Source organism: Streptomyces sp. RLA012, assembly GCF_056270325.1.
In genome coordinates this window covers 3,034,734-3,150,076 of record NZ_JBWDPA010000002.1, presented here as the reverse complement: position 1 = coordinate 3,150,076, position 115,343 = coordinate 3,034,734, and the positions used below count along the sequence as shown (strand labels likewise).

The 115,343-nt window shown below is 70.5% G+C and carries 91 protein-coding genes and 2 pseudogenes (2 of these 93 cut by a window edge); 59 read left to right on the top strand and 34 right to left on the bottom strand.

What is annotated here, in order from left to right; translation table 11 throughout:
• The 8 genes from RV986_RS14370 to RV986_RS14335 all read right to left on the bottom strand — a co-directional run.
• On the bottom strand, positions 1-496 hold the 5' portion of the coding sequence (locus RV986_RS14370; RefSeq protein ID WP_475917778.1) for a cupin domain-containing protein. 59 nt of this gene lie to the left of the window's left edge; only the first 496 of its 555 coding nucleotides appear in the window; the start codon lies at positions 494-496; its stop codon lies off the left edge, out of view.
• 76 nt (positions 497-572) lie between these two features.
• Positions 573-644, bottom strand: coding sequence for a putative leader peptide (locus RV986_RS14365; RefSeq protein ID WP_311710492.1), 72 nt, complete (start codon positions 642-644; stop codon positions 573-575).
• A gap of 524 nt (positions 645-1,168) precedes the next feature.
• Entirely contained in the window at positions 1,169-2,986 is a 1,818-nt protein-coding gene (locus tag RV986_RS14360) for an FAD-dependent monooxygenase (RefSeq protein ID WP_475917777.1), read from the bottom strand.
• A gap of 300 nt (positions 2,987-3,286) precedes the next feature.
• Entirely contained in the window at positions 3,287-3,709 is a 423-nt protein-coding gene (locus tag RV986_RS14355; RefSeq protein WP_475917776.1) for a response regulator transcription factor, read from the bottom strand.
• Between the two features lie 2,913 nt (positions 3,710-6,622).
• Positions 6,623-7,525 (bottom strand): amino acid ABC transporter permease, encoded by a 903-nt coding sequence (locus RV986_RS14350; RefSeq protein WP_475917775.1) that lies wholly within the window; start codon positions 7,523-7,525, stop codon positions 6,623-6,625.
• Positions 7,522-8,187, bottom strand: coding sequence for an amino acid ABC transporter permease (locus tag RV986_RS14345; protein ID WP_475917774.1), 666 nt, complete (start codon positions 8,185-8,187; stop codon positions 7,522-7,524). The genes RV986_RS14350 and RV986_RS14345 overlap by 4 nt, the downstream gene beginning before the upstream one ends.
• Before the next feature lie 126 nt (positions 8,188-8,313).
• Positions 8,314-9,147: a glutamate ABC transporter substrate-binding protein gene (locus RV986_RS14340; protein WP_475917773.1), complete on the bottom strand. Its 834-nt coding sequence runs from the start codon at positions 9,145-9,147 to the stop codon at positions 8,314-8,316.
• 146 nt (positions 9,148-9,293) lie between these two features.
• Positions 9,294-10,070, bottom strand: a complete 777-nt coding sequence (locus tag RV986_RS14335) for an amino acid ABC transporter ATP-binding protein (protein WP_475917772.1) — start codon at positions 10,068-10,070, stop codon at positions 9,294-9,296.
• A 306-nt stretch (positions 10,071-10,376) separates the two neighbouring features.
• Between RV986_RS14335 and RV986_RS14330 the strand changes: the two genes are divergently transcribed.
• Together RV986_RS14330 and RV986_RS14325 are read left to right on the top strand one after the other, a co-directional pair.
• Positions 10,377-11,063, top strand: a complete 687-nt coding sequence (locus tag RV986_RS14330) for a response regulator transcription factor (protein ID WP_475917771.1) — start codon at positions 10,377-10,379, stop codon at positions 11,061-11,063.
• A gap of 9 nt (positions 11,064-11,072) precedes the next feature.
• Positions 11,073-12,482 carry a sensor histidine kinase gene (locus RV986_RS14325; RefSeq protein ID WP_475917770.1) on the top strand — a complete coding sequence of 470 codons (1,410 nt, stop codon included), beginning with the start codon at positions 11,073-11,075 and terminating at the stop codon, positions 12,480-12,482.
• Between the two features lie 71 nt (positions 12,483-12,553).
• On the opposite strand, the gene RV986_RS14320 is transcribed toward RV986_RS14325, so the two are convergent.
• A complete protein-coding gene (locus tag RV986_RS14320) occupies positions 12,554-13,552 on the bottom strand; it encodes a TAXI family TRAP transporter solute-binding subunit (RefSeq protein WP_475917769.1) in 999 nt (332 codons plus the stop codon).
• A gap of 83 nt (positions 13,553-13,635) precedes the next feature.
• Here RV986_RS14320 and RV986_RS14315 point away from each other — a divergent pair, with 83 nt between their 5' ends.
• On the top strand, positions 13,636-14,103 hold the full coding sequence (locus tag RV986_RS14315; RefSeq protein ID WP_475917768.1) for a pyrophosphohydrolase domain-containing protein: 468 nt from the start codon (positions 13,636-13,638) through the stop codon (positions 14,101-14,103).
• Here RV986_RS14315 and RV986_RS14310 read toward each other — a convergent pair.
• Positions 14,027-15,004: pseudogene (locus RV986_RS14310) on the bottom strand (cation:proton antiporter); the annotation flags it as partial. The gene RV986_RS14315 and the pseudogene RV986_RS14310 overlap by 77 nt on opposite strands.
• On the opposite strand from RV986_RS14310, the pseudogene RV986_RS14305 reads away from it, so the two are divergent.
• Positions 14,997-15,428 (top strand): annotated as a pseudogene (locus tag RV986_RS14305) (LuxR C-terminal-related transcriptional regulator); the annotation flags it as partial. The pseudogenes RV986_RS14310 and RV986_RS14305 overlap by 8 nt on opposite strands.
• A gap of 147 nt (positions 15,429-15,575) precedes the next feature.
• Here the strand turns inward: RV986_RS14305 and RV986_RS14300 are convergent.
• Both RV986_RS14300 and RV986_RS14295 read right to left on the bottom strand, forming a co-directional pair.
• Positions 15,576-16,142, bottom strand: coding sequence for a hypothetical protein (locus tag RV986_RS14300; protein WP_475917767.1), 567 nt, complete (start codon positions 16,140-16,142; stop codon positions 15,576-15,578).
• A 172-nt stretch (positions 16,143-16,314) separates the two neighbouring features.
• Positions 16,315-17,331 carry an alpha/beta hydrolase gene (locus RV986_RS14295; RefSeq protein ID WP_475917766.1) on the bottom strand — a complete coding sequence of 339 codons (1,017 nt, stop codon included), beginning with the start codon at positions 17,329-17,331 and terminating at the stop codon, positions 16,315-16,317.
• Positions 17,332-17,622: 291 nt separating this feature from the next.
• Between RV986_RS14295 and RV986_RS14290 the strand changes: the two genes are divergently transcribed.
• On the top strand, positions 17,623-18,444 hold the full coding sequence (locus RV986_RS14290) for an SAM-dependent methyltransferase (protein ID WP_475917765.1): 822 nt from the start codon (positions 17,623-17,625) through the stop codon (positions 18,442-18,444).
• A 143-nt stretch (positions 18,445-18,587) separates the two neighbouring features.
• Here the strand turns inward: RV986_RS14290 and RV986_RS14285 are convergent, their stop codons facing one another.
• The 9 genes from RV986_RS14285 to RV986_RS14245 all read right to left on the bottom strand — a co-directional run bounded on the left by RV986_RS14285 (position 18,588) and on the right by RV986_RS14245 (position 30,308).
• Positions 18,588-20,450 carry a M1 family metallopeptidase gene (locus tag RV986_RS14285; protein WP_475917764.1) on the bottom strand — a complete coding sequence of 621 codons (1,863 nt, stop codon included), beginning with the start codon at positions 20,448-20,450 and terminating at the stop codon, positions 18,588-18,590.
• A gap of 215 nt (positions 20,451-20,665) precedes the next feature.
• Positions 20,666-21,343, bottom strand: a complete 678-nt coding sequence (locus tag RV986_RS14280; protein ID WP_475917763.1) for a spherulation-specific family 4 protein — start codon at positions 21,341-21,343, stop codon at positions 20,666-20,668.
• On the bottom strand, positions 21,340-22,269 hold the full coding sequence (locus RV986_RS14275; protein ID WP_475917762.1) for an NAD-dependent epimerase/dehydratase family protein: 930 nt from the start codon (positions 22,267-22,269) through the stop codon (positions 21,340-21,342). Before RV986_RS14275 ends, RV986_RS14280 begins: the two co-directional genes overlap by 4 nt.
• Before the next feature lie 7 nt (positions 22,270-22,276).
• Complete coding sequence (locus RV986_RS14270; RefSeq protein ID WP_475917761.1) at positions 22,277-22,990, bottom strand: nucleotidyltransferase family protein; 714 nt, start codon at positions 22,988-22,990, stop codon at positions 22,277-22,279.
• A gap of 46 nt (positions 22,991-23,036) precedes the next feature.
• The gene (locus RV986_RS14265) at positions 23,037-24,038 is read right to left on the bottom strand and encodes a GDP-mannose 4,6-dehydratase (protein ID WP_475917760.1); all 1,002 of its coding nucleotides are present in this window, start codon (positions 24,036-24,038) and stop codon (positions 23,037-23,039) included.
• Positions 24,039-24,138: 100 nt separating this feature from the next.
• Entirely contained in the window at positions 24,139-25,518 is a 1,380-nt protein-coding gene (locus RV986_RS14260; protein ID WP_475917759.1) for a hypothetical protein, read from the bottom strand.
• Positions 25,515-27,083, bottom strand: coding sequence for a GT4 family glycosyltransferase PelF (pelF, locus tag RV986_RS14255; RefSeq protein ID WP_475917758.1), 1,569 nt, complete (start codon positions 27,081-27,083; stop codon positions 25,515-25,517). The genes RV986_RS14260 and pelF overlap by 4 nt, the downstream gene beginning before the upstream one ends.
• An 86-nt stretch (positions 27,084-27,169) precedes the next feature.
• Positions 27,170-29,305 (bottom strand): hypothetical protein, encoded by a 2,136-nt coding sequence (locus tag RV986_RS14250; RefSeq protein ID WP_475917757.1) that lies wholly within the window; start codon positions 29,303-29,305, stop codon positions 27,170-27,172.
• A 475-nt stretch (positions 29,306-29,780) separates the two neighbouring features.
• Positions 29,781-30,308, bottom strand: coding sequence for a hypothetical protein (locus tag RV986_RS14245; RefSeq protein WP_475917756.1), 528 nt, complete (start codon positions 30,306-30,308; stop codon positions 29,781-29,783).
• 588 nt (positions 30,309-30,896) lie between these two features.
• On the opposite strand from RV986_RS14245, the gene miaB reads away from it, so the two are divergent.
• From miaB to RV986_RS14230, 3 genes are read left to right on the top strand one after another with little or no spacing between them, the layout of a single operon-like run.
• Positions 30,897-32,420, top strand: a complete 1,524-nt coding sequence (miaB, locus tag RV986_RS14240; protein WP_475917755.1) for a tRNA (N6-isopentenyl adenosine(37)-C2)-methylthiotransferase MiaB — start codon at positions 30,897-30,899, stop codon at positions 32,418-32,420.
• Positions 32,421-32,456: 36 nt separating this feature from the next.
• Complete coding sequence (locus RV986_RS14235) at positions 32,457-32,726, top strand: hypothetical protein (RefSeq protein ID WP_475917754.1); 270 nt, start codon at positions 32,457-32,459, stop codon at positions 32,724-32,726.
• Between the two features lie 34 nt (positions 32,727-32,760).
• Complete coding sequence (locus RV986_RS14230; protein ID WP_475917753.1) at positions 32,761-33,480, top strand: class III extradiol dioxygenase subunit B-like domain-containing protein; 720 nt, start codon at positions 32,761-32,763, stop codon at positions 33,478-33,480.
• A gap of 143 nt (positions 33,481-33,623) precedes the next feature.
• On the opposite strand, the gene RV986_RS14225 is transcribed toward RV986_RS14230, so the two are convergent.
• On the bottom strand, positions 33,624-33,920 hold the full coding sequence (locus RV986_RS14225; protein ID WP_475917752.1) for an antitoxin: 297 nt from the start codon (positions 33,918-33,920) through the stop codon (positions 33,624-33,626).
• A 36-nt stretch (positions 33,921-33,956) separates the two neighbouring features.
• Positions 33,957-34,172 (bottom strand): gliding motility protein, encoded by a 216-nt coding sequence (locus tag RV986_RS14220; RefSeq protein ID WP_475917751.1) that lies wholly within the window; start codon positions 34,170-34,172, stop codon positions 33,957-33,959.
• 285 nt (positions 34,173-34,457) lie between these two features.
• On the opposite strand from RV986_RS14220, the gene miaA reads away from it, so the two are divergent.
• The 6 genes from miaA (at position 34,458) to hflX (ending at position 42,834) form a co-directional block, all read left to right on the top strand.
• Complete coding sequence (miaA, locus tag RV986_RS14215) at positions 34,458-35,396, top strand: tRNA (adenosine(37)-N6)-dimethylallyltransferase MiaA (RefSeq protein ID WP_475917750.1); 939 nt, start codon at positions 34,458-34,460, stop codon at positions 35,394-35,396.
• 333 nt (positions 35,397-35,729) lie between these two features.
• Positions 35,730-36,188, top strand: a complete 459-nt coding sequence (locus tag RV986_RS14210; protein WP_475924280.1) for a hypothetical protein — start codon at positions 35,730-35,732, stop codon at positions 36,186-36,188.
• Between the two features lie 29 nt (positions 36,189-36,217).
• Positions 36,218-37,087, top strand: a complete 870-nt coding sequence (gene dapF / locus RV986_RS14205; protein ID WP_475917749.1) for a diaminopimelate epimerase — start codon at positions 36,218-36,220, stop codon at positions 37,085-37,087.
• A gap of 279 nt (positions 37,088-37,366) precedes the next feature.
• The gene (locus RV986_RS14200) at positions 37,367-39,532 is read left to right on the top strand and encodes a RelA/SpoT family protein (protein ID WP_475917748.1); all 2,166 of its coding nucleotides are present in this window, start codon (positions 37,367-37,369) and stop codon (positions 39,530-39,532) included.
• 67 nt (positions 39,533-39,599) lie between these two features.
• Complete coding sequence (locus RV986_RS14195) at positions 39,600-41,126, top strand: M1 family metallopeptidase (RefSeq protein ID WP_475917747.1); 1,527 nt, start codon at positions 39,600-39,602, stop codon at positions 41,124-41,126.
• A gap of 211 nt (positions 41,127-41,337) precedes the next feature.
• Positions 41,338-42,834 carry a GTPase HflX gene (hflX, locus tag RV986_RS14190; protein WP_475917746.1) on the top strand — a complete coding sequence of 499 codons (1,497 nt, stop codon included), beginning with the start codon at positions 41,338-41,340 and terminating at the stop codon, positions 42,832-42,834.
• Positions 42,835-42,939: 105 nt separating this feature from the next.
• On the opposite strand, the gene RV986_RS14185 is transcribed toward hflX, so the two are convergent.
• Together RV986_RS14185 and RV986_RS14180 are read right to left on the bottom strand one after the other, a co-directional pair.
• Positions 42,940-44,136, bottom strand: a complete 1,197-nt coding sequence (locus tag RV986_RS14185) for a trypsin-like serine peptidase (RefSeq protein ID WP_475917745.1) — start codon at positions 44,134-44,136, stop codon at positions 42,940-42,942.
• Positions 44,137-44,381: 245 nt separating this feature from the next.
• Complete coding sequence (locus RV986_RS14180; protein ID WP_475917744.1) at positions 44,382-45,611, bottom strand: trypsin-like serine peptidase; 1,230 nt, start codon at positions 45,609-45,611, stop codon at positions 44,382-44,384.
• A 308-nt stretch (positions 45,612-45,919) separates the two neighbouring features.
• Between RV986_RS14180 and RV986_RS14175 the strand changes: the two genes are divergently transcribed.
• Positions 45,920-46,480 (top strand): winged helix-turn-helix transcriptional regulator, encoded by a 561-nt coding sequence (locus RV986_RS14175; protein ID WP_475917743.1) that lies wholly within the window; start codon positions 45,920-45,922, stop codon positions 46,478-46,480.
• 56 nt (positions 46,481-46,536) lie between these two features.
• On the opposite strand, the gene RV986_RS14170 is transcribed toward RV986_RS14175, so the two are convergent.
• Together RV986_RS14170 and RV986_RS14165 are read right to left on the bottom strand one after the other, a co-directional pair.
• Positions 46,537-47,589, bottom strand: a complete 1,053-nt coding sequence (locus RV986_RS14170; RefSeq protein WP_475924279.1) for an LLM class flavin-dependent oxidoreductase — start codon at positions 47,587-47,589, stop codon at positions 46,537-46,539.
• Positions 47,589-48,095 (bottom strand): SRPBCC family protein, encoded by a 507-nt coding sequence (locus tag RV986_RS14165; protein WP_475917742.1) that lies wholly within the window; start codon positions 48,093-48,095, stop codon positions 47,589-47,591. The genes RV986_RS14170 and RV986_RS14165 overlap by 1 nt, the downstream gene beginning before the upstream one ends.
• Positions 48,096-48,362: 267 nt before the next feature.
• On the opposite strand from RV986_RS14165, the gene RV986_RS14160 reads away from it, so the two are divergent.
• The 9 genes from RV986_RS14160 (at position 48,363) to RV986_RS14120 (ending at position 62,927) form a co-directional block, all read left to right on the top strand.
• Complete coding sequence (locus RV986_RS14160; RefSeq protein WP_475917741.1) at positions 48,363-48,995, top strand: DUF1345 domain-containing protein; 633 nt, start codon at positions 48,363-48,365, stop codon at positions 48,993-48,995.
• Positions 48,996-49,139: 144 nt separating this feature from the next.
• A complete protein-coding gene (locus RV986_RS14155) occupies positions 49,140-50,129 on the top strand; it encodes a Dyp-type peroxidase (RefSeq protein WP_475917740.1) in 990 nt (329 codons plus the stop codon).
• Positions 50,126-50,968: a family 1 encapsulin nanocompartment shell protein gene (locus tag RV986_RS14150; protein ID WP_475917739.1), complete on the top strand. Its 843-nt coding sequence runs from the start codon at positions 50,126-50,128 to the stop codon at positions 50,966-50,968. The genes RV986_RS14155 and RV986_RS14150 overlap by 4 nt, the downstream gene beginning before the upstream one ends.
• A 212-nt stretch (positions 50,969-51,180) precedes the next feature.
• A complete protein-coding gene (locus tag RV986_RS14145; protein WP_475917738.1) occupies positions 51,181-53,493 on the top strand; it encodes an FdhF/YdeP family oxidoreductase in 2,313 nt (770 codons plus the stop codon).
• 237 nt (positions 53,494-53,730) lie between these two features.
• Positions 53,731-55,239 (top strand): diaminobutyrate--2-oxoglutarate transaminase family protein, encoded by a 1,509-nt coding sequence (locus RV986_RS14140; RefSeq protein WP_475924278.1) that lies wholly within the window; start codon positions 53,731-53,733, stop codon positions 55,237-55,239.
• Positions 55,240-55,474: 235 nt separating this feature from the next.
• A complete protein-coding gene (locus RV986_RS14135; RefSeq protein ID WP_475917737.1) occupies positions 55,475-57,574 on the top strand; it encodes an IucA/IucC family protein in 2,100 nt (699 codons plus the stop codon).
• Positions 57,575-57,613: 39 nt separating this feature from the next.
• Positions 57,614-58,513: a GNAT family N-acetyltransferase gene (locus RV986_RS14130; RefSeq protein WP_475917736.1), complete on the top strand. Its 900-nt coding sequence runs from the start codon at positions 57,614-57,616 to the stop codon at positions 58,511-58,513.
• A 57-nt stretch (positions 58,514-58,570) separates the two neighbouring features.
• The gene (locus RV986_RS14125; RefSeq protein ID WP_475917735.1) at positions 58,571-60,814 is read left to right on the top strand and encodes an IucA/IucC family protein; all 2,244 of its coding nucleotides are present in this window, start codon (positions 58,571-58,573) and stop codon (positions 60,812-60,814) included.
• A gap of 88 nt (positions 60,815-60,902) precedes the next feature.
• Positions 60,903-62,927 (top strand): ATP-dependent DNA helicase, encoded by a 2,025-nt coding sequence (locus tag RV986_RS14120; protein WP_475917734.1) that lies wholly within the window; start codon positions 60,903-60,905, stop codon positions 62,925-62,927.
• A gap of 304 nt (positions 62,928-63,231) precedes the next feature.
• Here the strand turns inward: RV986_RS14120 and lexA are convergent, their stop codons facing one another.
• Positions 63,232-64,008 carry a transcriptional repressor LexA gene (gene lexA, locus RV986_RS14115; protein WP_054229877.1) on the bottom strand — a complete coding sequence of 259 codons (777 nt, stop codon included), beginning with the start codon at positions 64,006-64,008 and terminating at the stop codon, positions 63,232-63,234.
• A gap of 518 nt (positions 64,009-64,526) precedes the next feature.
• On the opposite strand from lexA, the gene nrdR reads away from it, so the two are divergent.
• Together nrdR and RV986_RS14105 are read left to right on the top strand one after the other, a co-directional pair.
• The gene (nrdR, locus tag RV986_RS14110) at positions 64,527-65,123 is read left to right on the top strand and encodes a transcriptional regulator NrdR (protein ID WP_475917733.1); all 597 of its coding nucleotides are present in this window, start codon (positions 64,527-64,529) and stop codon (positions 65,121-65,123) included.
• Between the two features lie 150 nt (positions 65,124-65,273).
• Positions 65,274-68,186 (top strand): vitamin B12-dependent ribonucleotide reductase, encoded by a 2,913-nt coding sequence (locus RV986_RS14105; RefSeq protein WP_475917732.1) that lies wholly within the window; start codon positions 65,274-65,276, stop codon positions 68,184-68,186.
• A gap of 96 nt (positions 68,187-68,282) precedes the next feature.
• Here the strand turns inward: RV986_RS14105 and RV986_RS14100 are convergent, their stop codons facing one another.
• Positions 68,283-68,816: a TerD family protein gene (locus RV986_RS14100; RefSeq protein WP_475917731.1), complete on the bottom strand. Its 534-nt coding sequence runs from the start codon at positions 68,814-68,816 to the stop codon at positions 68,283-68,285.
• A 156-nt stretch (positions 68,817-68,972) separates the two neighbouring features.
• Between RV986_RS14100 and RV986_RS14095 the strand changes: the two genes are divergently transcribed.
• From RV986_RS14095 to RV986_RS14085, 3 genes are all read left to right on the top strand, one after another.
• Positions 68,973-69,578 carry a YdbC family protein gene (locus RV986_RS14095; RefSeq protein ID WP_475917730.1) on the top strand — a complete coding sequence of 202 codons (606 nt, stop codon included), beginning with the start codon at positions 68,973-68,975 and terminating at the stop codon, positions 69,576-69,578.
• A 106-nt stretch (positions 69,579-69,684) separates the two neighbouring features.
• Positions 69,685-70,368 carry a histidine phosphatase family protein gene (locus RV986_RS14090; protein ID WP_475917729.1) on the top strand — a complete coding sequence of 228 codons (684 nt, stop codon included), beginning with the start codon at positions 69,685-69,687 and terminating at the stop codon, positions 70,366-70,368.
• Complete coding sequence (locus tag RV986_RS14085) at positions 70,358-71,263, top strand: ADP-ribosylglycohydrolase family protein (RefSeq protein ID WP_475917728.1); 906 nt, start codon at positions 70,358-70,360, stop codon at positions 71,261-71,263. Before RV986_RS14090 ends, RV986_RS14085 begins: the two co-directional genes overlap by 11 nt.
• A 355-nt stretch (positions 71,264-71,618) precedes the next feature.
• Here RV986_RS14085 and RV986_RS14080 read toward each other — a convergent pair whose 3' ends face one another.
• A complete protein-coding gene (locus tag RV986_RS14080; protein ID WP_475917727.1) occupies positions 71,619-73,175 on the bottom strand; it encodes an MFS transporter in 1,557 nt (518 codons plus the stop codon).
• Positions 73,176-73,385: 210 nt separating this feature from the next.
• Here RV986_RS14080 and RV986_RS14075 point away from each other — a divergent pair, with 210 nt between their 5' ends.
• From RV986_RS14075 to RV986_RS14065, 3 genes are all read left to right on the top strand, one after another.
• Positions 73,386-74,009 (top strand): TetR/AcrR family transcriptional regulator, encoded by a 624-nt coding sequence (locus RV986_RS14075; protein WP_475917726.1) that lies wholly within the window; start codon positions 73,386-73,388, stop codon positions 74,007-74,009.
• Between the two features lie 103 nt (positions 74,010-74,112).
• Positions 74,113-74,814: a ribonuclease HII gene (locus RV986_RS14070; RefSeq protein WP_475917725.1), complete on the top strand. Its 702-nt coding sequence runs from the start codon at positions 74,113-74,115 to the stop codon at positions 74,812-74,814.
• A gap of 68 nt (positions 74,815-74,882) precedes the next feature.
• Positions 74,883-75,509: a hypothetical protein gene (locus tag RV986_RS14065; protein WP_475917724.1), complete on the top strand. Its 627-nt coding sequence runs from the start codon at positions 74,883-74,885 to the stop codon at positions 75,507-75,509.
• A 545-nt stretch (positions 75,510-76,054) separates the two neighbouring features.
• On the opposite strand, the gene RV986_RS14060 is transcribed toward RV986_RS14065, so the two are convergent.
• A complete protein-coding gene (locus tag RV986_RS14060; RefSeq protein WP_475917723.1) occupies positions 76,055-76,690 on the bottom strand; it encodes a hypothetical protein in 636 nt (211 codons plus the stop codon).
• Between the two features lie 367 nt (positions 76,691-77,057).
• Here RV986_RS14060 and RV986_RS14055 point away from each other — a divergent pair, with 367 nt between their 5' ends.
• The 13 genes from RV986_RS14055 to RV986_RS13995 all read left to right on the top strand — a co-directional run bounded on the left by RV986_RS14055 (position 77,058) and on the right by RV986_RS13995 (position 93,277).
• Positions 77,058-79,217 carry a RecQ family ATP-dependent DNA helicase gene (locus RV986_RS14055; protein ID WP_475917722.1) on the top strand — a complete coding sequence of 720 codons (2,160 nt, stop codon included), beginning with the start codon at positions 77,058-77,060 and terminating at the stop codon, positions 79,215-79,217.
• 312 nt (positions 79,218-79,529) lie between these two features.
• Positions 79,530-81,662, top strand: a complete 2,133-nt coding sequence (locus RV986_RS14050; protein ID WP_475917721.1) for a DUF8189 domain-containing protein — start codon at positions 79,530-79,532, stop codon at positions 81,660-81,662.
• A 219-nt stretch (positions 81,663-81,881) separates the two neighbouring features.
• Complete coding sequence (locus RV986_RS14045; protein WP_475917720.1) at positions 81,882-83,174, top strand: ABC transporter substrate-binding protein; 1,293 nt, start codon at positions 81,882-81,884, stop codon at positions 83,172-83,174.
• Positions 83,175-83,176: 2 nt separating this feature from the next.
• Positions 83,177-84,073: a carbohydrate ABC transporter permease gene (locus RV986_RS14040; protein ID WP_475924277.1), complete on the top strand. Its 897-nt coding sequence runs from the start codon at positions 83,177-83,179 to the stop codon at positions 84,071-84,073.
• A complete protein-coding gene (locus RV986_RS14035; protein ID WP_475917719.1) occupies positions 84,073-84,996 on the top strand; it encodes a carbohydrate ABC transporter permease in 924 nt (307 codons plus the stop codon). The genes RV986_RS14040 and RV986_RS14035 overlap by 1 nt, the downstream gene beginning before the upstream one ends.
• Entirely contained in the window at positions 84,993-87,104 is a 2,112-nt protein-coding gene (locus tag RV986_RS14030; protein WP_475917718.1) for an alpha-galactosidase, read from the top strand. Before RV986_RS14035 ends, RV986_RS14030 begins: the two co-directional genes overlap by 4 nt.
• Positions 87,105-87,186: 82 nt before the next feature.
• On the top strand, positions 87,187-87,945 hold the full coding sequence (locus tag RV986_RS14025) for an SDR family NAD(P)-dependent oxidoreductase (RefSeq protein ID WP_475917717.1): 759 nt from the start codon (positions 87,187-87,189) through the stop codon (positions 87,943-87,945).
• Positions 87,946-87,994: 49 nt separating this feature from the next.
• Positions 87,995-88,756 carry a FadR/GntR family transcriptional regulator gene (locus RV986_RS14020; protein WP_475917716.1) on the top strand — a complete coding sequence of 254 codons (762 nt, stop codon included), beginning with the start codon at positions 87,995-87,997 and terminating at the stop codon, positions 88,754-88,756.
• Positions 88,753-89,898, top strand: coding sequence for a galactonate dehydratase (gene dgoD / locus RV986_RS14015; RefSeq protein WP_475917715.1), 1,146 nt, complete (start codon positions 88,753-88,755; stop codon positions 89,896-89,898). Before RV986_RS14020 ends, dgoD begins: the two co-directional genes overlap by 4 nt.
• The gene (locus tag RV986_RS14010) at positions 89,892-90,689 is read left to right on the top strand and encodes a hypothetical protein (protein ID WP_475917714.1); all 798 of its coding nucleotides are present in this window, start codon (positions 89,892-89,894) and stop codon (positions 90,687-90,689) included. Before dgoD ends, RV986_RS14010 begins: the two co-directional genes overlap by 7 nt.
• 26 nt (positions 90,690-90,715) lie before the next feature.
• Positions 90,716-91,351 (top strand): bifunctional 4-hydroxy-2-oxoglutarate aldolase/2-dehydro-3-deoxy-phosphogluconate aldolase, encoded by a 636-nt coding sequence (locus RV986_RS14005; protein ID WP_475917713.1) that lies wholly within the window; start codon positions 90,716-90,718, stop codon positions 91,349-91,351.
• Positions 91,348-92,289 (top strand): SMP-30/gluconolactonase/LRE family protein, encoded by a 942-nt coding sequence (locus RV986_RS14000; RefSeq protein WP_475917712.1) that lies wholly within the window; start codon positions 91,348-91,350, stop codon positions 92,287-92,289. The genes RV986_RS14005 and RV986_RS14000 overlap by 4 nt, the downstream gene beginning before the upstream one ends.
• Before the next feature lie 10 nt (positions 92,290-92,299).
• A complete protein-coding gene (locus tag RV986_RS13995; RefSeq protein WP_475917711.1) occupies positions 92,300-93,277 on the top strand; it encodes a sugar kinase in 978 nt (325 codons plus the stop codon).
• Between the two features lie 230 nt (positions 93,278-93,507).
• Here the strand turns inward: RV986_RS13995 and RV986_RS13990 are convergent, their stop codons facing one another.
• On the bottom strand, positions 93,508-93,744 hold the full coding sequence (locus RV986_RS13990) for a hypothetical protein (protein ID WP_475924732.1): 237 nt from the start codon (positions 93,742-93,744) through the stop codon (positions 93,508-93,510).
• Positions 93,745-93,901: 157 nt separating this feature from the next.
• On the opposite strand from RV986_RS13990, the gene RV986_RS13985 reads away from it, so the two are divergent.
• The 7 genes from RV986_RS13985 (at position 93,902) to RV986_RS13955 (ending at position 105,294) form a co-directional block, all read left to right on the top strand.
• Complete coding sequence (locus RV986_RS13985) at positions 93,902-95,512, top strand: DUF4192 domain-containing protein (protein WP_475917710.1); 1,611 nt, start codon at positions 93,902-93,904, stop codon at positions 95,510-95,512.
• A gap of 761 nt (positions 95,513-96,273) precedes the next feature.
• Positions 96,274-98,289 carry a glycogen debranching N-terminal domain-containing protein gene (locus tag RV986_RS13980; protein ID WP_475924276.1) on the top strand — a complete coding sequence of 672 codons (2,016 nt, stop codon included), beginning with the start codon at positions 96,274-96,276 and terminating at the stop codon, positions 98,287-98,289.
• 131 nt (positions 98,290-98,420) lie between these two features.
• On the top strand, positions 98,421-99,179 hold the full coding sequence (locus tag RV986_RS13975; RefSeq protein WP_475917709.1) for an NUDIX hydrolase: 759 nt from the start codon (positions 98,421-98,423) through the stop codon (positions 99,177-99,179).
• 111 nt (positions 99,180-99,290) lie between these two features.
• Positions 99,291-101,237: an ABC transporter ATP-binding protein gene (locus RV986_RS13970; RefSeq protein ID WP_475917708.1), complete on the top strand. Its 1,947-nt coding sequence runs from the start codon at positions 99,291-99,293 to the stop codon at positions 101,235-101,237.
• Positions 101,238-101,399: 162 nt separating this feature from the next.
• On the top strand, positions 101,400-102,287 hold the full coding sequence (locus RV986_RS13965) for a FadR/GntR family transcriptional regulator (protein ID WP_475917707.1): 888 nt from the start codon (positions 101,400-101,402) through the stop codon (positions 102,285-102,287).
• 473 nt (positions 102,288-102,760) lie between these two features.
• Positions 102,761-104,296, top strand: a complete 1,536-nt coding sequence (locus tag RV986_RS13960) for an RNA polymerase sigma factor (RefSeq protein WP_475917706.1) — start codon at positions 102,761-102,763, stop codon at positions 104,294-104,296.
• A gap of 179 nt (positions 104,297-104,475) precedes the next feature.
• Positions 104,476-105,294 (top strand): S1 family serine peptidase, encoded by an 819-nt coding sequence (locus tag RV986_RS13955; RefSeq protein WP_475917705.1) that lies wholly within the window; start codon positions 104,476-104,478, stop codon positions 105,292-105,294.
• Between the two features lie 757 nt (positions 105,295-106,051).
• Here the strand turns inward: RV986_RS13955 and RV986_RS13950 are convergent.
• Complete coding sequence (locus RV986_RS13950; RefSeq protein WP_075030622.1) at positions 106,052-106,282, bottom strand: DUF7455 domain-containing protein; 231 nt, start codon at positions 106,280-106,282, stop codon at positions 106,052-106,054.
• A 440-nt stretch (positions 106,283-106,722) separates the two neighbouring features.
• On the opposite strand from RV986_RS13950, the gene RV986_RS13945 reads away from it, so the two are divergent.
• The 6 genes from RV986_RS13945 to RV986_RS13920 all read left to right on the top strand — a co-directional run bounded on the left by RV986_RS13945 (position 106,723) and on the right by RV986_RS13920 (position 113,829).
• Positions 106,723-108,846, top strand: a complete 2,124-nt coding sequence (locus tag RV986_RS13945; protein WP_475917704.1) for a DNA gyrase/topoisomerase IV subunit B — start codon at positions 106,723-106,725, stop codon at positions 108,844-108,846.
• Between the two features lie 442 nt (positions 108,847-109,288).
• The gene (locus RV986_RS13940; RefSeq protein ID WP_475917703.1) at positions 109,289-109,813 is read left to right on the top strand and encodes a DUF1453 domain-containing protein; all 525 of its coding nucleotides are present in this window, start codon (positions 109,289-109,291) and stop codon (positions 109,811-109,813) included.
• Complete coding sequence (locus tag RV986_RS13935; RefSeq protein ID WP_475917702.1) at positions 109,810-110,961, top strand: sensor histidine kinase; 1,152 nt, start codon at positions 109,810-109,812, stop codon at positions 110,959-110,961. The genes RV986_RS13940 and RV986_RS13935 overlap by 4 nt, the downstream gene beginning before the upstream one ends.
• Positions 110,958-111,647, top strand: coding sequence for a response regulator transcription factor (locus RV986_RS13930; RefSeq protein ID WP_475917701.1), 690 nt, complete (start codon positions 110,958-110,960; stop codon positions 111,645-111,647). Before RV986_RS13935 ends, RV986_RS13930 begins: the two co-directional genes overlap by 4 nt.
• 104 nt (positions 111,648-111,751) lie before the next feature.
• Complete coding sequence (locus RV986_RS13925; protein ID WP_475917700.1) at positions 111,752-112,240, top strand: DUF485 domain-containing protein; 489 nt, start codon at positions 111,752-111,754, stop codon at positions 112,238-112,240.
• Complete coding sequence (locus tag RV986_RS13920; protein ID WP_475917699.1) at positions 112,237-113,829, top strand: solute symporter family protein; 1,593 nt, start codon at positions 112,237-112,239, stop codon at positions 113,827-113,829. Before RV986_RS13925 ends, RV986_RS13920 begins: the two co-directional genes overlap by 4 nt.
• A gap of 125 nt (positions 113,830-113,954) precedes the next feature.
• On the opposite strand, the gene RV986_RS13915 is transcribed toward RV986_RS13920, so the two are convergent.
• Positions 113,955-114,647 (bottom strand): response regulator, encoded by a 693-nt coding sequence (locus tag RV986_RS13915; protein WP_475917698.1) that lies wholly within the window; start codon positions 114,645-114,647, stop codon positions 113,955-113,957.
• A gap of 161 nt (positions 114,648-114,808) precedes the next feature.
• Between RV986_RS13915 and RV986_RS13910 the strand changes: the two genes are divergently transcribed.
• Positions 114,809-115,343, top strand: partial view of an ABC transporter ATP-binding protein gene (locus tag RV986_RS13910; RefSeq protein WP_475917697.1) — the 5' portion only. The gene runs 281 nt beyond the window's last position; the window shows 535 of its 816 coding nt (coding positions 1-535); the start codon lies at positions 114,809-114,811; the stop codon falls past the right edge of the window.

Genomic DNA, 115,343 nt, shown 5'->3' with positions numbered 1-115,343 from the left:
TGTAGCGGCGGATGCGGGGCAGCGGCGGGTAGTACGCGTGGACGGAGATCGCGTGCTCCTCGGTGGACTCGTTGAGCACCTCGTGCACATGGTGGCGGCCGAAGGAGCGGCCCTTGCCGACCGGCAGCCGTCGCTCACGGTCGACGCCCTCGGTGAGTTCCAGGGTCTTCCAGCCGTCGGTGGGCAGGCGGGCGGCGAGCGAGTACTCCTTGAGTTCGCCCGCCGCGGCGACGAAGGCGCCGACCGAGTCGGCGTGGTCGTGCCAGCCGGTCCCGGTACCGGGTGGCCAGCCGATGAGCCAGGCCTCACTGCCGCCGGGCCCTTCGAGGCGCACCCAGGTGCGGCCCTCGGGGTCGAGCGGGAGCGAGGCGATCAGCTCGGCATCGGCGGCGGTACGGCGGACGAAGTCGAGCAGGTCGGCCTGCGTGGGGGCCGTGGGGGCCTGTACCGGCGCCGAGAGGGAAGCGGGGAGGGAAGGAGAGGGGGAGACAGACACGGGTACCGTCCTGGGCGTTCGCGTGGGGGCGCGCATCAGTGGATGAGGGGCGCGCGGGAGATGAAGAGATGCGAATTCAGCAGGACGGACGACACACGCAGCCCGCATAGCGGACGAGGTCCATATGGACCCTCCGCCACAGGTGCACACAGGTGTCGGTCACGATCCGGAGTACACCATGGCGGTGTGCACCGGTCAACTCAGCGTCACTATGTGGACCGCGCGGTGACCGACAGTGGTGTGGCGGCCATGGCCCGGCCCCGCCACCGGCCGAGCGGCCCCTGCCCGAGGCGCCCCGACGGCGCCCGCGTGCTGTCGCCGACCGTCGAGGCCCGGAAGCTCCACCGGCGGCCTCGGGCCCGGAAAGCCGGTCTCCCGGATGATCGCGGGTCCAGAACAGCTCGTGACCTGGCGGTTCCCACGGCGACCGGCGACCGGGGTACCCCGGCGCGCCCGGAACCCGCGGGTGGGCCGGGAGGCCCGCAGGGAATTCGCGGGCGGATCGGGACCCGGACCGGGACCCGGACCGAAGCGGCACCCGGGCCCGGACCCGACGGGACCCGGACCGGACCACGACCCGATCCGGACCGGGACCCGATCCAGACCCGATCCGGATTCGTGCCGGCCCCGACCCGGATTCGTGCCGGACCGGGGCCGACACGAATCCGGGGATCAGCTCGTGCTCGCCGCGGTCTCCGCCTCCGCCTCCACCCGCACCTTGGGGCCGCCGACCGCCGCCTCGGCCGCCGCGTACAGGTCGGCCGGGCGTACCCCGCTCAGCGCGGTGACCAGGTGCCCGTCCGGGCGGATCAGGAGCACGGTGTGCGCGGCCGCGCCCGGGTAGCGCTCGCAGACCAGCAGCTCGGCGGGGTGCGGCAGGGCGGTCACGGCGGCCGCCAGCCGGGGCATGATCCCGGCCGTCACCCAGTGCTTCCGCTCCCACACGCCCGTACCCGGCGCGATCAGCACGACGAGGAGCACCCCGCGCCCGAGCCGCTCCCGCAGCGGCACGAACGAACCGTCCTCCGCGGTCACCCGCACATCGACGACCGGCGCACCGAGGGCGGTGTCCACCGGGGTCTCCGACTCGGCGCGTGGTGGCGCGAGCGGCGAAACGGCGTACGCCCCCGGCGTACCCAATGGGCCGCGCCCCAGGTGACCGTCCACGAGCAGTGCGTCGTGGCCGCGGGCCGATCCGGGGACGTACGAGCGCAGGCCGCCTCCGCCGCGCAGCAGCGGCAGTGCCTGGTCGGCGGCGCGCAGTCGGGCGGCGACGACGGCGCGCCGTTCCGCCTGGTAGCTGTCGAGCAGTGCCTCGTGCGGGCCGTGGTGCCAGGTGAGCGCCAGCTTCCAGGCGAGGTTGTCGGCGTCGCGCAGACCCTCGTCCAGGCCCTGGGTGCCGAGCGCGCCGAGCAGGTGCGCGGCGTCCCCGGCGAGCAGGACACGGCCGGTCCGCCACCGGCGGGCCAGGCGGTGGTGGACGGTGTGGACTCCGGTGTCGAGCAGTTCGTACGGGGGTGTGGAGCCGCCGCTCCAGCCCGCGAGGGTCTCCCGGATGCGGGCCACCAGCAGGTCGGGCGTGACCAGGTCCTTGCCGGGGGGCAGCAGCCAGTCCAGCCGCCACACGTCGTCGGCGAGGGGGCGTGCGGTCACCTCCGTGGCCGAGGGGCCGGACGTCCGCCACGGTGGCATCCGGTGCAACAACGCTTCGCCGGGCCAGGGGAGTTCCGTACGCAGTGCCGCCACGGCGTGTCGCTCGACGGCCGTACGTCCCGGGAAGCGGATGTCCTGGAGCTTGCGCACGGTCGAGCGTGGTCCGTCGCAGCCGACGAGGTAACTGCCGCGCCACCATGTGCCCTTGGGGCCGCGGGTGTGTGCGGTGACGCCCGAGGTCTCCTGCTCGATCGAGTCGAGGCGGCTGTCCGCGACGACCTTGATCAGCCGTTCCCGCGCGATGGCCGCGCGCAGGGCGGCGGTCAGCGTGTGCTGGGCGAGGTGCAGCGGGGCGGGCACGTCGGCGCCCTCGGAGTCCTGCGCGTCCGTACTCGGGCCGAGCCTGGCGCTGTTCAGGCTCGGCGAGCTCCCCTTCGGGTCCCGTGCGCTCCTTCCGGAGCGCTGGGCGCCACTCCCCGCGCCGTGCGGGCCGTCTCCCGCGCCGTGCGCCGCGCCCCCGAGGCCTTGCGCATCGGCTTCGAAGTCCGGCGAGTCCGTGTCGGATGCCCCGGCGGCGAAGTTGATCTCGCGCATCACCTGCTTGCGCCGCATCGACCGCCATCCGGCCCAACGGAAGCCGGCATCGGCGAGGGGCAGGCCTGTCAGGCGTTCGACGAGCGCAGCTGTGTCCTCGCGCAGCACCACCGTCCGCGCGAGCCGTTGTTCGTCCTTGCCCGGCCCCTCGTCGAGGACCACGGAGGGGACCTCCTGGCGGGCCAGCGCAAGGGCCAGCGTGAGGCCCACGGGCCCCGCGCCGACGATGATCACCGGGTCCACGGCGCGCGGCCCCCTGCCCGGAGCGGTGTCCTGAGGAACGTTCGGGAGCAGGCAGTTGGAGCGGGGTGCACGATCACAGAACGTATGCAACCCATTGGCAGAGTTTGCGTCAAGTGACCAGAGGCAGTGTGCCCTCCCGGCTGGCCGTAAGACGGTTACACGGTTACAGAGTCAAGGCCGAGCCCACGCACTGGACTGCACCCGAGGGTACGGCAACCTACCGTGTGGTGTGGCTGTGCGGTCACCATGACCGCACACTCTCACCAGCCCTCGGTGAGACACCCCGAGGGTTCACGTACGTCAAGCGGAGATGCGGAGTTCATTGGCCTGCCATGCGACGCGAGCAGCGTGGAAGCGGCCCTCGACATCCAGTTTCGAGCATATGGAACGTACGTGATCCTTCGCGGTCCCCGGACTGACGGTCAGCGTTTGAGCTATAGACTGATTCGACAGTCCCTCACTCAATAATTCCAAGACTTCACGCTCCCTGGTGGTTAGGGTACAGATCTTCGCCTGTGCATCTCTCTTCTGCGCTGACTCGGTGACTCGTGCTGTGTATTCGCTGATGACCTTTCTTGAGATCTCAGGAGAGAGAGCGCAGCCACCTTTGGATGCCGCGATGATCGCCCATGACAGGTGCTGTGGTGCGCTTTCTTGCAGCAGGATTCCCGATGCGCCCAGGGCGAGTAGTTGGCGCGCTCCTCTTTCCGATATGCGTTCCATTATAACGAGAGTCGCAGGAGATTTTGCAAGCGCTCTTAGCTGAGTGAGGGGCTGGATTGACTCTGTATGTGAGGAAAAGCAAAACAGGATGAGTTCGGGGCGTGTGGCTGCAACCAAGGGTAACGTTTCGTGTATCCTCCCTTCGGCAACCACGCTCAGTTTGAGCTGAGATTCCACGATGGCGCGCAAGCCTGCTCGAAATAGACGCCGATCGTCAATAAGTATTAGCCGTTTCATGTTCCCCCCCCGAGTGGCCTAGGTTCCGCCAAGGCTGCCACTCTGGTCAGGAGAGCAGCGCGGTAGGCGCGTTAGCTCAGCTTATCAATCTCGCCGGCAATGCTTGAGCGCGATCACCTAGAAGTTGAGCCCTTCTTGAGCTTTCGAGTTCTCATGGCAATAATCACTCCGCGATTATTGCCTATCACGCCTAATGTCCTCTTTGTGAGTATAAGGGGGTGGTTTCTGGATTCCGTTCGACTGCGGTCTCTGTTTGCCTCTGGGGAGAGGATGTCAACCCCCCGCTTCGGGGGTGCCTGGTGAGGCTTCCATCTGTTGGGGGGTGTTCTGTGTGCTTCGGATCCGAGAGGTTGGTTGTGGAAATGGTCAAGCATTGCAGCGGGGTCCTCCCTCGCGGCACAACTACAAGAGGAAGAGATATTTTCATGCAAAAAGTGCCCAGAATGCTCCTGGTGGGGTTTGCTGTGATCGGCGGGGTGCTTACGGCATCTTCCACCACATCAGCCAGCAGTGTCGGTGCAAAGGCGCATCCGACCGGCTGCAATTCTGGAATCGCTGACCCCTGGCGGACCTGGGCCGTATGCAAGCACGGCAATGGTGGCCACTACCGGGCCATCGCAAATTGCAAGGACCCCGAGACCGGGAGGCTGACGACGGCAGAGGGGAACTGGCAGAGTGGTGGTGCACTTTCCTACGCGTACTGCAACGGATCCTCTCGGCCCTCGGTTGCGGGCGTCGAGACAAAGTACAACTAAGGGCGTACGAGGTATCAAGAAGCCGCGCTTGGCGTGATCCAAAAGAGCCGATCGGGAGGGAGTTAGAGGAAATGAAGAAGCGTTGGTCAGTGCTGGTGTCCGGCGGTGTTCTGGCAGTGTCCGTCCTTGGCTTTCAAGGCGCGGCATCGGCGGCTTCCACAGGGTCCATCACAATAAAGTCCCACCCAACCGGCTGCTCTTACCAGAAGGCGTCATACGACGGGCATCGGGGTGCGGAGGCCGAGTGCACGAAGAGCAATGGTGGACACTACAAGGCGATCGTAGTGTGTGTGCGGTATATAAACGGTGACAGGGTGTCACGCGAGGCGGGGGTCTGGAAGGCCAGCGGGCCCTCCATCGTGTGGTGCCCGCCGGAGACGTTCCCGGAAACTCCGGGGATCATGACGAAGGCCTCCTAGTCATCTGCATCCTGCATAAGGGTCCGTCAGTTTGCTGACGGACCCTTTCTACTTGTTCAGGGTGGATGACGTCGGTGACGGTCATGCCGACCGGGTACGACAGGCACGGGCCATGGGCCGGACGGCAAGCGACAAGTGGAGCGCGAGGAGCCGCCTGAGACACCCTGAGCCCTTTCCGACCTGCTGGCTGTGACCGGGTGTCGTTGTGCGGGCGGTCGGCGCCGGTGGCGTCCCGCCAGGTGGTGTAGCCGATCAAGCCGCCGGAATGTGCAGGTCGGCGGCGGTGGCTCCGCACGGCCAGGCGCTCAACTCTCCCCAGCAGGGCGCCTCGTGGACCGCCAGCTGGGCGAAGAACACCTGGAACCTCGTACCGGAACGCGTAACGCTTGATCCCCTACACCACGACGCGGGACGCGACCTCGACGCCGAGTCACATGTCCGGTAGAAGAAGCCAGACTTCGGAGAAGGCGAGGCCGTGCTCGTGGGTCACCACCCCGCACGGGCAGCCCAGCGAGATCAGGCGCCAGTCGCAGGTCACCGTCCACGGGTCGGCCTTACCCCCGCACGCCGGGCAGCCGACGGTCTTGGCCGTCCACACTCCGAAAGCGGGTCTGCCGTAACGACGGAAGCGGCCCGCGTACCGGACCTGCCAGGGCTCGACCGGCGTGACCGGATCTGCCCTCCGCGCCGGCGGCGTTTCGGCAGCCGGGCCAGGGGCGGCTTGACGGCCTCAACGTGGTAGGCGCTGGAGTCGGCGTTGCCGGGCCGCGGTAGCCTCACGACCAGCTCTCCGGAAGCGCCCTGTCTGTGGTCGATAAAATCCATCAGCGTGTGGTGGCCGAACTTCTTCTTACACGTCGCGGTCGAGCCCCAACTTGTCGGAGTGCGCGAACAGCAGCACGCCGTGCAGGCCCACGGCTACCTACCGTCCGGTGCCCGCTTTCCGGCCGACTCTCCTACGTACCGGCGCAGACTTAGCATGGGCGTCGCGCAGCGCGGCCAGGGGCCGCTTCCCGCCCGACGCGAGGGTGCCGATCAGCCGGGAGACCGCGGATCGGAGGCCACCAGACCGAACACGGCCGCTCGGTTCGCAGCAGGCCGACGTCGGCCACGCAGTCCCCGCCCCGCGCGACCGCGAGCGCCACGTCTAATTAGCAGTCTCGACGCGGACACGCGGGTAGGATCCGAAGCGCTTCTTCACCTGGAAAGTGCCTCCGACGAGTGTAGGAACAAGGACCTCATCAAACCTGTATTCTCGCTGGTCAGAGCTATGCACTAAGTCACCGGCATTGGCTGGTCGGAGATATTTTCTACTGACGTGATCATCAGCCGGACAGTCCAGCTGATGAAAGCGCGAGAGTTAACGCACTTTCAGGTCGCCTGATGATGCGTCAGGCGAGGGCGTGCAAGGTATCTCTTGAATAGAGATAAAGAAATGTCATTAGATGGTACGTACGCACCAGTTTGATGGCCACTACCCTGCTGAACACGTGCCCGTCAGATCAAGCCGCCGCGCCGGTCCCGTAGGCGCCGCCGACCTCGGCCGCGTTGAGCTTCTCGACCTCCTCGACCCCGAGGACCGCGCCCGTGCTCCGCTTGCTACGCCGTAGCCTGCGCTCCAGCCAGGAGGCGAAGCTGGTGAGGAGGAAGTTCAGCACGATGTAGATGACCGCCACGACGACGAAGCTGGCGATGACGTTGGCGTAGTTGGCCGCGAGCGTGCCGCGCTGGTTGAGCAACTCGGTGAAGCCGATCATTACGCCGCCCAGCGCTGTGTCCTTCACGATGACCACGAGCTGGCTGACGATTGTCGGCAGCATGGCGGTGACCGCCTGCGGGAGCAGGATGCTGGTCATCGTCTGCTCCTTGCGTAGACCGATCGCGTACGCCGCCTCCGACTGCCCCTTGGGCAGGGCAAGAATGCCAGCTCGGACGACCTCGGCGAGGACCGAGGCGTTGTAGAGCACCAAGCCGGTGACCACCGCGTAGAGGGGCCGCTCGTCGCTGGTGACCTGCGTGTAGCGGCTGTAGAACTCGTTGGCGAACAGCATCAGCAGCAGTACCGGGATCGCCCGGAAGAACTCGACGACCACACCTGCCACGATCCGCACCCAGCGGTGGTCGGACAGGCGGGCGATGCCGAAGACGGCCCCGAGTGGAAGGGCGATGACCATGGCCAGAGCCGCCGACTTCAGGGTGTTGGCAAGGCCTGGTAGAAGGTAGGTCGTCCAGGCCTGGGACGTGGTGAACGGCTGCCACAGGGCCCAGCGCAGTTGCTGCTTGTCGTCCAGCTTCCGCCAGATCCACCAGACCAGAGCGGCGAGCAGGACGAAGAAGACGACGGAGACGAGCACGTTGCGCCGCTTGGCGCGGGGGCCCGGAGTGTCGTAGAGGACGGAGCTCATCGCTTCACCGCCAGTCGCTTGCCGAGCCAGCCCATGAGCAGGCCGGTGGGCAGGGTCAGGACTACGAAGCCGAGGGCGAAGACCGCGCCGATCGCCAGCGTCTGAGCCTCGTTCTCGATCATCGTCTTCATCAGGGCCGCGGCCTCGGCGACGCCGATGGCGGCCGCGACGGTGGTGTTCTTCGTCAGGGCGATCAGGACGTTGGCCAGCGGGCCGATGACCGCGCGCAACGCCTGGGGCAGCACGATCAGGCGCAGGGTCTGGCTGAAGCTCAGTCCGATCGCGCGGGCGGCCTCGGCCTGGCCGAGCGGCACGGTGTTGACGCCGGAGCGGATCGCCTCGCAGACGAAGGCGGCCGTGTAGCCGATCAGACCGAAGACCGTCAGGCGGAAGCCCTGGACCTTGAAGTCGGAGGCGCCCATCGTCACACCGAAGATGTCGGCGAGACCGAGCGAGGCGAACAGGATGATGATCGTCAGCGGGATGTTTCGGACGATGGTCACGTAGACGGTGCCGAACCCGCGCATGAGCGGGACCGGGCTGACTCGCATCGAGGCCAGCAGGGTGCCCCAGAACAGGGAGCCGACCGAGGAGAGGACGGTGAGTTTCACCGTCATCCAGAAGGCCCCCAGGACGTCATAACTTTGAAGAAAGTCGAACACGATCTCCCGCGCTTCCGGGTGTGTGGAGTACGTGGAGGGCAGGGCGCGCCGCCGGCAAAAGCGACAGGCAGCGCGCCTCGGCGACCCTGCGTCACCCGCCGGAATGAGCGCCGGCGGTGTTCCGAGCTAGTTGACGATCTGGCCGATCTTCGGGGCCTGCTCGTTCTTGTAGTTGGCCGGGCCGAAGTTCTTGTCGACCGCCTCCTGCCAGGAGCCGTCGCTGACCATCTTCTCCAGCGCCTTGTTGATCTTGTCCACAGTCGCAGTGTCGCCCTTCTTGACGCCGACGCCGTAGTTCTCGTTGCTCAGCTTCAGACCGGCGAGCTTGAACTGGCCCTTGTACTTATCCTGCGCCGCGAAGCCCGCGAGGATCGAGTCGTCGGTGGTCACCGCGTCCACTGCGCCGCTCTGCAGGCTGGCGATGCACTCCGAGTAGGCGCTGTTCGACTTCAGGTTGGCCTTCGGGGCGATCGTCTTCTGGACGTTCTGTGCGGAGGTCGAACCGGTCACGGAACACAGGTTATTGCCGTTGAGGTCCGTGCTCTTGGCGATCTTCGAGTCGTTCTTGACCAGCAGGTCCTGGTGGGCCAGCAGGTAGGGGCCAGCGAAGTCCACCTTCTGCTTGCGCTCGTCCGTGATCGAGTAGGTGGCGGCGATGAACTTCACGTCGCCGCGCTGCAGCGCGTTCTCGCGGTCGGCGCTCTTGGTCTCCACCCACTGGATCTGGTCCGGCTTGTAGCCGAGTTCCTTGGCGACGTAGGTGGCCACGTCCACGTCGAAGCCCGCGAAGGAGCCGTCGGGCTGCTTCAGGCCGAGACCCGGCTGGTCGAATTTGATACCGATCTTGACCTTCTTGTCGCCGTCCGAGCTGCTGCCCGAGTTGTCGCCACCGCACGCGGTGGCGCTCACGGAGAGGGCGAGGAGGACGGCCGAGGCGGCGGTGACCTTGCGGAGCTGCATGATGAACGTCCTTTGTATGGTGGGGAGATACAGGTCTTGAGTGATGAACGTCGGTCTTCAGCACTGAGATTCGGCGCTGAACTCCAGCGGTGAACTCCACTGCTGCACTCCAGTACTGGAGTCCAGCGATGAAGAAGCGCAGGCCGTCAGTGGTGAAGGATCTTCGACAGGAAGTCCTTGGCGCGGTCGCTGCGGGGATTGCTGAAGAACTGGTCCGGCACGGCCTCTTCGACGATGCGGCCGTCGGCCATGAAGACCACCCTGTTGGCAGCCGAACGGGCGAAGCCCATTTCATGGGTGACGACGACCATGGTCATGCCCTCGCGGGCGAGTTGCTGCATGACTTCGAGGACCTCGTTGATCATCTCGGGGTCGAGTGCCGAAGTCGGCTCGTCGAAGAGCATCACCTTGGGGTCCATCGCCAACGCCCGTGCGATCGCCACGCGTTGCTGCTGACCGCCCGACAGCTGCGCGGGGTACTTCTCCGCCTGTGCGCCCACGCCCACCCGGTCGAGCAGCCTGCGGGCCTTCTCCTCGGCCGTCTTCCTGTCGGCCTTGCGGACCTTGATCTGACCCAACATCACGTTTTCGAGCACCGTCTTGTGCGCGAAGAGGTTGAAGGACTGGAAGACCATGCCCACGTCGGCCCGCAGCCGGGCCAGCGCCTTGCCCTCGTCGGGCAGCGGCTTGCCGTCGATCGTGATGTCGCCCGAATCGATCGTCTCCAGGCGGTTGATGGTGCGGCACAGGGTCGACTTCCCGGACCCGGAGGGCCCGATGACCACGACGACCTCGCCACGTGCGATCGTCAGGTCGATGTCCTGGAGCACGTGCAACGCGCCGAAGTGCTTGTTGACGCTCTTCAGGGCGACCAGGTCCTCGGTCGCGGCCACGGCATCCTTGGCCACCGATACTTCGGTCATCGCTCTGGGGCTCCGTCCTCCTCGGTTGCGGTGGACAGTAGTGACCCCGTGCGACCAGCGTCATTACATCTGAGGGGAACTTGAGCATCACGATCCGGTAGCAATCGGACACGTGTCGTAGCAGCTCGTACGCACGCGCGTACCGGCTGGGTAACGGAAGGTCCCCGCAACCCGAAGCCCCTTGACGCCGTCCTTGTCCATCGGCGTGACTTCCATGGTGCACGCGCGCGTGTCCGCGCTCTACAAGCCGCGACCGTATGAACGACAACGCGGGACCGTACGATCAATGAACCGGAGGGGGCCGGAATGAGACTGCTCCTCGTGGAGGACGACAACCATGTCGCCGCCGCCCTGTCCGCGGTGTTGGCGCGGCACGGCTTCGACGTCACCCATGCCCGCAGCGGCGAGGAGGCCCTGCAGGCGCTGGTCCCGGAGAGCGACGGTTTCGGTGTCGTCCTGCTCGACCTGGGCCTGCCCGACCAGGACGGATACGAGGTCTGCGGCAAGATCCGCAAGCGCACCAGCACCCCGGTGATCATGGTCACGGCCCGCTCCGACGTACGGTCCCGGATCCATGGCCTCAACCTCGGCGCCGACGACTACGTGGTGAAGCCGTACGACACCGGTGAACTGCTCGCCCGTATCCACGCCGTGAGCCGGCGCAGCGTCCCCGACGACGCCGCGGCCTCCGGCGAGACCGCGCTGCGGCTCGGCCCGGTCCGTATCGAACTGCTCACCCGCCAGGTCAGCGTGGACGGTTCGGTCGTCCAACTGACCCGCAAGGAGTTCGACCTGCTCGCTCTGCTCGCCCAGCGGCCCGGAGTGGTCTTCCGCCGGGAGCAGATCATCAGCGAGGTGTGGCGCACCAGTTGGGAGGGGACCGGGCGCACTCTGGAGGTGCACGTCGCCTCCCTGCGCTCGAAACTGCGCATGCCCGCGCTGATCGAGACCGTGCGTGGCGTGGGGTACCGGCTCGTCGCTCCCGCGGCGTAGCGTGCACCGGTGCGCACCCGCCTCCTTCCGCTGCTCATCGTCCTGATGGCAGCCGTGCTGCTCGCGCTCGGCATCCCGCTCGCCGGGAGTTTCGCGGCCGCCCAGCAGCAGCGTGTCGTCGTCGACCGCATCGACGACACCGCGCGCTTCGCCGCCCTCGCGCAGTTCGTCACCGACCAGTCGGCCGGCGGCTCCCGGGTGGGCACGACGGACGAGCGCGGGGAGACCCTGCGCAAGGAACTCATCGCGTACTACGAGGTGTACGGCATTCGTGCCGGAGTCTTCTACCGCAATCTCGCTCCCATGGCCAACGCGCCCGAGAACTGGTACCTGCCCGAGGAGGGCGAGGGGCGCGACGCCTTCAACGAGGCGCTCCTCGGCCGTCGCAGCCACGACCCGGAGCAGGTCTGGCCCTGGCAGCGGCACCGGCTCGTCGTCGCCTCCCCGGTCATCCGGGACGGTGACGTCATCGCGGTCGTGGTCACCGACTCGCCCACCGGACAGATGCGTTCGAAGATCCTGCACGGGTGGGTGATCATCGGCGCGGGCGAGGTCGCCGCGATGCTCCTCGCCCTCGGCGCGGCGCTGCGGCTGACCGGCTGGGTGCTCAGGCCCGTACGCGTCCTCGACGCCACCACCCACGACATCGCGACCGGCCGTCTGAAGTCCCGGGTCGCGGCCGCGGGCGGTCCGCCGGAACTCAGGCGCCTGGCCCGGTCGTTCAACGAGATGGCGGACAACGTCGAAGACGTGCTGGAGCAGCAGCGCGCCTTCGTCGCCGACGCCTCGCACCAGCTGCGCAACCCGCTCTCGGCGCTGCTGCTGCGCATCGAACTGCTCGCTCTCGAACTGCCGGAGGACAACGAGGAGATCGCGTCGGTACGCACCGAGGGCAAGCGCCTCGCCCAGGTCCTGGACGACCTGCTCGACCTGGCGCTCGCCGAACACGCCGAGGCGGACATGCGGTTGACCGACATCGGCGAGCTGACGGCCGAGCGCGTCGCGTCCTGGTCACCGCTCGCCGACAGCAAGGGCGTACGGCTGACGGGCACCTGCCCGGCCACCACCGCCTGGGCCGATCCGGTCACGCTGTCCAGCGCCCTGGACGCGGTGATCGACAACGCGCTGAAGTTCACACCCGAGGGGGAGGGCGTCGAGGTGGCGGTCTCCTCGAACGGCGAGGTCTCGACGGTCGTCGTCACCGACCGCGGACCGGGCCTCAGTGACGAGGAACTGGCCCGCATCGGCGACCGTTTCTGGCGCAGCGCCGGACACCAGAACATCAAGGGCTCGGGCCTGGGCCTGTCCATCTCCCGGGTGCTGCTCGCGGCGGGCGGCGGCTCCATCGTGTACGCCCATCACGAGCCGCGCGGGCTGAAGGTGACGGTGACGGTGCCGAGGTCGAGGCCCGAGTCCTGAGTCTGGGAAGGCGACAGCCTGGGAAAGCGACAGCCTGGGAAAGCGTCAGTCCGGGAAGGCGACGTCAGCGCCTAGGGCTTGACCGAGCGGTAGTAGCGCCGGGCGCCCTCGTGCAGGAGCAGCGGGTCCGTGTAGATGGCCGTGCGCAGGTCCACCAGCTGGGCCGCGTGCACCTGGGCGCCGATGTGGTCGCGGCTGTTGATCACCGTACGGGTGACTTCCTCGGTGAGCCGCGGGTCCGAGTCCTGCCGGGTGATCAGGAAGTTCGCCACCGCCAGCGTCTGCACGGACGAGCCCTGCTGGGCGTCGGGATAGGCGTCGGCGGGCATCACCGCGGCCCGGTAGTAGCGGGAGGCGCCGCCCTGCTCGTGCAGCTTCGTGACGAGGTCGCTGGTGATCGGCACGATCCTGATGTCGAAGTGCTTCGAGAGCTTCTGGACGGCGCTCGTCGGCAGGCCGCCCGACCAGAAGAAGGCGTCTATCTTGTGCTGTTGGAGCAGGCTGGGCATGGTTCCGATGCCGTCCGGAAACGGCTTGATGTCCTTCCCGGGGTTGAGCCCGGCCGCCTCCAGCACATGCTCGGCGATCAGCCGCACCCCAGAACCGGCCGGCCCCACGGCGACCTTCCTGCCCTTCAGGTCCGCCACCGACTGCACGGACGACGAACGCCGGACCACCAGGTGCACATAGTCGTCGTACAGCCGTGCGCAGCTGCGCAGTTGGTCCGCTCCCGGCTTGTTCGCCAGGATGTACGTCTCCACCGCGTCGGCGGCCGCGATGGTGAAGTCGGCCTGTCCCGTGGCCACTCGGCGGACGTTCTCCTGCGAGCCGTCGCTGTTCTTCAGCCGTACGTCCAGCCGCGGCATGTCCTTGGCCAGCGCGGCCTGCAGAAGCGTGCCGTACTTCTGGTACACCCCGGTCGGGGTGCCCGTGCTGAAAGTGATCGTGCCGCCCGGCGACTCCTCGCCCAGCGGCAGCAGCCACCACAGCAGCAGCCCGAACACCACGAACGCGGCGGCCGAGCCGACCAGCGCACGACGCCTGCCGATACGGGGGAGTGCCAGGAACATGCGCGCGATCCTGCCAGCCGGGAGACCATCCTGACCAGGGCCGGCCGGACGGGGGCGGCACAACGGGTCGGTAGGGTCGCAGGATGCAGCCCTCGCCCCACTCACCGGCGCCCTCCTTCGGCTCTCCGGATCCTTCCTCCGACTCCCCGGTTCCCTCTCCCGCCTCCCTCGTCCGTGAGTTCCACCTCGCCTTCGGCCTCGACGCCCGCAGCGCTCCGACGGAGGTCTCCCCGGAGCTGGCCGCCCACCGCGGTGAACTGCTCGCCGAGGAGGCCGCCGAAGTCGCCGAGGTCGCGGTCACCGGCCCGCTCGACCGGCTGGCGCACGAACTGGCCGACGTCGTCTACGTGGCGTACGGCACCGCACTCGTCCACGGCATCGACCTCGACGCGGTGATCGCCGAGGTCCACCGGTCCAACATGACGAAGCGGGGACCCGATGGCGGCGTTGCCCGCCGGGCCGATGGCAAGGTCCTCAAGGGGGAGCACTACCGGGCGCCCGATGTGTCGGAGGTGCTGCGGAGCCAGGGGTGGAGGGGTGCGGAGGCGTAGGTGCGGGTGTCGGCGTGAGCGTGGGTGTGGGCTCTCCGGTCGGTCGGCCCTCCGGCTCGGGCCCAGGTGCCCGGCCGCGCCCGGCGGTGAGCCGTGCGGCCAGCGGCTGGGTGCAGCGGGCGGTGAGCGGGCCCAGTACGACCAGGATCAGGACGTACGCCGTGGCCGGCGGGCCGAGTGAGGGCTCGATGCCGGCCGTGACCGCGAGCCCGGCGATGACGATGGAGAACTCGCCGCGCGCGACCAGCGTGCCGCCCGCCCGCCACCGGCCGCCCACGGAGATGCCCGCCCGGCGCGCCGCCCAGTACCCGGTGGCGATCTTCGTCAGTGCCGTGACGGCGGCCAGTGCGAGCGCGGGCAGCAGCACCGGCGGGATGCTCGCCGGGTCGGTGTGCAGCCCGAAGAAGACGAAGAAGATGGCCGCGAAGAGGTCCCGCAACGGGCTGAGCAGCGTGTGCGCGCCCTCCGCGACCTCCCCGGACAGGGCGATGCCGACCAGGAACGCCCCGACGGCCGCGGAGACCTGGAGCTGCTGCGCGATGCCCGCGACGAGGATCGTCAGGCCCAGCACGACGAGCAGCAGCTTCTCGGGGTCGTCGCTGGAGACGAAGCGGGAGATGACGCGGCCGTAGCGGACGGCCACGAACAGGACGAGTCCCGCGGCCCCCAGGGCGATCGTCAGTGTCAGACTGCCCGCGGCCGGCCCGACCCCGGCCACCAGCGCGGTGACGATGGGCAGGTAGACCGCCATCGCCAGGTCCTCCAGGACGAGGATGCTGAGGATCACCGGTGTCTCCCGGTTGCCGACCCGCCCCAGGTCGCCCAGCACCTTGGCGATGACACCGGACGACGAGATCCAGGTGACGCCCGCCAGGACCACGGCGGCGACCGGACGACTGCCCGACCTGCGCATCCTCATCCTCACGATGTACGACAACGAGCAGTACTTCTTCGAGGCGCTCAAGGCCGGGGCCTGCGGTTATGTCCTGAAGTCGGTTGCCGACCGCGACCTGGTCGAGGCGTGCCGGGCGGCGATGCGCGACGAGCCGTTCATCTATCCCGGCGCCGAGACCGCGCTCGTACGCACGTATCTGGAGCGGGTGCGCCGCGGCGAGGCGCTGCCCGCGCGGACCGTCACCGACCGGGAGGAAGAGGTGCTCAAGCTGGTCGCCGAGGGCCATACGACGAAGGAGATCGGCGAACTGCTCTTCATCAGCGCCAGGACCGTGGAGAGCCACCGGGCCAACCTCCTCCAGAAGCTGGGCCTGCGCGACCGTCTGGAACTCACCCGGTACGCGATCCGTGCCGGGCTCATAGAGCCCTGACCCCGCTCCCGGGCGGGCACGGAAAGGGCCGGCCCTGTGGCAGGGCCGGCCCTTTGCTGGAGGGGTCACGACGGGTCATGAGGGATCACGACGGGTCATGAGGGTCGTGAGGGTCGTGAGGGTCGTGAGGGTCGTGACGTGGGCGGGTCACTTCACCGTCACGGTGACGGTCGGCGACACGGCCTTGTCGGCCATGATCCGGAGCTGCTCCTTGCCCTTGGTGTTGAGCTTGGCATTCAGCGAGTAGCTGCTGCCCTTCTTCAGCGTGGTGGAGGCCTGCAGGGAGGTCCACTTGCCCTTGTGCATGTGCTGCAGCTGCACCTTCGTGCCGACCTTCAGCCCCTTGGCACGGCCGGTGAACGTCACCGACTGCCCGGCCCTGACCTGGCTCTTGCTCGCCTTGATCGTGATCGAACCGCCGCCCGTGGGCGAGGGGCTCTTGCCGTTGGGCTTGGACGACGGGCTCTTCTCGCCGGGCTTGGACGAGGGGCCCGTATCGCTGGTCTTCGGCGAGGGGCTCTTCTTGCCGGGCTTGGACGAGGCGCTCGCACTGTCGGTCGCGTGCGAGGGGCTCGCGCTGATGGGTTTCGGTTTCGGAGAGGCGGCCCCGGGCGAGGCGGCGAAGGCCCCGGCCGTTCCGGTCGACAGCAGTGCGACGGAGAGTGCGCCGGCGCCGATCCCCTTGGCAATGCGGTTGCGGAGTGTGGAATTCACGTTCAGCTCCTGACGTGACGGATTCCCCCACGAAACGAATCAGCGCCCATATGGGCGAACTGTTCGCTTTTGAGGTTATCCATGGCTCCGCCGAGCCTGCGACCGGACGAGAGCTCCATCACCGCGCGAAAAGCACCAAAAAAGCTCCACCATCCGACAAAAACCCCTGCTCTCACCCGCTCGCCAGCAGTCGGCGCAGCCAGGCAGACCGGGCCGCCTGGGCGTTTTGGGCCAGCGGGATCTGCGGAGCGAACCCCTCGAACCCGTGACAGGCCCCCGGCCACACATGCAGCTCGGCCCGGCCGCCCGCCTGCCACAGCCGGCTCGCGTACGCCACGTCCTCGTCGCGGAAGGTCTCCGCCGAGCCGACGTCGATGAAGGCCGGCGGCAGCCCGGACAGATCGGTGGCGCGGGCCGGGGCCGCGTACGGCGAGACGTCCGGGCCGCCGCGCGCCGCGCCGAGCAGCGCGCCCCACCCGGTCGCGTTGGCCGTGCGGTCCCAGACGCCGAGCCCGGCCATCTGACGGGCGGACACGGAGTCGTTGCGGTCGTCCAGCATCGGGGACACCAGCATCTGGCCGATGAGTTGCGGACCGCCGCGGTCGCGGGCCAGCAGGGCGAGGGCCGCGGCGAGACCGCCACCGGCGCTGCCGCCGAAGAGGAGTATCCGCGCAGGGTCGACTCCGAGGTCCTCGGCGTGCTCCGCCGTCCACACCAGGCCCGCGTAGCAGTCCTCGACCGGTGCCGGGTGGGGGTGCTCGGGGGCGAGCCGGTACTCCACCGAGACCACCGCCAGACCCAGCTCCTCGGCCCAGTCCAGCGCCCCGTTCATACCGATCCGGTTGTCTCCCATGATCATCCCGCCGCCGTGCACGTGGTAGATGACGGGCGGCGGCTCGGTGACTCCCTTGGGGCGGCACACCAGCAGCGAGATGTCCGGTGAGCCTTCGGGCCCCGGGACGACCATGTCCTCGACCTCGAAGACCCCGCCCCTGTCCAGCTCGTCGTCCGACGGCCGGTACGCGGACGCCGTCCGGCGCAGGGCGGGGATGTCCTCGGGCGAGAGGCCGGACGACACTTGCCCCCCGAGCGCGTCCAGGAGAGCGGCCAGCTCAGGGTCGAAGGGCGGCGGGGGAAAGGCGGCGTCCGCGGTCGACGGTGCCGTGGCGGGCGGCGGCTCGGCAGTCATGGAACTCCTTGTCACGGCCGGATGCGGGACCGGTGCGTTCGGGATGCTCAGGGATGCTCAGGGATGCTCAGAGGTGTTCCGAGGTGTTCAGGGTGGTCGTCAGGGGAACGGGGCGGACACGCGCCATTCGGCGGGAATCCCCCGCCGGACGGCGGGGCCGCGACACCCTGGCGGTGGACGGCGGCATCGGCGCTCGGATCATCGTCGGTGGTGGGAAGTGCCGTATGTATCTTGGGCGTTGGACTGTACGGGGAGCGTGTCCTGCACGCTCGGGATGAGAAGACGGTGCCCATGACCGACGATCACGAGGGCCCGCCCGGGCCGGTGGCGCAGCAGCAGATCGACACCTCGGTGCCGCACTCGGCCAGGATCTGGAACTACTGGCTGGGCGGCAAGGACAACTACCCGGTGGACGAGGAGGCCGGCGACGCGTATACCGCCGTCTTTCCCGGCATCGTCACCATAGCGCGCAGCAGCCGGGCCTTCCTCGGCCGCAGCATCCGGTATCTGGTCGAGGAGGCGGGCGTCCGGCAGTTCCTGGACGTCGGGACCGGCCTGCCGACCGTGGACAACACCCACGAGGTCGCGCAGCGGATCGCGCCCGAGTCCAGGGTGGTCTACGTGGACAACGATCCGTTGATCCTCGCCCATGCCCGCGCCCTGCTCACCTCCTCCCCGGAGGGGGCGACCGACTACGTCGACGCCAGCCTGTACGAGCCGGAACGCATCATCGAGGCCGCCGCCGGGACACTGGACCTCACGCGCCCCACGGCTCTGATCCTCAGCGGCATCCTGGGGCACGTGGCGGAGTACGACCAGGCGCGCGCCCTTGTCCGCCGGCTCATGGAGGGGCTGCCGTCCGGCAGCTACCTGTCCGTCAACGACGGCTCACGCGGCACCGACCCGGTGTACGAGCAGGCCCAGGACGGCTACAACGAGACCGGTGCGGTCCCGTACTTCCTGCGCCCCGTGCCGCAGATCACCGCGTTCTTCGACGGGCTGGAACTCGTCGAGCCGGGGGTCGTCCAGGTGCCGCTGTGGCGACCGGAGGGGACCGGACTCGGCGGACCGGCACCGATCGGCCAGCACGGCGGCCTCGCCCGCAAGCCCTGACCCGCAAGCCCTGACCCGTCGGCCCACGCTTGCCGGCCGACGGGACCCGCGCCGTACACCACCGACCGCGGGCGCGGCCCGGAGTCACCGGTCCGCCGCGGGTGACGCCAGGGCGGCGCCCACCGCGGCGGACCGGTGCCGTGTCAGCCGACGATGCGGTGCGTGGTCCAGAACGAGGTCAGGTCCGTGGTCGTGGCGGCCTGGGCGGCGGCCTTGAACTCGGACGTGGTCGAGACGCCGTACCAGTGCGCGGTGGCGTAGTCCTTCAGCAGCTTGGCCATGGCGGTGTCGCCCAGGAGACGCCGCAGGTCGTGCAGGGCGCACTTGCCGTAGCCGTAGACGACGGTGGAGTACCGGGAGGAGTGGGTGTCCCAGTAGGCCATCGAGTTGGTGATGTTCTCCGCCGTCGAGGCCCAGGAGACGCTGTTCCAGCAGCTCGTGCCGGTACTGCCCAGCGCCAGGTCGGTGGCGTAGTCGGTGAACGCCTCGTCCAGCCACGGGCTGTTGTACTCGTCGTCGCCGACGATCCCGTAGAACCACTGGTGCCCGATCTCATGGGTGAGCGCCGTGGTGCTGACCAGGTCGAGGACGAACCCCGGGTACTCCATGCCGCCGAACCAGAAGTTGTTGTCGATCACCGCGTCCAACTCGCCGTACGGGTAGGCGCCGAAGCGTCCCGCGTGGGCGTCCACCGCGGTCTTCGCGGTGGTGAGCATGGACTGCGCGCTGGTCGAGCTGATGCCCGAGACCGAGTAGATGTTGATCGGGGTGCCCGCGGTCGACGTACCGGAGATCTTGGTGAACGGACCGGCGGCCCAGGCGAAGTCACGGACCTTGGAGGCGGTGGCCGTGGTGACCGTGCGGCCGCTGGTGCCGGGGGTGTCGACCGAGGCGCCGGTGGCCGGTACCAGCAGGGTGGTCGGGTGGTCGAGGGTCACCTTGAAGTCGGCGGCCAGGGAGTAGAACGACTCGCCGTTGTTGGTGTACGGGTCCAGGTGCCAGCCGGCCCCGTCCTTGACCGCGAGGACCGGCAGGGCGTTGCCGATCATGCTGAAGGCTCCGTCGTAGCCGAAGCGGTCGGCGCCGCTGGGGACGGTGATGCCCAGGTCGAAGCCGATCGTGGCGGTCTGGCCCTGGGCCAGGGGTGTCGGCAGGGCGATCTGCAGGGCCGTGCAGCCGACCGACAGGGCGCCCGCGGTGCCGCCGGTGACGTTGGTGACGGTGATCGGCATCGCGGAGCAGGTGCCGTGGTAGTTGTCCCACAGCCTCAGGTACACCTCGCTGAGCGCGGTGGAGGAGGCGTTGGTGAAGGTCGCGCTCTCGTGGCCGGTCCAGCCGGTGCCGCTCGTGTTGCTGCTGAGGCTGACGGTGTACGAGGGGGCGGCCGGGGTGCGGGTGGAGTCCGCCGGAGGTGTCGTGCCGCCGTCGGCGGTGTCGAGGGCGACGTCGTCGACGACGAAACTCGTCTGCAGGCTGGAGTCCTCCGTGCCGGTGAAGGCGACGCTCACGGTCTGACCCGCGAACGAGGACACGTCGAACGACTTCTGCACATACCCGGTGGCCTTGTCGAGGTTCGAGTACGTCGCCAGCGTCGTGCTGCCGATCTTCGCCGTCAGCTTGTCGTACGCGGTGGACGAGGTCGTCTCGGCGGTGTCGATGTGCAGCCAGAACGTGAGGGTGGCGCTGCACCCGGAGGGGATCGTGACGCTCTGCGAGAGGGTGTCGGTGTGCGTACTGCCGACACCGTCGAGCCAGGCGAAGCTGGTGCCGCCGTGGGCGGTCTGACCGGAGCGGTTGGTGATCACGCTGGTCGACGACTGGGTCCAGGGCGAAGTGCCGCTCTCGAAACCGCCGTTGGTGACGAGCTGGGCCGGGGTGCAGGCGGCGGCGACCGGCGGGGCGGCGGACGGCGCGGCCGCCGCCGGGGTGACGGGGAGCAGCGCGGCGGCCAATGCGGCGAGGGTGAGCGCACTCGCGGCGAAGGCCTTGTGGGGGGTCGGTCTCACACGAAACTCCTTTGCGGCGGCCGGGATTCCGGCCTGCTCGGTGGCCGCCCGGCCGGCTTGGGTGCGCCGGAGGGCGGCCGTGGGTTGCGCGTTCTGTCGCGGGATCTCCGGGGTGAGATCCGCCGCGTCCCCCTGAGGTCAGGGCGACGGCTGCCGGAAGCCTGGCAGATTTGACCGAGCCATGTCATAAAGGGTGAGTAAAAACGCGAGGGCAGTCAGGCACCCGGATCTACCGGCTCCCTCCCGCCCAGGGCGGGCGTCAACCGCGACCAGGGGTTGGGGAGTTCGCCCGTCACCGGTCCGGCGATCGCGGCGCCGCGTTCGTGCGCGGTGCGGACGGCGATCGGCACGAGTGCCTCCGGTACGCCGTACACGAGGTGGCAGAAGCGCTCGGGCGGATGCCGCGCGGTCCACGCCGGTCTGCTGAACGCCGACACATACGTGGACCAGTGGCCCTCGAAGGTGACGACCAGGTCCGCGAGCCGCGCGTAACCCGGCGCCGGGTGCACGCCCGGATTCAGCACGACGGGAGCCGCACCGACCCGGCGGACGGCCCGCACCAGCCGCCGGCAGGCGGGCAGCGCGTCCGGTTCCGAGGGCGCCCGGTCGAGGAAGCAGCCGTCGGCCGCGTACCACTCCCGGTGCCGGACGACATCGGCCACGACCTCCTCCGGGTCGCGCGCACCGTAGTCGGTGTCGACATAGCCGAGCAGCCGGGCGCCCGCCGCCCGCAGCGCACCGGCCGCCGCGGTGAACGCGGGGTCCGGACCGAGGCCCGGACCGTCGGCGGGGTTGAGCACGACCGCGTACGTACGTACGGCCGCCGTGATCAGACGGTGCCAGGCACCCGGGTCCTCGCCCGGATGGACGTACAGCGGGATCAGCAGGCTCACGGAGCGCGGTCGCTTTCCAACTGCCGGGCCGGATCCTGCCCGGCCGAGGCCGTCCACAGCGCCGCCAGCGAGTCGTCGAGGGTGTGCGACGGCAGCCAGCCGAGCGCGTCACCGGCGGCGGTGATGTCGGAGCACTGCCACGACACCTCTCCCGAGCGGGCGGATCCGCCGCCGTTCTCCTCGATCCGTCCCCGGAACCCGGCGATGCGGGCCAGCGCCCGCACCAGGTCGCGCACCGGGACGGCTTTTCCACCGCCGATGTTGAGGACCTGCGGCAGCGGCCCGGGAGCCGTCGCCGCCAGCACCGCCGCCCGTGCCACGTCGCGTACGTCCACGAAGTCCCGGTACGCCGACAGGTCACCCAGCCGGATCACCGCCTCCGGGTCCCCGGCGGCCTCGCGCAGCAGCCCGGCGACCCGGCCGGGCAGCCCGGTGGCCGGGGCCCCGGGCCCCACCGGGTTGCCCACCCGCAGCACGACCGCGTCGAGGCCGGAGGTGGTGACGGTGATCGTGCCGGCGAGCTTGGTGGCGCCGTACGGGGCGAGGGGGTGGGTGGCCGCCGACTCGGTCACGCCGACGTCCGGGCTGCCGGGGCCGTACTCGGCGGCCGAGCCCAGGTGGACGAGGCGTGCGGTGGGCGCCGCCTCGCGCAGCGCCGCGCACAGGACGGCGGGGCCCCGCGAGTTGACCTCGGCGAGGGTCACGGGGTCGCCGCCCGTCGCGCCCGCGCAGTTGACCACGGCGTCGGGTGCCGCGGATGCCAGGGCCCGCGCCAGTCGGTCCGGGCGGTCGGTGGCGAGGTCGATGCCGAGCTCCGCGGCGGGCGAGCGGCCGCCGCCGAGCACCCGCACGCCCGGCAGGGCGCGCAACTGCTCGACGACGTGGCCGCCCAGATAGCCGGTGAAGCCCAGGACGAGAATGCGCATGCGGTGTTCAGGCTCCCTTGAGCAGCATCGACTTGCGGGTGGAGAACTCGGCGTTGGCGCGGTCGTAGTCGTCGGGGCGGCCGATGTCGAGCCAGTACCCGTCGAAATCGTAGGCATGCGGGGGATTCTGGGCCCGGAGCAGATCCAGCACCAGTTCGTCGAAGCCCAGCGGCAGACCGGGGGTGTAGTCGTCGAGAGTGGTCCGCGACAGCCCGTACACGCCCATGGAGACGCGATAGTCGATGCTCGGCTTCTCGGTGAAGGCGACGACCCTGCTCGCGTCGGTGGTCAGCACCCCGAAGTCGATCTGCACCTTGCGCGCGTAGGTGGCGATCGTCAGCGGCGCGTCCGAGCCGCGGTGCCGGTGGAGGACGTCCGCGAAGTCGAGGTCGGTGAGCACGTCACCGTTCATGACGAGGAACGACTCCGGCAGGCGTTCGCGCATGGTCAGCAACGGGCCCATGGTCCCGAGCGGGCTCTCCTCGGTGGCGTAGTCGACGGCCATGCCCCATTGGGAGCCGTCGCCGACGTAGGCGCGGATGATTTCGCCGAGGTGGCCGATGGCGATGGTGCAGCCGGTGAAACCGGCCGAGGCGAGCTGACGCAGCACGATCTCCAGGATGGCGTGCTGGTCGCCGATGGGCACGAGCGGCTTGGGCAGCGCGGTCGTGTAGGGCCGCAGCCGGACGCCCTTGCCTCCCGCCAGGATCACTGCGTGCATGGGGCTCCTCCTTCGTCGGACATGCGTGGGGACGTGCCGGACGGGGTCAGATGTTGTAGATGCCGGTCTTGTAGCGGGCGAGGTTGGCCGGGTCGCGGAAGAACTCCACGGTGTGCGCGAGGCCCTGTTCCAGTGCGTGGGCAGGGCTCCAGCCGGTCGCCCCGCCCAGCCGGCTCGCGTCGGCGACCAGCCGCATCACCTCGGAGTTCGCGGGCCGGATGCGCCGCGTGTCCTCGCGTACGTCGAGGGCGGTGTCCATCACCTTGCCGATCAGCTCGACCAGGTCCCCGATCGAGATCTCGCCGCCGGTACCGGCGTTGAAGGTCCGCCCCACGACGCGCTCCGCGGGCGCGGTGCCCACCGCGAGGAAGGCCTGCGCGGTGTCCTTGACGTAGGTGAAGTCACGGGTGGGGCGCAGATCGCCGAGGGTGAGGGTGCGCTCGCCCGCCGCCACCTGGCCGATGACGCTGGGGATGACCGCGCGCATCGACTGGCGCGGGCCGTAGGTGTTGAACGGTCGCAGTGTCACCACCGGGGTGTCGAAGCTCGCGTGGTAGCTGTCGGCCAGCCGGTCGCCGCCCGCCTTCGAAGCGGCGTACGGGGACTGCGTGTTGATGGGGTGGTCCTCGGTGATCGGCACGGTCTGCGCGGTCCCGTAGGTCTCGCTGGTGGAGGTGTGCACGAGCCGGGGGGTGCCGAGGGCCCGTACCGCCTCCAGCACGTTGAGCGTGCCGGTGACGTTGGTGTCCACATAGCTGTGCGGCGCCTGGTAGGAGTACGGGATCGCGATCAGGGCGGCCAAGTGGTAGACGCAGTCGGCGCCTTCGACGAGACCGCGTACCGAGCCGGGGTCCCGGACGTCGCCGAGGACGATCTCGACGTGGTCGAGGACATCGGGGGCCAGGGTCTCCAGCCAGCCGTAGGAGGAGAAGGAGTTGTATTGCGCCATGGCCCTCACCCGGTGCCCGGAGGCGACCAGCGCCTCGGTGAGGTGGGAGCCGATGAAACCCTCGGCTCCGGTGACGGCGGCGAGCGGTGCGGAGGTCAACTCGTGATCCTTCCGGTCGGTGTGTCTGTGGTGTGTCCGGTGGTGTCCGGTCGTTCAGGGCGGCCCGTGGGCCGCTGTCCGGCGGTCGTCCGGGTGAGGTTCAGGTGTGCGACGCGGGCCGGCCCAGCAGCCCCAGCGCGCACGCCGTGAGACACAGCGCGGCCGTGCCGCAGCACAGCGACAGCACGGCGGCACCCGGTGGGGGATGGAACACGGCGGTCGTCGCGGCCCCGCAGGCGGCGGCCAGGCACACCGCGGCCGGCAGCCAGGCCACCCCGAAGGCCTGCAGCAGCAGCGCGGTCCACAGCGTCGCCGCGAGCAGCAGCAACGGGGCCGGCTCGGCGTCGGTGAGCAGCGCCGCGGGCAGCAGCGGAAGGAGATAGGCGAGCAGACAGCAGGCGAGGATGCCGCCCGAACGCAGCAGGAAGGCGCCCGGAGTGGCGGTCGCCCGCAGGGCCGCCACCGACATCCCGCGGTACCGGTACAGCAGCCACTCGGCCGGTCCCATGCTCACGGTCAGCACGATCACGGCGTACGGGTGCTGCCGGCCCTCCAGCAGGACCAGCACCCCGGCGGACAGACCGAACACGCCGTACGGCAGCGACCGCAGCAGCGGGGGCCGGGTGGCGCCCGGGACGGGCGGAGCCGTGAGCGTGGCCCGCAGCGCCCAGCCGGCCGCGGCGGCCGTGCAGGCCAGGGCCAGCAGTGGCAGTCCCGCCCGCAGCGCGGTGCCCGGCTCCCACCACGGCAGCACCGCCGCACCGGCGATCAGCGGAGTGAGCGCGGCCAGCAGCAGCCGCTCCCGGCCCAGCACCAGCAGTACGCCGGCCGCCGCCAGGTAGGCCGACTGCGCGGCCACGACCAGGGCCGCCGTGCCGGAATCGGCGAGCAGCGTCCCGGCGGCCGTCGCGGCCGCCGCACCCAGCGGTGCGCCGTGCAGGAGGGTGCGGCCCGCCTCGTGCCGGCCCGTGGTCATCCGCAGGTAGGCCCGGTGCCCGAGCGCCTGGCCCCAGGCCCAGGAGACCAGCCCGGCCACCACCAGGGCGTCGAGGGCGCCGTCCGCGTGCCACAGCCGTCCGGAGAGCAGATAGGCGAGTCCCGGCAGGGCGAACAGCGCCCCGCGCAGCGCGCAGCGCACATGGTCCGGCCGCCAGGGGTCGGCCGGCCGCGCGGGCTCGGGAAAGGTGCGCGGCACCCGCTCGTAGAGCGCGGAGGCGAGCGAGAACAGGTTCGGGTGCCCGTACCGTTCCTGGATCACCTCGGCGGTCAGTCCCTCCGACTCCAGCAGCGCGGCCACCTCGTAGGGGTGGACGGCCGGCCCGACGCCGTCGGCGAGCTCGGCCGCGAGTTGGTCGACGGCGTCCTGGTGCGGGCCGTGATCCGGCAGGCGCAGGGCCAGGGTGCGGTCGTCGGCGGCGAGCCGCAGGGACAGCGTGTCGCCCTCCGCTCCGCCGGGTTCGAGGGCCATCGGTCCGCTCATCCGGTCAGGCTCCTCGGCCTGGAGACCTCTGCGCCGCCCGCCGTCGCGGTCGTGAGTGCGACGGTGGTGTCCGCGGCGGCGGCAGCGGTGTCGGCCGTCCATGGATCGCGCGGGGTGATCCGGCCGAGCGCCGACAGCTCCAGGTAGATGGACCGGAAGGTGTCGACGGTCTGCCGCAGGGTGAACTGCTCGATGACCCTCAGCCGGGCCGCCTCGCCCATCGAACGACGCCGCTCGGCATCGCCCAGCAGGTCCAGCGCGGCGGCGGCCATGGCGGCCGGATCGCGCGGCGGAACGACGAGACCGGTGTCGCCGACGGCCTCCCGTACACCGCCCACGTCCGTGGAGACGGTCGCCCGCCCGCACGACATCGCCTCGATCAGCGTGAACGGGAAGCCCTCGCTGATGCTGGAGAGCATCACCACGTTGCCCGCGGCGTACGCGTCCTTGATGTCGTCGACCCGGCCCTCGAAGGTGACCGCGTCCGCGTGCCCGAGTTCGGCGGCCAGCGCCTCGCACCGCTCCCGGTAGGCCTCGCCGCCGCGCGGTGTGCCGCCGAACAGCCGCAGCCGTGCGTCGGGGAGCTCGGCCCGTACGAGAGCGAAGGCGCGGATCAGCGTCTCCAGGTCCTTGATCGGGTCGACCCGTCCGGCCCAGCTGAGTGTGGCCCGCCGCGGCTCGGGGCCGGCCGGCGGGAACGCGCTGGGGTCCACGCCGTTGTAGACGGTGCGTATCGACTCGGGGGCGGCGCCGCCCTGTTCCTCCCACAGCCGGTTGTAGCGGTTGCCCGGCGTGATCAGGGCGGCCCGCCGATAGGTCTCCTCGGCCAGCAGCCGGAAGAAGCCCAGGACGAGGGCCTTCACCGGCCAGCGGTAGGGGGCGGTGCGGTAGCCGAGGTAGCGCTCGCGCAGATAGACGCCGTGCTCGGTCAGCAGCAGCGGTACGCCGTGCCGTTCGAGTGCGGCGAGGCCCGGCAGTACGGCGACACCGCCGCTGACCGCGTGCGCCACCCCGCGTTCCGGCAGGGGCGCGGCCAGCGGGCGCAGGGCGTGCTCCAGCAGGGCGGTGGCGGTGAGGGCGTCGTGCAGGGTCGGCCGGGCCTCGCGCACGGCCAGGCCCGGCCGGTTCCAGACGCCGGTGAGGATGTGGATCGCCCGGTCGCCGCGCAGGAAGGGACTCAGCAGTCCATCGGCCGCCGCCGACGCCAGCGCGTACAGGGCGGCGGCGAACCTGTCCTCGGCGCACGGGTCGAGCAGGGCGGTCAGGAACTGTTCGTAGGCGTCGGCCAGCCGGTTGCGGCGGCGCCCACTGGGCGGACTGCCCGCGGGCGCGGGCCCCCACATGGGCACCGCGACGACGCTCGCGACCTGTGCGGGGATGTCCCACACGATCGGTTCGCGTCCGGTGCCGGTGACGGCGATGACGTCGAAGTCGATGTCGGGCATCCCGTCGACGAGCTGGTCGCACCAGACGCTGACGCCGCCGTGACTGTGCGGATAGGTGCCTTCGGTGAGCAGTGTGACGCGCGTTGAGTTGGGGCGTCGCGCGCCGTGGGGAACGTGCATCGAGTTGCTCCACGGCCGAGGTATGGGGTGGTCGTGCCTGGTCCCGGCCGCGGGTCGTGCGGCCGGGACGTCGCTCGGTGCGCCGTTCAGTTGTCCTGTGTGTAGGGCACTTGTTCGTTCACACCGGAGGGCACCCGGGTGTCCGGCGCGGTGCTGGTCGCCGCCGCCTTCTCCAGGACGTCGACGGTCGCGGACAGCGAGGCGGCCGACGAGGGCAGGGCGAGCGTGAGCGGGGTGCCGGCCGAGGAGGCCCAGCCGGACACCTCACCGGCGTACGCGTCGCCGAAGCCGGCGCTGCCGTTCGTGGTCCCCGTGGGCATGGTCGCCGTCATCGCGAGGCCCGCGGGCGCCTGGACGGTCACCGCGTCGCCGATGCGGTAGGCGGTGACCTGACCGGCGGCGACCGCGGCCTTCCAGGCGGTACGGCGCTGCAGCTCGGTGCCGATGTCCTTCATCCGCAGGTTCGTCACGGGGGCGTCGTCCGCGAACAGGCTGTTGTAGGCGTCGAGGACACCGTCGAGGACCGGGTAGGCGATGCGGTCCTCGGCCAGGTTCGACTGGTGGATGAAGTGCGGCTTGGGGTCGTTGGAGAGGACGTGGCCGAGGTCGATCCTCGTCTCCAGCGGCACGATGTAGTCGGCGTAGCCCGTGGTGGTGCTCAGCGGCGCCGGCAGACAGGTGGAGGTGGCGGGGTTGTCCTCGCAGATGCCGCTGCCGCCCTGGGCGCGGCTGGTGTAGATCCAGTTGTACTCGTCGACCTGCTCGGCCGCCCGCCCGGCGTTGTAGAAGACGTTCATCGGATAGCGGGAGACGGTCGTGGCGGGACCGACCTGACGCTGCTCGGGCTCGCGGGAGTTGTCGGAGCCCAGCCAGCCGACGCCGTTGTCGCCGAGGGCGGGCGCCAGGTTGGGGTTGTCCACCGGCTGCTGCGGCAGCACCTTCAGGCCGGAGTGCTCACCGGTGATCAACTCGGTGTTGTCCAGCGGCAGTCCGGCCGTCTGGCCCCAGACCCGGTTGTTGGCTATCTCGTCGGAGATCGTGTTGCGGCCGGCCCACTGGGTGCTGCCGTCGGCGTTGGTGGAGCACTTCCACGGGACCACGGTGACGTCCTGCACGCAGCCGAGGAACGCGTGTGTGTAGGTGTGGTTGATCCAGCGGAACTGATCGCGGTCGGCGATCAGCTTGTCGGCGAGCGCGTCGACGCCGCCGTTGTCCGCGCGCTGGTCGACACTGCCGGCGCCGTTGAAGGCGAGGTCGAGGGTGAAGTCGCGTCCGCTCTCCCACGCGGTCGCGTGGTCGACGTCCGCCGGGGTCATGCGGATCGGGTTCGGCGTTCCCTCGCCCTGCGGACAGTCGATGTCGCCCGGGGTGCAGTTGAGCTCGGTGTCCCAGCGGTCGTCACCGGCGAAGACATCGTCGACGTGCACCGCGAAGTAGTTGCGCGAGGCGCCGAGGTGCACGCCCCCGGTCATCCACTCCACGATGCCGCGCGCCAGCAGCCGGAACTGCTGCTGGTACTGGTTGTAGACGAAGGTGACGACGAGCTCGCGCCGCCCGTCGTGCCGGTACTCGCCCACCAGTGAACCTCGGGTCGACTGCCCGGGGATCGGCGCGTCGACGTAAGGGGTGAAGTCGGCGCCCGCGGCGGGCGTCGACAGATAGGCGTAACTCTCGCCCACGTCGGGGGAGTTGTCCTCGAACGGAACGGACCCGTCCAGATACCCGAACGGCCCTGCCTTGCCGGCCGTCGTGACCTGCGCCTGTACGCCGTCGAGGCTGCCGGAGTAGCCACCGTAGACCGGGTACTGGAGCCCGGCCTCCGGACGCGCGTAGGTGTAGGCGTCGACCTGCGGGATCGTGTACGTCTGCTCGTAGGCCGCCAGCGCCGCCATCTCGGCGGAGTTCGCCGGGAACGGATTGTCGTTGGGCAGCACGACGGCCTGGAACTTGGCGCGCGGAGCGCCGTCCACCGTGTCCGCCAGGAAGCCGGCGTCGATCACCGGACGTCCGGACTGTGTCAGATCGACCTCGGTGTACGGCGTGCCGGCCGTGTCCAGTTCCGCGGCGATGGCGTCGGTCGCCGGGCCGCCGTCGCTGACCACCAGGACCCGCAGATCGATGCGGGGTGTGACGGTGTCGGCGTGCGCGGTGGCGGCTGGTAGACCGAATGCGGCGATGAGCGCGCCCACCGTGAGCGCAGTCGTGCGAATGGTCCGCTTCATGCGGTGAAGTCCCCTCCCCGGGCAGGGGTGAGCACTGCTCCATCGGAGCGGACGCACCCCCTTGCGCGACGCCGGCGCCCCCCTCAGACGTAGGTCGTCAACGCATTCGTCGCGTCACATAGTGATGTCTGTGTGTAGCTTTCGTGCGCCTGCGGCGAAACATGACGGAAAAGAGCAGGCATCGAAATGGTCGAGATCGGACCTGGAACGGCTGTGCGGTGGTCGTCGCGGCGGAGGCGACGGGACCGGTGGGACGGGCCCCTGCGCTGGCCACGGCCTGATACGAAGCGTGTACGGAACGCGAAGTCCGCCAAGTCGGAGTGTCAGTGGTCCAGACCATGACGTCCTTCCGGCACCGGATCGGTTTTAGGTCACCCTCGGCCCGGACCGGAAACGGCCCGTGCGGCCGGTCCGCGCGGCCCGCGCGGACCGGCCGCCTTCGGCGGCTCGTCGGGCCGTGGGCGCCGGTCCGCGGTCAGGAGCAGAGCACGCGGGTTTCGGGCGTGTAGACCGGGCCGCCGCTGGTGTTCGCGCTGTCGCTGAACTCGGCGTAGTAGTACGAGTAGAAGCCGATGTTGCCGTTGCAGCCGGAGTCGGCGGCGACCTGCAGCGAGAGTGTGACGGTGCGGCTCTGGCCGGGCGGGATGGTGGCGCCGTAGTTGGTGCCCAGGTTGGTGGGGCCGGTGCCGGAACACGGGGTGCTGCCGGCGGCCGTGGCCAGGCTGCAGCCGGTGAAGCTGTACTTCAGATCGGGCCGCTGGGTGGTCAGCCAGGTCGGCTCGATCGTCTGGTAGACGAACCAGATGTCATATGTCCTGTTGTTGGTGATCGTCATCGACAGGTTCGCCGTGCCGCCCGGGAGGACGGTGGCGCTGTCGGTGGTGAACGTCAGATCGGCCGGGCTCGGGTCGGCCGCGCTCGCTGTGGGGGCCAGGCCGAACAGGGCGAGGGCAAGGGCGAAGACCGTGGCGAGACCGAAGCGTCTCATCTGTGTGGATCGCATGGTTCCGGAGGCTAGGCAGACCGGGTGCACACCGTCTGCCCCACCGGGAACACCGGGAACGACGCTCGGCTGGAAGTGGACGCCCGGTGGAGGCCCTGTGAAGGCGTCGTCACGCTCCGTGGTCGGCGGCATTTGCGCAGGCGGTGCGGAGTCGGGGGAACCGGGAGGCGGGTCCGCGGCGCCGGACGGTTACGTGGGGTGGTCCGGCGTTAATGGCGGGTAACAGGGCCCGCCGCCCGCGGCGGAATGAGCGCTACCGCATGTGACGTGGTGGTGTTATCGGCCAATCGGCCGGTCATATGCCTTCCGGCCGGCCGGTCCGTGTTCCACGACCTCATGCCGTACCTCTTCGGCAACGGTGCATGGATCACCTCTTCGGCAACGATGCATGGATCGGTGCATGGATCGATGCATGGATCGGGAGAGCGGGGGCACGCGCACTCGCAGACCGCTCGTGGATGCCTTCCCCGGCACCCCCGAGCCTCCCGGCCCCGCCCGCGGTCAACTCCCCCGGACCCGGGCGGGGCCGCTTCCCGGAGCCCCGCGGCCTCGTCGGCCCGCACTTCGGGGACCGCCTACCCTTGTCGCATGAGCAGCAGCGACCGGAGCCGGGCAGTGGACGTTCAGGATGCGAAGACCTACGAGGTGCGCACCTACGGGTGCCAGATGAACGTTCACGACTCCGAACGGCTCTCAGGGCTCCTCGAAGACGCCGGCTATGTACGGGCGCCCGAAGGAGCCGACGGCGACGCGGACGTCGTCGTCTTCAACACCTGCGCCGTACGGGAGAACGCCGACAACCGGCTGTACGGCAACCTCGGCCGCCTCGCCCCGATGAAGACGAAGCGCCCCGGGATGCAGATCGCGGTCGGCGGCTGTCTGGCGCAGAAGGACCGCGACACCATCGTGAAGAAGGCGCCCTGGGTGGACGTCGTCTTCGGTACGCACAACATCGGGAAGCTGCCCGTCCTCCTGGAGCGCGCCCGCGTACAGGAAGAGGCGCAGGTCGAGATCGCCGAGTCCCTGGAGGCGTTCCCGTCCACGCTGCCCACCCGCCGCGAGAGCGCCTACGCCGCCTGGGTCTCCATCTCCGTCGGCTGCAACAACACCTGCACCTTCTGCATCGTCCCGGCACTGCGCGGCAAGGAGAAGGACCGCCGGACCGGCGACATCCTCGCCGAGATCGAGGCGCTGGTCGGCGAGGGCGTCTCCGAGATCACCCTGCTCGGGCAGAACGTCAACGCGTACGGCAGCGACATCGGCGACCGTGAGGCGTTCAGCAAGCTGCTGCGGGCCTGCGGGCAGATCGAGGGCCTGGAGCGGGTCCGGTTCACCTCCCCGCACCCCCGTGACTTCACCGACGACGTCATCGCCGCCATGGCCGAGACACCGAACGTGATGCCGCAGCTGCACATGCCCATGCAGTCCGGTTCGGACCCGATCCTCAAGGCGATGCGCCGGTCCTACCGCCAGGACCGCTACCTCGGGATCATCGAGAAGGTGCGCGCCGCCATTCCGCACGCCGCCATCACCACCGACATCATCGTGGGCTTCCCCGGCGAGACCGAGGAGGACTTCGAGCAGACGATGCACGCGGTGCGTCAGGCACGCTTCGCGCAGGCCTTCACGTTCCAGTACTCCAAGCGCCCCGGCACCCCGGCCGCCACCATGGAGAACCAGATCCCCAAGGAGGTCGTCCAGGCGCGCTACGAGCGTCTTGTCGCCCTCCAGGAGGAGATCTCCTGGGACGAGAACAAGAAGCAGGTCGGCCGCACCCTGGAGCTGATGGTCGCGGAGGGCGAGGGCCGCAAGGACGGCGCCACCCACCGCCTCTCCGGCCGCGCCCCCGACAACCGCCTGGTCCACTTCACCAAGCCCGACCAGGAGGTACGCCCGGGCGACGTCGTGACCGTCGAGATCACGTACGCCGCCCCGCACCACCTGCTCGCCGAGGGCGCCGTCCTGAACGTGCGCCACACGCGCGCGGGGGACGCCTGGGAGAAGCGCAACGCGGCGCAGGCGGCGAAGCCCGCGGGAGTGATGCTGGGGCTGCCGAAGATCGGCGCGCCGGAGCCGCTGCCGGTCGCCGCGAGTGGGTGCGGACGCGACTGAATACCTGGCACACTGCGTGACGGGAGGGAGCACCACATGTTGCCGCACAGCGTTGAGTTCACCGAGCGGGCTGCGCACGTGCGAGACAGTCTGCCCACGGAACGGCGGGACTTGCTGGAGCGAGGCCTCGCCATACTGGTGACCGACCCGCGGCACAAGCTCTCGCACCCGGTCGGCGGCGACGAGACGACACGCGAGATCGCCCTGTCGCGGAACTTGTTCATCGAGTACGTGATCAGCGACGGGAAACTCGTGGTGCTCGTGCTCACGGTCATCGATCTCACGGACGTGCTCATCGAGGAGTGACACACCGCCGCCGTCCGGGGTTACGCTGCCGATCATGCTTGTCGCCGCCGCAGTCTGCCCCTGTCCGCCGCTGCTCGTCCCCGACGTCGCCGCCGGCGCGGCGCCCGAACTGGCCGCCGCGCGCGCGGCCTGCACGGACGCCCTCGGCGTACTCGCCGCCTCGCGCCCCGACCTGCTGATCGTGGTCGGCCCCGCCGAGGAGAGCGGGCACGGGCCGCACCCGGAGGGCACACGGGGATCGTTCCGCGGCTTCGGCGTGGATCTCGACGTACGCCTCGGGGCGGGCCCGTCGCGCCCCGGCGCCACGGAACGCGAGCTTCCCCCCTCGCTCGCCGTCGCCGCCTGGCTGCTGGAGCGCACCGGGTGGTCCGACGCCCCCGTCGAAGGTCTCGGCGTGGGGGAACCTCTCGCGGCCGAGCGGTGTATCCAGGTCGGAGGGGAGATCGTCGCGCAGACCGGCCGGGTGGCACTGCTGGTGATGGGCGACGCCAGCGCGTGCCGGACGCTCAAGGCGCCCGGCTATCTCGACGACCGCGCGGCGGGCTTCGACGCGGAGGTCGCGCGGGCGCTGGGGGCGGCGGACGTGGCGGCGCTCAAGGCGCTGGACGCCGAGCTGGCGCACGAGCTGCAGGCCTCCGGCCGGGCTCCCTGGCAGGTCCTCGCGGGCGCCGCCGAGGGAGCGGACCTGGGCGGCGCCCTGCTCTACGAGGACGCGCCGTACGGCGTGGGGTACATGGTCGCGGCCTGGACATAGGACCCCCGGCTGCCGTACAGCCGCTCCCGTGGCCCCGGACCCGCACACGGCGGACGGCCGGGAGCCCGGTGCGCTCCGCGGCCGTCCGCCGATGTGTGCCGACATCTCTGTCTGTTGACGTGTGGTCTGTCGATGTGTGCCGTTCAGGAAGCCGGAGGCGGGGGCGGCGCGTCCGGTGGCTGCGCGGCCGGGGGCGGCGCGTCCGGTGGTGGCATGACGCCGCCGTCACTCTCCTTGTGCGCGAGTCGGTCCATGGCGCCCTTCGCCTTGCCCGTGCCCGTATGGATCTTGTCGCTGTACTTGCCCTTGGTCTTTTCGTCGACCACCTTCGCGGCCTTGTCGAGACCGTGACTGACCTTGTCCCCGTGGTGTTGCGCGAGGTCCGAGACCTTGTCCTTGGCAGGCGCCAGCTTGGCTTTCAAATTGTCCAGGAGACCCATGGTTCACCTTCTCTCGCGGACAGTCATGCGGGACAGTTATGTGCGGGCGCCCTCGCCGGCCTCGTTGTCGGCGGCCTTGGCGGCGGTCTGCTGCTGGGGGATCTCGACGTCCTCCGTCGTGGCCGCCCCCGTGACCTCCGCCGCCGCTGTCGCGGCTCCGCACCCGCTCCCGGAAGGCTCGGAACTTCCGGGGGTCTCGGTGCTCTCGGAGGCCTGGGAGGCCTCGGACGAACCCTTCGCCGCTTCCGTCACCTCCGCCTCCGTGTCGGCCGACTGTGTGCCGGCCTGCACCTCGGCGGTTGACGCCTCCTCCGTAGCCTTCGACTTCCTAAGAAGTCGTGCAAAAACGCCCATATCCACTCCATACGTTACTCGTGAGGGCGAAATTCCGCGTCACCCGGTGCGTCCCATTGCGTCGCACGGGTTACCGGCCCTCGAAAACCGGCGGCTGGAACCTCGCAACAGGCAACGACCCCGGCTCCGTGGCGTCACGTCGCTCGTTCGAGAAGGGGCCCCGAGGTTTGCGAGACTGGGGCGGTGAGTAGCGCACCTCCCGTCTCCCGGGTCATCGCCGTCGTCGGACCGACCGCGGCAGGAAAGTCCGATCTGGGCGTATTCCTCGCCCAACGCCTTGGAGGCGAGGTCGTCAACGCCGACTCCATGCAGTTGTACCGAGGGATGGACATCGGCACCGCCAAGCTGACGCCCGAGGAACGCGGCGGAATTCCGCACCACCTCCTGGACATCTGGGACGTGACCGTCACGGCCAGCGTCGCCGAGTACCAGCGGCTCGCCCGCACCCGCATCGACACCCTGCTCGCCGAGGGCCGCTGGCCGATCCTGGTGGGCGGCTCGGGGCTGTACGTCCGCGGGGCCGTCGACAACCTGGAGTTCCCCGGTACCGACCCCGAGGTGCGCGCCCGCCTGGAGGAGGAGCTCACCCTGCGCGGCTCCGGTGCGCTGCACGCGCGCCTGGCCATGGCCGACCCCGAGGCCGCCCAGGCGATCCTGCCGAGCAACGGCCGCCGTATCGTCCGCGCCCTTGAGGTCATCGAGATCACCGGCAAGCCCTTCACCGCGAACCTTCCCGGCCACGACTCCGTGTACGACACCCTCCAGATCGGTGTCGACGTCACGCGTCCCGAGCTCGACGAGCGCATCGCGCGCCGCGTCGACCGGATGTGGGACGCGGGGCTCGTGGACGAGGTGCGCGCGCTGGAGGCGCAGGGCCTGCGCGAGGGGCGTACGGCGTCGCGCGCGCTCGGCTACCAGCAGGTGCTCGCGGCGCTGGCCGGGGAGTGCACCGACACCGAGGCGCGCGCCGAGACCGTACGCGCCACCAAACGCTTCGCGCGCCGCCAGGACTCCTGGTTCCGGCGTGACCCCCGGGTGCACTGGCTGAGCGGCGCTGCGGCGGATCTCACAGAACTCCCACAGCTCGCCCTGGCGTTGGTCGAACGACCGGTCACAGCCTGATCACGTCATGGCATCGGGACGCTCCGGCCGCCGTCCCGGCCTCCGGCGCCGTGCCATCATCAAGCTTCGATCGACCAAGTGGAGTCCGAGTTGGGAGGGCGCGTGGCGATGGAGGCCGGCCCTCGCGACACCGCACAGGACGCGGAGCACGACACCGCGCAGGAGCAGCACAAGCGGCGGGAACCGCCGGACTTCGACGGGGGCCTGCGGATCCCTGACGGGGACTGGTCGAGCCGTGACGGGGAGCGTTTGGATCGCGACGGTGAGCGAGCGATCTCCGACGGTGAGCGGCTGAGCCCCGGCGGGGACCCGTCGAGCTCGGACGCGGACCCGCTGAGTCTGGACGCGGACCCACTGGGTCTGGACGGAGACCCGTTGAGTTCGGACGGGCCCGACGAACCTCCCGGCGGCGTGGTCGCCGACGGGCCGGGGCCGGGCGAGATGTCCCCGGAGATCGAGGTCGAGGTCGAACTGCGTCCGCAGCGCCGGCTGCGCCTCTGGCAGCTCGCGCCGATCGTGCTCCTGGCCGCCACGGGCTCGCTGATGTTCGCCTTCCCGCTGGCCTTCGAGTTCGGTGACGGCGGTGCCGTGGTCGCCATGCTCGGCCTGCTGATCTGCTCCTGCGCCGCGGGCTGGGGCATGATGGCCGCCCGCCGGGTCGGCCACACCTGGCCGGGCCTCCCGCCACGCGGCTCCGGTCGCCGTCTGGACTGGCGCGTCGTGCTCGCGTACGTCGTGGTGGTCGCGGCGGTGGCGGTGCTCGCCGTCTGGCGCGTCGCCCGCCTGCGCTGAGGCCGCGACCGACGCCGTACGATCGAGGAATGAGCGCGCGCATCGCCTTCCTCAAGGGGCACGGGACCGAGAACGACTTCGTGATCGTCCCGGACCCGGAGAACGCCATCGACCTGCCCCCGGCCGCCGTGGCCGCTCTGTGCGACCGCCGCGCGGGCATCGGCGGCGACGGCCTGCTGCACGTCGTACGGTCCGCCGCGCACCCCGAGGCCGAGGCGATGGCGGCCGAGGCGGAGTGGTTCATGGACTACCGCAACGGCGACGGCTCCGTCGCGGAGATGTGCGGCAACGGCGTGCGGGTGTTCGCGCGCTATCTCCAGCGCGCCGGGCATGTGGCCGAGGGCGACCTCGTGGTCGCCACGCGCGGGGGCCTGAAGACGGTGCACCTCGCCAAGGACGGGGACGTCACCGTGGGCATGGGCAGGGCGGTCCTTCCCGAAGGGGACGTCACGGTGAGCGTCGGCGAGCACAGCTGGCCCGCGCGCAACGTCAACATGGGCAACCCGCACGCCGTCGCCTTCGTGGACGACCTCGCGGACGCCGGCGACCTGCTCGCAGCGCCGCCGTTCACTCCGGCCGCGGCCTACCCGGACGGGGTGAACGTCGAATTCGTGGTCGACCGCGGCCCGCGCCACGTCGCCCTGCGCGTCCATGAGCGCGGCTCCGGGGAGACCCGCTCGTGCGGCACGGGCGCGTGCGCGGTGGCCGTCGCCGCGGCCCGCCGCGACGGCGCCGATCCGACCGTGACCGGCACTCCGGCGACGTACACCGTCGATGTGCCCGGCGGACGGCTGGTGATCACCGAGCGCCCGGACGGCGAGATCGAGATGACCGGCCCCGCGGTGATCGTCGCCGAGGGCGAGATCGCCGCCGACTGGCTGGACGCCGTCCAGCTCTGAACGGACGGCTCGCCCGGACTTCCGTACGGCTGTGCGACCGTGCGGCTTCCCTGCGTGCTCGCCGGGCCAATTCCCGTACCTTCCAAAACCTCGGAACCGCAAACCTCTGAACCTTCGCTCGAATGGGTGATCCGTTTCACGCTCGGCGAGAGGTGGTCAGCCGGGCGTGGTGGGCTCGGTAGCATCAAGCACCGGCCCGGACGGGGGATCGACACCAACCCCTGAGCCGTGTACGCCATGGGGCACCCCGTCCGCCGGTCTACGCAGCCGGAGGTGCCCATGAGTGCGGAGGCGACGAACCCCGCGACGCCAGGCCCTGCATCGCCTGAAGCGCACCGCAGGAAGAGCCGTCCGCGGATCGATCTGCGCCGCCTCGGCCGGGCCGCGCTGCTCGGCCCGGCCGCCCGCGACCGGCTGCCCGACGCGATCGGCCACGTGGCCGAGGCCCACCGCGCCCACCACCCCGACGCGAACCTGGAGCCCCTGCGCCGGGCTTATGTGCTGGCGGAGTCCTCGCACCGCGGCCAGATGCGCAAGAGCGGTGAGCCGTACATCACACATCCGCTCGCCGTGACCCTGATCCTCGCCGAACTCGGCGCGGAGACCACGACGTTGACCGCCTCCCTGCTCCACGACACCGTCGAGGACACGGAAGTGACGCTCGATCAGGTGCGCGAGGAGTTCGGCGACGAGGTCTGCTATCTCGTCGACGGGGTCACCAAGTTGGAGAAGGTCGACTACGGGGCCGCCGCCGAGCCCGAGACGTTCCGCAAGATGCTCGTCGCCACCGGCAACGACGTCCGCGTGATGTCGATCAAACTCGCCGACCGGCTGCACAACATGCGGACCCTCGGCGTGATGCGCCCCGAGAAGCAGGCGCGCATCGCCAAGGTCACCAGGGACGTGCTGATCCCGCTCGCCGAACGGCTCGGCGTCCAGGCGCTGAAGACCGAGCTCGAAGACCTCGTCTTCGCGATTCTGCACCCCGAGGAGTACGAGCACACCAGGGAGCTGATCGTCGAGAACGCCTCGCGCGAGAGCGACCCGCTCGCGAAGATGGCCGAAGAGGTGCGCGTGGTCCTGCGCGAGGCCGGGATCCCGGCCGAAGTCCTCATCAGGCCACGGCACTTCGTCTCCGTGCACCGCGTGTCGCGCAAACGCGGCCCCATGCGCGGCGCCGACTTCGGACGCCTCCTGGTGCTCGTGAACGAGGACGCAGACTGCTACGGAGTCCTCGGCGAACTCCACACCTGTCTCACACCGGTCGTCTCGGAGTTCAAGGACTTCATCGCGGTACCCAAGTTCAACCTGTACCAGTCGCTGCACACGGCCGTCGCGAGCGGCGACGGCGAGATCTCCGAAGTCCTCATCCGCACCCACCAGATGCACAAGGTCGCCGAGGCCGGGGTCATCGCGCTCGGCAATCCCTATGCCCCTCCTTCGGAGGAGCAGTCGGAGGAGCAGTCCGAGGGCCGGCCGGACGGTGCCGGCGGACGCCCGGTGGACGGCGAGCGGGTGGACCCCACCCGCCCCGGCTGGCTCTCCAGACTCCTCGACTGGCAGGAGGGCGCCCCGGACCCGGACACGTTCTGGTCCACCCTGCGCGAAGACCTCGCCCAGGACCGCGAGATCACCGTGTTCCGCGCCGACGGCGGCGCGTTGGGCCTTCCCGAGGGCGCCAGTTGCGTGGACGCGGCCTACGCGCAGTACGGCGAGGACGCGCACGCCTGCATCGGCGCCCGCGTCAACGGCCGCCTGGCGACGCTCAGTACGGTCCTGAAGGACGGCGACACCGTGCAGCTCCTCATGGGCCAGGACCCCGCCTCGGAGCCCTCCAGGGAGTGGCTGGAGCACGCGCACACGCCCGCCGCGCGGATCGCCATCCAGCGCTGGCTGGCCGCGCACCCCTCGCCCCGCGACGCGGAGGACCTCCAGGCCCCCTCGGCGGCCCCCAGGCCGTCCGCGGAGGCGCCCGCCGCCCGCCCCGCCGCCGCGAACGCCGTCGTGGACCAGCCCGGCGCCTCCGTACGCCTCGCGGGCTGCTGTACGCCAGTGCCGCCCGACGAGGTGACCGGCTTCGCCGTACGCGGGGGAGTGGTGACCGTGCACCGCGTGGGGTGCGCCGGAGTGGCGCGCATGAAGGGTTCGGGGCGTGCGGAGGTCGAGGTGCGCTGGGGGGACACCACCGAGTGCCGGGTCACGCTGGTCGCCGAGTCCTTCGGGCGCCCGCATCTGCTCGCCGACCTCACCGAAGCCATCGCCCTGGAGGGCGTCGCGATCGTCTCGGCGACCGTCGAACCCCCCAGCCAGCAGCGCGTACGCCACACGTACACGCTCCAACTGCCGGACGCGGCCCACCTCCCCGGGCTGATGCGGGCGATGCGGAACGTGCCGGGCGTGTACGACGTGAGCCGGGCGCAGCGCTCGGCGGCCGCCGCGCAGTAGCACCCGTTCGGGTGGGCTCGGCGCGAGTCGTCGCCGCGGGACGGGCGCGCGCTGGTAGCCGTGGTCCATGCTGTTCACCCCCCGCCCCAGGAACCGCCGTGTCACCGCGGCGCCGCTCACCCCCCGCCCCCGCGGCCGCCGTACCAAGGCGGCGCTTCTCGCCTCCGCCGTCTCCGTCTGCCTCGTCGCCGCGAGCGCCCCGTCCCCGGCCACACCCCTCGGCGTCGGCGACCGCCTCTTCCCGTACCTGGGCAATCCCGGGTACGACGTCAAGGCGTACGACCTCTCCTTCACCTACCCCGGCACCAACAGCAAGCCGCTCGCGGCCGTCACCACCATCGAAGCCGTGACGTCCCGGCGGCTTGAGCGCGTCAACCTCGACTACACGCACGGCACGGTGGCATCCGTCGAGGTCAACGGAGCTCCGGCGGCGTTCACGAGCGCCGGGGAGGACCTGGTGGTGACGCCCGAGAAGCCGCTGCCCGCCGGTGGGTGGATGCGGATCACCGTGCGTCACGCGAGCAATCCGGTCGCCGCCGGGAACGGGGACGGCGGCTGGGTGCAGACGAAGGACGGGCTCGCCATGGCCAACCAGGCGGACGCGGGGCACACGGTCTTCCCGTGCAACGACCATCCCTCGGACAAGGCGCTGTTCACCATCCACGTCACCGCGCCCGACGAGTACACGGCCGTGGCCAACGGACTGCCGACCGGAGTCGACCGGGCCGGCAGGTCCACCACCTGGACGTACCGCACCGCGCACCCCATGGCCACCGAGCTGGCCCAGGTGTCCATCGGCCGCTCCAGCGTGCTGCACCGCGACGGTCCGCACGGCCTGCCGGTCCGTGATGTCGTCCCCACCAAGGACCGAGAGCTGCTCGAACCGTGGCTCAAGAAGACGCCCGACCAGATCGCCTGGATGGAGGGCAAGGTCGGCCGCTACCCGTTCGAGACGTACGGGCTGCTGATGGCGGAGGCGCGGACCGGCTTCGAACTGGAGACACAGACGCTCTCTCTCTTCGAGAGAGAGCTGTTCACCGAACCCGCGTACCCGAAGTGGTACGTCGAGTCGATCATGGTGCATGAGCTGTCGCACCAGTGGTTCGGCGACAGCGTCACCCCGCGCACCTGGTCCGACCTGTGGCTCAACGAGGGACACGCCACCTGGTACGAGGCCCTGTACGCGGAGGAGAAGGGCCACAAGCCCATGGAGGCCCGTATGAAGGCCGCCTACCGGGCGTCCGACTCCTGGCGGGCCGCCGGCGGGCCGCCCGCGGCACCCAAGGGGCCCGAGCCCGGCCAGAAGATCAGCATCTTCCGGCCGAACGTCTACGACGGGGCCGCACTCGCCCTGTACGCGCTGCGCCAGGAGATCGGGCGCCCGGCCTTCGAGCAGCTGGAGCGGGCCTGGGTGGCACTCCACCAGGACGGGACGGCCTCGACCGCGGACTTCGAGCTGCTCGCCTCCCGGATCGGGAACCGCGACCTGAGCGGGTTCTTCCGAGCCTGGCTGTACGGCGGGAAGACACCGCCGATGCCCGGGCACCCGGACTGGAAGAGCGACGCCCCGAAGGCGCGCAAGGGCGCCCGATAACTCGCGTGACGAGACGGGCCGTGCCGTGCGAACATCTTCGAGTCGGCGGCGCGGCCCCGGACAGGGTTGGCCCGGCGCGATCCGGGAATCTCCCGGTGGTCACGGACGTTGTTCCTTCTGACGGGCGATGTCCGCCGCCGAACCCGGTATCACCAGTGACGTCATCGGTACCACCAGTGACGTACAGGTGTCCCATCGACGTAAGGATCCAATGACCTCCTCTTCTTCCCCTTCCCAGGACGCGCAGAGCTTCGCGCAGAACCACCCCGAAGGTCTTCGGGCCGATGCCCTGATGGAAGAGGACGTCGCCTGGAGCCACGAGATCGACGGAGAGCGGGACGGCGACCAGTTCGACCGCTCCGAGCGTGCGGCCCTGCGCCGTGTCGCGGGCCTCTCCACCGAGCTGGAGGACGTCACCGAGGTCGAGTACCGACAGCTCCGCCTGGAGCGCGTCGTCCTCGTCGGTGTGTGGACCACGGGAACCATTCAGGACGCCGACAACTCGCTCGCCGAGCTGGCCGCCCTCGCGGAGACCGCGGGCGCACTCGTGCTCGACGGTGTCGTCCAGCGCCGCGACAAGCCCGACGCGGCCACGTACATCGGTTCCGGCAAGGCCAACGAGCTGCGGGACATCGTCCTGGAGACCGGTGCCGACACCGTGATCTGCGACGGTGAGCTGAGCCCCGGCCAGCTGATCCACCTCGAAGACGTCGTCAAGGTCAAGGTCATCGACCGTACGGCCCTGATCCTCGACATCTTCGCCCAGCACGCCAAGTCCCGAGAGGGCAAGGCACAGGTCGCGCTCGCGCAGATGCAGTACATGCTGCCGAGGCTGCGCGGCTGGGGTCAGTCGCTGTCCCGTCAGATGGGCGGCGGCAAGGGCGGCGGCCTCGCCACCCGTGGTCCCGGTGAGACCAAGATCGAGACGGACCGGCGCCGTATCCGCGAGAAGATGGCGAAGATGCGCCGGGAGATCGCGGACATGAAGACGGGCCGCGAGATCAAGCGTCAGGAGCGCCGCAGGAACAAGGTGCCCTCGGTCGCCATCGCCGGTTACACCAACGCCGGCAAGTCCTCGCTGCTCAACCGCCTCACGGGCGCGGGCGTGCTGGTCGAGAACGCGCTGTTCGCGACCCTCGACCCGACCGTGCGCCGGGCCCAGACCCCGAGCGGGCGGCTGTACACCCTGGTCGACACGGTCGGGTTCGTACGCCATCTGCCGCACCACCTCGTCGAGGCGTTCCGCTCCACGATGGAGGAGGTCGGTGACTCCGACCTGATCCTGCACGTGGTGGACGGCTCGCACCCGGCGCCGGAGGAGCAGCTGGCCGCCGTGCGCGAGGTCATCCGCGACGTCGGCGCGATCAACGTGCCCGAGATCGTGGTGATCAACAAGGCGGACGCGGCCGACCCGCTGGTCCTCCAGCGGCTGATGCGGATCGAGAAGCGCTCCATCGCGGTCTCCGCCCGCACGGGGCTGAACATCGCCGAGCTGCTCGCGCTCATCGACAACGAGCTGCCGCGCCCCTCGGTCGAGATCGAGGCGCTCGTTCCGTACACGCACGGCAGGCTGGTCGCACGCGCCCACTCCGAGGGCGAGGTGATCTCCGAGGAGCACACCCCGGAGGGCACCCTGCTCAAGGTGCGGGTGCACGAGGAGCTGGCGGCGGATCTCGCACCGTACGTTCCGGCGCCCGTCGCGCTCTAGTCCCCTCGCTTCCGCAGGGACGTACGAAGGCCCGCTCCCTCTCACCGGGGGCGGGCCTTCGCCGTGCCACGGCCGGGCGAGCGGCGCGGTGCCTACTGGCCGCCGTTACCGCCTGCTCATGGTGTCGTAGAGCGCCCGCGCGCCCTTGCCGAGCTGCGGTCCCGCGAGCCAGGTGTTGTCGGACGGGCCGATCGACGTGTTCGAGACGAGCTCCGTCCGGCCGCCGAGGACCCGGAACCAGCCGCCGCCGGACGAACCGCCGGTCATGGTGCAGCCGATGCGGTACATCGTCGGCAGGCCCGGGTTCAGTGACAGCCGGCCCGGCCGGTCGAGGCACTTGAACATCTTCAGACCGTTGTACGGCGGCGCGGCCGGGTAGCCCCAGGCGCCCATCACGCTGACGTCCCGGGCGGACGGCGCCGAGAAGTCCACGGCGAGCGCGTTGCCGACCGTCTCCTCCAGGGACTTCGAGCCCCGCTCCGGCTTCACCTGCACGATGGCGTAGTCGTACGGGGCGCCCGCGCCGCCCGTCTCGTCGCCGCCCGCGATCCACTCCTTCGAGGTGGACGCCGAGTCGGCCCACCACTGGCCGTACGGGGCGATCCGGGACGCGGAGGCGCTGCTCAGCTCCGCCGCGGACCTGCCCTGGTCGTTGTACGCGGGCACGAAGGCGATGTTGCGGTACCAGCCGCCCTTGCCACCGGCGTGCACACAGTGGCCCGCGGTCCACACGAGGTTGGACCTGCCCGGGTGGTTGACGTCCTGGACGACCGTCCCGGAGCAGACCATCGAGCCCTCGGGGGAGTCGAAGAAGACCTTGCCGACCGGGGCGGCGTAGTCGTGGTAGGGGGTCTGCTCCGCCTTGGCCTCGACGGGTTGCGGCTCCGGGTCGCTGACGCCCTGGTCGGCCGCCGCGTCCTGCGCCGAGATCGTCTTGTCCGGGTCCTTGGCGGAGGTCATGCGCTCGGGCTTCCAGAGCCCGTCGATCACCGGGTTGACGAAGTCGTCGGCCTCGCGCAGCCAGTCGTCCTTGTCCCAGTTCTTCCAGCCGCCGTTCGCCCACTGGCCGACATCAATGCCGTGCTCTTCGAGCTTGCTCTTGACGGCGTCCGGGATCTTGATCTTGTCGTCGCCGTTCCGGGATCCGTCCTGCGACGAGGTGGCGGTGGACCGGCCGTTCGCCTTGTCGTCGCCCGAGTCGCAGGCGGTGGCGGTGAGTGCCAGGGCCGCGGCGAGCCCCGTGGCGGTGAGAACGCGGTATCCGCCGCGTCGGCGCGCGCCGGTCGGACGTATGGAACGCATGCTGCTGCACCCCCCGTTGGAGCCGTGCCGCCATGAGCCGGTCAGGTACGGGCGGGCTGTCGAACAGGCCCGCCCGGACGCGACACCTCACTATGCCCGGGCAGTCGGGGACGAAATGCCCGGGCAGTCGGGGACGAACCACGATGGAGCGGTGAATGACTCCGTGCACCACTCCACCGTCGCCCGTGGCACCCGCGTACGCCCCCTACGACGCCCGTCGCCTCACCGGCCTGTGCACTGTCGCCTCACTGGCCTGCGAACTTCTTGCTCACCGAGTCGTACACGTCCTTGGCCACGGTGCCCAGATGCGGACCCGCCAGCCAGCCCGCAGTGACCGGGCCGATCGACGTATTGGACACCAACGCGGGCTTGCCGTCCGACCCGGTCGCCACCCAGCCGCCGCCGGACGAACCACCGGTCATGGTGCACCCGATGCGGTACATCGTCGGGTCCGCCTTGGCGATCGACAGCCGGCCCGGCCGGTCGGTGCACTGGTACAGCTTCTGCCCGTCGAACGGCGCCGCCGCCGGATAGCCCGTCGCCGTGATGCTGGAGACCTTGGGGACGGCGGGGGCGTCGAAGTTCACCGGGAGCGCCGAACCGACCGTCTCCTCCAGGGACTTGCCGTTGCCGCCCTTCTCCGGCGTCACATGCAGGACCGCGAAGTCGTACGACGCGCCCTGGCCGCCCGTGGAACCGCCCTGCTCGATCCACTGGTCCGAGGTCTGTGCCCAGTCGCTCCACCAGACACCGTAGGGAGCGACCTCGTCCCTGGCGGCGTTCTGCAACTGCGCCGACGTCTTGCCGGCGTTGTTGTACGAGGGCACGAAGGCGATGTTGCGGTACCAGCCGCCCTTCTTGCCGGCGTGCACGCAGTGACCCGCGGTCCACACGAGGTTGGACTTGCCCGGGTGCGCCGGGTCCTCGACCACGGTCGCCGAGCAGACCATCGTGCCCTCGGGCGAGTCGAAGAAGACCTTGCCCGACTCGGGCGCGTTGTCGTGGTAGGCGGCGCTCACGGCCTTCGCCGCCACGGGGGCCGGGGTCGCGTCGGTGACGCCCTGGTCGCCGGAGAGGTCGTTGTCGTCGACGCCCTTGTTCTTGTCCGGGTCGTCGGCGTCGCGCATCCGGTCCGGGTCCCACAGCCCCTTGATGATGGGGTTGATGAAGTCGTTGGCCTCGCGCAGCCAGTCGTCCTTGTTCCAGTTCTTCCAGGCGCCGTTCTTCCACTTGTCGACATCGATGCCGTGCTCTTTGAGCTTGTTCTTGATGTCGTCCGGGATCTTGATCTTGTCGTCGCCGTTCTGGGACGCCGAGGCGCCGGCCTGGCCGCTCGCGTCGCTGCCACCCGAGTCGCAGGCGGTGGCGGTCAGCGCCAGTGCCGCGGTGAGGCCGACTGCCGCCAGTACGGGGGAGGTTCGGCGGCGCGTGCTCCCCCCTCGGCGGGCGGCGAAGGACGGGCGTGTGACTCGCATGGTGCAACTCCCCCTGGACGTAAGAAAACCTGTCAGGATCCGTCGATCCGGGGCCCCTTGGTGCGGGGCGCAGACACATCGTTCGGTATCGCTGAACGGCATCACACACTATGCGCTCGCTGTGGGGGACACCCCACGGAACGGCAACGGTTTCGCTACGGGCCGTCCGATCCGGCAACCCTCCGGAGATCCGCCGACTCGACGTCTTCTCGTGCCTGGTCCTGCCGGTGGCTGTGGTTCCTGTCGTAGGCGCGGGGCGCATCATTCGCCCCCATGGGTTGCATGATGAAACTGTTAAGGTGTAGTGCATGAGACGGACCTCGTTCGACCGCTGGCCCTGCTCGATCGCCCGCACTGTGGACGTCCTGGGCGACGGCTGGACGCTGCTGGTGCTGCGCGAGCTCTTCTACGGCGAGTCACGCTTCGACGGCTTCATCAACTCGCTCGGCATCGCCCGCAACACCCTCACCGACCGGCTGCGGGGCCTGGAGGACGCGGGCCTCCTGGAGCGGCGCGCCTACCAGACGGAGCCGGTCCGCCACGAGTACCTGCTGACGGACAAGGGGCGCGACTTCTTCGGCGTACTCGCCGCGATCAACGCCTGGGGCGACCGGTGGCTGGCCGACGACGAGGGCGCCCCCGTGGTCATGCGCCACACCACCTGTGACCACGACACCCAGGCCCAGGTGGTCTGTTCCTCCTGCGGTGAGCCGCTGCGGCACGAGGACGTGGCCCTGCGAACCGGGCCCGGCTACCCGGCCCGGCTGCTCGACAACCCCGACGTGCGGGCGCGCTTCGGCATCGACCGCGCGGCCACGGCCGACTCACCGCCCGGCCGTGACGGGGAAGGGGTTCCTCGGGTTCTGTGACGCCTTGGCCGGACACGGCCGCCGGTTCGTGAGTGGCGGCCGTGCCGGGCTCATGTTCAGTTGCCGACTTCGTGGACCAGCTCTATCGCCCTGCCCAGCGTGTCCAGCCGGGCCTCCAAGGTCTCGCCGGCGGGGTAGAGGCGCACGGTGTCCACACCGGCGTCGCGCCACACACGCAGCCGCTGCCGGACCATCTCCTCGGTGCCGATGAGCGTGGTGGCCAGCACCATCTCGTCGGTGACGAGAGCGGCCGCACCGTCGCGGTCGCCCGCCTGCCAGCGCTCCCGTACCTCGGCTGCGACCTCGGCCCAACCCTGGCGGCTGTAGGCCCGGTTGTAGAAGTTGGTCGACGCCGAACCCATGCCGCCCAGGCTGAAGGCGAGTTCCTTCTTGCGGCCCGCGACCATGGCGCTCAGCGCCTCCTCGTCCTGCGCGAACGCGACCTCGGCGCCCTGGCAGACGTCGAAGTCGGCACGGCTGCGGCCGGCGGCGGCAAGACCCTCGTCCAGCGGGGCGAAGTAGGCGTCCGCCGCGCCCTCCGGTACGAAGCTGGTGCCGAGCCAGCCGTCCGCGACCTGTCCGGTGAGCCGGAGCATGGCCGGCGACAATGCGGCCAGATAGACGGGGACGGGGTGCTCGGCCCGCATGGACAGGCGCATCGGTACCGCCTCCCCGCCGGGCAGCGGGATCTGGAACTCGGAGCCCGAGTAGGAGATCTTGCTGCCCGCGATCACCTGCCGCACGATCTCCACGGTCTCGCGGACGCGCGCCAGGGGACGGGCGAACGGCACTCCGTGCAGGCCCTCCATCACCTGGGGGCCGGACGGGCCGAGGCCCAGCAGGAAACGTCCGCCGGACAGGTTGGACAGGGTGATGGCCGTCTGGGCGAGGGCCACCGGGGTACGCGTACCGACCTGTATCACTCCGGAGCCGAGCAGCATCCGTTCCGTGCGTGCCGCGTAGAAGCCCAGGGCGGACGGCGCGTCCGAACCCCAGGCCTCGGCCACCCAGCAGATGTCGAGCCCGAGTTTCTCCGCCTCCACGACGAAGTCGGCCTGCCGGGACCAGGAGCCGACACTTGCTGCCTCGACCGTCGTCGCCGTCCGCATCATGCCTCCGCGCGCTTCTTGATCTGCTCCAGCGTGGCGGTCATGCCGCGCTCGAACTCCCGCATCCGTACGAACACGATCTTCTGCTCCTTGTCCGGCATGGCGTCGATCGCGAAGGACAGGCCGGAGCGCCCGGGGCCCAGCTGCATCCACTGCGACAGCTCCGTACCGCCGTCCTTCGGAGTGAGCCGGAAGCGCCAGACGGCACTGGGGTCCGCGGGATCCTCGACCGCCCAGGCGAACACCCGCCGGGGTTCGTATTCGACGACGGTGGAGGTGGTCTGCCACTCGCCCAGCGCCGCGTGCTTGCTGCGGCCGACGAAACGGGCCCCGACGGCCGGTCCGACGGCTTCGTCGAGCCACTCCACCGACTGCAGTTCCTCGCTCATATTCGGCATCTGCGCCACGTCCGAGACCAGCGCCCACACCCTCTCCGGTGCGGCGCCGATCCAGGTCTTCACCCCGACCGTCGGTTTGTCCGCGTATCGCGCGCCCGTCCACTCCATTGTGTGCCGGCCTCCTCATCGTCAAGGGTTCGCCCTCTTAGGGTTGCGTAATAAGACTTAACTGGTCAAGAGGCTTCCGTGGTGTGTTACGCCGCGTCCGCGCCCCCTGAGGGGCGCGCGTCAGCGCACCGCGCGGTCAGCGGGCGCGGCTTGCCGCGGCGAGCGAACGCCGCAGGCCTCGCCGCGGCGGGGGAGACGAAGCGGTCGCCTCCGGGGCGTCGGGCCCCGCCGGGCTGGTCGGGGGCAACGGAACTACCGTGGTGGCGCATGAGAACCTGGTTGCCCCTGGACGCCGTGCCCCGCCTCGCCGGCGCGGTGCTCCTCGGAGCCGCGGTCGGCGTGGCCGTCGGCCTGCCGACCGACGCGGCACTGGGCGGGCTGGCCGGGATCGCCGCGACGGAACTGTGCTTCGTTCTGGCGGGCTGGGTGGTGCTGTGGCCGATGGACGCCACGGCCACCCACCGCAATGCGGGGCGTGAGGACTTCCGGCCCGTGACCGAGGAACTCGTGGTGGTCGCGGCGGCTCTGTGCGGACTGCTCGCCAATGTGCTGCTGCTCGTGCGCGGCGCGTCCGACAACGGCCACGCCGCGGCCGCCACCGCCCTGTGCGGGGCATTCATGGCCTGGGCGGCGCTGCACCTGATGTACGCCACCCGCTACGCCCACCTGTACTACGAGGCCGCGGGCGGTATCGACTTCAATTCGGACGACCCACCGGCGTACCGGGACTTCTTCTACTTCAGTTACAACCTCGGCATGACCTATCAGGTGTCCGACACCGACGTGTCGAGTTCGACGATCCGCGCGATCGTGCTACGGCACTCACTGCTGTCCTACGTCTTCGGCACCAGCATTCTCGCCACGGCGATCAACCTCGTTGTGGGAATCGTCAGCGGCTGACGGCACGCGGCAGGCCGCGGCGTGCGCCTGCGCCCGTCGCGCCTCGTTCTCGCGCGGTTTGTCCCGGGACGAAGCAGGATGGCAGGAGGAATCGACCGTTCCGTACGCGACGGACACTTCCGCATCTCATGAGGAGGCCCACCCGTGGTCGAGTCGCAGGTCGTGATCGCCCCGCCGGCCAGAGCCACCGTGTTCCTGGTGGTCGCGGTCGTGCCGGGCCACGAGGACACGGTCCGCGATCTGTTGGAGGACGTCTCGGGCCTGCGGCGCTCGGTCGCCTTCCGCGCACCCGACGACGAGCTGAGCTGTGTCGTCGGCATCGGATCGGCGGCCTGGGACCGGCTGTTCAGCGGCCCGCGCCCACAGGAACTGCATCCGTTCGTGGAGTTGGCCGGTGAGCATCACCGGGCTCCGTCCACCCCGGGAGATCTCCTGTTCCATGTACGGGCCCGCCGCACGGACCTCTGTTTCGAACTGGCCCGGCTGATCGTGGAACGGCTGAGCGGCGCGGTCACGGTCGTCGACGAGGTACATGCCTTCAAGTACTTCGACGAGCGCGACCTGCTCGGCTTCGTCGACGGCAGCGAGAACCCCGAGGGGCGGCTCGCGACCGAAGCCGTGTTCGTCGGTGACGAGGACCCCGCCTTCGAGGGGGGCAGCTACGTGATCATCCAGAAGTACCTGCACGACCTGACGGCGTGGAACGCCCTGCCGTCGAACGAGCAGGAGAACGTCATCGGACGGACGAAGCAGGCCAACGTCGAACTCCCGGACGACGTCAAGCCCGCCGACTCCCACGTGGCGCTCAACACCATCACCGACGAGGACGGCAACGAACTCAAGATCGTGCGGGAGAACATGCCGTTCGGCAACGTCGGAGCGGGTGAGTTCGGCACGTTCTTCATCGGCTACGCCCGTACCCCGGACGTGACCGAACAGATGCTGCGGAACATGTTCCTCGGCGACCGTCAGGGCCTGCACGATCGCATCCTCGACTTCTCGACCGCGATCACCGGATGCCTGTTCCATGTGCCGACCGCCACCTTTCTCGACGACCTTCCCGCCGCTTCTAGCGGCAAGGCCGCGGCGGACGGCTCTCTGGGCATCGGCAGCCTCAAAGGAGTCCGAACATGACCACGCTCGACGGCACCAGCAATCTGCACCGCGAACTCGCCCCGATCACGCCCGCGGCATGGGCCGAGATCGAAGAGGAGGCGCGCCGCACATTCCGGCGCAACCTTGCGGGTCGGCGCGTCGTGGACGTCTCGGGACCCGACGGCCCCGAACTCGCGGCCGTGGGGACGGGCCATCTGTCCGGCACCGTGGGGCCGGTACTCGGCGTCGGGGCGCGGCTGCGCCACGCACAGCCCCTGGTCGAGCTGACCGTGCCGTTCACGGTGAGCCGGGCCGCCGTCGACGACGTCGAACGCGGCGCCAAGGACTCCGACTGGCAGCCGGTGAAGGACGCCGCACGCACCATGGCGTTCGCCGAGGACCAGTCCGTCTTCAACGGGTACCCGGCGGCACACATCGACGGACTGCGCGGGCGCACCTCCAACCCCGTTCTGCGTCTTCCGGCAGAGCCGCGCGACTTCCCGGACGCCGTCAGCCGTGCCCTGACGACGCTGCGCCTGGCGGGCGTCCAGGGCCCGTACTCCCTGCTGCTGGGCGCCGAGGCGTACACGGCGGTCAGCGAGACCTCCGACCACGGGTACCCCATCGCCGCCCACCTCGGCCGGATGCTCGACGGGCGGCTGATCTGGGCGCCCGCCATCGAAGGGGCCTTCCTGCTCACCACCCGGGGCGGGGACTACGAGCTGAGGCTCGGTGAGGATCTCGCCATCGGCTACACGGCCCACAATGCCACCGGCATCGACCTGTACTTCCGCCAGGCCCTGACGTTCCTGGTCCACACGGACGAGGCCGTGGTGGCGCTCGACCCGTCGACGGACGCGAGCGCGGGGACGGCCTGACCCCACAGGGCGGGGAGACGCTCGGACACGCTCGAAGGGGTGTGGAGGGGCGCGGAGGGGCGCGGAAGTCGGCGAACGCCCACTCGGCGGGCACGGGGAAGCCGTCGACGCGGACGGCGTCCTCGTCGCGTGGCAGCGTGTGATCCCCCGGCATAGCCTGAGAAGAAGTGCCGGGGACCGGCCCACACCCGGACGGTGAAAGGGTGAGCCTCTTGAACGCCTCCCATGACGACCAGGAAGGGCTGGAGCCCAGGGTGGGGCCCGACCGCCGGGGCGAACCGGATGTCCATCCCTACCACCACCCCGCCGCGGGCTGGGGAGCGGCCAAGAGCGTGAGCCGGGTTCTGGCCCGCGAACGTGCCCTCGTGGAGGGACCACGGGCGATCATGCGGATGAACCACGAGAACGGTGGCTTCGACTGCCCCGGATGCGCGTGGCCCGACGACACCAAGGGCCTGCACCTGGACATCTGCGAGAACGGCATCAAACACGTCACCTGGGAGATGACCCACAAGCGGGTCGGCCGGGAGTTCTTCGCCGCCCATGCGGTCACGGAGCTGTCCGGCTGGAGCGACTACGCCCTGGAGGACCAGGGCCGGCTGACCGAACCGATGGTCTACGACCCGGAATCGGACCACTACGTCCCGATCGGCTGGCACGACGCGTTCGAGATGGTCGGCAGGGCCCTGCGCGCACTGGACAACCCGAACCAGGCGTCGTTCTACACGTCCGGCCGCCTCGGCAACGAGGCCACGTTCCTGTACCAGCTGATGGCCCGCGAACTGGGCACGAACAACCTGCCGGACTGCTCCAACATGTGCCACGAGGCCAGCGGCCGCGCGCTGCACGCGTCCCTGGGGACCGGCAAGGGAACCGTCGACCTCAAGGACTGGGAAGTCACCGACGCCCTGTTCATCATGGGTGTCAACGCGGCCTCCAACGCGCCCAGGATGCTCACGGCGCTGGCCGAGGCGTACCGCCGTGGCGCCCAGATCGTGCACATCAATCCGATGGTCGAGGCGGCCGCCACCCGAACCATCGTGCCGCGCGACTTCACGGACATGGCCCGCCTCAAGGCGACACGGACCAGCACCCTGAACCTGCAACCGCGCATCGGCGGTGACATGGCGCTCATGCGCGGCATCGCCAAGGCGGTCCTGGAGCAGGCCAAGGTCGACCCCAAGGCGCTGGACCAGGAGTTCGTCGACCGCCACACCATGGGCTTCGACGAGTACCGGTCGTTGTGCGAGGACACCTCCTGGGAGGAGATCGAGCGCCAGTCCGGGGTCGATCGCGACGACATCCTCAGGGCGGCGCGCGTGTACGGTGACGCCGACCGGAGCATCGTCAGCTGGTGTCTGGGCGTCAGCCAGCACGAACACGGCGTCGACACCGTCCGGGAGATCGTCAACGTCCTGCTGCTGCGCGGCAATCTGGGGCGCGAGGGAGCGGGACCGTCACCCGTGCGCGGGCACAGCAACGTCCAGGGCAACCGGACCTGCGGCATCGACCACCGGCCCACCGAGGAGTTCCTGGAGCGCCTCGCCGAGGTCTGCAGGATCGATCCGCCGAGTGAGCACGGCCTGGACACCGTCGGCACCATCCGGGCGATGCACCGCGGCGACATCAAGGTGTTCGTCGGCATGGGCGGCAATTTCGCCCTCGCCGCGCCCGACACCCCGTACACCTACGAGGCACTGCGCAGATGCGACCTCACCGTCCAGGTGAGCACCAAGCTCAACCGCAGCCATCTCGTCCACGGCCGACGGGCGCTCATCCTGCCGTGCCTGGGCCGCACCGAGAAGGACCACCAGAAGCACGGCATCCAGAGCACCTCGGTCGAGGACTCGATGAGCATGGTCCATCTGTCCGTCGGCATGAAGCGGCCCGCCTCGCGGCACCTGCTGTCCGAGCCCGCCGTCATCGCCGGAATGGCCCGCGCCGCCCTCCCGGACAGTGCCACTCCCTGGGAGTGGTACATCGAGGACTACGACCGCATCCGCGACACCATGGCCCAGGTTCTGGACGGCTTCGAGGACTTCAACCGCCGTGTGCGCCTGCCGCTCGGCTTCCGGATCAAGCAGCCGGCCCGTGAACTGGTCTTCCTCACCCCGTCGGGACGCGCCGAGTTCTCCACCGCGCGTCTGCCCGACGTGGTCCCCGCCCCCGGCACCCTGGCGCTGGGCACCATGCGGTCCCACGACCAGTGGAACACGACCGTCTACTCCGACAACGACCGCTACCGCGGCGTCAAGAACCTGCGCACCCTCGTCTTCATGAACGGCGACGACATGCGCGAGCGCGGCATCTCCGAGTTCGATCCGGTCGACATCACCAGCACCGCCAAGGACGGCAGCCACCGCCACCTCGACGGTTTCCTCGCCGTTCCCTACGACATCCCCCGCGGCTGCGCGGCCGGCTACATGCCGGAGATGAACGTGCTGTGCGCGATCGGCGACTACAGCGTCCAGAGCGACCAGCCGCTCATGAAACACATCAAGGTCACCATCGTCCCGGCCGCCTGAAGGATCTTCGTCCGACCCGCTTCCCCACGCCGGTCACGTCGTTGGTACGTACGGGGGACCTGCCGCCTGCGTTCCGAGCCCCCGCCAACTCGCCTCTGGACAGCGGGAGGACCTGAAGTCGTGGCCGTGACCGAGTCTGCTGTGGTGCCGGTGGGGCGCGAGCCCGAGGAGACACGGGAGGGTGCGCCCGAGGCGGTACGAGGGGGTGGGCCCGGCTCGTCGGACAGAGCGCGGGGCATGTCCGGCTCGTCCGAGGGGGCGCGCGCGGCGCACGAGGGAATTCTGCGGCGCCAGTCGGCGCGCGAGTCAGCGGCGCGCACCTATGCGCGCGCCCTGCCGATCGTTCCCGTACGAGCGCGCGGCCTGACCATCGAGGGCGCGGACGGGCGCCGGTATCTCGACTGTCTCTCCGGTGCCGGCACCCTGGCCCTCGGACACAACCACCCGGTGGTCCTGGAAGCGATCAGAAAAGTCCTCGACTCCGGGGCGCCGCTGCACGTCCTCGACCTGGCCACGCCCGTCAAGGACGCCTTCACCACCGAGCTGTTCCGCACACTGCCCCCGGAGTTCGCCGCGCGCGCTCGGGTGCAGTTCTGCGGACCCGCCGGGACGGACGCGGTCGAGGCCGCGTTCAAGCTGGTGCGCGCGGCGACCGGACGGACCGGACTGCTCGCGTTCACCGGCGCCTACCACGGGATGACCGCGGGGGCGCTCGAAGCATCCGGGGGCGCGACCGAAGTGCGGGTCGCACGTCTGCCCTACCCCCAGGACTACCGCTGCCCGTTCGGCATCGGCGGCGAGCGCGGTGCCGAACTCGCCGCGCGCTGGACCGAGTCCCTGCTCGACGACACCAAGTCGGGTGTGCCGTGCCCCGCCGGGATGATCCTCGAACCCGTCCAGGGCGAGGGCGGGGTGATCCCCGCCCCCGACGACTGGATGCGCAGGATGCGCGAGATCACCGCCTCCCGCTCCATCCCGCTGATCGCCGACGAGGTCCAGACGGGGGTCGGCCGGACCGGTGCCTTCTGGGCCGTGGAGCACAGCGGAATCACTCCGGACGTGATGGTCATGTCCAAGGCCATCGGCGGCAGCCTCCCGCTCGCCGTCGTCGTCTACCGCGACGACCTCGACGTCTGGCAACCGGGCGCGCACGCGGGCACGTTCCGCGGCAACCAGCTCGCCATGGCAGCGGGCACGGCAACCCTCGCCTACGTCCGGGAGAACGGTCTCGCCGGACGTGCCGCGACCTTGGGCGCCCGTATGCTCGCTCAACTCCGGGGACTTGCCCAGGAGTTCGCCTGCATCGGTGACGTGCGCGGCCGTGGGCTCATGATCGGCGTCGAGCTGGTACACCCCGAGGCGCCCCCGCAACCCACCGCGGACGGCCCCCGGCCCGCGGCCCCCGAACTTGCCACGGCCGTGCAACGCGAGTGCCTGCGCCGGGGCCTGATCGTCGAACTGGGCGGCCGGCACGCCAGCGTGGTGCGGCTCCTGCCACCCCTGACGATCAGCGATGAACAGGCGACCGCGGTACTCGATCGACTGGCGGACGCGGTGGGGGCGGTGGCGCGCGAGAACTCGGGCGGCAGGCGCTCGGTACGCGGGATCGACGGGGGTCGGCGTGAGCCGCGTGAGCCGCGAGAGCTCGGTGGACCGGGCGGTTCGGGTGGGTCGGACGGTTCGGGTGGTCCGCGTGAACAGACCGAACACGGTCGGATCTCAAAGCCCGGCGAGCACACCGGATAGGACCTGGACCCTGTCCGGCCGAGCCATGCCGGCCCCGCCTTACTACCCCCCCCGAGACACCGCCCTTGGCGCCGAGCTGAACCGGCGCCCCGACACGAACCAGCCTCCCCCGGCCCCGGCGGGACACGCCCCCACCCCCGACCCGAATCAGCCAGGAACGCCGAAGGCCCCACGCACGCCAGTACCGCCTCGGTTCGTCGCCGCACGAGCCTGAACGACCCCACGAGGAACTCTCTTGAACGCCACCCCCACCCCCGACGGCCGTCCCGACACCCACGAGCGAGCGGCCCGTGGTCCGCAGACCCCGCTCCTGCAGGGGGCCGATTCGGTTCCCCGGCAGAAGGGGTCGGCCCAGGAGGCCGAGCGGCTGCGCGGTGCCACCGCCGACCTGCTGGAGCACCCCGCCGCGCACACCGCGGCCCAAGCGGCGGCGGTCGAGAACCTGCTGCGCTGCTGGGTACGGGAGAACAACCTGCCCGCCCCCACCGACGGCACCCTCCGCATCCCTCTCCCGGCCAGCGGCACCTCCCTCCTGGCCCCGGTCCACTACTGGTCCCCGACCGGCTGGCACCGCTTCGGCCTCCCCCACCTCGCCGACGCACCCGACGAGGCACCGCCCGCCGACGCGGTCACCGTGGCAGCCCTGCTCGCACGGCAGACGACGAGCGACGGGATGACGAGCGAGGGGATGACGAGCGACGGGGCCATGAGCCGGTCCCCGGGCACGACCGACGCCCCGGCCATGACCGACGCCACGGCCACGGCGGCGGCCGCAGGTGCAGGCGCAGGCGCGGGCGCGGGAGGGAGCGCGATCACGGTCGCTTCGACGTCCGTAGTCGATTCGGCTGCCGAAGGTGGCCCCGCCGGTGACGGTGCCGACCTGGTCGGCCGGGTCGCCGACTCCGTGCGCCGGACCGTCGTGTTCATCAGCGACCGCCGGAAACGCCCCGCGGACACCCACGACCTCTTCCTCGCCGCCGAGCAGGCGCTCCTGCTGGGACACCCCTGGCACCCCACCCCGAAGAGCCGGGAGGGGCTGTCCGATGCCGAAGCCCAGCTGTACTCACCCGAGCTGCGCGGCTCCTTCCCGTTGCACTGGATCGCAGTCGCCCCCTCGGTACTGGCGGCCGACTCGGCGTGGACGGAGCGCGGTCGGCCCGTCCCCGCGGAACAGCTCACCGCGCGGCTGGCGGGAGCTGGGCTGTCGCTGCCCGACGGCTACGCCGCTCTGCCGATGCACCCCTGGCAGATGGGCGAGATCCGGCACCGTCCAGAGGCCGCGGCCCTGCTCGACGCGGGACTGCTCCGGGAGCTGGGCCCGTACGGTTCCGCCTGGCACTCCACCTCCTCCGTCCGTACCCTCTACCGCTCCGGCACCCCCGCGATGCTGAAGCTGTCGCTGGGCCTTCGCATCACCAACTCCCGTCGTGAGAACCTCCGCAAGGAACTCCACCGTGGCGTGGAGGTCCACCGTCTGCTGCGCAGCGGCCTGTCGAAGCAGTGGCAGGCCGCCCACCCGGGCTTCGACATCGTCCGCGACCCGGCCTGGCTGGCCGTCAACGCTCCGGACGGCACCCCGCTGACCGGGCTCGACGTGATGATCCGCCACAACCCGTTCAGCCCGACGGGCGATGCCGGCTGCGTCGCGGGCCTTGTCTCCCCCCGGCCCCACGCCCAGTCCGGCGCCGGGAGCGGGTCCGAGGGCAGGCCCGTCGTGCGGTCGCGGCTCGCCGAGATCGTCACCCGTCTCGCCGGGCGCACCGGCCGGCCCCGCGGGGCCGTCGCCACCGAGTGGTTCCTGCGCTACCTGGAACAGGTCGTACGCCCCGTGCTCTGGCTGGACAGCGAGGCGGGGATCGCGCTGGAAGCCCACCAGCAGAACACCCTGCTCCTGCTGGACCCCGAGGGATGGCCGGCGGGCGGCCGGTACCGGGACAACCAGGGCTACTACTTCCGCGCGTCACGGCGCGCGGAGCTCGACTCCCGGCTGCCCGGCATCGGCGAGCACAGCGACACCTTCGTCTCCGACGAGGTCACCGACGAACGCTTCGCCTACTACCTCGCCATCAACAACGTGTTCGGCCTCATCGGCGCACTCGGCTCCCAACACCTCGCCGACGAACAGCTGTTGCTCGCCGCCTTCCGCCGCTTCCTCGCCGACGCGGCCTCCGGCCCGGCACGACTGCGCACGTCCCTGCCCGCCCACCTGCTCGATTCACCCGCCCTGCGCTGCAAGGCCAACCTGCTGACCCGGCTGCACGGCCTCGACGAGCTCGTCGGCCCGGTCGACACCCAGTCCGTCTACGTCACCATCACCAACCCCCTTCATTCCTGAGGAACATGACCCACCCCGTCTCCTGAGAGGAGCGTCGCCGTGCCTCCCACCGATGCGAGCACCGACGCCGGCACCGCCCCCGTCACCGACCTCGGCGCCGACCCGGCCCCCAGTCCGGGTCCCGGCTCGGGAACGGACAGCGAGGACACCCTCGACCTGCGCCTGCCCGACGAGCTCATCGCGCTCTTCGGCGGCGAGGCCGAGCCTGCCGGGGGAGGCGGGGGATCCGACGCACCCGGTGAGGCCGGAGCCCAGGGCGCCGGTGAGGGCGACGAGGGAGCCGAGCAGCACGGCGGCGCCGAGGACGGGGTGGGATACGGGGTCGGCGACGGCACGGCGAAGACCGCTCCCGCCGGTCCGGTCGGCGACGACCTGCTCGACCGCATCGGCGGCTGGGGCCCGACCTCCACTCCCGTCGGCACCTTCCACCTCGTGCCCGTACGCGTGGACAGGGATCTCCGCCTCATCTCCCGCTGGATGAACGACCCCGCCGTCGCCGCCTTCTGGGACTTGGCGGGACCCGAGTCGGTCGCGGAGAGGCATCTGTGCCGTCAGCTGGGCGGCGACGGACGCAGCGTGCCCTGCCTCGGCGTGCTGGACGGCACCCCGATGAGCTACTGGGAGATCTACCGCGCGGACCTCGATCTCCTGGCTCGCCACTATCCCGCTCGCCCGCACGACACCGGAATCCACCTCCTCATCGGCGGTGTCGCTCATCGTGGGCGAGGCCTTGGCTCTGCCCTGCTCAGAGCCGCCGCCGACCTCGTACTGGACAAACGCCCCTCATGCGCACGCGTCGTCGCGGAACCCGATCTTCGCAACACCCCCTCCGTCTCCGCCTTCCTGAGCGCCGGCTTCCGGTTCTCCGCCGAGGTCGATCTGCCCGACAAGAGGGCAGCCCTCATGGTCCGAGACCGGGCCCTGCGCGATCTGTTGTAGTGCCATCACTCTCAGTACACCGCTCGTCCCGATCCGGTTCCCTGTCGAGGAGTCCCCGTGCCGAATCCATCCGCCACCCCGGCCTCCGGAGAGCCATCCGCCCTGTACGACCCGTCTGAGCTGCGCAAAGACCGATGGGACCAGGTCGGCCGCCGACTGCTCGCGAAAATGATCGGCGAGTTCGCACACGAGGAGATCGTCAGGCCGGAGCCGGAGCCGGAGCCGGAACCGGAACCGGAACCGGAACCGGAACCGGAGCCGGAACCGGAGAAAGAGCTGGGGCCGGGGTCGGAGCGTGAACCAGGGATTGAGGGGGATTCGGCGGAGCCGGCGCCGGAGCGGGTTGCGGAGCGGAAGGAGATGCCACTCCACAACCACCTTGATCCGGCGACCAGCCCGACCCCCGCGCAGATCAGTGAGCCCGCCGCTCGGACCGTCCCGGACTCCACCGGCGGCGCCTCGGATGCCGTACAGGCTGTCCCGGACCCCACACGCCGCACCTCCGACTCCCCGCAGACCGATCATGACCCCGCACGTGCCGACCCGAGCAGCACTCGACCCGGCGGGGACGCACCACAAACGGGTACGGACGGCTCACAACTGTCCCCGAACCCGGCTGCTGCCCGCACCCACACCCGCACCTTCCGTCCGTACACCCTCCGCCTGGACACCGGCGGCAGCCTCTCCTTCCGTGCTCGACGTGCCTCGTACGACAGTTGGCGCGTCGACCCCGCCTCGCTCACCCTCACCGAAGAGGGGAAGGAACCGTGCCCCTTCACCGACCCGCTCGGTTTCCTCACCCGAGCCCGCGGCACGCTGGAGCTCGACGGCGCGACGCTCGGCCACGTCATCCGAGAGCTGAGCACGACGCTCGCCGCGGACGCCCGCCTGGACCGCGACGCGCGTACGGCGGCCGAACTGGCCGACCTCGGCTACGCCGAGCTGGAGGGCCACCAGACCGGCCACCCCTGGATCGTGCTGAACAAGGGCCGCCTCGGCTTCTCCGCGAGAGACGCCGCGGCCTGGGCGCCGGAGGCCCGCAGGGCGACAGCTCTTCCGTGGATCGCGGTGCACACCACGCTCGCCACTTACAGAGGAGTCCCAGGCCTAGACTCCGCCGAACAGCTCTACGCACGCGAGCTGACCCCCGCCACAAGGGAGTCCTTCGACGGGGTACTACGCGCGCGTGGGCTCACTCCGGGGTCGTACCTCTATCTGCCCGTACACCCCTGGCAGTGGGACGACGTCGTCCTGCCGCTGTTCGCTCCGTCCGTCGCCGCGGACGGGATCGTGCCGCTGCCCTCGGACGGTGATCTGCGCCTGCCCCAGCAGTCGATCCGTACCTTCCTCAATGTCTCGCGCCCGGACCGGCACACGGTGAAGTTGCCGCTCTCGGTCCTCAACACCCTGGTGTGGCGTGGTCTCCCCACGGAGCGCACGCTCGCGGCTCCCGCCGTCACCGCCTGGATGCATGCCCTGAGGGACGCCGATCCGTTTCTGCGGGAAACCTGCGGGGTGATCCTGCTCGGCGAGGTCGCCTCGGTGACCGTGAACCACCCCGTGTACGACACGCTTCCTGAAGTGCCCTACCAGTACAAGGAGTTGCTCGGCGCGATCTGGCGCGAGCCGGTCTCCTGTCAGCTGGCGCCCGGTGAACGCGCCCGCACCCTGGCCGCGCTTCTGTACACCGACCCGGACGGCCGGGCCTTCACGACGGAGCTCGTCGCCCGCTCGGGCCTCGCCCCCAAGGTCTGGCTGCGCCGTCTCTTCGCCGCGCTCCTCCCGCCGCTGCTGCACTTTCTCTATCGCTACGGCACTGTGTTCAGCCCCCACGGAGAGAACGCGATCGTCGTCTTCGACGAGCATGACGCACCCGTCCGCCTCGCGGTGAAGGACTTCGTGGACGACGTCAACGTGAGCGCGGATCCGCTGCCCGAGCACGCGTCCATGCCGGACGACGTACGGAATGTGCTCCTCACCGAGCCCCCGGCGTTCTTGACCCAGTTCATCCATTCCGGGCTTTTTGTAGGGGTCTTCCGCTTCCTCGCACCGCTCTGTGAGGAACAACTGAGCGTTCCGGAGGACGAGTTCTGGTCGCTCGTCCGGGCGGAGATCGTCCGCCACCAGACGCGGTTCCCCGAGCTCAAGGAGCGTTACGAGACGTTCGACCTGCTCACTCCGCGTATCGAGCGGCTCTGTCTGAACCGTAACCGGCTGCATCTCGACGGCTACCGCGACCGTCCCGAGCGGCCGCACGCCGCTGTGCACGGCACGGTCCCGAACCCTCTTCACCGGCCCTGATCGTGCATTCCGTACTCGTCTTGATCGCGCCCGTCGGCCCGGCCTTGATCGCCCGGTTGTCAGTGGCGCCCCGTAGGCTGGCAGCGCTATGACAGAGCCCTCACTCCCCGAACTCCTGCATGCTGCCGTCACTGCTGTCGGCGGCACGGAGCGCCCTGGCCAGGTGACCATGGCCGAAGCCGTCGCCGGCGCCATCGACGACAGCTCCCACCTTCTGGTCCAGGCCGGCACCGGCACCGGAAAGTCGCTCGGCTACCTGGTGCCCGCACTCGCCCACGGGGAGCGCGTCGTCGTGGCGACCGCCACCCTGGCGCTCCAGCGGCAGCTCGTGGAGCGCGATCTTCCGCGGACCGTCGACGCGCTGCATCCGCTGCTGCGCCGCCGCCCCGAGTTCGCGATGCTCAAGGGCCGGTCGAACTACCTGTGCCTGCACCGACTGCGGGAGGGTGTGCCGCAGGACGAGGAGGAGGGCCTCTTCGACCAGTTCGAGGCGGCCGCGCCGACCAGCAAGCTGGGGCAGGACCTGATCCGGTTGCGGGACTGGTCGGACGAGACCGAGACCGGCGACCGCGACGACCTCACCCCCGGAGTCTCCGACCGCGCGTGGGCCCAGGTGTCCGTGTCGTCCCGGGAGTGCCTGGGCGCCAGCAAGTGCGCCTATGGAGCGGAGTGCTTCGCCGAGATGGCCCGCGAGCGTGCCAAGCTCGCCGAGGTCGTCGTCACCAATCACGCGCTGCTCGCGATCGACGCCATCGAGGGCGCGCCGGTCCTCCCGCAGCACGAGGTGCTGATCGTCGACGAGGCCCATGAGCTGGTCTCCCGGGTCACCGGCGTCGCGACCGGCGAGCTCACGCCCGGCCAGGTCAACCGTGCGGTGCGCCGCGCCGCGAAACTCGTCAACGAGAAGGCGGCCGATCAGCTCCAGACCGCCGCCGAGGGCTTCGAGCGGCTGATGGAGCTCGCGCTTCCGGGCCGCCTGGAGGAGGTCCCGGAGGATCTCGGATACGCGCTGATGGCGCTGCGTGACGCCGCTCGTACGGTGATCTCGGCGATCGGCGCCACCCGCGACAAGTCCGTCCAGGACGAGGACTCCGTCCGTAAGCAGGCTCTCGCCTCGGTGGAGTCGGTGCACGACGTGGCGGAGCGAATCACCAACGGCTCCGAGTGGGACGTCGTCTGGTACGAGCGCCACGACCGCTTCGGCGCCTCGCTGAGGGTCGCGCCCATGTCCGTGTCCGGCCTTCTCAGGGAGAAGCTCTTCGCGGACCGTTCGGTCGTCCTGACGTCCGCCACACTGAAGCTCGGCGGTGACTTCAACGGAGTGGGAGCGTCGCTGGGGCTCGCCCCGGAGGGCACGGAGGGAGACGACTTCCCGCAGTGGAAGGGTGTCGACGTCGGCTCGCCCTTCGACTACCCGAGGCAGGGCATTCTGTACGTGGCCAAGCACTTGTCCCGCCCCGCGCGCGACGGTGACCGCGCGGACATGCTCGATGAGCTCACCGAGCTCATCCGGTCCGCGGGGGGCCGCACGCTCGGTCTGTTCTCCTCGATGAGGGCCGCCCAGCTCGCGGCCGAGGAGCTGCGGTCGCGCATCCCCGAGTACCCCATCCTGCTGCAGGGCGAGGAGACGCTCGGCGAGCTGATCAAGAACTTCGCGGCCGACCCGAAGACCTGTCTCTTCGGCACTCTCTCGCTCTGGCAGGGCGTCGATGTCCCCGGCACCAGCTGCCAGCTGGTCGTCATGGACAAGATCCCCTTCCCGCGCCCCGACGACCCTCTGATGAGCGCCCGCCAGAAGGCCGTCGAGGACAACGGGGGCAATGGCTTCATGGCCGTCGCCGCGACTCATGCGGCGCTGCTGATGGCCCAGGGCGCCGGCCGTCTCGTACGGGCCACGGGGGATCGAGGTGTCGTGGCCGTACTGGACCAGCGCCTCGCGACGGCGCGCTACGGCAGCTATCTCAAGGCGTCACTGCCCGACTTCTGGTACACCACGGACCGTAACCAGGTGCGCAGGTCGTTGGCCGCGATCGACGAGGCGGCGCGCAAGCTGGAGGAGACGGCGGGGATGGCGGAGACGGCGGGAGCCGCCGAGGACGCCGAGGAGACGTAGGGGGCGTAGGGGGCCGCAAGGGGGCTGTCCGACCGGGCAGCCCCACGGCTGGCTGGGCTCTCCGGGCCGAGCCGGCCGGTGCTCTCGTGGACAACGGAGAAGCCGGGCGTGCGGGCCCGTAGGGGCCATGAACAATGCCTCCGCGCGCCCCGCGTACTCCCAAGTCCTCGATGAGCCAAGTCCTCGATGAGCCAACTCTTCGATCGGCCCGAGGCCACGGGAACGCGCAGGGCCCCGGAACCGGCGCAGTTGGTCCCGGGGCCCGGTCAAGGGCTGGGCGGGTCGTTCCGCCCGGCGTGCGCTGTCACACGCGCCGCAGCACCGCCACCACCTTGCCCAGGATGGTCGCCTCGTCGCCGGGGATCGGCTGGTACGCGGCGTTGTGCGGGAGCAGCCAGACATGGCCGTCCTCGCGCTTGAACCGCTTCACCGTGGCCTCGCCGTCGAGCATGGCGGCCACGATGTCGCCGTTCTCCGCGACCGGCTGGCGGCGGACCGTCACCCAGTCCCCGTCGCAGATGGCGGCCTCGATCATCGAGTCACCGACGACCTTGAGGACGAACAGCTCGCCGTCGCCGACCAGCTGCCGGGGGAGGGGGAACACGTCCTCCACCGACTCCTCGGCCAGGATCGGGCCACCGGCGGCGATACGGCCGACGAGCGGAACGTACGACGCGGCCGGCTTGCCCGCCGTGTCCGTGGGTTGTGCCGAGGACTGGTCGGAGCCCCGGACCTCGTACGCCCGAGGGCGGTGCGGGTCGCGGCGCAGGAAGCCCTTGCGCTCCAGGGCCATCAGCTGATGTGCGACCGATGAGGTGCTGGAAAGGCCGACCGCCTGTCCGATCTCCCGCATCGACGGCGGGTAGCCGCGCCGCTGCACGGAGTCCCGGATGACCTCGATCACCCGGCGCTGCCTGTCGGTGAGTCCCGAGCTGTCGGCGCGAATGCCTGGAGGTCGCCCTGGCAGGGAGCGCTTGGGCCCCTCATGATTCGTGGCTTCGTTCATCGCATGCACCGGCTCGAGTCGGCCCTGGGAGCGGTCCTGGGCAGTGATGGTGGCACTGTCTGCGGTGGTGGTCACGTCGGCCCCTCTCGATGGTCTCCCTGCTGGACAACGGTAGTTGCTTTCGAAAGGTTGCGCCAAACACACGTTCGAGTGAAAAAACGTGGATTGTCTGTCGTGATCAGGTGTCTCGGTGTATGGCTAACGCTGCATCCGGCGGACAAAAGGGCTCATTGCTGTACTCTTCACCGCCGGGGCGATGACCGTGCCGACAGATGTGGGCCGCCGCCCAGTCTGCCACTCGGCACCCCGCCCGCCTGGTACCGGCCCCCTTTTCGCGCGTTGACCACGGTATCCCCGTGTGTCCGGGATCGGTATGGCCGTGCGGCACATGCCATTACGTGTGCGACACGCGCGTCCTGGGCGAATTTGTGGTTCGATCCCCACATCTAGTGGTTGGATTGCTAGAGCGGCCCAGAAGTTGTGGTCCCCCGGGTCTTCGGGCCTCCGGCCATCGCCTATGCTTGGGGCTGCTTCGAGGGGCCCGTGAGGTCTCGCGAGGTCTATGAATCGTGCTGTGAGGGAGGGATGGAGCCATGCACTGCCCCTTCTGCAGGCACCCCGACAGTCGTGTCGTCGACAGCCGTACGACCGATGACGGCACGTCGATCCGCAGGCGCCGCCAGTGTCCGGACTGCTCCCGCCGTTTCACGACGGTGGAGACGTGTTCGCTGATGGTGGTCAAGCGGTCCGGCGTCACCGAGCCGTTCAGTCGTACCAAGGTCATCAATGGCGTGCGCAAGGCGTGCCAGGGGCGGCCGGTCACCGAGGACGCGCTCGCCCAGCTCGGCCAGCGGGTCGAGGAGGCGGTGCGGGCCACCGGAAGCGCCGAGCTGACCACCCATGACGTGGGGCTGGCCATACTGGGCCCGTTGCAGGAGCTCGACCTCGTCGCCTATCTGCGGTTCGCGTCCGTCTACCGGGCGTTCGACTCGCTGGAGGACTTCGAGGCCGCCATCGTGGAACTCCGGGGGACGAGGCAGCACCCCGCCGCGGTCGGGGAAGGCGCGGACGAGGGTGGCGCGGGCAGGACGGGTGCTCACGAGGCAGCCGCGCCCGCGGAGCGCCCGGAAAGTGACCGCGGGTCCGGAGAGGCCGTCCCGGTCCCCGTGCCCGCCAACGCCGCCGACTGACGGAAGGGCCGACTCGGATCGGCCCCGTCGGCGGCGACCAAAGACCTGTTGCGGGCGGCCGCGTAGCGGCGTGCGCAGCATCAGACATACACCGTGCCATGGGAAGAACGTGGCACTTCAGGGCGTTTTAGCCCGATACAGGGAGGCGGCATGACAGAGACGGCGAGCGGTCCGGCACGAGGTTCCCGCGCCAAGGGCGGAACCAAGGCCAACAAGGGACTGCGCATCGAGCGCATTCACACCACCCCCGGCGTGCACCCGTACGACGAGGTGGAGTGGGAGCGCCGTGACGTCGTCATGACCAACTGGCGCGACGGCTCGATCAACTTCGAGCAGCGTGGCGTCGAGTTCCCCGGCTTCTGGTCGGTGAACGCGGTCAACATCGTCACCAGCAAGTACTTCCGCGGTGCTGTCGGCACCCCGCAGCGCGAGGTGAGCCTCAGGCAGCTCATCGACCGCATCGTGAAGACGTACCGGAAGGCCGGCGAGGACCACAAGTACTTCGCCTCGCCCGCCGACGCCGAGATCTTCGAGCACGAGCTGGCGTACGCCCTCCTGCACCAGATCTTCAGCTTCAACAGCCCCGTCTGGTTCAACGTCGGGACGCCGCAGCCCCAGCAGGTCTCCGCCTGCTTCATCCTGTCCGTCGACGACTCCATGGAGTCGATCCTCGACTGGTACAAGGAAGAGGGCATGATCTTCAAGGGCGGCTCCGGCGCCGGCCTGAACCTCTCCCGTATCCGCTCCTCCAAGGAGCTTCTCTCCTCGGGCGGCAACGCCTCGGGTCCCGTCTCCTTCATGCGCGGTGCCGACGCCTCCGCAGGAACGATCAAGTCGGGCGGCGCCACCCGTCGCGCGGCCAAGATGGTCATCCTCGACGTCGACCACCCCGACATCGAGGACTTCATCGAGACCAAGGTCAAGGAGGAGGAGAAGATCCGCGCCCTCCGTGACGCGGGCTTCGACATGGACCTGGGCGGCGACGACATCACGTCCGTCCAGTACCAGAACGCCAACAACTCGGTCCGTGTGAACGACACGTTCATGAAGGCGGTCGAGGAGGGCGGCAAGTTCGGTCTCACCTCCCGTATGACCGGCGAGGTCATCGAGGAGGTCGAGGCCAAGACGCTCTTCCGCAAGATGGCCGAGGCCGCCTGGGCCTGCGCCGACCCGGGCATCCAGTACGACGACACGATCAACAACTGGCACACGTGTCCGGAGTCCGGCCGTATCAACGGCTCGAACCCGTGCAGCGAGTACATGCACCTGGACAACACGTCCTGCAACCTCGCCTCGCTGAACCTGATGAAGTTCCTCAAGGACGACGGCAAGGGCCACCAGTCCTTCGAGATCGAGCGCTTCGCCAAGGTTGTCGAACTGGTCATCACCGCGATGGACATCTCCATCTGCTTCGCGGACTTCCCGACCCAGAAGATCGGCGAGAACACCCGCGCCTTCCGTCAGCTGGGCATCGGCTACGCCAACCTGGGCGCCCTCCTGATGGCGACCGGCCACGCGTACGACTCCGACGGCGGCCGTGCCCTCGCCGGCGCCATCAGCTCCCTGATGACCGGCACCTCGTACCGGCGTTCGGCCGAGCTCGCCGCGGTCGTCGGCCCGTACGACGGCTACGCCCGCAACGCGCAGCCGCACCAGCGCGTCATGAAGCAGCACTCCGACGCCAACGCCGTGGCCGTCCGCGTGGACGACCTGGACACACCGATCTGGGCCGCCGCCACGGAGGCCTGGCAGGACGTACTGCACCTCGGTGAGAAGAACGGCTTCCGCAACGCGCAGGCCTCGGTCATCGCGCCCACCGGCACCATCGGTCTCGCGATGTCCTGCGACACCACCGGTCTTGAGCCCGACCTCGCGCTGGTCAAGTTCAAGAAGCTGGTCGGCGGCGGCTCGATGCAGATCGTCAACGGCACCGTGCCGCAGGCCCTGCGCCGCCTGGGCTACCAGGAGGAGCAGATCGAGGCGATCGTCGCCCACATCGCCGAGCACGGCAATGTGATCGACGCCCCGAGCCTCAAGCACGAGCACTACGAGGTCTTCGACTGCGCCATGGGCGAGCGCTCCATCTCCGCGATGGGCCACGTCCGCATGATGGCCGCGATCCAGCCCTGGATCTCCGGCGCGCTCTCCAAGACGGTCAACCTGCCGGAGACGGCGACCGTCGAGGACGTCGAAGAGGTCTACTTCGAGGCGTGGAAGATGGGCGTCAAGGCGCTCGCGATCTACCGCGACAACTGCAAGGTCGGCCAGCCCCTCTCCGCCAAGACCAAGGAGAAGGAGAAGGCCGCGACCGACGCTGTCACCGCCAAGGCCGAGGCGACCATCCGCGAGACGGTCGAGAAGGTCGTCGAGTACCGCCCGGTCCGCAAGCGCCTCCCCAAGGGCCGTCCCGGCATCACCACCTCCTTCACGGTGGGTGGCGCCGAGGGCTACATGACCGCCAACTCCTACCCGGACGACGGTCTCGGCGAGGTCTTCCTGAAGATGTCGAAGCAGGGCTCCACCCTCGCGGGCATGATGGACGCCTTCTCGATCGCGGTCTCCGTGGGTCTGCAGTACGGCGTGCCCCTGGAGACGTACGTCTCGAAGTTCACGAACATGCGCTTCGAGCCGGCCGGCATGACGGACGACCCGGACGTGCGGATGGCGCAGTCGATCGTCGACTACATCTTCCGCCGCCTGGCGCTGGACTTCCTGCCCTTCGAGACCCGCTCCGCGCTCGGCATCCACTCCGCCGAGGAGCGTCAGCGCCACCTGGAGACGGGCTCCTACGAGCCGTCCTTCGACGATGTCGAGGTGGATGTCGAGAGTCTGGCCCAGTCCGCGCCCCGCGCGCAGGAGCTGAAGGCCGTCGCCACCCCCAAGGCCGAGGTCGAGGCGGCCCAGCCCGCCCCGAGGCAGGCCCACACCAGTGCCGAACTGGTGGAGATGCAGCTGGGCATCCAGGCGGACGCCCCCCTGTGCTTCTCCTGCGGCACGAAGATGCAGCGGGCGGGTTCCTGCTACATCTGCGAGGGCTGCGGTTCGACCAGCGGTTGCAGCTGATCCGAAGCACTGAAGGGCGGCGCGACCACCGGTCGTGCCGCCCTTCGGCGTTTTCCCCCTCCTACGGAGAGGGCCGTTCCTTCGGAGAGGGCTGTTTCAGGCGTCGTGACGGGCGCCCATGACACGCGGGAACGATGCCGGGTCCGTGTCGTAGCCGTGGATGCCGGGGTGGAAAGTCCACTCTTCGGAGCCGTCGCGGATGAATTCCCCGACCGTCGCGGCCGTCGCCCCCAGGACACCCCCGAAGTTGTCCTCCTCCAGGACGGTGTAGCCCTCACGCATGCGCATGCCCGGGTTGAGGACGCCGACGAACGTCTTGTGGCCGGAGCGCTGCTGGATCAGGACGCCGACCACCACGCGCGTGTAGCGGCTGTTGAGACGGTCGAGTTCCAGCGTCATGACCTCGTCCCAGCCGAAGCCCTTGCCGTCCTTGCTGTCCCGGTTGAGATAGATGGTGCCGTCCGGTGAGCGGCTGTCGAAGTGCACTACGTAGGCGGGACTTCCGTACAGGTCGGCGGCCTCGTACGTCGCCGCGATGATGTCGAGGTCGGTCGCGGGCTCGCCGACGGGACTCGGATCCCATTTCACCGCGAGCTCGACCTTGCGGATGCCCTTGTTGAGACCGTTCATTGGATCTCCCCCTCCCCGTTCCCCAGGTACGTCCTGCCCCAACTGCTCCGCGGTCAAGGCCGGTTGTCCATCGTGCCACGTGCGCGGGGGCACTCGCGCGGGTGCACTCCGCCGGAGCGTGACCGACGCCACGCTCCGTGGCCTTACGATGGCGCGGTGCTGGTCAAGTGGATTCGCTGCACCGTGGTGGACCGCCGCGGTTTCGAGCGGGGGCAGCGAAAGTGGGCGGGGCTTCCGGGTGAGCCGGGTTTCCGGGGGCAGGGCGGGGGCTGGAGCCGGGCGCGGCCCGGTGTGGCGCACATCTTCGCCTTCTGGGAGAGCCGTGCCTTCTACGACTCCTTCATGGCCCGCTCGCACGACCGGCTCGCCACCGCTCAGTCGGGTACCTTCAAGGACTCGCAGGTCAGACTCTTCGATCACCGATTCGATGTGAAGACCGGTTTCGAGCCGCGCTTCACCGACGCCGACGTGCTGCGGGTGGCGCACTGCCGTGTCCACGAGGAACGGGCCGAACATTTCGCGCTGATGCAGGAGAAGGTCTGGAACCCCGCGATGGCGGGCTCGCCCGGCATGGTGCGGGGCCTGTTCGGTGAGGCGCCGGGCCAGGAGTTCCTGATCCTGTCCATGTGGCAGTCGGCCGCCGAGCACGGCAAGTACCGCTCCGAGCGCGTGGAGCGCCTCGCGCTGCGTGCCCAGACGGAGGCCGATGTCGCCGCCCTGGCGGGCGACATAGTGGCCCTGGAGCCCGCGTGGACGGTCTGACACGACCGCTTGTCGCGGGCGTCATGTTTGCGGGAGATGTGTGACCTACGCCGTATACGGCCCGTACGAGTGCTCGATCGGCCGTCACCCGTTTTAGGGTCTTGGCATGGTTCGACCACGGCGTATCGTCCTTGTCCGGCACGGCGAGTCAGCGGGCAACGCCGATGACACCGTGTATGAACGCGAGCCCGACCACGCTCTGGCGCTCACCGAGAAGGGGTGGCAACAGGCGGAGGAGACGGGGAAACGGTTGCGAGAGGTCTTCGGACAGGAACGCGTAAGCGTTTACGTGTCCCCGTACCGCCGCACGCACGAAACGCTCCGCGCCTTCCATCTGGACCCCGAGCTCATACGGGTGCGCGAGGAGCCGCGGCTGCGCGAGCAGGACTGGGGCAACTGGCAGGACCGCGACGACGTACGCCTCCAGAAGGCCTACCGGGACGCGTACGGGCACTTCTTCTACCGTTTCGCGCAGGGAGAGTCCGGCGCTGACGTGTACGACCGGGTCGGCGGCTTCCTGGAGAGCCTGTACCGAAGTTTCGAGGCCCCCGACCATCCGCCGAACGTGCTCCTGGTGACCCACGGTCTGGCCATGCGGCTGTTCTGCATGCGCTGGTTCCACTGGACGGTCGCGGATTTCGAGTCGCTGTCGAATCCGGGGAACGCGGAGATGCGGATGCTGGTTCTCGGGGACGACGGCAGATACACGCTTGACCGGTCGTTCGAACGTTGGTGTGAACCGGAGTCGTACGGGGGCACCGGGATAGAGTGGCAGGGCGATGACCGCTGATCTCTCTCCCGACGGGCGCCTGGGCCGCGCCCTGGCCAGCCTGCGCGGACTCGTGGTGGGGGACGCGCTGGGTTCGCAGTTCTTCGTGCCCGTGAACTATCCGCTGCTCAAGCGCCGTGAGCTGCCCTCCGGCCCCTGGCAGTGGACGGACGACACCGAAATGGCCTCCTCCGTAGTGGCCGTTTTGGCCCGGCACCGCCGCATCGACCAGGACGCGCTCGCCCACTCCTTTGCCGAGCACCACGACTTCGACCGGGGGTACGGCCCCGCGGTCAACCGGCTGCTGCGGCAGATCCGGGAGGGCGGCGACTGGCGCGAGCTGGCTTCCGCCCTCTTCAAGGGGCAGGGCTCGTGGGGCAACGGCGCAGCGATGCGGATCGCCCCGCTGGGAGCCTGGTACGCGGACGACCCGGTGCAGGCGGTGCACCAGGCGGAGATCTCGGCGTACCCCACCCACCAGCACCGCGAGGCGGTCGTCGGCGCCATGGCCGTCGCCGCGGCCGCCGCCCTGGCGGCCGACCCGGCGGGCCCGCCGAGCGCCGAGGCGCTGCTTGACGGCGTCGTCGCGCTCGTTCCGCGCAGCGCCGTGGGTGCGGGGCTGCGGCGCGCCCGGGACATGCTCGACTACGCGGACACCGCGACGGTCGCCGCCGTACTGGGCTGTGGGCGGCGTACGACGGCGCACGACACGGTGCCGTTCGCGCTCTGGTCGGCCGCCAGGGCCCTCGGCGACTACGAAGCGGCCTTCTGGTCGACCGCTCAGGTGGGCGGCGACATGGACACGACCTGCGCCATCGTGGGCGGCGTGGTCGCCTCCGGCAAGGCGGGGGCGCCGCCGGGGGAGTGGGTGGAGCGGACGGAGAGCCTGCCGGGCTGGGTGACGGCGGGGGTGTAGGCCCCCCTGGGCCCCGGGGAGTCGATCTGTGGCGCCGGGGGCGGGATCGCCGCGGTGGAGCGCCGTGCGTGGTGTGGAGCGCGGTTCCGGGGCCGGACGGTGGGCCTCGCGGAGCCTTGCCGGCTTTGTGGAGGCTCTTTGGAAGCTTTGGAGGGCCTGCAGACGGTTCCCTGCGGCACGGGCCGCTCGTTGCGGCACGGCTCCCGGCTCCCGGCTCGCTCCGTGCACCCAGTGGCTTGTCGTGCAGCCGTCTGCGCGGCCTGGGGCCTGGGGCCCCGATGTCGTCCTGCGGATGGCCGGAGCACGGTCCTTGCCGTCTGTCCCCGGACCGGGTCCGGCCTCCGCAGTACCCTCGTCAGCCCGCGGCGGGTCCCGCCGTGCCTGCGAGGGCGTCGAGGTCGCTCTTGCGGACCCGGATCACCAGCGCGGCGGTGGCCAGCGCCAGCACCGCCATCACGACGGCCGGGACGAAGGCGGTCGAGATGCCGTGGGCGAGCACGTCGAGGCCCCACGGAGCGGGCAACTGGTGGGTCTTGGCGAACTCCGCCTTCTGTCCGGGCGAGGCGTCCGTCATGAACTTCGGCAGCTGCTGCTTCGCCTCGTCGCGGCTGGCCGAGCCGAAGACCGTGGTCAGGATGGACAGGCCGAGTGAACCGCCCACCTGCTGGGTGACGTTGAGGAGTCCGGACGCGGCGCCCGCCTCGTGCTGGGCGACACCGGAGACCGCGGTCAGGGTCAGCGTCACGAAGTTCAGGCCCATGCCGAAGGCGAAGAGCAGCATGGGACCGAGGATCCCGCCGAGGTACGTGCTGTCGGGGCTCATGAAGGTCAGCCAGCCGAGTCCGAGCGCGACGAGCGCGGAACCGCCGACCATGAACGGCTTGGGCCCCAGTACCGGAAGGAAGCGCTGCGACAGACCCGCTCCGATGCCGATCGCCGCCGTCACGGGGAGGAAGGCCAGACCGGCCTGGATCGGGCTGTAGCCCAGCACGTTCTGCACGAACAGGACGATGAAGAAGAACATGCCGAACATCGCCGCGGCCAGACTGAGCATGATCACGTACGTGCCCGAGCGGTTGCGGTCGGCGAACATCTTCAGCGGGGTGATCGGTTCCTTCGCCCGCGTTTCGATGAACGCGAAGCCCAGCAGCAGGACCAGCGCCGCGGCGAAGGACCCGATCGTGAGGCTGTCGCGCCAGCCCTGCTCCGCGGCGCGGATGAACCCGTACACCAGGGAGGCCATACCGGCCGTCGAGGTGAGCGCGCCCGCGACGTCGAAGCGTCCCGGATGGCGCTCGGACTCGTTGATGTACATCGGGGCGAGCACGGTGATCAGCACACCGATGGGTACGTTGACGAAGAGCACCCAGCGCCAGTCGAGCCACTCGGTGAGCATGCCGCCCGCGAGAAGTCCGATGGCGCCGCCGCCCGCGGAGACGGCGGCGAAGACGGCGAAGGCCCGGTTCCGCGCCGGGCCCTCGGGGAAGGTGGTGGTGATCAGTGCCAGCGCGGTGGGCGACGCTATCGCGCCACCCACGCCCTGGAGGGCCCGCGCGGCCAGCAACTGCCAGGGTTCCTGGGCGAGTCCACCGAGCAGCGAGGCGAGCGTGAACAGCATGATGCCGGTCATGAAGACCCGGCGCCGACCGAGGATGTCACCCGCGCGGCCGCCGAGAAGGAGCAGGCCACCGAAGGTGAGGGTGTACGCGCTGATCACCCAGGTCAGGTCGGTCGTGCTGAATTCGAGCGCGTCTTGAATGTGCGGGAGGGCGATGTTCACAATCGTCGAGTCGAGTACCACCATGAGTTGGCAGGCCGCGATGACGGCGAGTGCGATGCCGGGATGCCCCTCCCGGCGGGCCGCTCCTGGCTTTGAGTCCTGGATGAACTGAGAGGTTTGAGAGGTTGTCACTATGGGTCCCCCACAAGTGCGTTAGTGAACGCTCGCGTTCACTGTCGCGTCAAACGGTAGTGAGTCCCCGACAGTGAACGCAAGCGTTCACTGAAGTCGCTGCCGCGTATCGCCACTTGACCGCCCGCTCTCCCCGAACTTCCAGCTCCGTCCGAACTCCCCGCTCTCCCTCGAACTCCCCGCTCCCCCATGCACAACGGAGACACTCAGATGGTTACTTCGCGTTGGACGGCCGCTCCCGCTCAGGCGGCCTCCCTGCGCCGACGCGGTGCCGTGCTCGAACGCGCGATCCTCGATGCCGCGCTGGAGCAGCTCAGTACGGTCGGCTGGAACGGCCTCACGATGGAGGGCGTCGCCGCACGGGCCCAGACCGGCAAGGCCGCGGTGTACCGCCGGTGGCCGTCCAAGGAGGACCTCGTCGCCGACGCGCTGAAGGCCGGACTGCCGAGCCTGACGGAGGCGCCCGACCTCGGAAGCGTCCGGGAGGACCTGCTGGAGCTGTGCCGGCGGGTGCGCGCGGCGATGTACTCGCAGCCCGGATTCGCGCTGCGCTCGGTACTTCACGAATGCGATGTCGCGCAGGCGGAACGTTTTCAGAGCCTGATTGTCGGCGGAGTCGTCGAGCCGACCAAGCACCTGCTGCGAGAGATCGTTCACCGTGGAATCGAGCGGGGAGAGTCGCGGCCGGACGCTGCGAACTCCTACGTTTTCGATGTCATCCCGGCGATGATGATGTATCGCTCCAAGGTGTGCGCAAGCGAATGGAGTGAACGGGATCTGGAGGAGATGATCGACCAGCTGATGGTCCCGCTGCTGCGGCGGACGGGTTCCTGATGTCGGCCGACGAGCGTGCTTGATCCTTCCCGTGGCGGGGCTGCGGGAGCTCGGGGAACCTGGGTGTCGAGTGGGGCTCCGGGCGGCGTACGCTGAGGGCGCCATGCCGTACGAACCACCCACTCACACCGTCGAGCGCTCCCTCCGCGCCACGACCGGAGCGAAGATCATTGCCGGTGTCGACGAGGTGGGCCGCGGTGCGTGGGCCGGCCCGGTCACCGTCTGTGCCGCGGTCACAGGACTGCGCCGTCCCCCCGACGGCCTCACCGACTCCAAACTCCTCACCGTCAAGCGGCGCACCGCGCTGGCCGCGGTGTTGGAGACATGGGTGACGTCCTACGCCCTGGGGCATGCCTCTCCGGAGGAGATCGACGAGTTGGGCATGACGGCCGCGCTGCGTCTGGCGGCAGTGCGGGCCCTGGAGGCCTTGCCCGTCCGCCCCGACGCGGTCATCCTCGATGGGAAGCACGACTACCTCGGATCGCCGTGGAGGGTCCGTACGGTGATCAAGGGTGACCAGTCCTGCGTGGCCGTCGCGGCGGCCTCGGTGATCGCCAAGGTTCAGCGCGACAAAATGATGGCCGAACTGGGTATCGACCATGCAGACTTCGGTTTTGCGGCCAACGCCGGGTATCCGTCTCCGGTGCACAAGGCCGCGCTGGAGGAGCGGGGCCCCACCCCGTACCACCGGCTGTCATGGGCGTATCTTGATGCGCTGCCCCAGTGGCGGCACCTCAAGAAGGTCCGCAGCTGGGCGGGCGGAAGCGGTCCGGAGATCGAGGGTCAGCTCGGCTTCGATTTCTGACGGTTCCGCTCGCACTCATGTGCCACCCGCCGACGCGAGTCGCACCGGCGTTTGATAAATAACAGCTCATGCCTCTCATTCCCGAGGAGCCTCAGATTCACGAGAGTGCCCAGGGTCCCCGCGCGACTCCGGCCAGTGGCCGCACCGCGCCGACCCCCCGTCCCGTACCCGGTCCCCGTCCCGTGGCTCCGCCGCGTCCCGGACGTCCGGGACCTGTCCGGCCGATGCCGGCCCAACGCACCCCGCGCGAGCCCGCCGTGGCCGCGCCGGGGTCGTCCGCCCCGGCGGCCGCTTCCGCTGCCGCCACCCCACAGATCCAGCTGCTCCCGGCCTCGGCCGAGGGCGCGCTGGACGCCGCTGAAGAAGCAGTCGACCTGCTGCTGGAGTCGGGCCGAGCTCCCGGTGAGGTGCTGGTGATCACCACCGGCGATCCGCACCCGTGGGCCGCGCACGAACTCTCCTTCGGCGAAACCGCCTACTGGGCGCAGCACGACGCGGGTGACGACGTCTTCTACGCCGACGCCTCCGTCGCGGGCCGGGCCGCGTCCCGTCCCGTGGTCGTGGTCGCCGTCAACGGCGGTCCCGACGCTGCCGCCGCCGCTGCTCTGCCGCTGGCCCTCGGCCGGGCCGGCGCCCTGCTGATCGTCTGCGGAGACCCGCAGCAGATCAACGCGGTGCTGGGCGCCGGCGTCTGAACGGATCCCGGACATCGTCCGGGATCCGCTCGGGAGCCCGTGCGGCATTCGCACGGGAGCAGGGGCTCGGGCGCGATAGTGGTACCGCCGAGGTGCCGCCCGCATGGTGGTCCCTTTGGCGTGCGCGCCGTGAGCGCGTACTCGCCGCGGTCACGGCGCGGTGTGCGACGGAGGCGTCTCGTCGGGGCGGCGTCTCCGTGTACGGGGGTGCTTCTTGGCGTACGCGCTTCTCCGTGCGCGCGGTTCTTGACGTGCGCCACTGGCGCACGCCCCTGGAGCGGGCTTGAGCGCTACGACGTCGCCCCGTCGCCGTCACCGTTGCCGTGGGTCCTGGTGGCGTTGGCCGTCGGTTGACGGCGCCGTCCGGCTTCGGTCGCCTCTCCGGACGTCTCGGTTGCCCCAGCGGCGTGGCTCCGTGCGCTGAGGCAGCGCCACCATGGCGCGGGCGGACATGGCCCGGGCCACGGGGACGCGTCCCCCGTTCTGGGATCCTCCAGGGCGGGCCGCCACCAGGCGGGGGCGCCGGTGCCCCCAGGGCGTTCGCCTCAGCGGGCGGCCGCCCGGCGCAGCATCCCCGACGCGGCGCCTCCGGTGCGCGGCAGCGGCGGCGGTGCCTCGGCCAGGGCGAAGGACTCCGGTGGTGAGTCCGCGTTCGGGTGGCGTCCGCCACGGCCCTCGCCGAGAACCTGCCAGCCGTCGTGCGTCAGGGTGATGTAGGCCCCGCAGCGCAGTCCATGCAGGGTGCAGGCGTCCCGCAGCCCCCACATCCAGGCCCCGTCCTCCGCCGTCCAACGCGCGTCGCCGTCACGGCAGTAGAGCAGCACGGCCGTGCGCACGGGTGTGCGGCGCCGCAGGTCGTGCGGGATGACCCGGCGCAACTGCGAGAGCAGGGAGTTGCGGAACATCCAGCCGTCGGCCGGAGCCGGACGCCGGGTGAACGAGGCGCTCGCCCGCAGCCGCTCGTCCGCGTCGAGGACGGCCACGATGGCGGTCGCAGGTCTCGGCCGGTGCCGTGCGTGCAGTCCGCTGACGACCTCCCGGGGATTGCGCAGAAGCGGAATCCCGGCAGAGGCCCATTCGGCGGGTTCGAGCATCCGGGCCAGTGGGTTGGCGGAATCGGCGGACAGATCGGCAGACGTCGACATGGATGCCGCCGAGGACGGAGCGAATCCGAAGGTCACGATCCTCCCTTCGGCTACGCGCCCATACTGCGGGCGGGGTCGGACTTGGGGGAGCGCACACCGCAGCAGGGCCCTACCGGACCACGGGCGATCCGTGCGGGGAGCGGACCTCAATTCTTCCTGTCGAACTTGGTTGCGGCAACGAGCAATTGGGGCCACCGACCGTTTTCTGGCTATACGTCGTGTATATCCCTGCCCACTGTTCTTGAGGGCGACACATGGGTCATGCCTGTACGGCCAGGACCAGCGGCAACGCACCCTGCGCCCCGGACCTCGGAGCATGCGCGTGGCCGGTGGACCGTCCGCGAGTCGATGGTCACGGTGGGTGAATTGGTCGATTGTCAGTGCCATCGGGTTGCATGGGGGTATGGACGATCTGGAGCTGCGCACTGAAGCCGACACCATCCTCGCTGAGCTGGTCGGTGATCCCGAGGGTTCGGCGCGGCTGCGGGAGGACCAGTGGCAGGCGGTGGCGGCCCTGGTCGAGGAGCGGCGGCGTGCACTCGTGGTGCAGCGCACCGGCTGGGGCAAGTCGGCGGTGTACTTCGTCGCCACCGCTCTGCTGCGTCGGCGTGGCTCGGGTCCCACGGTGATCATCTCGCCGCTGTTGGCGCTGATGCGCAATCAGGTCGAGGCGGCGGCGCGGGCCGGTATCCAGGCGCGCACGATCAACTCCGCCAACCCGGAGGAGTGGGAGACCATCTACGGGGAGGTCGAGCGTGGCGAGACCGACGTTCTCCTCGTAAGTCCGGAACGCCTCAATTCCGTAGATTTCCGCGATCAGGTGCTGCCCAGGCTTGCGGCCACGACCGGTCTGCTGGTGGTCGACGAAGCGCACTGTATTTCCGACTGGGGTCACGACTTCCGCCCCGACTACCGCCGGCTGCGGGCGATGCTTGCCGAGCTTCCCGCCGGCGTGCCGGTGCTGGCCACCACGGCGACCGCCAACGCGCGGGTCACTGCGGATGTGGCCGAGCAACTGGGCACCGGGGCCGGCGAGGCCCTGGTGCTGCGCGGTCCGCTGGAGAGGGAGAGCCTGCGGCTGGGTGTGGTCCGGCTGCCGGACGCCGCGCACCGGCTGGCCTGGCTCGCCGAGCACCTGGACGAGCTGCCGGGCTCCGGGATCATCTACACCCTCACGGTCGCCGCGGCGGAGGAGGCCACCGCCTTCCTGCGACAGCGTGGCTTCCGGGTGGCGTCGTACACCGGAAAGACGGAGAACGCCGACCGGCTGCAGGCCGAGGTCGACCTGCAGGAGAACCGGGTCAAGGCGCTGGTCGCGACGTCGGCTCTGGGCATGGGCTACGACAAGCCGGACCTGGGCTTCGTGGTCCATCTCGGCTCGCCCTCCTCGCCGATCGCCTACTACCAGCAGGTGGGGCGTGCGGGTCGCGGTGTGGCCCACGCCGATGTGCTGCTGCTGCCGGGCAGGGAGGACGAGGCGATCTGGCGCTATTTCGCCGATACCGCCTTCCCGCCCGAGGCGCAGGTTCGGCAGACCCTCTCGGCCCTTGCCGGTGCGGGACGGCCGCTGTCGGTGCCGGCCCTGGAGGCGTCGGTGGATCTTCGGCGCAGTCGGCTGGAGTCGATGCTGAAGGTGCTGGATGTCGACGGCGCGGTGAAGCGGGTGAAGGGCGGCTGGTCGGCCACGGGAGTCGAGTGGGTGTACGAGGCGGAGCGGTATGCCTGGGTCGCCAAGCAGCGGGCGGCCGAGCAGCAGGCCATGCGCGACTACGTGAGCACCTCCCAGTGCCGGATGGAGTTCCTGCGCCGACAGCTGGACGACGAGGGGGCGACCCCGTGCGGCCGTTGCGACAACTGCGCGGGAGCCTGGGTCGACTCCTCCGTCTCGGCGGAGACGTTGACCGGGGCGGCGAAGGAACTGGACCGCCCGGGGGTGGAGGTCGAGCCGCGCCGGATGTGGCCGACGGGAATGCCCGCCCTTGGCATCGACCTCAAGGGCCGTATCCCGGCCAATCAGCAGTGCTCCACCGGCCGCGCCCTGGGCCGGCTCTCGGACATCGGCTGGGGCAACCGGCTGCGCCCGCTGCTGGCGGAGAACGCTCCCGACGGTCCCGTCCCCGACGACGTCCTGAAGGCCGCGGTGGCGGTCCTCGCCGACTGGGCGCGCTCGACGGGGGGCTGGGCGCCGAACGTCCCGGATGCGTCCGCCCGGCCGGTGGGAGTCGTCGCTGTGCCGTCCCTGGCCCGCCCGCAGCTGGTCGGTTCGCTCGCCCAGGGAATTGCGACCATCGGCCGCCTCCCCTTCCTGGGCACCTTGACGTACACGGGACCGAGCGGCGCGCACGCGGCACGCCGCAGCAACTCCGCCCAACGACTCAGGGCACTGTCCGGCACCTTCACCGTCTCTGAGGAGCTGGCTGGTGCACTGGCCGGCTCTCCCGGCCCTGTCCTGCTCGTGGACGACTACACCGACTCCGGCTGGACCCTCGCAGTTGCCGCCCGCCTGCTTCGCCAGGCAGGCAGCGCACAGGTTCTCCCGTTGGTCCTCGCCGCGGCAGGCTGAGCCTTCGCATTCTGCGGGTGCGACCAGACGCGTTGCCTCTACTGCGGTGGGCCTCGCGCTTCGGTCGCGCCGCTTTTCGTCCTGCGGAACAGCTTTGGGCCCGACGCCTTCCCCTCCTCGGCTCGGAGATCATCTGCCGCACACCGGTGTCTACGTCACTGCGGGATCGTCACTACGGGATCCCGTTTTTAAGTTAATTAGCAATTAATATTGACAGTCCTGGGGGGTCCCGCCACAGTTTCCGCCGTGGCACCGGCGCCCGGCACGAGTGGAGCGCTGTGCCCAGAGCACCCCAACTCTCAGGAGACTTCAGTGGCTTCACATCGTGCGGGGACGGCGCGACTGCGGCGGACCGCGACGGCGCTAGGTGCCGTGGTGCTGGTCGGGTCGGCGGTTCCGGCGGCGCAGGCCGCGGACGACCAGGGCGCGCCGCAGTACTACGACAGCGGCCTCGCCCCCACGCCGTACATGGGATGGAACACCTACTACGGGCTCGGCGCCCCGACGGAGGACCAGGTCAGAAAGGTCGCCGACTACCTCGTCAGCAGCGGGCTGCGCGACAGTGGCTACAACATCGTCTGGCTGGACGGCGGTTGGCAGGCGGACCAGCCGCGCGACCCGCGGACGGGCCGGCTCGTGGCCAACCCCACCCGCTTCCCCTCCGGCATCCCCGCGCTGGTGACGTACCTTCACAAGCGGGGCCTCAAGGCCGGCATCTACACCGACGCGGGTGAGTACGACGGCGGCAAGTGGTGCGGCCTGGGCAGCCGCGGCCACTACGACGAGGACGCCCGCCAGTTCGCCGGATGGAAGGTCGACGCGATCAAGGTCGACTTCCTCTGTGGCATCGGCGCCGGGCTCGACCCGGGCCCGGCCTTCAAGGAGTTCAGCGACGCCGTCGCCAAGTCCGGGCGGAGGATGCTGCTCAACCTGTGCAACCCGCTCACCGACGACTGGGGCATGCCGCACACCCCCGAGCAGGACGCGCACAACACCTTCGTCTACGGCCCGACGGCCGCCGACTCCTGGCGCACCGGCACCGACATCGCCTGGGGCACCCCGACCGCGGGGGAGTGGCCGAACATCCTGCGCAACATGGATGCCAACGCCTGGCATCCCGAGGCTCAGGGGCCGGGTCACTGGAACGACCCCGACTACCTCATCCCGATGCGCAAACTCGCCGAGGGCGGCTACGAGCTGACGGAGGAGGAGTCCACCACGCAGTTCACGATGTGGGCCGAGATGGCCTCCCCGCTCGTGCTCGGCAGTGACCCGCGCACCCTGCCGCAGTCGATGATCGACACCCTGCGCAACCCCGAGATCATCGCCGTGAACCAGGACCCGCTGGGCATCCAGGGCGCCCGCGTGGCGACCGACTCGGTCGGCGACGTCTACAGCAAGGTGCTGAAGGGCGAGGGCAGGCGGGCGGTCGTCCTGCTCAACCGTTCCGACCAGGCGCAGGACCGCACGGTGACCTTCGCGGACGCCGGTCTCGCGGGCAAGGTCGCGGTGCGCGACCTGCGGGCCCGCACCTCGCGCGGCTCCTTCACCGGCTCGTACACGGTGCGCGTCCCCGCGCACGGCACGGCCTTCCTCAAGCTGACCGGCACCGACGACGCCCCGGGCGCGCAGCTGCCCGGCCGCTCCTCGGCGAGCCCGGCGCTGGTGCGCGACGGCGACGACCTGACCGTCTTCACCCGCGGTACGGACGGTGCGCTGCGCGCGCGGACCGCGCGCGGCGGTGACTGGTCCACGTCCCGGACCACGGATCTGGGCGGCCCGACGCACGGCCGCGTCCTGGGCCAGCCCGCGGCGTACGCCTCGGCCGGCGGACGGATCGACGTCTTCGTGCGCGGCACCGACGACACCGCCTACCGGCGCGTCTACGCGAACGGGCACTGGGGCCGCTGGCAGAGCCTGGGCGGCACGCTGACGGACGCCCCGACCGCGGCCTTCGCGGGTCCGGACGACTGGACGCTCTTCGGCCGCGGCGCCGACGGCAAGCTGTGGTCCCGCGGCCCGGCCTCCGGCTGGACCTCGCTGGGCACCCCGCAGGACCGGCCGTTCCACGGACGCCCGTCGGCCGTCGTCGACGACGCCGGGCGGCTGCACGTGGCCGTGCGCACCGCCGACGACTCGGTGTGGTGGCGGTCCCGTGACACCTCCGGCACCTGGTCGGACTGGACGGCCCTGGGCGGCACGACCAGCGGCAGTCCGACGCTGGTGGCCTCCGGCGGCACGGTGCACCTGTACGCCCGCGCCGGTGACTACACGCTCTGGACGCGCAGCTGGACCGCGTCCGGCGGCTGGGCCGGCTGGAGCAAGAACGACGATTTCGTCAGCGGTGCCTTCGACGGCGCTCTCGGTGCCGTCGCCGGACCGGACGGCGGCGTGCTGGCCGCCTTCCGCGGAGTGGACGGCCGCGTCCACCAGACCGAGCTCTGAGCTCCACGCGCTCGCTCCGCCTCACCCCGCTCCATCTGGTTTGACACAACAGGTGTGCTTCCGGGCCCTGTTCGGCCCGGAAGCACACCCTCCGAAAAATAAATTAGTAATTAATCTTGACGCTGTCCGGACCCCTGCGACAGGCTGTGCCCGCCGCACCCAGAGCCGGGCCGTCAGGGGGCCTCAGCTCCGTTCCGTGGGCACATAGGGAGTGCACAGATGACCGCCTTCAACGCCACCCGCCGCAGATTCCTCGTAGGAACAGGCGCAGCCGGCGCCGGCGCGCTGCTCAGCGGCTGCGTCACCCAGAGCCCGTCCGCCTCCGGAGGAAAGTCCGGCGGCCCGGTGACCCTGCAGTCCAACCTCTCCTCCCCGCAGGCCAAGACCGCGATGCAGGCGATCGTCGCCGCCTTCGACAAGCGCGGCGACGCCAAGGCGCAGCTCAACACCGTCGCGTCGGAGACCTTCCGCACCCAGCTGCCGACCTACCTCACCTCGGCCAACCCGCCGGACGCCTACACCTGGTACCCCGGCTCCGTCGCCGAGTCGTACGCCAAGAAGGACCTGCTCCTCGGCCTCGACGACATATGGGAGAAGCCCGAGCTCGCCGGCTACTCCGACGCGCTGAAGAAGCTGTGCACCTCGGCCTCCAGCGGCAAGAAGGTCTTCGTGCCCACCAGCTACTACTGGTGGGGCATGTTCTACCGGAAGTCGAACTTCGCCAAGTGGGGCGTCAAGGAGCCCAAGACCTGGGACGAGTTCCTCGACCTGTGCGACAAGCTCAAGAGCAAGGGCGTCGCCCCGATCGGCCTCGGCGCCGGCGGCGACACACCCTGGGTCGCCTCCGCCTGGTTCGACTACCTCGACATCCGGGTCAACGGCGCCGCGTACCACCGCGAACTCCTCGCGGGCAAGCACCGCTTCGACGACCCCGAGGTCCGCAAGGTCTTCGACAAGTGGGACGAGGCCCGCCCGTACTTCGACCCCAACGGCACGGCCATCCCCTTCCAGGACGCCACCACCTCCCTCCTCCAGGGCCGCACCGGCATGATGCTCATCGGCACCTTCTTCGCCGACGCCGCTCCCAAGGACGCCCTGAGCGACCTGGACTTCTTCCAGTTCCCCATCATCGACCCGAAGGTGCCGGTCGCCGAGGAGGCGCCCACCGACGGCTTCTTCGCCAGCGCCCGCACCAAGCGCGCCGACGGCGTCAAGGAGCTGCTGCGCTACCTGGCCACCGCCGAGTCGCAGGAGCTCTACCTCAAGAGCGGCTCCGGCACCACGCTGCCCACGCACCCCGACGCCAAGGACGCCGGCACCTCGCTGGTCCTCAAGGGCCGCAAGCTCATCGAGGGCGCCGCCGACCTGACGCAGTTCTTCAACCGCGACTCCAGCGACGCCCTCCAGCCGACCGCCGACACCGCGCTGGTGCACTACCTGGCCAAGCCCAAGCAGGTCGGCTCCATCCTCACCACGTGGCAGCGCAGCGCACAGAAGATCTGGAGCCAGTGACAATGGCGCTGATCGGCTCCGCACGACGGTCCAGGGCCACCCGGGTGCCCCCGGTGGTCCTGGCCTTCGTCCTCGTCCCGCTGCTCGCCGAGGCGTTCTGGGTCTTCTGGCCGGCCCTCCAGGGCTTCTACCTCTCCCTGACCTCCTGGGACGGCCTGGGGGCTCCGGAGTTCGTCGGCCTCGGCAACTTCAGCGAGATGCTGCACGACGCGGTCTTCCGCACCGCCGCGATCAACACGGTGCTGTGGCTGCTGCTCTTCGGCGGGCTCTCCGCCGCCCTCGGGCTCGGTGCCGCGCTGCTGCTCCAGCAGGAGCGGCGCGGCATCGGGTTCTACCGGGCGGCGCTCTTCCTGCCGGTGGTCTTCTCGCTGGTCGCCACCGCCCTGGTGTGGCAGGCCATGTACCAGCCGGACGGCCTGATCAACAACGTACTGGAGGCCATCGGTCTCGGCGGCTGGAAGCACGCCTGGCTCGCCGACCAGGACACCGCCTTCTACGCGGTGATCGTGCCCGCGCTGTGGCGTCAGGTCGGCTACGTGATGGTGCTGTACCTGGCCGGCCTCAAGGGCATCGACCCCGTGTTGTACGAGGCGGCCAAGGTCGACGGCGCTACCCGCCTGCAGCAGTTCCGGCACATCACCCTGCCGCAGCTGCGCGGCGTCAACGCGGTCGTCCTGTCGGTGATCGTCATCGACTCGCTGCGCTCGTTCGACGTGGTGTGGGCGCTCACCCGCGGCGGCCCGTACCACTCCTCCGAACTGCTGAGCACCTACATGTACTCCACCGCGTTCCAGTCCCTGCGGCTGGGATACGGCTCCGCGCTCGCCGTCGTCATCTTCGTGCTGGCCTTCGGCGTCATCGCGAGCTACCTCGTGCGGGCCTTCCGGGAGGCCGACTGATGACCGCCACCGACGCCACCGCGCACGTCAAGGACGCCGAGGGCCCGGCGGGCCGGGCCGGGCCCGCCAAGGTCGTGGCGCCCCGCCGCCCCGTCCTGAGCGGCCGCGCCCTGCGCACCACCGGCTTCCACCTCACCGCCGGCCTGATGTCCGTGCTGTGGCTGCTGCCGATCGTCCTCGTGCTGGTCACCAGCACCCGGACGTTCGACGACATCGCCGCGCACGGCGTCGGCAGCCGGCCGCACTCGTTCACCTTCGACAGCTTCCGCCAGGCGTGGGTGGACGGCGGCCAGCAGCGCGCCCTCATCAACAGCATGCTGGTCACCATCCCCACCGTGCTGCTCTCGCTCGGCCTCGCCTCCATGGCGGCCTTCGCGCTCAGCCGCTACGACCTGCCCTTCCGGCGCGTCCTGCTGCTGATCATGCTCGGCGGCAACCTGCTGCCCCCGCAGATCCTGCTGATCCCGGTCTCCAAGCTCAGCGAAGTGCTCGGCATCTACGACCAGTTGTACGCCCTGATCGGCGTGCAGGTCGGCTTCGGCGTCGGCTTCTACGTCTTCGTCCTGCACGGCTTCATGCGGGCGATCCCCGGCGAGATCCAGCAGGCCGCCGTCATCGACGGCGCGAACCCGTGGCAGATCTACTGGCGGATCATCCTGCCGCTGGCCCGCCCGGCGCTGGCCGCGCTGACCGCCCTGTCGTTCACCTGGATCTTCAACGACCTGCTGTGGGCCATCACGGTGCTGCGCACCGACACCCAGATGCCCATCACCGCCTCCCTCATCGGGCTGCAGGGCCAGTACGTGTCCATGTGGAACGTGATCGCGGCCGGCTCGGTGATCGCCGCCGCCCCGACGGTGGCCGTCTTCCTCCGCTTCCAGCGCCACTTCGTGGCCGGACTGAACCTCGGAGCCGTCAAGTGACCGCGCACGACCGGTGGCTGCTGCGCACCGAGACCACCACCTACGCCGTCACCCTCGGCGGCGACGGCCGCTGGGCCGAGCTCGCCGCCTGGGGTCCCCACGGCGTCGAGGACGGGCCGTCGCCCATGGACTGGTCGCGGCGCACCCACTTCATCACCCCCGCCGACGCGGCCCCGGCCGAGTACATCCCGTACGGGCTGCGGCCGTTCACCGGCGCCGACCTGGTCGCCTCCCGCCCCGGCGGCGACCGCGGCAGCTGGTGGCGGTTCACCGGCGCCACGCAGGACGGTGACCGGGCGCTGCGCCTGGAGTTCGCCGACGACGTCCTCGGAGTGCGTACGACGCTCCGCTACGAGACGGTGCCCGGCACGGACGTCGTCCTGCGCTGGACGGAGCTGACCTGCACCGGCGAGACCGAGGTGCGCCTGGAGCGCTTCGACTCCGCCGCCGTCAACGTGCCCGTCCAGGGCGGCGCGCGGCTGACGTACCTGGCCGGACAGTGGTCCCAGGAGTTCCAGCTCAAGGACGTGGAACTGGAGCGCGGGCGCTTCGAGATGGAGAGCACGCAGGGCTCGGCCGGGCATGCGTACCACCCGTGGCTCGCGATCCAGGACGCCGCGGCCCCCGCCGAGGGCGCCACCCCCACGTACGGCATCGCCCTGGAGTGGTCCGGTAACTGGCGGATCACCGCCGACGCCGAGCCCGGCGGCGCCGTACGGGTGCGCGCCGGCCGCGTGCCCCACGAGGGCGCGGTCCGCCTCGCCCCCGGGGCCACCCTCGTCACACCCCGGCTGGCCTGCGCCTTCAGCCCGGACGGGCTCGACGGGCTGGCCCGCGTGTGGCACCGCTACGAGCGGCACCTCACCGGCGGGCGCATCGACCGGCCGCGCAAGGTCCTCTACAACTCGTGGGAGGCGACCGGCTTCGACGTCGACGCCGCCGGGCAGCTGGAGCTCGCCAGGACGGCCGCGGAGCTGGGCGCCGAACTCTTCGTCGTCGACGACGGCTGGTTCACCGGACGTCCCGACGACACCGGCGGCCTCGGCGACTGGGACCCGGACCCGGCCGAATTCCCCGGCGGGTTCGACCGGTTCGTCGAGGACGTCCGCGCCCTCGGCATGGACTTCGGGCTGTGGGTGGAGCCCGAGGGCATCAGCCCCCGCTCCAGGCTCTACGCCGAGCACCCCGAGTGGGTGTACCGGATCGAGGGCCGGCCCGCGACGCTCGTACGCAACCAGCTCCTGCTCGACCTCGGCCGCGAGGACGTCCAGGACTTCGTCATCGGCACGCTCGACCGGCTGCTCGGCTCGTACGCCATCAGCTACCTCAAGTGGGACATGAACCGGCCGCCCACCGAGCGCGGCCGCCCCGGCCACCCGGCCGGTCCCGACCCCGAGCTCCAGGACCTCGACGCCGCCCATGTCGCCGGCTACCTCCGCGTCCTGGACCACCTGCGCAGCGCCCACCCGCACGTCACCGTCGAGGGCTGCGCCGGCGGCGGCGCCCGCGTCGAGCACGCCACCCTCGCCCGCACCGACGTCATGTGGCCCAGCGACAACACCGCGCCCATGGACCGGCTGCGCATCCAGTACGGCTACCTCCACGCGCACGCCCCGCACACCATGAGCTCCTGGGTCACCGACGCCCCCGGCCTCTTCGACCCGCGCCCCCGCTCCCTCGCCTTCCGGTTCGTCAACTCCATCGCCGGAGTCCTGGGCATCGGCGCCGACATACGCCACTGGACACCGCAGCAGCGTGCCGAGGCCACCGAGTGGATCGCCCGCTACAAGGAGATCCGCGACATCGTCCACCACGGCGAGGTCCACCTGCTGGGCAGCCCCGCCGACCCGACCTGCGGCATCCAGTACGAGGAACCGGGCGGTGCCCGCCTGGTGGTGACGGCCTGGAACACCGGCCCGCTCGACGGCGCGCCCCTGGTACCCGGCCGGGCCGCCCGGCTCCGGCTGCGCGGCCTGAGGCCGGACGCCGTCTACACCGACACCGCGACCGGCACCCGCCACAGCGGCGCGTACCTGCTCCACTCGGGGCTGCCGTTCACCTGGACCGCCGGGCACGACGCGGAGTTGACCGTCCTGGCCCGGCAGTGACGACAGCGGAAGAATCTGCACCCCACCTGACTCGCGAACATCTGTACCCCACCTCCCTCTCGAACAGGAGACGATCCACCTCATGAACGCAGCCGCCCGCTTCACCAACCGCGTCGCCGTCGTCACCGGCGCCGCGTCGGGCATCGGCGCGGCCACTGCGGCACGCCTCGCCGCGGAGGGCGCGGCCGTCGTCCTGGTCGACCTCGCCGCCGAACGCGGCGAGGAGACCGCCGAGCGGTTGCGCAAGGACGGGGCCCGGACCCTCTTCGTCGCCGCCGATGTCGCGAGCGAGGACGACTGGCAGCGGGTGATCACCGCCGCCCACAGCTTCGGGCCCGTGGGCGTCCTGGTCAGCAACGCGTACACCGTGGCGGTCGCGCCGGCCCACGAGACCAGCCTCGCCTCCTGGGAACGGCAGCTCTCGGTCAACCTCACCGGCGCCTTCCTCGGCGTCAAGGCGACACTGCCCGATCTGCGCGAGCACCAGGGAGCCGTGGTGCTCGTCTCCTCCGTCCACGCCCACCGGGGGATCCCCGGCCACCCGGCGTACGCGGCGAGCAAGGGCGCGCTGCTGTCGCTGTGCGGCCAGCTCGCCGTCGAGTACGGACCCGAGGTCCGCGTCAACGCCGTGCTGCCGGGACCGATCCTGACCGCCGCCTGGGACCGGGTCCCGCAGGCCGACCGTGAGCTCAGCGTCGCCCAGACCGCGGCCCGTCGCTTCGGCACCCCCGAGGAAGTCGCCGCCGCCGTCGCCTTCCTCGCCGCCGACGAAGCCTCCTACATCACCGGATCGAGCCTGCTCGTGGACGGCGGCTGGAGCGTCACCAAGGCCTCCGCCTGACGGAACCGACCGCTCCAGCCACCGACCGACCAGCAAGAAAGGCAAACACATGACGCCATACGCGCGCCGCGGAGTGCACGGCCAGACCGTGGAGACCCTCGCCCGCCGGGTGCTCAGCGGTGAGATCCCCGAGGGAGCGACGCTCGACATGGCGGCCCTGCAGAGCGAACTGGACGTCAGCCTGACGGCCCTGCGCGAATCGCTCAAGGTGCTCGCGGCCAAGGGCATGGTCGACGCCCGGCAGAAGCGCGGCACCTTCGTCCGGCCCCGCTCCGACTGGAACCTGCTCGACGCCGACGTACTGCGCTGGCAGTTCTCCGAGAGCAACGGCACCGGCGCCGACCCCGCGCTGCTCCGCAACCTCGGCGAGGTCCGCCGCATCATCGAACCCGCCGCCGTGCGGCTGGCCGCGGCCCGCCGCACCGACGCCGACCTCAAGGCACTGGAGGCGGCACTGACCGCGATGGGCCAGGAGGGCGGCGCGAGCGACGCCGTCGAGGCCGACCTCGCCTTCCACCGGGCGCTGCTCGCGGCCACCCACAACGAACTGCTGGAACGCATGGAAATGGTCATCGAGTCGGGCCTGGCCCAGCGCGACCAGCTCGTGCACAGCGCCCCCCACAGCGAGGACCCGGTCCCCAGCCACCGAGCCGTCCTCGACGCCGTGCGCGACCGGGACTCGGATGCGGCGGAACACGCCATGCGCGCCCTGCTCGACCAGGCGACGCGCGACCTCGACAAGCTCAGCGGCCCGTCCGTGCCCGAGGGCGCGGACGGCTCCGCCGAGGAGAAGGACGGCCAGTCACAGTGAAGATCGCGCGCGTCGAGACCTTCCTCGTCCCGCCCCGTTGGCTGTTCTGCCGCATCGAGACCGACGACGGCGTCGTCGGCTGGGGCGAACCGGTGGTGGAGGGCCGGGCCGAGGTGGTCAGGTCGGCCGTCGAGGTGCTGGCGGAGTACCTGGTGGGCCAGGACCCGCTGCGCATCCAGGACCACTGGCAGGTGCTCAGCAAGGGCGGCTTCTACCGGGGCGGCCCGGTCCTCTCCAGCGCCGTCGCCGGCATCGACCAGGCCCTGTGGGACATCGCGGGCCGCGCCCTCGGGGTGCCGGTGCACACCCTGCTCGGCGGCCCGGTCCGCGACACCGTCCGGGTGTACGCCTGGGTCGGCGGCGACGAACCCGCGCGGCTCAAGGAGGAGGTCACCGCCCAGGTGGAGGCCGGCTTCACCGCCGTCAAGATGAACGCCGCCGGGCGCACCCCACCGATCGGCAGCCCCGCCGAGACGGCTGCCGTCGTCGAGCGCGTGGCGGCCGCCCGCGAGGCCCTGGGCCCGCACCGCGACGTCGCCGTCGACTTCCACGGCCGCTTCAGCGCCGCCAACGCGCGGCGCGTGCTCCACGAGATGGCCCCGCTGCACCCGCTGTTCGTCGAGGAGCCCGTCCTGCCCGAGCAGGCGCACCTGCTGCCCGGCCTGGTCGCCGCCTCGTCCGTGCCGCTGGCCACCGGCGAACGGCTCTACGGGCGGGCCGACTTCCTCCCGGTGCTGACCGCGGGCGTCGCCGTGGCCCAGCCGGACCTGTCGCACGCCGGCGGGATATCGGAGGTCACCCGGATCGCCTCGCTCGCCGAGACCTTCGGGGCCCACCTGGCGCCGCACTGCCCGCTCGGTCCCATCGCGCTGGCCGCCAGCCTCCAGGTCGCCTTCGCCACGCCCAACTTCCTGATCCAGGAGCAGAGCCGGGGCATCCACTACAACAAGGACGCCGACCTGCTGTCCTACCTGGTCGACACCGAGCCCTTCCGCTTCGTCGACGGCCAGGCGCACCGCACCGGACTGCCCGGACTCGGCATCGCCGTCGACGAGGACGCGGTCCGCGCCGCCGACCGGTCCGGCCACGTCTGGCGCAACCCCGTCTGGCGGCACGCCGACGGCTCCTTCGCCGAATGGTGAGCGCCACGCGACTGCCCGTCCGCGTCGCCACCGACCCGGAACACGGCGGACGCTGGACGTCGCTGACCGCGGGCGGCCGCGAGTGGCTGTGGCACCGCGACGAGCCCCGCCGCCGTACGGTCCGGCCCGGTGACCCCTTTGTCGACGCCGGCGGCCTGGAGGAGTGCGTGCCCACCGTGCGCGGGCTGCCCGACCACGGGGACGCCTGGTCGCGGCCCTGGCGGAGGGCGGGGGAGGAGGACGTCGCGGAGTGCCCCGACTTCCGCCTGACCCGGCGTGTCGTCGAGCGAGGGGACGCGGTCGTCGCCGACTACACGCTCGCCGCCGAGCCCGGCTACCGCTTCGTGTGGGCCGCGCACGCCCTGCTGGACCTCTCCCCGGCCGCCCGGATCGGCGTCGTCGGACCGGCGGTGACCCGGCTCTACCCGGACGAGGGCGACCGCTGGGTCGCCGGCACCTGGCCCAGCGTCGACGGCGTACCGCTGGACCGGCTCGGGCCGGACGACGGAAGCGCCGTCGGAGCGGTCGTCCTCACCTCCCGGGTGTCCGTGCACGACGGCGCCGACACGCTGCACCTGTCCGTCGAGGCCGAGGGTCAGCCGGTCGCGGTCGCCCTCTGGCGCAACCTCGGCGGCTTCCCCCGTGGAGCGCCGTACCGCTCGACCGGCGTCGAGCCGATGCTCGGCCGCGTCTTCGACCGCGCCGCGGCGGACGACGGCGACACCGCCGTCGTGCCGCCGACCGGCGAGGTCGCCTGGCGGCTCACCGCCACCGCGACCCGCCGCCCCTGAACCCCCATCACCAGAACGGATGTCGGATGAACCTGCTCGCCGCGCTGCGCTCCCACCGGCTGCTCGCCATCGTCCGCGGCAGCGACCCGGACGCCGCGCTGACCACCGTGCTCACCCTCGCCGAGGAGGGCGTCACCCTCATCGAGGTCTCCCTCTCCGGGCGCGACGCGCTCGACGTCATCGCGCGGGCCCGCGCCGTGCTCGGCCCCGACGCGACACTCGGCGCCGGAACCGTGCTCAGCTCCGACGACGCCCGTGCCGCCCAGAAGGCCGGGGCCGCCTTCCTCGTCACCCCGGCCGTCAGCGACGGCATCGCCACCGGGCGGGAACTCGGACTCCCCGTGCTCGCCGGAGTGATGACGCCCACCGACATCCTCCAGGCACGGCGGCTCGGCGCCGACGCCCTCAAGCTCTTTCCGGCGGGCAGCGCCGGGGGCCCCGGCTATCTGCGGGACCTGCGCGGACCCTTCCCGGACCAGCCCTTCGTACCCGTCGGGGGAGTGGACGCGGCGGCGGCCGCCGACTACCTGCGCGAGGGAGCCACGGCCGTCGGCGTCGGATCGCCCCTGATCGGCGACGCCGCCGAGGGCGGCGACCTCACCGCCCTGCGCGAGCGCGCCCGCGCCTTCCTGGACGTCGTCCGCGCGGGGGCCCGCCCGTGACCGCCCCCGCGGTCCTGGGGACCGACCGCCTCGAACTGGGCGAGGGCATCCGCTGGACCGACGGCCGCGCCGTGCTGACCGACATCCTCACCGGCCGGCTGCTCAGCGCTTCCGAAGACCCTGCCGCGCCGCTCACCCTGATCGCCCAACTGCCGTGCCCGCTGGGCGCGGTGGCACCGGTGGAGGGACGCCCCGGCCACTGGATCGCGGCGGCCGGCACCGGCATCTGCCGCATCGACCCCGCGGGCCGCGCCGACTGGATCGCGCGCCCCGAGGACGGCGCACCCGTGCCGATGCGGATGAACGACGGTGTCGCCGACCCGTACGGCCGCTTCTGGGCAGGCAGCATGGCGTACGAGGCCACCGAGGACGCGGGCTCCCTCTACCGCCTGGACCGCGACGGCCGTGTCACCCGCGTCCTGCGGGACGTCACGATCCCCAACGGCCCGGCCTTCAGCGCCGACGGCACCGTCATGTACCTCGCCGACAGCGCCCGGGGCGTCATCCGCCGCTACCCGGTCGACCCCGTGAGCGGCGACCCGGGCACCCCCGAACCCTTCGTCACCCTCGGCTCCGGCAGCCCCGACGGCATGACCACCGACATCGAGGGCTGCCTGTGGACCGCCGTCTGGGGCACCGGGCAGGTCCACCGCTACCGCCCCGACGGCAGCCTCGACCGGATCGTCGGCCTGCCCGCCGGGCAGCCAGCGGGACTCTGCCTCGGCGGCCCCGACGGCCGTACGCTCCTTGTCACCAGCGCGCACATCGGCCTCCCCGCCCCGGGACCCCTCGACGGCGCCGTCTTCGCGGTCCGGGTGGACGTCCCCGGCGTCCCGGCCGCTCCGTACCGTCCGTCGGTCTCTTCCGCCTCGGCCGCCCCATGCTGCCCGGCGGTCTCCTCCGCCGAGGCCCCGGCGGACCGCGCCGACACACCCTAGGAAGCCCACCATGAGCACCCACCGGCCACTGCGCCCCGGCCCCGTGGTCTGCGTCGGCGAGACCATGGCCGCCCTCGCCCCCGACCCTCTCGGGCCGTTGGACGGCGCCGACCTGCTGCGCGTCGACATCGCGGGCGCAGAGTCGAACGTCGCCCTCTACCTCGCCGACCACGGCATTCCCGCCCGCTGGGTCTCCGCGGTCGGCGACGACCCCTTCGGCCGCCGCGTCCGCGCCCGGATCGCCGCGGGCGGCGTCGACGTCAGCGGCGTCCGCACCGACCCGGAGCGGCCCACCGGACTGCTGTTCAAGGACCCGGGCGCGCACGGCACCCGGGTCCACTACCATCGCGCCGGATCCGCCGCCTCGGCCCTCACCCCCGACGTGCTCGACGACCCGGCGGTGGCGGACGCCGCGCTCGTCCACCTCAGCGGCATCACCCCCGCCCTGTCGCCCGGCTGCCGCGCCCTCGTCGAACACGCGCTGCGCCCCGACCGCCCGTGGCCCGTCAGCTTCGACGTCAACCACCGCCCCGCCCTGTGGGCCGGCCGCTCCGCCGCCGATGTGCTGCGGCCGCTCGCGGACCGGGCCGACATCGTCCTCGTCGGCCTCGATGAGGCCCAGGCCCTGTGGGGGGACGGGATCACTGACGCCGAACATGTCCGCGACCTCCTGCCCGGCCCGCGCGTCCTCGTCGTGAAGGACGGGGACCGCGCCGCCACCGCCTTCGTCGGGGCTGCCGCCCACAGCGTGGCCGCCCTGACCGTGCGCGTCGCCGAACCGGTCGGCGCCGGCGACGCCTTCGCCGCCGGATTCCTCAGCGGCCTGCTGCGGCGACTTCCTGTGGACCGCGCTCTGCGGCTGGGCCATCTGACCGCGGCCTCGGCCCTGAAGGTCGCCGCCGACCACGGCCCGCTGCCGGACCCGGCCCTCGTCGCGGCGCTCCTGGACGCCGACGAGGAGACCTGGCGGGCCGCCGTGATCGACTGATTCCTCCGGAGGGGACCGTCCGGAGTGCCTGCTCCCGCAGAGTGACGTGTCGCGGCGGACCGCCGGTTGCCGTGCGCCCCATGGACAGGGCCGATCTCACGCTCCACGGCGAGGAGTTCACCGCCGATTGTGGATGCCGATACATCATCCGGCCTGGTCAAGCGGCATGTTGATGCGTGTGGAGGGTCCCGCCGAGTCGGTCTCGTCGGCCTGCCTCCAGGTGTGGGAACTCAGGGCTGCTCGGTGCGGCCCGTGGTCACGACCTTGAGGACGGCGTCGATCAGCCGCCGTCGAAGGCGGCGGTGAACTTGGAGTCGCGGTCGCGGATGAGGACCTTGGCGCCCTGCCCGCGTTCTTGACTCGATGGCGCGCCACTGATCTCCGCGCAGCCGGGCCTCGCCCGCGGGGGCGCCGACGAGGCGGGCGAGTACGGCATCCGCCGCGATGTGCGGGTCTTCGCTGGTCACGGGTCCTGGGTCTTCGTTGCGCATGGCCCCATGCAACCCGACGGGTCGGACATCGCGCGAACGAGCCCGCCACCTTGTGGACAACTCATGTCGTGGTCATGGTCGGGGTTATCCACAGGCCGAAGCGGGATTTCGAGATCCGCGGGATGGTCACGACATGACGAATCACAGCGAAGCGGCCGGCACATCCGGCGACAGTGACATCAGCGGGTGCGGGCGGCACGGGGAAGAGGGCGTGGGCGGTCCGCGTGGAGGAGACGGCGTGCGGGGCGGGCGTGGGGGAGATGGTGTGTGCGGAGGGCACGACGGCGGCGGTGAGGGTGGTGGGCTGCGGGGACAACCGGGGAGGCCCGAGCACGCGGGGCATGAGCTGCCCGGCGAGCACCAGGTCACCCTGCGTACGCCCGCCGAGCTGGCCGACGCCCTGCCGTACCTGCTCGGATATCGGCCGGAGGACAGCATCGTGCTGGTCGCCCTCCACGACGGGGAGAGGCGTGGCCGCTTCGGCGGAAGGGCGCGGCTCGGCATCCCCGTCCACGCGGACGACTGGCCCTCCGCGGCCGAACAACTGGCGCAGGGACTGGTGAAGGGCAGCGAGCGCAGAGGTGCCCGGCCCGAGAGCATGGTCGCCTACCTCTGCCAGGAACCGGGCACCGGAGAGGCGGGACGGGACGTCACGGAACGTCTGCGGCCACTCGCACAGCTACTGCGGACGGCCTGCGGTCGTCTCGACGTCCCCGTGGTCGAAGCCCTCTGCATCTCCGACGGCCGCTTCTGGTCGTACTGCTGCCCGAGCCCGCAGTGCTGTTCGCCCGAGGGAGAGGCGATGGGGTTGCCCGGCACCTCGGTCCTCGCCGCCGCCGCGACCTACGCGGGGCTGCAAGTGCGCGGATCGCTGAGGGAATTCACGGCCCGGCTCACTCCGTGGGAGGGCGCGGCCGCATGCGAGCAGGAGGCCGCGCTCGACACGGCGAGCATGGCCCTGGTCCCCAGGATCCTGGACGACGAGAGCCGCGCGGTGGTGGCTGAGGAAGCCCTCGAACTGGCCAGGCAGCTGATGAAGCGGCTCGCCGACGCCCCACCCGTGTCCGGTGTCCGCCCGGCAGACCTTCGCGACGACGGACTCCTGGAGCACGACGAGGCCGCCACCCTGATCCTCGGACTGCAGGACCGCACGACCCGTGACCGCGCCGCCGAGTGGATGGAGGGCGACGAGGCCGCCCCGGCCCTGCGCCTGTGGCGAGCCCTGGCCCGCCGCTGCGTCGGCCCCTACGGCGAGCACGCCGCGGCACCCCTCACCCTCGTCGGGTGGGTCGCCTGGTCGACCGGCGACGAACTGGAGGCACGGGAAGCCCTGGCCATGGCACTCGGCGCCGATTCCGACTATCTCTTCGCCCGTCTCCTGCACCAGGCGTGCAACGAGGGCCTGGACCCGGAGTCGATCCGCCGCTGCCTGCGCTCGGAGCGCACCGGCCGCACAGAAGCGGGGGCGGAACAGCTCTCGGCGGCCGATCGCCCGGCGTCCCTCGATGTCTCCGAGCCGCCCGGCACCGTGACCCGTCGTCGACGCAGGGCGCGCTCGGCAGGAAGCGGAGGAGGCGGGCGTCCGAGCCATCGCTCCCCCGGGACGAGCGGTCCCCGCCGACGCCGGCCCGCCGACGAGGCCTCGCCTGCCGGGGAGGGATCCGGGCGCGCGCCCGAGGGAGCGAGCGGTCGGCCGAGGGTCCGCCGCGAGGGCGGTCGGCGCGGGACGGAAGGGGACACGTGAACGTCGGGAGCGGGGTGGGCCGACGGTTATCGGTTCGAGTGAGGAGCTGGCCCCCTTGGCACGGGGGTTCTTGGTACCGGCTGATGCGGGGGTTCTTGGTACCGGGTTTCGTTCCGTGTGATGCCCCGATGGGTCTTCGCCCCCGCGGTATCGGTGACGAACCATGTATCTGCCGAACAGGAAACGGACCATGCGTCCCGCGCGCCCAGACCATGGCCTTCTCGCCGCTGCCGCCCAGGCCGGCGGACGCTGCGGCCACCGTGCGGTGGGCGCACCGGATTCCCGCTGAGCCATGGGATTCCCGCTTGCCATGGGCGGGCGCCCACCGCACTCCCGCCGTGTCAAGGGCGAGCTGCGCTCCCACGACGGCCTTTGGTGAACGGCGCGGGCCTTCACGCCCCAGCGCCGAAGCCCTTCCGCGCCCGGACCGTCCCACAGCCGCCCGCGTCACGCCCCGTCGGCCACCTCACCGCCATTCGGTCGGCTTACCCGGCCCAGGGCGTGACCCGGAGCAGGGCCGTTCCGTTCACCTGTGTGGCGGTACCCGTGACCGGGCCGCGCCGCCGAACGCCCCTGACCCTCCGGGGCCCCCAACCCGGCGCCGAGCGCGCCCCAGGCGCACCGAGCGCGGAGGAACCCCCATGACCTTGCCCCACCTGTCCTCCGATCCCGACGGCGACCTCCCCCCGGCGCGCAGGTCCGCGCAGCCCTTCACACGTCGAACCGGTTCGCCGCCCCCGTTCGCCACAGTGGAGAGCGCTCTGAGCCCCTTCGCGGCAACGGGCGGTCCGGCAGCACGCCAAGCGCCGCTTCCCGGGCCGCGCCGGACCACGGACCTGCCGCCGGTACACACCGCGCTGATCTGCGTCGCCCTGCCGGGACTGGCGATCTCCACGGAGCAGGGACAGCTGACCGGCCGTGGCCTGGAGGGCTTCTACCGAGGGGGCCGGCGGATGCTGTCCCGCTGCCAGGTGCGGGTGGCAGGGCGCGAACCGCTCGCCGTGCAGGCCCGGATGGTAGCGGCCGACCGAGCCCGTTTCGTGGGCACGGTGCGTGCCACCGCAGACGGCGGCCCGGATCCGGACGTGATCGTGGAACGAACGCGTTACGCGGACGGCACGGAGCGGATCACCCTGCAGAGCGCGGCCCCCCGCACCCTGCGCCTGCCCCTTGAGGTCTCCCTCGGCACGGATCTCGCGGAGCTGGGCTCGGTCGCCTCGGGCCGAGCCGGGCCGGAACTGTCCGCCAGCGTCCACGACTCGGGCCTGCGATGGTCCTGCGCCGCGGGGAACGCGGCCGTCACCGCCGATCCGCCGCCCTCCGACGCCCTGGCCTCCGCGGGACTGCTCCGCTGGGAGCTCGAACTGCCGCCCGGCGGCACCCGAAGCGTGGAGCTGCGGGTACGGCCGGACGGCGCCGGGCCTCCCAGAGCCGTGGGACGCGGCGCGACGAGCCCGTTCGCCCAGGCCCGGGCCACGGGCGACGACCCCAGGGTCCAGCCGCTCCTGCAGACCTGCGTCGAGGATCTCCAGGCCCTGCTGCTGCGCGATCCCGGACACCCGTCGGACATACACCTCGCGGCCGGGGCGCCGTGGCGCTGCGGCCTGGCCCCGGCCGAGGCGCTGGTCGCGGCCAGGATGACGTTGCCGCTCGGCACCCGGCTCGCCGCGGGCACGCTGCGGACTCTCGCCCGCACCCAGATCATGGGCCCGGGACCGCGGTCCGGCCTCATCCCCGGACCGCGCCGGGACGCGGGCCCGCACCTCCCACCGGGCTGCACGGCCACCGAAGCGACGCTGCTGTTCCCCGTGCTTCTCGCGGAAGCCCGGCGCTGGGGGCTCGCGGAGCAGGAGACCGAGGAGCTGCTGCCCGCGGCCGAGCGGTGCCTCGCATGGCTGCGGACGACCGTCGGCGACGGCACCTACGTGCCCGACCCGCACCCCGGCGGGCCGTTCCGCTGCGAGACGCAGGCGCACGCCCATCGTGCGGCGCTGCTGGGCGCCGATCTGCTCGACGCCCACGGCCGGCCGGGTGGCGCGGGGCTGTCGCAGTGGGCCAAGGAGATGCGGACCGCGTTCCGGGCGGACTTCTGGGCCGAAGACCGGGCAGGCGGCAGACCGGCGGCCGCCCGGGCCCCGGACGGGCGCCTCGTGCCGCACCTCGGTGCGGGCACCGTCCACCTCCTCGACACGGGACTGCTCGGCTCCGGCGTGTTGGCCCCCGGCCTGCTCGACAAGGTGCAGACCGAGCAACTCGCGCGGCTGCTCGGTGGCCCGGCCATGGACTCGGGGTGGGGGCTGCGCAGCCTGGGCGCCAAAGAGGCGGGCTACAACCCCTTCGGCCACCGTAGTGGCGCGGTACGCGTACAGGAGACCGCGACCGCCGTCGTGGGGCTGGTGGCCGCGGGCTACGAGAGGGAAGCGAGCGCGCTGCTGCGCGGACTGCTGTCGGCGGCCGAGACCTTCGGGCACCGGCTGCCCGAGATGTACGCGGGCGAGCAGCGAACGGGAAGCGGCGCTCCGCTCCCGCATCCCGCGGCCTGCCGCCCGGCGGCCACGGCCGCGGCCGCCGGGGTGCAGATCCTCACCGCCCTCGCGGGGATCCGCCCCGACGCACCGGCGCGGACCGTGACCCTGCGTCCGGTCGGCAGCGCGCCGCTGGGCGAGATCGGACTGACGGGGCTGCGGATCGCCGGCGCCCCCTTCTCCGTACGCGTCAGCAGACTCGGCCTCGCCATGGTGGAGGAGGCGGCCGACGGGCTGCAGTTGGGAGTGTGACCTTGTGGGACGTGTCCCCGGAAGGAGACTGGCGGCAGCCTGTGAGATCCGTGTGGGACGGAAGTGGATCAACGGTGGAAGCGACAGGCGAAGGGCGTGTTTATCGTCAGGCAGACGACTATGATCGCGGCATGCCCTACGACCCGTCGGCCTTCCCGCCCTTTGCCGTGACCGTGGACCTGGTCGTGCTGACCGTGCGTCGCCATGCCCTGTGCGCGCTGGCGGTACGGCGGGGTGAGCAGCCGTTCCAGGGGCGGTGGGCACTCCCGGGCGGCTTCGTACGGCCCGACGAGGACTTGGCGCAGGCGGCCGCGCGCGAACTGGTCGAGGAGACCGGGCTGCGCGCCCACGACCCGTCCGCCCCGGCACAGGACAACGGCGCGCACCTGGAACAGCTGGCGACCTACGGAGACCCCAAGCGCGACCCCCGGATGCGGGTGGTCAGCGTCGCCCATCTGGCGCTGGCCCCCGACCTGCCCGCGCCCAGGGCCGGAGGTGACGCCAAGAGCGCGCGCTGGGCACCGGTGGAGGAGTTGCTGCAACAGGGCGGCTACGGCCGCGACGGCGAGCAGGCGGCGCCCCTCGCCTTCGACCACGCGACGATCCTCTCGGACGGCGTGGAGCGCGCCCGCTCCAAGATCGAGTATTCGTCGTTGGCCACTGCCTTCTGCCCGACCGAATTCACCGTCGGCGAGCTGCGCCGGGTGTACGAGGCGGTGTGGGGGGTGGCACTCGACCCGCGCAACTTCCACCGCAAGGTGACGGGCACACCGGGCTTCCTCGTGCCGACGGGTGGCACGACCACACGCCAGGGCGGCCGGCCCGCACAGCTGTTCCGTGCCGGTGGTGCCACGTTGCTCAATCCGCCCATGCTGCGCCCCGAGGTCTGACGAGGGCGGACCGGTTCCGAGGGGGAGCCGTCCGGTGAGAGAACAGAGGCCCGGCCGAGATGAGCCTCATGGTGCCCGAAAAACCGGAAATGTCGCGCTATCTTGCTGTGAGTGATCCAGGCCATCGGATTGACCAGCAGCCCGCGCAAGGAGCTTCCGCCCGCCGTCGACGACGTGTCCTTCGAGGCGCGCGAAGGCCGTGTCACAGCGCTCCTCGGAGCCCGGGGCGCGGGGAAGACGACAGCGCTCAGGCTCATGCTCGAACTCCAGCAGGGCCGCGGAATCACCTACTTCAGAGGCCGCCCGCTGCACCGGATCCCGCATCCGTCGCGTGAAGTCGGCGTGCTTCTGGGCGAGGTGCCCGGCCATCCCGCGCGTACGGTCCGCGGGCAGCTGCGCATGTTGTGCGCCGCCGCCGGTGTGCCGGTGCGGCGCGCCGACGAAGTGCTCGAAGTGGTCGGGCTCGTCAGCCTGCGCGACGAACGACTGGGCACGCTCTCGCGCGGCATGGACCGCCGCCTCGGCCTGGCCTGCGCCCTGCTGACCGGTCCGCACAGCCTCGTCCTCGACGATCCCGCGGACGGGCTCTCCGCCCGGGAGGGCCGATGGCTGCACGGGATCCTGCGCACGCACGCGGCGCAGGGCGGCACCGTGCTGTTCAGCACGGACGATCCCAAGGAGGCCGCTCGGAGGGCCGACCGCGTCATCACCCTGGAGCAGGGCCGGCTCGTCGCCGACCAGGCGGCCGTGGACTTCGCCCGTACCCGGCTCCGCCCCAGGGTGGCCGTCCAAAGCCCGTACGTCGCCCGCCTGGGCGCTCTGCTCGCTCAGGAGGCCCGCACCGCACAGCGGTCCGTCGAGGTCGTTCGTGAGGACGGCAACCGGCTTTCGGTGTACGGCAGCACGTGTGCGGAGGTCGGCGAGACCGCCTTCCGGCACGGCATCCTCGTACACCAACTCGCCGACGAGACCGGGGACATGGGGCCACGTTCCGCACGGCCCGCCGATGGCGGCGTACCCGAGAACGACGGACCTGCGCACGACGCACCTGTGCGCGACACACCTGCGCACGACACACCTGTGCATGGCACGCCCGAGATCGACGGGCCCCCGGACGACGCACACGCGGTCGACGGGCCCTCGGACGACACACGCGTGGACGACACACATGCGGTCGACGGGTGCGCGGCCGATGGGCCGGGCCCGGCCGGGCCGCGGGCGCGCCCTGGTGGTTCGCCGGCCGCGGAGGCGCTGCCCCCGCTCCCGCCCCCCATCGCCGTACGCCCGGCCCCGAGCCCGCTGCGTCCGTTGCGCTACGAACTGCGGCGTGCCACCGGAGTCGGCACCGGCTACCTCACGACGGCCGCCGTTCTCGTCACCTCTGCCCTCCTGTCCGTACTCCTGGCCCGAATCGGTCACACACCACAGGCGCGCCTCCTGGCCGCCTGGCCGCAGGAATGCCCCCTGCCGCCCGCGGCGCTCGGCGCGGGACTGCTCGGGGCGCTGGCCTTCGGCGAGGAGTTCCGCCACCCCGCCCTGGCCGCGGACCGCGGCACCGTCCCCCGCCGCCTGGGACTGCTCGCCGCCAAACTCCTCGTCGCCTCGGCCACCGCGCTGATGCTGGCCTTCCTCACGGTGGGCTGCGACCTCGAAATGCTCTATCTCGTCTACGGACGGGAGCTCATCGGAGTTCCCGCCGACTGGCTTTCCCTGAGTGCGGGTTGGATCGGTCTCATGGTGGGCTGCGCCTGGGCCGGTGTGCTGGCGGCGGGCATCTTCCGGTCCACCACCGCCGGGCTCGCGGCGGTGCTGGCCGTCCCGATCGTCGTCGTACCGCTCGTACAAAAGGCCTTGGCGGGACCGTCCGTACGGACGGCGGTCGGGTTTCCGGAGCGGCTGCGCGAGCTCGTGCTGATGCGGTGGCCGTTCGGGGGAGAACACTATCTGGCGGCCGGGGCGCGGCTGATCGCCCAACCCGTGGGCGGCGCACTGATGTTGTCGCTGGCCGCTCTGCTCTGCGCATATCTGCTCACCACCCTGCGGAGCAGGGCCCGATGACGACCGTCCGTACCCTTCCGTTCCCGCCATGCGCACAACTCCCCGGAGAACGGCCATTTCTTTCCGATAAGGCGTCAATTGCGACGGGGTGAGCGATCACCCTTTCGTGTGCTTTTCACCAAAGACCTCAAGGGAGTTGGAGACAGCGCCGACAAATGATCCGTGAGTACCCTTGCGCACACCATGATGACCGCCGCCCGCTCCGCAGACTCCGGCCTGACCGGCCCGGGCGAAATCGACCGCTACCCCTATGCCGAGGCCCCCGGTGCCGAACGCGTCGGTGCCTCCGCGTGGGAGAACGCCGAGCCGGAACTGGGCCGTGTGGGCCGACGAGCCGCGGGCAGTCGCGGACGCGGGCTGCACGGCCAACTCGTCCAGCAGCTCGGCCAGATGATCGTCTCCGGCGACCTCGGCGCGGACCGTCCGCTCGTCCCCGAGGAGATCGGACAGCGGTTCGAGGTCTCTCGCACCGTCGTCCGCGAATCGCTCCGCGTCCTGGAGGCGAAGGGGCTGGTCAGCGCACGCCCCAATGTCGGTACGCGCGTGCGGCCCGTCAGTGACTGGAACCTCCTCGACCCGGACATCATCGAATGGCGGGCCTTCGGGCCGCAGCGCGACGACCAGCGGCGTGAGCTGAGCGAGCTGCGCTGGACGATCGAGCCGCTCGCCGCGCGCCTCGCCGCCGGGCATGGGCGCGAGGAGGTCCAGCAGCGTCTCGGCGACATGGTCGAGATCATGGGACACGCCCTGGCGCAGGGTGACTCGCTCACCTTCTCGCGGGCCGACGCGGAGTTCCACTCGATGCTCATCCAGGTCGCCGGCAATCGCATGCTGGAGCACCTTTCCGGAATCGTCTCGGCCGCGCTCCAGGTGTCCGGTGGCCCTGTCACCGGTTGTGACCGGGCGACCGAAGCCTCGCTGGCGCACCACGGCCGGATCGTCGACGCTCTGGCAGCCGCCGACGGCGCGGCGGCCGAGGCGGCCATGCGGCAGCTGCTCACCGTCCATCCCGAGGTGGAGCGCGTGGTGCCCGCGCCGCGCGAGCACTGACCGCGCCCCGAGGGCGGCGTGGTCGAGGGGCGTGTGCCCTCTCGTGGCATCGCTTGGCCGGCGAACCATCTCCCGCCGGACCCCGTCGGATCCCTCTGGGACCCGGCGGGGTCCGGCGATGTGATGAGGCGATGAGCGCGTCTGGTGAAGTGATGAGCCCGTCGGGTGAGGTGATGAACCCATCGGTTTGAGGGGATGAGTCCATCAACTGACCTCATCTGACCGTGTCTGGCAGCTTTTGGGTGCTTACGGGGTGTGACTCGGGCCACGCAGATTGGGCGTAACGCTCCGCGGAACTGCGCGATGACCTAAGAGGTGACAGCCGAGGAGGGAATACAGACGCCGCTTACGGCGCTGTGATTCTTCCCGGCCCTCGCCCGCGCCGTCGGCCCATCCCCAAGTCGGCGGTCGTCGGCTCCTGTCCATAGAGGACGGGGCCGGAAGCCGTTTTCCAACGTTCCGAGAGGTTGTTCGTGTCGGCCAGCACATCCCGTACGCTCCCGCCGGAGATCGCCGAGTCCGTCTCTGTCATGGCGCTCATCGAGCGGGGAAAGGCTGAGGGGCAGATCGCCGGCGATGACGTGCGTCGGGCCTTCGAAGCTGACCAGATTCCGGCCACTCAGTGGAAGAACGTACTGCGCAGCCTCAACCAGATCCTCGAGGAAGAGGGTGTGACGCTGATGGTCAGTGCCGCGGAGCCCAAGCGCACCCGAAAGAGCGTCGCAGCGAAGAGTCCGGCCAAGCGCACCGCCACCAAGACGGTCGCGGCGAAGACGGTGACCGCCAAGAAGGCCACCGCCACCGCCGCCCCGGCAGTGCCCGTCGCCGACGACCCGGCTGAGGACGCGTCCGCCAAGAAGGTCGCTGCCAAGAAGACGGTCGCCAAGAAGGCCGTCGCGAAGAAGACGGTCGCCAAGAAGACGGCGGCCAAGAAGACCACCTCCAAGAAGGACGACGTCGAGCTGATCGACGACGAGGCCGTCGAGGAGACCCCGGGCAAGCCCGGTGCGGAGGAGCCCGCCGAGGACGGCGCCCAGGGCTTCGTGCTGTCCGACGAGGACGAGGACGACGCGCCCGCGCAGCAGGTCGCCGCGGCAGGTGCCACCGCCGACCCGGTCAAGGACTACCTGAAGCAGATCGGCAAGGTCCCCCTGCTCAATGCCGAGCAGGAGGTGGAGCTCGCCAAGCGCATCGAGGCGGGCCTCTTCGCCGAGGACAAGCTGGCCAACGCCGACAAGCTCGCTCCGAAGCTCAAGCGCGAGCTGGAGATCATCGCCGAGGACGGTCGCCGCGCCAAGAACCACCTCCTGGAGGCGAACCTCCGTCTGGTGGTCTCCCTGGCCAAGCGCTACACCGGCCGCGGCATGCTCTTCCTGGACCTCATCCAGGAGGGCAACCTCGGTCTGATCCGCGCGGTGGAGAAGTTCGATTACACCAAGGGCTACAAGTTCTCCACGTACGCCACCTGGTGGATCCGTCAGGCGATCACCCGAGCGATGGCCGACCAGGCCCGCACCATCCGTATCCCGGTGCACATGGTCGAGGTCATCAACAAGCTCGCGCGCGTGCAGCGCCAGATGCTCCAGGACCTGGGCCGTGAGCCCACCCCGGAGGAGCTGGCCAAGGAACTCGACATGACCCCGGAGAAGGTCATCGAGGTCCAGAAGTACGGCCGCGAGCCCATCTCGCTGCACACCCCGCTGGGCGAGGACGGTGACAGCGAGTTCGGTGACCTCATCGAGGACTCCGAAGCCGTCGTCCCGGCCGACGCGGTCAGCTTCACGCTCCTCCAGGAGCAGCTGCACTCCGTCCTCGACACCCTGTCCGAGCGCGAGGCGGGCGTTGTCTCGATGCGCTTCGGTCTCACCGACGGTCAGCCGAAGACCCTCGACGAGATCGGCAAGGTGTACGGGGTCACGCGTGAGCGGATCCGCCAGATCGAGTCCAAGACGATGTCGAAGCTGCGTCACCCGTCGCGCTCGCAGGTACTGCGCGACTACCTCGACTAGATCTCGGATCTCGTAGATCTCGTCGGCCCGTAGATCTCGGTCGTACGGTCGTTGCCGAGGGCCCGACTCCCGCTGGGGAGCCGGGCCCTCGGCATGTGTGCGCGGTGTGTGGGTGTGCGCGGCGCCGCCCATTGGATCACTCTGGGTGTTCCATGACCATCCCAGAGTGAGGAACGCGCATGCGCCGTCCTTTCGCACCAGCGGTGGCCCTCGTGGCCGCAGCGGCCCTGATATCGCTGGCGTCCCCTGCCCCGGCGGCAACCGACGGCGTCGTCGTCGGGGGCTATCCGGTCGACATCGCTCAGAGTCCGTGGACGGTGGCCCTGTCCAGCCGTGACCGGTTCGGAGGTACGCGAGCGGGGCAGTTCTGCGGCGGCGTGGTGATCGGCCCGTCGCAGGTACTGACCGCCGCCCACTGCCTGAGTCCCGTGGTGCTGGGGGCGCCACCGCAGCAGGTTGCCGACTTGAAGGTCATCGCGGACCGTACCGATCTGCTGTCCGGCAAGGGCGAGGAGATCGCGGTGCGCGACACCTGGGTCAACCCGGAGTACGACGCCGTCACCAACGCCGGCGACTTCGCCGTGCTCACCCTCGCCTCCCCGCTGCCCGAGAGCTCGGTCATCCGTATGGCGCCCTCCGGGGACGCCGCGTACGCGCCCGGTACGGCAGCCGTGGTCTACGGGTGGGGCGATACGACGGGCGGCGGCGACTACGCGCACAGTCTGCGGGGTGCGTCCGTGAAGGTGCTGTCCGACACCATCTGCGGGCAGGCGTATCCGGGCAGTGCGGACGGAACCTATCGGGCCGCCTCCATGCTGTGTGCCGGAGAGATCGCGGGCGGGCGGGACGCCTGTCAGGGGGACAGCGGTGGCCCGCTGGTCGCCCAGGGGCGGCTGATCGGCCTTGTGTCCTGGGGCCGCGGCTGCGGGGAGCCGGGAAGCCCCGGGGTGTACACGCGGGTCTCGGAGGTCGCCAGGACGCTGGGGCAGCGCCGCTGAGGGTACGGGGCGCCGACGCACGCCGGGCGATACGGAGCCGCGGCCGCTCAGGGCGCCCACGGACGCGATACGGATCGTGGGTGCGGGGCTTCGGCGGACGCGACACGGATCGCGGGTGTATGTCTCCAGCGGTGAGGAAGGGGTCCGAGGAGTGGGACGCGAGCTCTGCGAAAGGGGCCCCGGCGGTGGGTGCCTGGGGTCTGGAGAGGGGCCCTGCGGCGGGGGTGCCTGGGGCCTTTTGGGAAGGGGGCGGCGCGTGCCTGGGGCCTGTTGCGCGATGTCCGGGCCGAGACGGGGATCTGGGGCCTGCGGGAGCGCCCTCAACCGTGGGGTGCGGGAGTCCTGCGGAAGGAGTCCGGACGCGAGCGCACAGGGCCTCTGGAAGCGGTCCGAGCCGTGAGTGCGTGGCAGTCCACGGAAGCGGTACGGATCGGGAGGGTGCGGTTCCCACGGGCAGGGGGCAATCCGCCGCAGGTGCCTGGGCCCCGCGGACGGGGTCCGAGCTGGGGGTGCGTCCTTCGGGAGCGGTCCGGGCCGGGGTTGCACGGAGCACCGCGCAGCGATCTTGATTCGCGAACGCACGGCTCTTACCGGGAGCGGTTCGGGCGCGGGTCCGTGGGCCCACGGACGTGATCCGTGGGGCCGGCGCGGGGAGCCGCGCGGAGGCCCTACGCATACGGGCGGCCACCCCCAGTAGCAGGGGTGGCCGCCCGTACACCGGCCTATGCCGGAGCTGGCTCGTCGTTGATGCGAAGTGTCAGCGCTCTTCGTCGTTGGACGTCGCCGGGACCGACGTCAGTCGCTCCGTCTCGTCCTGTATCTCAGCGGCGATCTTCTTGAGTTCCGGCTCGAACTTGCGTCCGTGGTGGGCGCAAAAGAGCAGTTCACCGCCGCTGAGGAGGACGACGCGCAGATATGCCTGGGCGCCGCAACGGTCGCAGCGGTCAGCGGCCGTCAGCGGGCTCGCGGGGGTCAGAACAGTAGTCACGTCGCCTCTTCTCTAGCTCGACGAGCTGTCGTACCAGGGTCAACATCCAACCAGGCCGAAAACGTTCCCGCTCGTGGCTTTTCCTCGAAAAATTCTTCCGGGGCGGCTGTCTGCTGCCGGGTGGCGGCGAATGAGCCGTATTACATGTCTTTGTGTCTTACGGGTTCGCGCTGTCTATCAGGGTCAGTCCTCCCCGGCTGGCTTGCCGGTTGTTCAAGAGGACGTGCCCGGAGCCTAAATGGTTCATGCGCGGAAGGGAACGTGATATGTACTTCACTCCATCGAGGGATCGAACATCCATACGACCCTGGACTAGTCTGAGTTCATGCGAGGGTGGCGTTACAACGGCTCTACCAGGCCTCGGTACCCTCTGAGCGGTGACCGAAGCCGGCCCCTTACCCAACAGGGCCCCATCTGAAATTCAGCGAGGAGCGAACCGCGTGACCGCCGACACGTCCGTGCCGTCCACAGCGTTGCTGACCGGAGCAGACCGGGACGGTTCCAACTACACCGCGCGGCACCTGCTCGTCCTCGAAGGGCTCGAGGCCGTGCGCAAGCGCCCGGGCATGTACATCGGCTCGACCGACAGCCGCGGTCTGATGCACTGCCTGTGGGAGATCATCGACAACTCCGTGGACGAGGCCCTGGGGGGTTACTGCGACCACATCGAGGTGATCCTGCACGACGACGCCTCGGTGGAGGTGCGGGACAACGGCCGCGGCATCCCGGTCGACGTGGAGCCCAAGACCGGTCTCTCCGGTGTCGAGGTCGTGATGACCAAGCTGCACGCCGGCGGCAAGTTCGGCGGTGGCTCGTACGCGGCCTCCGGCGGTCTGCACGGCGTGGGCGCCTCCGTGGTGAACGCGCTCTCCGCCCGCCTGGACGTCGAGGTGGACCGCGGCGGCCACACCCACGCGGTGAGCTTCCGCCGCGGCACCCCGGGGGCTTTCAAGGCGGACGGCCCTGATGCTGCCTTCGACGCCACGAGTGGGCTGCGCAAGCTCAAGCGGATCCCCAAGACCCGCACCGGCACACGCGTCCGGTACTGGGCCGACCGCCAGATCTTCCTCAAGGACGCCAAGCTCTCCCTGGACCACCTGCACCAGCGTGCCCGCCAGACCGCGTTCCTGGTGCCCGGCCTGACCATCGTCGTCCGTGACGAGTACGGGCTCGGGGAGGGCGGAAGCAAGGGCGAGGAGTCCTTCCGCTTCGACGGCGGTATCAGCGAGTTCTGCGAGTACCTGGCTGGCGACAAGCCTGTCTGTGACGTCCTCCGCTTCTCCGGTCAGGGCATTTTCAAGGAGACCGTCCCGGTCCTGGACGAGCACGGGCAGATGACGCCCACCGAGGTCACCCGCGAGCTCGGCGTCGACGTGGCGCTGCGCTGGGGCACCGGCTACGACGCGACCCTCAAGTCGTTCGTGAACATCATCGCCACGCCCAAGGGCGGCACCCATGTCGCGGGCTTCGAGCAGGCGATCGCCAAGACCATGAACGAGGTGCTGCGAGCCAAGAAGCTGCTGCGCGTCGCCGAGGACGACATCGTCAAGGACGACGCCCTGGAGGGCATGACCGCCGTCATCACCGTGCGCCTCGCGGAGCCGCAGTTCGAGGGCCAGACCAAGGAGGTCCTCGGCACCTCGGCGGCCCGCCGCATCGTGACCAACGTGGTCTCCAAGGAACTCAAGGCGTTCCTGACCTCCACGAAGCGCGACGCGGCGGCGCAGGCGCGGGTCGTCATGGAGAAGGCCGTCGCCGCCGCGCGTACGCGGATCGCGGCCCGCCAGCACAAGGACGCACAGCGCCGGAAGACGGCCCTGGAGTCCTCCTCGCTGCCCGCCAAGCTCGCCGACTGCCGCAGCGACGACGTCGAGCGCAGCGAGCTCTTCATCGTCGAGGGAGACTCCGCGCTCGGCACCGCCAAGCTGGCCCGGAACTCCGAGTTCCAGGCGCTGCTGCCGATCCGGGGCAAGATCCTCAACGTTCAGAAGGCGTCCGTCACGGACATGCTCAAGAACGCCGAGTGCGGTGCGATCATCCAGGTCATAGGAGCCGGGTCCGGACGTACGTTCGACATTGACGCGGCGCGTTACGGGAAGATCATCCTGCTGGTCGACGCCGATGTCGACGGCGCGCACATCCGGATTCTGCTGCTGACGCTGTTCCAGCGGTACATGCGGCCGATGGTCGAGGCGGGGCGGGTGTTCGCGGCGGTGCCGCCGCTGCACCGCATCGAGCTCAGCCAGCCCAAGAAGGGCCAGGACAAGTACGTCTACACGTACTCGGACCGTGAGCTGCGCGAGACGCTGCTTGAGCTGCAGCGCAAGAACGTGCGCTACAAGGACTCGATCCAGCGCTACAAGGGTCTGGGCGAGATGGATGCCGATCAGCTGGCCGAGACGACGATGGACCCGCGATACCGGACGCTGCGGCGGATCAACATCTTGGACCTGGAAGCGTCCGAGCAGGTGTTTGATTTGCTGATGGGTAACGATGTGGCTCCTCGCAAGGAGTTCATCTCCAGCTCCGCGGCGACGTTGGACAGGTCGCGCATCGACGCGTAGGCGCTGCGCCGGTGGGGGCGCGTGGGGCCGGTGGGTGGGTCTGGGTCCTGCCGGTGCGTCGAGCCCCTCGCCGGTGGATCAGCCGGTGGACCAGACATGAGGTGGGCGAGGGAGCCGCTGTCGGATCCGGGCGTATGCGACGGGCTTGCGACGCACCGGCACGGCCCCTTCGGTGGGTGGCCGGGTGCGGGCGGTGGGGGCTTGTCGCGTGGTTCCCCGCGCTCGGGGGTGATTTGTGCACGGTCGGTGATCTGCATCTTCAGCTCGGTGGCGGGCGGGTGGTGCCGCCGGACTCCACCCGTGGGTGGAGGGCCGGGGCGGTTGCGGATCCACCCACGATCCACCCTGGCTCCGATCTGCTGACCTGCCGATTTCCGTAGCGTCGAAGGCGTCGACAGCACTCGCTGTCGGCAACCGCTCTTCCTCGCCCACGGAGGTCCTGATGTCCGGGCTTGTCAATGCCTTGGTGATCCTCGCTGTTGTCGCTCTGGTCGTCGTGCGCCAGTTCCGTACGCGCAGGATCAGCATGGACAGGCGCTGGTGGATCGTGCCGGCCGTCCTGGCCGTGATCGCTCTGCGGGAGCCGGGCCTGATCGACACCCACCATCGGACCGAGGCGATTCTGCTGTTGGGGGCAGAGCTGTTCATCGGGCTGGCCATGGGAGCCGCCTGGGGGTGGACGACACGGATATGGGCGGAGCCGGACGGCACGGTGTGGAGCAAGAGCACCAGGGCCGGCGCGGCCGTCTGGGGCGTGGGCATAGCCATGCGTCTGGGACTGTTCGGCATCGGCACCCTGCTCGGCGTCCATCAGGACAGTTCGGCCGTGCTGCTCGCCCTCGCGGCCACTCTGCTGGTCCGCTCCGGGCTCCTGACCTGGCGTTCGCAGTCCCTGCACCCGGCCGTCGCGCGGGTGACGGCGTACGGTGACGACGTGCCTCAGGGCTCGTGGAAGGAGCGCGTGTGACGGAGAACGCGTGGAAGCGCTGGCCCTCCCGCGAGGCGCTGTCCCGAGCGGGAGTGGTCAAGCCCAGGCGCGCGCTCGCCTGGGCCGCACGCCTCTTCGGCCTGGGTCTGCTCCTGTGGACGACCTTCACGAGCGGTCATCTGGGCGCCTGGAAGATCGCGGCGGGCGTTCTGGGGATCCTCGTCTGCGGGCTGGCGGCATGGGCCTTCTGGCGGACCACGCTCGAACACCGTCTGCTGCCCTCGCTGGCGCTGCTCGCACTGCTGCTCGCGATCGCGACCGTGGGAGTGAACACGGGCTTCCGGGTACCGGCCATCGTCCTGTGGTGCGGGTGCGCCGTCGGCGCCATGGAGAGGCTGCCCCTCGCGGCGGCACTGTCCGCCACCTCCGTGGCTCTGAGCGCGTACGCGGCCGTCAACAACGATGTCTGGCTGACGACAGCCGCCACAGCCACGGGGCTCGCCCTGGCCGGGTATGTGCTGCGCCTCGACGCGGAGGCCCGCGGCAGCGCCCAGCGACTGCTCGCCCAGGAGCGTGCGGCACGGGTGGCCGAGGCGGAGTCGGCGGCGCTCGCGGAGCGGGCCAGGATCGCGCGGGAGATCCACGACGTCCTGGCGCACAGTCTCTCGGCGCAGATGGTGCACCTGGAGGCGGCCCGGCTGCTGATCGAGCGGGGCGCCGACCGGGAGAAGATCCTCGAACGGGTCGTGGCGGCACGCGGGATGGCCCGGGAGGGGCTTGCCGAGACCCGGCAGGCGCTCTCCGCCCTGCGGGGCGAGATGTCCCCGGTGGAGGACTTCCTGGGCGAGCTGGTCGCCGGGGCCGACGGAGCCGACATCACCGTCACGGGTGAACGTCAGCCACTGCCGGCCGAGGCCTCTCAGGCGGTGCGCAGGGTCGCGCAGGAAGCTCTGACGAACGTCCGCAAGCATGCGCCGGGCGCAAAGGTCCACGTACGGCTGGAGTACGGAGAGCACGAAGTGACGCTGGGCGTACGGGACTCGGGGGGACCACCGGGCGAGCTCAGCGGCGCGGGCGCCGGGTACGGTCTGTTGGGCATGCGGGAGCGTGCCGAATTGCTGGGCGGTTCGTTGGAGGCCGGGCCGGACGAGGAGGGGTTCGTGGTGACGCTGAAGGTGCCCGTATGACGGCGGAGAAGCCCAGAAAGCCGGCCCGGGTCGTGGTGGCGGACGACCAGACCGTGGTGCGCGAGGGCATTGTGATGCTGCTGGGCCTGCTGCCCGGGATCGAGGTCGTGGGTGCGGCCGGGGACGGTCACGAGGCCGTGGCGCTCGTGGCCGAGCTTGCCCCGGACGTCGTGCTGATGGACCTGCGCATGCCCCGCTGTGACGGTGTCGAGGCGACCCGGCGTATCCGCGCCGAGTACCCGGGGACCCAGGTTGTCGTGCTCACCACCTACGCGGACGACGAGTCGCTGTTCCCCGCGATCAGAGCGGGAGCCCGTGGTTATCTCACCAAGGACGCGGGCGGCGATGAGATCGTGCGCGCGGTGGAGAGTGTGCTGTCCGGGGAGGCGGGGCTGTCGCCGAGCATTCAAAGACGGTTGCTGGAGCGACTGTCGGAGCCGGAGCGGGAGCGTGTGTCCGAGGCGCCGGTGGAGGCGCCCGATGGGCTCACCACGCGCGAGACCGAGGTGTTGCTGCTGATCGCCGACGGCCTCACCAATCAGGAGATCGCCCGCAAGCTGCATGTCTCCACCGCCACCGTGAAGACCCACATCAACAACCTCTTCGCCAAGACGGGGCTCAAGGACCGTGCTCAAGCCGTGCGTTACGCCTATGGGAAGGGTCTCGTACGGCCACCCGCGGGCTGAGTCACCTGATGGGGTGAAGACCACGGAGAGAAGAGTCCGGGATCTTCCCGATCTGCCCATCCTTGGGCACGCGGCCGAAACGGGTCGCGGACAAGGAGAGTTCGGTGGAGAAGCACGACGGTCGCGACACCGGGGAGGTCGGGTTCGACGATCCCTGGTACGACGCGCTCGCCTCCGGCTGGGGTGAGTTGGACGGCACGGGAGCCCCCGCTCCCGCTGTGCCGTCAGCGCGCCCGGAGCACGAGGGCCGCAGGGGTGGGACGGCCGACGTCTATCTGGAGGTGCAGCGCAGCGCGGCCTTCCAGGAGGTGCGCAGCCGGTACCGGAGGTTTGTGGTCCCGGGCGTCGCCGTGTTCTTCACCTGGTACGTGGGCTATGTGGTGACCGCGACGACGGCACCCGGGTTCATGGCCCGGCCCGTCGCGGGCGCCGTGAACGTGGCGATGGTGGCGGGACTCGGGCAGTTCCTCACCACGTTCCTGTTCACCTGGGCGTACGCCCGGCATGCGCGGCTGCGCAGGGACCGGGCCGCGCTCGATCTGCGCTGGGACACCCAGGAGCTGACGCGGAACCTCAGAGGTGGTGAGCGGTGACCGGCAACCATCAGACGCTGGCGCTGCTGCTGTTCAGCGCGTTCGTGGCGGTGACGCTGGCGATCACGACGTGGGTGAGTCGCAACCGGCATGGTTCGGCCGAGGAGTTCTATGTCGGCGGGCGGCTGTTCTCGCCGATGGAGAATGGTTTTGCCATTTCCGGCGACTACATGTCGGCGGCGTCCTTCCTGGGGGTCACCGGGCTCATCTCGCTCTACGGCTACGACGGGCTGCTGTATGTCGTGGGGTTTCTCGTCGCCTGGCTCGTCGTTCTGTTCCTGGTCGCGGAGCTGGTGCGCAACTGCGGGCGGTTCACCCTCGCCGATGTCGTCGCGGCCCGGATGAGTGAGCGGCCGGTGCGGATCGCGGCGGGAACTTCCTCGGTGACCGTGTCCGTTCTGTATCTGGTGGCGCAGATGGTGGGTGCGGGCAGCCTGGTCGCGCTGTTGCTGGGAGGTTCGAGCGAGGCGGCGCGGAGCTGGACGGTGATCGGCGTCGGCGCGCTCATGGTGATCTATGTGTCGCTGGGCGGGATGCGGGCCACCACATGGATTCAGATCGTCAAGGCGGTCTTGTTGCTGGGGGGCACCATCGCCCTGACCGCGCTCGTCCTGGTGCGGTTTCACGGGGATGTCAATCAGTTGCTGCGTTCGGCGGCGGAGCGCAGCGGGCACGGCGACGCGTTTCTCGCGCCCGGGCTGAAGTACGGCGGGGACTGGACGGCGCGCCTCGACTTCATCAGCCTGGGCCTCGCATTGGTGCTCGGCACGGCCGGGCTGCCGCACATCCTGTCGCGCTTCTACACCGTGCCGACAGCGCGGGCGGCGCGGCGCTCGGTGGTCTGGGCGGTCGGGCTCATCGGGGGCTTCTACCTGATGACGATCGTGCTGGGGTTCGGAGCGGCGGCGATCGTCGGTCCGGAGGCGGTGCGCGGTTCGAACGCGGCGGGGAACACGGCGGTTCCGCTGCTCGCGCTCGATCTCGGCGGCGGTGCGAACTCAGCCGGAGGAACGGTTCTCTTTGCCGTCGTCGCAGCCATCGCCTTCGCCACGATCCTCGCGGTCGTCGCCGGGATCACCCTGGCGTCCTCGGCGTCCGTGGCCCACGACCTCTACGCCTCACTGCGTCGCCGGCATGCCAAGCCCCGTAGCGAGGTCGCCGTGGCGCGTTCCGCGGCGGTGGGCATCGGAGTGGTCGCGATCGCGCTCGGGCTGCTGGCACGCGACCTCAACGTGGCCTTTCTGGTGGGCCTGGCCTTCGCGGTCGCCGCGTCCGCGAACCTGCCGGTGCTGTTGTACTCGCTGTTCTGGCGGGATTTCACGACGCGCGGCGCCGTGTGGGCCGTATACGGCGGGCTGGTGCCCGCGCTGCTGCTCGTCCTGCTGTCTCCAGTGGTGTCGGGAAGCCCCGAATCGCTGTTCCCGAGCGTGGACTTCCAGTACTTTCCGCTGCAGAACCCCGGCCTGGTGTCGATTCCGCTCGGCTTCCTCGCGGGCTGGCTGGGCACGGTCACCTCGGTGGAGCCGCCGGACGAGGCCAAGCACGCGGAGACCGAGGTGCGGTCGTTGACGGGTGCCGGAGCGGTCTGAGGACGCCGCCGACGAGCGCCTGTGGGTGCGCCCGGTCGAGGGGGCGCCGAGGAGGGTTTGGGTGTCTGCGGCGACGTACCTCGTGTGTCGGTCGGAGGGCCATGGGCCTGGCGTAGGGCAGAGGCTCAAGGTGCCACCCACGCGTACCGGTGTTCCGGTCTGCCCGTGTCGCCGTACTTGAGCGACAGACGCAGCCGTCCCGCCTGTTCGAGGTGGCGCAGATAGCGCTGGGCGGTGGAGCGGCTGAGGCCTGTCTCGGCGGCCACCTCGTGGGCCGACAGCGGGTGGCCCGCGCGGTGGAGAACGCCACAGATCAGGTCTGTGGTGGGCTCCGAGTGTCCGCTGGGCAGCCCCGGGGACGAGGGCACGGGCGTGGTGCGCAGGGCGCCGAATATCCGGTCGACCTGCTCCTGGCCCGCGACGCCGCGCCCGCCCACCCGGTCGACGGTGCGTCGCAGGGCGGCGTACGAATCGAGACGGGTGCGCAGCGCGGCGAAGGTGAACGGCTTGACCAGATAGTGCAGGGCACCCAGACGCATCGCCGCCTGCACGGTGACGACATCACTGGCCGCGGTGATCATGATGACGTCGGTGCCGTGGCCGCGTTCGCGCATGCGATGGACCAGTTCGAGGCCGGTCTGGTCGGGCAGATAGTGGTCGAGCAGTACCAGGTCGACGGGCGCGCGCTCCACGGCGGCCAGGGCCTGGGCGGCGCTGTGCGCGCGGGCGGCCACCCGGAACCCGGGAACCTTCCCCACGTACCTCGCGTTGATCTCAGCGACGCGGAAGTCGTCGTCCACGACCAGGACGTCAATCATCGGGCCTCTTTCTCTCAAGGCCTGGCGAGCGTTAAGCCCGTGTTTCGGCTCCGCTGTTGTAGCGCGAGCAAAACGAGCACAACAGACTCTTGCAAGCAGAAGAAGGCCTTGCGCCCAGAAGACTGATGCTGTGGCCCGCGCCACATCTACGGTCCCGGGCCATGAGCGCAGACACCAGCCCCGCCATCGAGCTGCGGGGCGCGAGCAAGATCTTCAGGACCCCGTCAGGGGGTCTGCACACGGCGGTCAGGGAGCTGGACCTGACCATCGGCCGTGGCGAGTTCGTGGCCGTCGTCGGCCCCACGGGCTGCGGGAAGTCCACCACGCTGACCCTGGTGAGCGGCCTTGAGGAGCCCACCGAGGGCGAGGTCATGGTGGCCGGTGAGCCGGTCGCGGGCGTCGGCGACAAGGTGGGTTTCGTCTTCCAGCAGGACGCCACCTTCCCCTGGCGTACGGTCCTTTCCAATGTCATGGCCGGACCGCGCTTCCGTGGCGTGCCCAAGGCGGAGGCCAAGCAGCGGGCCCGCGAATGGCTGGCCCGGGTCGGACTCTCGGCCTTCGAGGACCGCTACCCGCACCAGCTCTCCGGCGGCCAGCGCAAGCGCGTCGCCCTCGCCGCGACCTTCGTCAACGACCCCGAGATCCTGCTGATGGACGAGCCCTTCTCGGCGCTCGACGTGCAGACCAGGGCCCTGA

Coding starts and splice junctions, on each gene's coding strand:
- pelF (WP_475917758.1), bottom strand. CDS start 27,083: ATGCACGTTCCCCACGGCGCGCGACGCCCCAACTCAACGCGCGTCACA.
- RV986_RS14120 (WP_475917734.1), top strand. CDS start 60,903: ATGACAGAGCCCTCACTCCCCGAACTCCTGCATGCTGCCGTCACTGCT.
- RV986_RS14150 (WP_475917739.1), top strand. CDS start 50,126: ATGACCACGCTCGACGGCACCAGCAATCTGCACCGCGAACTCGCCCCG.
- RV986_RS14230 (WP_475917753.1), top strand. CDS start 32,761: ATGCTTGTCGCCGCCGCAGTCTGCCCCTGTCCGCCGCTGCTCGTCCCC.
- RV986_RS13995 (WP_475917711.1), top strand. CDS start 92,300: ATGAGCACCCACCGGCCACTGCGCCCCGGCCCCGTGGTCTGCGTCGGC.
- RV986_RS14355 (WP_475917776.1), bottom strand. CDS start 3,709: ATGGAACGCATATCGGAAAGAGGAGCGCGCCAACTACTCGCCCTGGGC.
- RV986_RS14350 (WP_475917775.1), bottom strand. CDS start 7,525: ATGAGCTCCGTCCTCTACGACACTCCGGGCCCCCGCGCCAAGCGGCGC.
- RV986_RS14335 (WP_475917772.1), bottom strand. CDS start 10,070: ATGACCGAAGTATCGGTGGCCAAGGATGCCGTGGCCGCGACCGAGGAC.
- RV986_RS14045 (WP_475917720.1), top strand. CDS start 81,882: ATGACCGCCTTCAACGCCACCCGCCGCAGATTCCTCGTAGGAACAGGC.
- RV986_RS13985 (WP_475917710.1), top strand. CDS start 93,902: ATGACGAATCACAGCGAAGCGGCCGGCACATCCGGCGACAGTGACATC.
- RV986_RS14175 (WP_475917743.1), top strand. CDS start 45,920: ATGAGACGGACCTCGTTCGACCGCTGGCCCTGCTCGATCGCCCGCACT.
- RV986_RS14085 (WP_475917728.1), top strand. CDS start 70,358: ATGACCGCTGATCTCTCTCCCGACGGGCGCCTGGGCCGCGCCCTGGCC.
- RV986_RS14245 (WP_475917756.1), bottom strand. CDS start 30,308: ATGCGATCCACACAGATGAGACGCTTCGGTCTCGCCACGGTCTTCGCC.
- RV986_RS14165 (WP_475917742.1), bottom strand. CDS start 48,095: ATGGAGTGGACGGGCGCGCGATACGCGGACAAACCGACGGTCGGGGTG.
- RV986_RS14275 (WP_475917762.1), bottom strand. CDS start 22,269: ATGCGCATTCTCGTCCTGGGCTTCACCGGCTATCTGGGCGGCCACGTC.
- miaB (WP_475917755.1), top strand. CDS start 30,897: ATGAGCAGCAGCGACCGGAGCCGGGCAGTGGACGTTCAGGATGCGAAG.
- dapF (WP_475917749.1), top strand. CDS start 36,218: ATGAGCGCGCGCATCGCCTTCCTCAAGGGGCACGGGACCGAGAACGAC.
- RV986_RS14180 (WP_475917744.1), bottom strand. CDS start 45,611: ATGCGAGTCACACGCCCGTCCTTCGCCGCCCGCCGAGGGGGGAGCACG.
- RV986_RS14075 (WP_475917726.1), top strand. CDS start 73,386: ATGGTTACTTCGCGTTGGACGGCCGCTCCCGCTCAGGCGGCCTCCCTG.
- RV986_RS14330 (WP_475917771.1), top strand. CDS start 10,377: ATGAGACTGCTCCTCGTGGAGGACGACAACCATGTCGCCGCCGCCCTG.
- RV986_RS14185 (WP_475917745.1), bottom strand. CDS start 44,136: ATGCGTTCCATACGTCCGACCGGCGCGCGCCGACGCGGCGGATACCGC.
- RV986_RS14005 (WP_475917713.1), top strand. CDS start 90,716: ATGAACCTGCTCGCCGCGCTGCGCTCCCACCGGCTGCTCGCCATCGTC.
- RV986_RS14200 (WP_475917748.1), top strand. CDS start 37,367: ATGAGTGCGGAGGCGACGAACCCCGCGACGCCAGGCCCTGCATCGCCT.
- RV986_RS14010 (WP_475917714.1), top strand. CDS start 89,892: ATGGTGAGCGCCACGCGACTGCCCGTCCGCGTCGCCACCGACCCGGAA.
- RV986_RS14235 (WP_475917754.1), top strand. CDS start 32,457: ATGTTGCCGCACAGCGTTGAGTTCACCGAGCGGGCTGCGCACGTGCGA.
- RV986_RS14315 (WP_475917768.1), top strand. CDS start 13,636: ATGCAGCCCTCGCCCCACTCACCGGCGCCCTCCTTCGGCTCTCCGGAT.
- RV986_RS14270 (WP_475917761.1), bottom strand. CDS start 22,990: ATGCACGCAGTGATCCTGGCGGGAGGCAAGGGCGTCCGGCTGCGGCCC.
- RV986_RS14170 (WP_475924279.1), bottom strand. CDS start 47,589: ATGCGGACGGCGACGACGGTCGAGGCAGCAAGTGTCGGCTCCTGGTCC.
- RV986_RS14225 (WP_475917752.1), bottom strand. CDS start 33,920: ATGGGTCTCCTGGACAATTTGAAAGCCAAGCTGGCGCCTGCCAAGGAC.
- RV986_RS13940 (WP_475917703.1), top strand. CDS start 109,289: ATGTCCGGGCTTGTCAATGCCTTGGTGATCCTCGCTGTTGTCGCTCTG.
- RV986_RS14025 (WP_475917717.1), top strand. CDS start 87,187: ATGAACGCAGCCGCCCGCTTCACCAACCGCGTCGCCGTCGTCACCGGC.
- RV986_RS14035 (WP_475917719.1), top strand. CDS start 84,073: ATGACCGCCACCGACGCCACCGCGCACGTCAAGGACGCCGAGGGCCCG.
- hflX (WP_475917746.1), top strand. CDS start 41,338: ATGACCTCCTCTTCTTCCCCTTCCCAGGACGCGCAGAGCTTCGCGCAG.
- RV986_RS14340 (WP_475917773.1), bottom strand. CDS start 9,147: ATGCAGCTCCGCAAGGTCACCGCCGCCTCGGCCGTCCTCCTCGCCCTC.
- RV986_RS14195 (WP_475917747.1), top strand. CDS start 39,600: ATGCTGTTCACCCCCCGCCCCAGGAACCGCCGTGTCACCGCGGCGCCG.
- RV986_RS13915 (WP_475917698.1), bottom strand. CDS start 114,647: ATGATTGACGTCCTGGTCGTGGACGACGACTTCCGCGTCGCTGAGATC.
- RV986_RS14100 (WP_475917731.1), bottom strand. CDS start 68,816: ATGAACGGTCTCAACAAGGGCATCCGCAAGGTCGAGCTCGCGGTGAAA.
- RV986_RS14140 (WP_475924278.1), top strand. CDS start 53,731: ATGTCCGGCTCGTCCGAGGGGGCGCGCGCGGCGCACGAGGGAATTCTG.
- RV986_RS14070 (WP_475917725.1), top strand. CDS start 74,113: ATGCCGTACGAACCACCCACTCACACCGTCGAGCGCTCCCTCCGCGCC.
- nrdR (WP_475917733.1), top strand. CDS start 64,527: ATGCACTGCCCCTTCTGCAGGCACCCCGACAGTCGTGTCGTCGACAGC.
- RV986_RS14160 (WP_475917741.1), top strand. CDS start 48,363: ATGAGAACCTGGTTGCCCCTGGACGCCGTGCCCCGCCTCGCCGGCGCG.
- RV986_RS14295 (WP_475917766.1), bottom strand. CDS start 17,331: ATGACTGCCGAGCCGCCGCCCGCCACGGCACCGTCGACCGCGGACGCC.
- RV986_RS13930 (WP_475917701.1), top strand. CDS start 110,958: ATGACGGCGGAGAAGCCCAGAAAGCCGGCCCGGGTCGTGGTGGCGGAC.
- RV986_RS14020 (WP_475917716.1), top strand. CDS start 87,995: ATGACGCCATACGCGCGCCGCGGAGTGCACGGCCAGACCGTGGAGACC.
- RV986_RS14320 (WP_475917769.1), bottom strand. CDS start 13,552: ATGTTCCTGGCACTCCCCCGTATCGGCAGGCGTCGTGCGCTGGTCGGC.
- RV986_RS14090 (WP_475917729.1), top strand. CDS start 69,685: ATGGTTCGACCACGGCGTATCGTCCTTGTCCGGCACGGCGAGTCAGCG.
- RV986_RS14055 (WP_475917722.1), top strand. CDS start 77,058: ATGGACGATCTGGAGCTGCGCACTGAAGCCGACACCATCCTCGCTGAG.
- RV986_RS14065 (WP_475917724.1), top strand. CDS start 74,883: ATGCCTCTCATTCCCGAGGAGCCTCAGATTCACGAGAGTGCCCAGGGT.
- RV986_RS14260 (WP_475917759.1), bottom strand. CDS start 25,518: ATGAGCGGACCGATGGCCCTCGAACCCGGCGGAGCGGAGGGCGACACG.
- RV986_RS13955 (WP_475917705.1), top strand. CDS start 104,476: ATGCGCCGTCCTTTCGCACCAGCGGTGGCCCTCGTGGCCGCAGCGGCC.
- RV986_RS14105 (WP_475917732.1), top strand. CDS start 65,274: ATGACAGAGACGGCGAGCGGTCCGGCACGAGGTTCCCGCGCCAAGGGC.
- RV986_RS14250 (WP_475917757.1), bottom strand. CDS start 29,305: ATGAAGCGGACCATTCGCACGACTGCGCTCACGGTGGGCGCGCTCATC.
- RV986_RS13975 (WP_475917709.1), top strand. CDS start 98,421: ATGCCCTACGACCCGTCGGCCTTCCCGCCCTTTGCCGTGACCGTGGAC.
- RV986_RS14040 (WP_475924277.1), top strand. CDS start 83,177: ATGGCGCTGATCGGCTCCGCACGACGGTCCAGGGCCACCCGGGTGCCC.
- RV986_RS14290 (WP_475917765.1), top strand. CDS start 17,623: ATGACCGACGATCACGAGGGCCCGCCCGGGCCGGTGGCGCAGCAGCAG.